The organism is Leptolyngbya sp. NIES-2104 (assembly GCF_001485215.1).
Taxonomy (GTDB): Bacteria; Cyanobacteriota; Cyanobacteriia; order Leptolyngbyales; family Leptolyngbyaceae; genus Leptolyngbya.
In genome coordinates, this window is sequence record NZ_BBWW01000001.1 from 5,561,122 (window position 1) to 5,676,464 (window position 115,343).

General features: G+C 47.6%; 110 protein-coding genes (2 of these 110 only partly in view). 54 read left to right on the plus strand and 56 right to left on the minus strand.

Annotation, left to right across the window (positions count from 1 at the left end):
- The 4 genes from NIES2104_RS26695 to NIES2104_RS26710 all read right to left on the minus strand — a co-directional run.
- Window positions 1-566: the beginning of a CheR family methyltransferase gene (locus NIES2104_RS26695; protein ID WP_263971043.1), read on the minus strand. 1,312 nt of this gene lie to the left of the window's left edge; the window shows 566 of its 1,878 coding nt (coding positions 1-566); the start codon lies at window positions 564-566; its stop codon lies beyond the left edge, outside the window.
- A 316-nt stretch (window positions 567-882) separates the two neighbouring features.
- Window positions 883-1,941 (minus strand): chemotaxis protein CheB, encoded by a 1,059-nt coding sequence (locus NIES2104_RS26700; RefSeq protein ID WP_059001382.1) that lies wholly within the window; start codon window positions 1,939-1,941, stop codon window positions 883-885.
- 114 nt (window positions 1,942-2,055) lie between these two features.
- Window positions 2,056-3,387 (minus strand): ATP-binding protein, encoded by a 1,332-nt coding sequence (locus NIES2104_RS26705; protein ID WP_059001383.1) that lies wholly within the window; start codon window positions 3,385-3,387, stop codon window positions 2,056-2,058.
- A 186-nt stretch (window positions 3,388-3,573) separates the two neighbouring features.
- Window positions 3,574-4,176: a peptidoglycan-binding domain-containing protein gene (locus tag NIES2104_RS26710; RefSeq protein ID WP_059001384.1), complete on the minus strand. Its 603-nt coding sequence runs from the start codon at window positions 4,174-4,176 to the stop codon at window positions 3,574-3,576.
- A gap of 136 nt (window positions 4,177-4,312) precedes the next feature.
- Between NIES2104_RS26710 and lepB the strand changes: the two genes are divergently transcribed.
- The gene (lepB, locus tag NIES2104_RS26715; RefSeq protein ID WP_059001385.1) at window positions 4,313-4,885 is read left to right on the plus strand and encodes a signal peptidase I; all 573 of its coding nucleotides are present in this window, start codon (window positions 4,313-4,315) and stop codon (window positions 4,883-4,885) included.
- Window positions 4,886-5,434 carry a Uma2 family endonuclease gene (locus tag NIES2104_RS26720; protein ID WP_059001386.1) on the plus strand — a complete coding sequence of 183 codons (549 nt, stop codon included), beginning with the start codon at window positions 4,886-4,888 and terminating at the stop codon, window positions 5,432-5,434. It begins immediately after the preceding gene.
- A 12-nt stretch (window positions 5,435-5,446) separates the two neighbouring features.
- On the opposite strand, the gene NIES2104_RS26725 is transcribed toward NIES2104_RS26720, so the two are convergent.
- From NIES2104_RS26725 to NIES2104_RS26740, 4 genes are all read right to left on the minus strand, one after another.
- Window positions 5,447-6,184, minus strand: a complete 738-nt coding sequence (locus NIES2104_RS26725; RefSeq protein ID WP_059001387.1) for a Uma2 family endonuclease — start codon at window positions 6,182-6,184, stop codon at window positions 5,447-5,449.
- Between the two features lie 93 nt (window positions 6,185-6,277).
- Window positions 6,278-6,997, minus strand: a complete 720-nt coding sequence (locus NIES2104_RS26730; RefSeq protein WP_059001388.1) for an ABC transporter ATP-binding protein — start codon at window positions 6,995-6,997, stop codon at window positions 6,278-6,280.
- 2 nt (window positions 6,998-6,999) lie between these two features.
- Window positions 7,000-8,217, minus strand: a complete 1,218-nt coding sequence (locus NIES2104_RS26735) for an ABC transporter permease (protein ID WP_059001389.1) — start codon at window positions 8,215-8,217, stop codon at window positions 7,000-7,002.
- 3 nt (window positions 8,218-8,220) lie between these two features.
- Window positions 8,221-9,597, minus strand: coding sequence for an efflux RND transporter periplasmic adaptor subunit (locus NIES2104_RS26740; protein WP_059001390.1), 1,377 nt, complete (start codon window positions 9,595-9,597; stop codon window positions 8,221-8,223).
- Window positions 9,598-10,187: 590 nt separating this feature from the next.
- Between NIES2104_RS26740 and NIES2104_RS26745 the strand changes: the two genes are divergently transcribed.
- A complete protein-coding gene (locus NIES2104_RS26745; RefSeq protein ID WP_225895293.1) occupies window positions 10,188-11,255 on the plus strand; it encodes a hypothetical protein in 1,068 nt (355 codons plus the stop codon).
- A gap of 28 nt (window positions 11,256-11,283) precedes the next feature.
- Here NIES2104_RS26745 and NIES2104_RS26750 read toward each other — a convergent pair whose 3' ends face one another.
- Together NIES2104_RS26750 and NIES2104_RS26755 are read right to left on the minus strand one after the other, a co-directional pair.
- Window positions 11,284-12,138 (minus strand): alpha/beta fold hydrolase, encoded by an 855-nt coding sequence (locus tag NIES2104_RS26750; RefSeq protein ID WP_059001391.1) that lies wholly within the window; start codon window positions 12,136-12,138, stop codon window positions 11,284-11,286.
- A gap of 1 nt (window position 12,139) precedes the next feature.
- Window positions 12,140-13,297: a low temperature requirement protein A gene (locus NIES2104_RS26755; RefSeq protein WP_059001392.1), complete on the minus strand. Its 1,158-nt coding sequence runs from the start codon at window positions 13,295-13,297 to the stop codon at window positions 12,140-12,142.
- A gap of 116 nt (window positions 13,298-13,413) precedes the next feature.
- Between NIES2104_RS26755 and NIES2104_RS26760 the strand changes: the two genes are divergently transcribed.
- Window positions 13,414-14,601 carry an RNA-guided endonuclease TnpB family protein gene (locus tag NIES2104_RS26760; protein ID WP_059001393.1) on the plus strand — a complete coding sequence of 396 codons (1,188 nt, stop codon included), beginning with the start codon at window positions 13,414-13,416 and terminating at the stop codon, window positions 14,599-14,601.
- Window positions 14,602-14,672: 71 nt separating this feature from the next.
- Here the strand turns inward: NIES2104_RS26760 and NIES2104_RS26765 are convergent, their stop codons facing one another.
- Window positions 14,673-15,878 (minus strand): homocysteine biosynthesis protein, encoded by a 1,206-nt coding sequence (locus NIES2104_RS26765; RefSeq protein ID WP_059001394.1) that lies wholly within the window; start codon window positions 15,876-15,878, stop codon window positions 14,673-14,675.
- Window positions 15,879-15,908: 30 nt separating this feature from the next.
- Here NIES2104_RS26765 and NIES2104_RS26770 point away from each other — a divergent pair, with 30 nt between their 5' ends.
- Entirely contained in the window at window positions 15,909-16,241 is a 333-nt protein-coding gene (locus NIES2104_RS26770; RefSeq protein WP_059001395.1) for a DUF565 domain-containing protein, read from the plus strand.
- A 109-nt stretch (window positions 16,242-16,350) separates the two neighbouring features.
- On the plus strand, window positions 16,351-16,557 hold the full coding sequence (locus NIES2104_RS26775; protein ID WP_059001396.1) for a hypothetical protein: 207 nt from the start codon (window positions 16,351-16,353) through the stop codon (window positions 16,555-16,557).
- A 194-nt stretch (window positions 16,558-16,751) separates the two neighbouring features.
- Here NIES2104_RS26775 and NIES2104_RS26780 read toward each other — a convergent pair whose 3' ends face one another.
- Entirely contained in the window at window positions 16,752-17,741 is a 990-nt protein-coding gene (locus tag NIES2104_RS26780) for a DnaJ C-terminal domain-containing protein (RefSeq protein WP_059001397.1), read from the minus strand.
- A gap of 95 nt (window positions 17,742-17,836) precedes the next feature.
- Window positions 17,837-20,278: a molecular chaperone DnaK gene (gene dnaK / locus NIES2104_RS26785; protein WP_059001398.1), complete on the minus strand. Its 2,442-nt coding sequence runs from the start codon at window positions 20,276-20,278 to the stop codon at window positions 17,837-17,839.
- Window positions 20,279-20,434: 156 nt separating this feature from the next.
- Between dnaK and NIES2104_RS26790 the strand changes: the two genes are divergently transcribed.
- Both NIES2104_RS26790 and NIES2104_RS26795 read left to right on the plus strand, forming a co-directional pair.
- Window positions 20,435-20,935 carry a L,D-transpeptidase gene (locus NIES2104_RS26790; protein WP_059001399.1) on the plus strand — a complete coding sequence of 167 codons (501 nt, stop codon included), beginning with the start codon at window positions 20,435-20,437 and terminating at the stop codon, window positions 20,933-20,935.
- Window positions 20,936-20,968: 33 nt separating this feature from the next.
- Complete coding sequence (locus tag NIES2104_RS26795; protein ID WP_059001400.1) at window positions 20,969-21,529, plus strand: Uma2 family endonuclease; 561 nt, start codon at window positions 20,969-20,971, stop codon at window positions 21,527-21,529.
- Here NIES2104_RS26795 and NIES2104_RS26800 read toward each other — a convergent pair.
- Window positions 21,504-22,109: a DUF4126 domain-containing protein gene (locus NIES2104_RS26800; protein WP_059001401.1), complete on the minus strand. Its 606-nt coding sequence runs from the start codon at window positions 22,107-22,109 to the stop codon at window positions 21,504-21,506. The two genes, NIES2104_RS26795 and NIES2104_RS26800, sit on opposite strands and share 26 nt — an antisense overlap.
- A gap of 147 nt (window positions 22,110-22,256) precedes the next feature.
- Here NIES2104_RS26800 and NIES2104_RS26805 point away from each other — a divergent pair, with 147 nt between their 5' ends.
- A complete protein-coding gene (locus NIES2104_RS26805; RefSeq protein WP_059001402.1) occupies window positions 22,257-22,613 on the plus strand; it encodes a tetratricopeptide repeat protein in 357 nt (118 codons plus the stop codon).
- On the opposite strand, the gene NIES2104_RS26810 is transcribed toward NIES2104_RS26805, so the two are convergent.
- Window positions 22,614-23,786 (minus strand): DNA double-strand break repair nuclease NurA, encoded by a 1,173-nt coding sequence (locus NIES2104_RS26810; protein ID WP_059001403.1) that lies wholly within the window; start codon window positions 23,784-23,786, stop codon window positions 22,614-22,616.
- A gap of 107 nt (window positions 23,787-23,893) precedes the next feature.
- Here NIES2104_RS26810 and bchD point away from each other — a divergent pair, with 107 nt between their 5' ends.
- The 7 genes from bchD to NIES2104_RS26845 all read left to right on the plus strand — a co-directional run bounded on the left by bchD (window position 23,894) and on the right by NIES2104_RS26845 (window position 29,061).
- A complete protein-coding gene (gene bchD / locus NIES2104_RS26815; RefSeq protein ID WP_059001404.1) occupies window positions 23,894-25,930 on the plus strand; it encodes a magnesium chelatase ATPase subunit D in 2,037 nt (678 codons plus the stop codon).
- 52 nt (window positions 25,931-25,982) lie between these two features.
- A complete protein-coding gene (locus NIES2104_RS26820) occupies window positions 25,983-26,891 on the plus strand; it encodes an alpha/beta fold hydrolase (RefSeq protein WP_059001405.1) in 909 nt (302 codons plus the stop codon).
- Window positions 26,892-27,002: 111 nt separating this feature from the next.
- Window positions 27,003-27,227, plus strand: coding sequence for a hypothetical protein (locus NIES2104_RS26825; RefSeq protein WP_059001406.1), 225 nt, complete (start codon window positions 27,003-27,005; stop codon window positions 27,225-27,227).
- Between the two features lie 169 nt (window positions 27,228-27,396).
- A complete protein-coding gene (locus NIES2104_RS26830; protein ID WP_059001407.1) occupies window positions 27,397-27,579 on the plus strand; it encodes a hypothetical protein in 183 nt (60 codons plus the stop codon).
- Between the two features lie 41 nt (window positions 27,580-27,620).
- Window positions 27,621-27,893, plus strand: coding sequence for a hypothetical protein (locus NIES2104_RS26835; protein WP_059001408.1), 273 nt, complete (start codon window positions 27,621-27,623; stop codon window positions 27,891-27,893).
- Window positions 27,894-28,005: 112 nt separating this feature from the next.
- The gene (locus NIES2104_RS26840) at window positions 28,006-28,743 is read left to right on the plus strand and encodes a peptidylprolyl isomerase (RefSeq protein WP_225895294.1); all 738 of its coding nucleotides are present in this window, start codon (window positions 28,006-28,008) and stop codon (window positions 28,741-28,743) included.
- 93 nt (window positions 28,744-28,836) lie between these two features.
- Complete coding sequence (locus NIES2104_RS26845) at window positions 28,837-29,061, plus strand: hypothetical protein (protein WP_059001409.1); 225 nt, start codon at window positions 28,837-28,839, stop codon at window positions 29,059-29,061.
- Here NIES2104_RS26845 and ribD read toward each other — a convergent pair.
- From ribD to aroB, 3 genes are all read right to left on the minus strand, one after another.
- Window positions 29,044-30,135: a bifunctional diaminohydroxyphosphoribosylaminopyrimidine deaminase/5-amino-6-(5-phosphoribosylamino)uracil reductase RibD gene (gene ribD / locus NIES2104_RS26850; RefSeq protein WP_059001410.1), complete on the minus strand. Its 1,092-nt coding sequence runs from the start codon at window positions 30,133-30,135 to the stop codon at window positions 29,044-29,046. The genes NIES2104_RS26845 and ribD overlap by 18 nt on opposite strands.
- The gene (locus tag NIES2104_RS26855) at window positions 30,135-30,635 is read right to left on the minus strand and encodes a hypothetical protein (RefSeq protein WP_225895295.1); all 501 of its coding nucleotides are present in this window, start codon (window positions 30,633-30,635) and stop codon (window positions 30,135-30,137) included. The genes ribD and NIES2104_RS26855 overlap by 1 nt, the downstream gene beginning before the upstream one ends.
- A 167-nt stretch (window positions 30,636-30,802) precedes the next feature.
- Window positions 30,803-31,891, minus strand: a complete 1,089-nt coding sequence (aroB, locus tag NIES2104_RS26860) for a 3-dehydroquinate synthase (RefSeq protein WP_059001412.1) — start codon at window positions 31,889-31,891, stop codon at window positions 30,803-30,805.
- A 92-nt stretch (window positions 31,892-31,983) separates the two neighbouring features.
- Between aroB and NIES2104_RS26865 the strand changes: the two genes are divergently transcribed.
- Window positions 31,984-32,079, plus strand: coding sequence for a cytochrome b6-f complex subunit PetL (locus NIES2104_RS26865; RefSeq protein WP_059001413.1), 96 nt, complete (start codon window positions 31,984-31,986; stop codon window positions 32,077-32,079).
- Window positions 32,080-32,323: 244 nt separating this feature from the next.
- Here the strand turns inward: NIES2104_RS26865 and NIES2104_RS26870 are convergent, their stop codons facing one another.
- Window positions 32,324-32,857 carry a hypothetical protein gene (locus NIES2104_RS26870; RefSeq protein WP_059001414.1) on the minus strand — a complete coding sequence of 178 codons (534 nt, stop codon included), beginning with the start codon at window positions 32,855-32,857 and terminating at the stop codon, window positions 32,324-32,326.
- A complete protein-coding gene (hisB, locus tag NIES2104_RS26875) occupies window positions 32,858-33,490 on the minus strand; it encodes an imidazoleglycerol-phosphate dehydratase HisB (protein ID WP_059002091.1) in 633 nt (210 codons plus the stop codon).
- A gap of 109 nt (window positions 33,491-33,599) precedes the next feature.
- Between hisB and NIES2104_RS26880 the strand changes: the two genes are divergently transcribed.
- Window positions 33,600-34,709 (plus strand): S-(hydroxymethyl)glutathione dehydrogenase/class III alcohol dehydrogenase, encoded by a 1,110-nt coding sequence (locus NIES2104_RS26880; protein ID WP_059002092.1) that lies wholly within the window; start codon window positions 33,600-33,602, stop codon window positions 34,707-34,709.
- On the plus strand, window positions 34,709-35,551 hold the full coding sequence (gene fghA, locus NIES2104_RS26885) for an S-formylglutathione hydrolase (RefSeq protein WP_059001415.1): 843 nt from the start codon (window positions 34,709-34,711) through the stop codon (window positions 35,549-35,551). Before NIES2104_RS26880 ends, fghA begins: the two co-directional genes overlap by 1 nt.
- On the opposite strand, the gene NIES2104_RS26890 is transcribed toward fghA, so the two are convergent.
- Window positions 35,484-36,935, minus strand: coding sequence for a hypothetical protein (locus NIES2104_RS26890; RefSeq protein WP_059001416.1), 1,452 nt, complete (start codon window positions 36,933-36,935; stop codon window positions 35,484-35,486). The genes fghA and NIES2104_RS26890 overlap by 68 nt on opposite strands.
- Before the next feature lie 267 nt (window positions 36,936-37,202).
- A complete protein-coding gene (locus NIES2104_RS26895; protein ID WP_059001417.1) occupies window positions 37,203-38,717 on the minus strand; it encodes a UbiD family decarboxylase in 1,515 nt (504 codons plus the stop codon).
- Window positions 38,718-38,827: 110 nt separating this feature from the next.
- On the opposite strand from NIES2104_RS26895, the gene NIES2104_RS26900 reads away from it, so the two are divergent.
- Window positions 38,828-39,634, plus strand: a complete 807-nt coding sequence (locus NIES2104_RS26900; protein WP_059001418.1) for a hypothetical protein — start codon at window positions 38,828-38,830, stop codon at window positions 39,632-39,634.
- Here NIES2104_RS26900 and NIES2104_RS26905 read toward each other — a convergent pair.
- Window positions 39,631-40,557 carry a helix-turn-helix domain-containing protein gene (locus NIES2104_RS26905; RefSeq protein WP_059001419.1) on the minus strand — a complete coding sequence of 309 codons (927 nt, stop codon included), beginning with the start codon at window positions 40,555-40,557 and terminating at the stop codon, window positions 39,631-39,633. The two genes, NIES2104_RS26900 and NIES2104_RS26905, sit on opposite strands and share 4 nt — an antisense overlap.
- A 160-nt stretch (window positions 40,558-40,717) precedes the next feature.
- On the opposite strand from NIES2104_RS26905, the gene NIES2104_RS26910 reads away from it, so the two are divergent.
- The 6 genes from NIES2104_RS26910 (at window position 40,718) to coaBC (ending at window position 46,491) form a co-directional block, all read left to right on the plus strand.
- Complete coding sequence (locus NIES2104_RS26910; RefSeq protein WP_059002093.1) at window positions 40,718-41,188, plus strand: cyclopropane-fatty-acyl-phospholipid synthase family protein; 471 nt, start codon at window positions 40,718-40,720, stop codon at window positions 41,186-41,188.
- A 278-nt stretch (window positions 41,189-41,466) separates the two neighbouring features.
- Window positions 41,467-44,187 carry a hypothetical protein gene (locus NIES2104_RS26915; protein ID WP_059001420.1) on the plus strand — a complete coding sequence of 907 codons (2,721 nt, stop codon included), beginning with the start codon at window positions 41,467-41,469 and terminating at the stop codon, window positions 44,185-44,187.
- A gap of 90 nt (window positions 44,188-44,277) precedes the next feature.
- Window positions 44,278-44,490: a DUF2555 domain-containing protein gene (locus tag NIES2104_RS26920; RefSeq protein ID WP_059001421.1), complete on the plus strand. Its 213-nt coding sequence runs from the start codon at window positions 44,278-44,280 to the stop codon at window positions 44,488-44,490.
- Complete coding sequence (locus tag NIES2104_RS26925) at window positions 44,487-44,903, plus strand: element excision factor XisH family protein (protein ID WP_059001422.1); 417 nt, start codon at window positions 44,487-44,489, stop codon at window positions 44,901-44,903. The genes NIES2104_RS26920 and NIES2104_RS26925 overlap by 4 nt, the downstream gene beginning before the upstream one ends.
- Window positions 44,891-45,226 carry an element excision factor XisI family protein gene (locus NIES2104_RS26930; RefSeq protein ID WP_059001423.1) on the plus strand — a complete coding sequence of 112 codons (336 nt, stop codon included), beginning with the start codon at window positions 44,891-44,893 and terminating at the stop codon, window positions 45,224-45,226. The genes NIES2104_RS26925 and NIES2104_RS26930 overlap by 13 nt, the downstream gene beginning before the upstream one ends.
- Before the next feature lie 62 nt (window positions 45,227-45,288).
- Window positions 45,289-46,491, plus strand: a complete 1,203-nt coding sequence (gene coaBC, locus NIES2104_RS26935) for a bifunctional phosphopantothenoylcysteine decarboxylase/phosphopantothenate--cysteine ligase CoaBC (protein WP_192843636.1) — start codon at window positions 45,289-45,291, stop codon at window positions 46,489-46,491.
- Here coaBC and NIES2104_RS31060 read toward each other — a convergent pair.
- Both NIES2104_RS31060 and NIES2104_RS26945 read right to left on the minus strand, forming a co-directional pair.
- Window positions 46,481-46,759 carry a hypothetical protein gene (locus NIES2104_RS31060; RefSeq protein WP_202815124.1) on the minus strand — a complete coding sequence of 93 codons (279 nt, stop codon included), beginning with the start codon at window positions 46,757-46,759 and terminating at the stop codon, window positions 46,481-46,483. The genes coaBC and NIES2104_RS31060 overlap by 11 nt on opposite strands.
- A gap of 135 nt (window positions 46,760-46,894) precedes the next feature.
- The gene (locus NIES2104_RS26945; protein ID WP_059001425.1) at window positions 46,895-48,862 is read right to left on the minus strand and encodes a serine/threonine-protein kinase; all 1,968 of its coding nucleotides are present in this window, start codon (window positions 48,860-48,862) and stop codon (window positions 46,895-46,897) included.
- Between the two features lie 76 nt (window positions 48,863-48,938).
- On the opposite strand from NIES2104_RS26945, the gene NIES2104_RS26950 reads away from it, so the two are divergent.
- From NIES2104_RS26950 to NIES2104_RS26960, 3 genes are all read left to right on the plus strand, one after another.
- On the plus strand, window positions 48,939-49,196 hold the full coding sequence (locus NIES2104_RS26950; RefSeq protein ID WP_059001426.1) for a MoaD/ThiS family protein: 258 nt from the start codon (window positions 48,939-48,941) through the stop codon (window positions 49,194-49,196).
- A gap of 114 nt (window positions 49,197-49,310) precedes the next feature.
- The gene (gene thrC / locus NIES2104_RS26955; RefSeq protein ID WP_059001427.1) at window positions 49,311-50,606 is read left to right on the plus strand and encodes a threonine synthase; all 1,296 of its coding nucleotides are present in this window, start codon (window positions 49,311-49,313) and stop codon (window positions 50,604-50,606) included.
- A 32-nt stretch (window positions 50,607-50,638) separates the two neighbouring features.
- Window positions 50,639-50,914 carry a MoaD/ThiS family protein gene (locus NIES2104_RS26960; protein ID WP_059001428.1) on the plus strand — a complete coding sequence of 92 codons (276 nt, stop codon included), beginning with the start codon at window positions 50,639-50,641 and terminating at the stop codon, window positions 50,912-50,914.
- 161 nt (window positions 50,915-51,075) lie between these two features.
- Here the strand turns inward: NIES2104_RS26960 and NIES2104_RS26965 are convergent, their stop codons facing one another.
- The 6 genes from NIES2104_RS26965 to NIES2104_RS26990 all read right to left on the minus strand — a co-directional run bounded on the left by NIES2104_RS26965 (window position 51,076) and on the right by NIES2104_RS26990 (window position 55,679).
- Window positions 51,076-51,540 (minus strand): tetratricopeptide repeat protein, encoded by a 465-nt coding sequence (locus NIES2104_RS26965; protein ID WP_059001429.1) that lies wholly within the window; start codon window positions 51,538-51,540, stop codon window positions 51,076-51,078.
- Window positions 51,541-51,576: 36 nt separating this feature from the next.
- Window positions 51,577-52,500, minus strand: coding sequence for an ABC transporter permease (locus NIES2104_RS26970; protein WP_059001430.1), 924 nt, complete (start codon window positions 52,498-52,500; stop codon window positions 51,577-51,579).
- Window positions 52,466-53,470: an ABC transporter permease gene (locus tag NIES2104_RS26975; RefSeq protein ID WP_059001431.1), complete on the minus strand. Its 1,005-nt coding sequence runs from the start codon at window positions 53,468-53,470 to the stop codon at window positions 52,466-52,468. The genes NIES2104_RS26970 and NIES2104_RS26975 overlap by 35 nt, the downstream gene beginning before the upstream one ends.
- 128 nt (window positions 53,471-53,598) lie before the next feature.
- Entirely contained in the window at window positions 53,599-54,762 is a 1,164-nt protein-coding gene (sat, locus tag NIES2104_RS26980) for a sulfate adenylyltransferase (protein WP_059001432.1), read from the minus strand.
- Between the two features lie 89 nt (window positions 54,763-54,851).
- On the minus strand, window positions 54,852-55,328 hold the full coding sequence (locus NIES2104_RS26985) for a DUF4234 domain-containing protein (RefSeq protein WP_059001433.1): 477 nt from the start codon (window positions 55,326-55,328) through the stop codon (window positions 54,852-54,854).
- 30 nt (window positions 55,329-55,358) lie between these two features.
- Window positions 55,359-55,679 (minus strand): hypothetical protein, encoded by a 321-nt coding sequence (locus tag NIES2104_RS26990; protein ID WP_059001434.1) that lies wholly within the window; start codon window positions 55,677-55,679, stop codon window positions 55,359-55,361.
- Between NIES2104_RS26990 and NIES2104_RS26995 the strand changes: the two genes are divergently transcribed.
- Together NIES2104_RS26995 and NIES2104_RS27000 are read left to right on the plus strand one after the other, a co-directional pair.
- Window positions 55,678-55,899 carry a helix-turn-helix domain-containing protein gene (locus tag NIES2104_RS26995; protein ID WP_202815125.1) on the plus strand — a complete coding sequence of 74 codons (222 nt, stop codon included), beginning with the start codon at window positions 55,678-55,680 and terminating at the stop codon, window positions 55,897-55,899. The two genes, NIES2104_RS26990 and NIES2104_RS26995, sit on opposite strands and share 2 nt — an antisense overlap.
- Before the next feature lie 3 nt (window positions 55,900-55,902).
- Window positions 55,903-56,451: a tetratricopeptide repeat protein gene (locus NIES2104_RS27000; protein WP_082690089.1), complete on the plus strand. Its 549-nt coding sequence runs from the start codon at window positions 55,903-55,905 to the stop codon at window positions 56,449-56,451.
- A 94-nt stretch (window positions 56,452-56,545) separates the two neighbouring features.
- Here NIES2104_RS27000 and NIES2104_RS27005 read toward each other — a convergent pair whose 3' ends face one another.
- The 4 genes from NIES2104_RS27005 to NIES2104_RS27020 all read right to left on the minus strand — a co-directional run bounded on the left by NIES2104_RS27005 (window position 56,546) and on the right by NIES2104_RS27020 (window position 58,577).
- On the minus strand, window positions 56,546-56,875 hold the full coding sequence (locus NIES2104_RS27005; protein ID WP_263971044.1) for an HNH endonuclease: 330 nt from the start codon (window positions 56,873-56,875) through the stop codon (window positions 56,546-56,548).
- A 17-nt stretch (window positions 56,876-56,892) separates the two neighbouring features.
- Window positions 56,893-57,216, minus strand: coding sequence for a hypothetical protein (locus NIES2104_RS27010; RefSeq protein ID WP_202815126.1), 324 nt, complete (start codon window positions 57,214-57,216; stop codon window positions 56,893-56,895).
- Window positions 57,217-57,309: 93 nt separating this feature from the next.
- The gene (locus NIES2104_RS27015; protein ID WP_059001437.1) at window positions 57,310-57,948 is read right to left on the minus strand and encodes a hypothetical protein; all 639 of its coding nucleotides are present in this window, start codon (window positions 57,946-57,948) and stop codon (window positions 57,310-57,312) included.
- A gap of 20 nt (window positions 57,949-57,968) precedes the next feature.
- Entirely contained in the window at window positions 57,969-58,577 is a 609-nt protein-coding gene (locus tag NIES2104_RS27020; RefSeq protein ID WP_059001438.1) for a chorismate lyase, read from the minus strand.
- Window positions 58,578-58,799: 222 nt separating this feature from the next.
- On the opposite strand from NIES2104_RS27020, the gene NIES2104_RS27025 reads away from it, so the two are divergent.
- On the plus strand, window positions 58,800-59,645 hold the full coding sequence (locus tag NIES2104_RS27025) for an alpha/beta fold hydrolase (protein ID WP_059001439.1): 846 nt from the start codon (window positions 58,800-58,802) through the stop codon (window positions 59,643-59,645).
- Here the strand turns inward: NIES2104_RS27025 and NIES2104_RS27030 are convergent.
- The 4 genes from NIES2104_RS27030 to NIES2104_RS27045 all read right to left on the minus strand — a co-directional run bounded on the left by NIES2104_RS27030 (window position 59,615) and on the right by NIES2104_RS27045 (window position 67,325).
- On the minus strand, window positions 59,615-63,889 hold the full coding sequence (locus tag NIES2104_RS27030; protein ID WP_156427071.1) for an ATP-binding protein: 4,275 nt from the start codon (window positions 63,887-63,889) through the stop codon (window positions 59,615-59,617). The genes NIES2104_RS27025 and NIES2104_RS27030 overlap by 31 nt on opposite strands.
- Before the next feature lie 103 nt (window positions 63,890-63,992).
- Window positions 63,993-65,351, minus strand: coding sequence for a tRNA uridine-5-carboxymethylaminomethyl(34) synthesis GTPase MnmE (gene mnmE / locus NIES2104_RS27035; protein WP_059001440.1), 1,359 nt, complete (start codon window positions 65,349-65,351; stop codon window positions 63,993-63,995).
- Window positions 65,348-65,914: a ribosomal protein S5-alanine N-acetyltransferase gene (gene rimJ, locus NIES2104_RS27040; RefSeq protein WP_059001441.1), complete on the minus strand. Its 567-nt coding sequence runs from the start codon at window positions 65,912-65,914 to the stop codon at window positions 65,348-65,350. The genes mnmE and rimJ overlap by 4 nt, the downstream gene beginning before the upstream one ends.
- 4 nt (window positions 65,915-65,918) lie before the next feature.
- Window positions 65,919-67,325: a YdiU family protein gene (locus tag NIES2104_RS27045; RefSeq protein ID WP_059001442.1), complete on the minus strand. Its 1,407-nt coding sequence runs from the start codon at window positions 67,323-67,325 to the stop codon at window positions 65,919-65,921.
- A 91-nt stretch (window positions 67,326-67,416) separates the two neighbouring features.
- Here NIES2104_RS27045 and guaD point away from each other — a divergent pair, with 91 nt between their 5' ends.
- The 3 genes from guaD to NIES2104_RS27060 all read left to right on the plus strand — a co-directional run bounded on the left by guaD (window position 67,417) and on the right by NIES2104_RS27060 (window position 71,266).
- Window positions 67,417-68,727 carry a guanine deaminase gene (gene guaD, locus NIES2104_RS27050; RefSeq protein ID WP_059001443.1) on the plus strand — a complete coding sequence of 437 codons (1,311 nt, stop codon included), beginning with the start codon at window positions 67,417-67,419 and terminating at the stop codon, window positions 68,725-68,727.
- A gap of 131 nt (window positions 68,728-68,858) precedes the next feature.
- Window positions 68,859-70,526, plus strand: coding sequence for an ABC transporter ATP-binding protein (locus NIES2104_RS27055; protein WP_339375235.1), 1,668 nt, complete (start codon window positions 68,859-68,861; stop codon window positions 70,524-70,526).
- A 47-nt stretch (window positions 70,527-70,573) separates the two neighbouring features.
- On the plus strand, window positions 70,574-71,266 hold the full coding sequence (locus tag NIES2104_RS27060; RefSeq protein ID WP_059001444.1) for a glycoside hydrolase family protein: 693 nt from the start codon (window positions 70,574-70,576) through the stop codon (window positions 71,264-71,266).
- Window positions 71,267-71,445: 179 nt separating this feature from the next.
- Here NIES2104_RS27060 and NIES2104_RS27065 read toward each other — a convergent pair whose 3' ends face one another.
- On the minus strand, window positions 71,446-71,997 hold the full coding sequence (locus NIES2104_RS27065; protein WP_156427072.1) for a response regulator: 552 nt from the start codon (window positions 71,995-71,997) through the stop codon (window positions 71,446-71,448).
- A gap of 186 nt (window positions 71,998-72,183) precedes the next feature.
- A complete protein-coding gene (locus NIES2104_RS27070; RefSeq protein ID WP_059001446.1) occupies window positions 72,184-75,513 on the minus strand; it encodes a PAS domain S-box protein in 3,330 nt (1,109 codons plus the stop codon).
- A 650-nt stretch (window positions 75,514-76,163) separates the two neighbouring features.
- On the opposite strand from NIES2104_RS27070, the gene NIES2104_RS27075 reads away from it, so the two are divergent.
- From NIES2104_RS27075 to modA, 4 genes are all read left to right on the plus strand, one after another.
- Window positions 76,164-77,813, plus strand: coding sequence for a ferredoxin--nitrite reductase (locus NIES2104_RS27075; protein WP_082690090.1), 1,650 nt, complete (start codon window positions 76,164-76,166; stop codon window positions 77,811-77,813).
- 13 nt (window positions 77,814-77,826) lie between these two features.
- Complete coding sequence (locus NIES2104_RS27080) at window positions 77,827-80,022, plus strand: molybdopterin oxidoreductase family protein (protein ID WP_059001447.1); 2,196 nt, start codon at window positions 77,827-77,829, stop codon at window positions 80,020-80,022.
- 172 nt (window positions 80,023-80,194) lie between these two features.
- Complete coding sequence (gene modB / locus NIES2104_RS27085; RefSeq protein WP_202815127.1) at window positions 80,195-82,024, plus strand: molybdate ABC transporter permease subunit; 1,830 nt, start codon at window positions 80,195-80,197, stop codon at window positions 82,022-82,024.
- A gap of 384 nt (window positions 82,025-82,408) precedes the next feature.
- Window positions 82,409-83,203: a molybdate ABC transporter substrate-binding protein gene (gene modA / locus NIES2104_RS27090; RefSeq protein WP_059001448.1), complete on the plus strand. Its 795-nt coding sequence runs from the start codon at window positions 82,409-82,411 to the stop codon at window positions 83,201-83,203.
- A 98-nt stretch (window positions 83,204-83,301) separates the two neighbouring features.
- Here the strand turns inward: modA and NIES2104_RS27095 are convergent, their stop codons facing one another.
- Complete coding sequence (locus NIES2104_RS27095) at window positions 83,302-84,294, minus strand: homoserine kinase (RefSeq protein WP_059001449.1); 993 nt, start codon at window positions 84,292-84,294, stop codon at window positions 83,302-83,304.
- A gap of 84 nt (window positions 84,295-84,378) precedes the next feature.
- Window positions 84,379-86,514, minus strand: coding sequence for an ATP-binding protein (locus NIES2104_RS27100; protein ID WP_059001450.1), 2,136 nt, complete (start codon window positions 86,512-86,514; stop codon window positions 84,379-84,381).
- 159 nt (window positions 86,515-86,673) lie between these two features.
- Between NIES2104_RS27100 and NIES2104_RS27105 the strand changes: the two genes are divergently transcribed.
- The 5 genes from NIES2104_RS27105 to NIES2104_RS27125 all read left to right on the plus strand — a co-directional run bounded on the left by NIES2104_RS27105 (window position 86,674) and on the right by NIES2104_RS27125 (window position 90,296).
- Window positions 86,674-87,633, plus strand: coding sequence for a Gfo/Idh/MocA family protein (locus NIES2104_RS27105; protein WP_082690091.1), 960 nt, complete (start codon window positions 86,674-86,676; stop codon window positions 87,631-87,633).
- Between the two features lie 9 nt (window positions 87,634-87,642).
- Window positions 87,643-88,197 carry a Uma2 family endonuclease gene (locus NIES2104_RS27110; protein ID WP_059001452.1) on the plus strand — a complete coding sequence of 185 codons (555 nt, stop codon included), beginning with the start codon at window positions 87,643-87,645 and terminating at the stop codon, window positions 88,195-88,197.
- An 82-nt stretch (window positions 88,198-88,279) separates the two neighbouring features.
- The gene (locus tag NIES2104_RS27115) at window positions 88,280-88,714 is read left to right on the plus strand and encodes a Mov34/MPN/PAD-1 family protein (protein WP_202815128.1); all 435 of its coding nucleotides are present in this window, start codon (window positions 88,280-88,282) and stop codon (window positions 88,712-88,714) included.
- 60 nt (window positions 88,715-88,774) lie between these two features.
- A complete protein-coding gene (moeB, locus tag NIES2104_RS27120) occupies window positions 88,775-89,953 on the plus strand; it encodes a molybdopterin-synthase adenylyltransferase MoeB (protein ID WP_059001453.1) in 1,179 nt (392 codons plus the stop codon).
- 130 nt (window positions 89,954-90,083) lie between these two features.
- Window positions 90,084-90,296 carry a hypothetical protein gene (locus NIES2104_RS27125; protein WP_059001454.1) on the plus strand — a complete coding sequence of 71 codons (213 nt, stop codon included), beginning with the start codon at window positions 90,084-90,086 and terminating at the stop codon, window positions 90,294-90,296.
- A 52-nt stretch (window positions 90,297-90,348) separates the two neighbouring features.
- On the opposite strand, the gene NIES2104_RS27130 is transcribed toward NIES2104_RS27125, so the two are convergent.
- Both NIES2104_RS27130 and NIES2104_RS27135 read right to left on the minus strand, forming a co-directional pair.
- Window positions 90,349-90,705, minus strand: coding sequence for a hypothetical protein (locus NIES2104_RS27130; protein ID WP_059001455.1), 357 nt, complete (start codon window positions 90,703-90,705; stop codon window positions 90,349-90,351).
- Window positions 90,706-90,730: 25 nt separating this feature from the next.
- A complete protein-coding gene (locus NIES2104_RS27135) occupies window positions 90,731-91,816 on the minus strand; it encodes a DUF4365 domain-containing protein (protein ID WP_059001456.1) in 1,086 nt (361 codons plus the stop codon).
- A gap of 177 nt (window positions 91,817-91,993) precedes the next feature.
- Here NIES2104_RS27135 and ldpA point away from each other — a divergent pair, with 177 nt between their 5' ends.
- The 5 genes from ldpA to NIES2104_RS27160 all read left to right on the plus strand — a co-directional run bounded on the left by ldpA (window position 91,994) and on the right by NIES2104_RS27160 (window position 98,168).
- Complete coding sequence (ldpA, locus tag NIES2104_RS27140) at window positions 91,994-93,097, plus strand: circadian clock protein LdpA (protein WP_156427073.1); 1,104 nt, start codon at window positions 91,994-91,996, stop codon at window positions 93,095-93,097.
- 81 nt (window positions 93,098-93,178) lie between these two features.
- The gene (locus tag NIES2104_RS27145) at window positions 93,179-94,993 is read left to right on the plus strand and encodes a R3H domain-containing nucleic acid-binding protein (RefSeq protein ID WP_339375236.1); all 1,815 of its coding nucleotides are present in this window, start codon (window positions 93,179-93,181) and stop codon (window positions 94,991-94,993) included.
- 218 nt (window positions 94,994-95,211) lie between these two features.
- Window positions 95,212-96,300, plus strand: coding sequence for a 4-hydroxyphenylpyruvate dioxygenase (hppD, locus tag NIES2104_RS27150; protein WP_059001458.1), 1,089 nt, complete (start codon window positions 95,212-95,214; stop codon window positions 96,298-96,300).
- A 59-nt stretch (window positions 96,301-96,359) separates the two neighbouring features.
- Window positions 96,360-96,971, plus strand: coding sequence for a hypothetical protein (locus NIES2104_RS27155; RefSeq protein WP_059001459.1), 612 nt, complete (start codon window positions 96,360-96,362; stop codon window positions 96,969-96,971).
- An 18-nt stretch (window positions 96,972-96,989) separates the two neighbouring features.
- Entirely contained in the window at window positions 96,990-98,168 is a 1,179-nt protein-coding gene (locus NIES2104_RS27160; RefSeq protein ID WP_059001460.1) for a methyltransferase domain-containing protein, read from the plus strand.
- Between the two features lie 250 nt (window positions 98,169-98,418).
- Here the strand turns inward: NIES2104_RS27160 and arsC are convergent, their stop codons facing one another.
- Genes arsC through NIES2104_RS27175 form a run of 3 tightly spaced genes read right to left on the minus strand, consistent with a single transcriptional unit; the run spans window position 98,419 to window position 99,877 of the window.
- Window positions 98,419-98,796 carry an arsenate reductase, glutathione/glutaredoxin type gene (gene arsC, locus NIES2104_RS27165; protein WP_263971045.1) on the minus strand — a complete coding sequence of 126 codons (378 nt, stop codon included), beginning with the start codon at window positions 98,794-98,796 and terminating at the stop codon, window positions 98,419-98,421.
- Between the two features lie 8 nt (window positions 98,797-98,804).
- The gene (locus NIES2104_RS27170) at window positions 98,805-99,503 is read right to left on the minus strand and encodes an MIP/aquaporin family protein (RefSeq protein WP_059001462.1); all 699 of its coding nucleotides are present in this window, start codon (window positions 99,501-99,503) and stop codon (window positions 98,805-98,807) included.
- A 59-nt stretch (window positions 99,504-99,562) separates the two neighbouring features.
- Window positions 99,563-99,877: a helix-turn-helix transcriptional regulator gene (locus NIES2104_RS27175; RefSeq protein ID WP_059001463.1), complete on the minus strand. Its 315-nt coding sequence runs from the start codon at window positions 99,875-99,877 to the stop codon at window positions 99,563-99,565.
- A gap of 134 nt (window positions 99,878-100,011) precedes the next feature.
- Here NIES2104_RS27175 and NIES2104_RS27180 point away from each other — a divergent pair, with 134 nt between their 5' ends.
- A complete protein-coding gene (locus tag NIES2104_RS27180; RefSeq protein WP_059001464.1) occupies window positions 100,012-101,106 on the plus strand; it encodes an inorganic phosphate transporter in 1,095 nt (364 codons plus the stop codon).
- Here NIES2104_RS27180 and NIES2104_RS27185 read toward each other — a convergent pair.
- Entirely contained in the window at window positions 101,103-102,095 is a 993-nt protein-coding gene (locus tag NIES2104_RS27185; RefSeq protein WP_059001465.1) for an ABC transporter permease, read from the minus strand. The genes NIES2104_RS27180 and NIES2104_RS27185 overlap by 4 nt on opposite strands.
- 117 nt (window positions 102,096-102,212) lie before the next feature.
- On the opposite strand from NIES2104_RS27185, the gene NIES2104_RS27190 reads away from it, so the two are divergent.
- Both NIES2104_RS27190 and NIES2104_RS27195 read left to right on the plus strand, forming a co-directional pair.
- The gene (locus NIES2104_RS27190; RefSeq protein ID WP_059001466.1) at window positions 102,213-104,624 is read left to right on the plus strand and encodes a filamentous hemagglutinin N-terminal domain-containing protein; all 2,412 of its coding nucleotides are present in this window, start codon (window positions 102,213-102,215) and stop codon (window positions 104,622-104,624) included.
- Window positions 104,625-104,722: 98 nt separating this feature from the next.
- Window positions 104,723-107,146, plus strand: coding sequence for a pre-peptidase C-terminal domain-containing protein (locus tag NIES2104_RS27195; protein WP_059001467.1), 2,424 nt, complete (start codon window positions 104,723-104,725; stop codon window positions 107,144-107,146).
- A gap of 23 nt (window positions 107,147-107,169) precedes the next feature.
- On the opposite strand, the gene NIES2104_RS27200 is transcribed toward NIES2104_RS27195, so the two are convergent.
- The 3 genes from NIES2104_RS27200 to petB form a co-directional block, all read right to left on the minus strand.
- Window positions 107,170-107,793, minus strand: coding sequence for a Uma2 family endonuclease (locus tag NIES2104_RS27200; RefSeq protein WP_225895296.1), 624 nt, complete (start codon window positions 107,791-107,793; stop codon window positions 107,170-107,172).
- 22 nt (window positions 107,794-107,815) lie between these two features.
- The gene (gene petD, locus NIES2104_RS27205) at window positions 107,816-108,298 is read right to left on the minus strand and encodes a cytochrome b6-f complex subunit IV (protein WP_059001468.1); all 483 of its coding nucleotides are present in this window, start codon (window positions 108,296-108,298) and stop codon (window positions 107,816-107,818) included.
- Between the two features lie 91 nt (window positions 108,299-108,389).
- The gene (gene petB / locus NIES2104_RS27210; RefSeq protein WP_059001469.1) at window positions 108,390-109,037 is read right to left on the minus strand and encodes a cytochrome b6; all 648 of its coding nucleotides are present in this window, start codon (window positions 109,035-109,037) and stop codon (window positions 108,390-108,392) included.
- A 261-nt stretch (window positions 109,038-109,298) separates the two neighbouring features.
- Here petB and ctpA point away from each other — a divergent pair, with 261 nt between their 5' ends.
- Both ctpA and NIES2104_RS27220 read left to right on the plus strand, forming a co-directional pair.
- The gene (gene ctpA / locus NIES2104_RS27215) at window positions 109,299-110,543 is read left to right on the plus strand and encodes a carboxyl-terminal processing protease CtpA (RefSeq protein ID WP_059001470.1); all 1,245 of its coding nucleotides are present in this window, start codon (window positions 109,299-109,301) and stop codon (window positions 110,541-110,543) included.
- Entirely contained in the window at window positions 110,540-111,775 is a 1,236-nt protein-coding gene (locus tag NIES2104_RS27220) for an HD domain-containing protein (RefSeq protein WP_059001471.1), read from the plus strand. Before ctpA ends, NIES2104_RS27220 begins: the two co-directional genes overlap by 4 nt.
- Here NIES2104_RS27220 and NIES2104_RS27225 read toward each other — a convergent pair.
- The 4 genes from NIES2104_RS27225 to NIES2104_RS27240 all read right to left on the minus strand — a co-directional run.
- A complete protein-coding gene (locus NIES2104_RS27225) occupies window positions 111,758-112,492 on the minus strand; it encodes an amino acid ABC transporter ATP-binding protein (RefSeq protein WP_059001472.1) in 735 nt (244 codons plus the stop codon). The genes NIES2104_RS27220 and NIES2104_RS27225 overlap by 18 nt on opposite strands.
- Window positions 112,485-113,144, minus strand: coding sequence for an amino acid ABC transporter permease (locus tag NIES2104_RS33115; protein WP_059001473.1), 660 nt, complete (start codon window positions 113,142-113,144; stop codon window positions 112,485-112,487). The genes NIES2104_RS27225 and NIES2104_RS33115 overlap by 8 nt, the downstream gene beginning before the upstream one ends.
- Before the next feature lie 12 nt (window positions 113,145-113,156).
- On the minus strand, window positions 113,157-114,038 hold the full coding sequence (locus NIES2104_RS33120; RefSeq protein WP_082690093.1) for a transporter substrate-binding domain-containing protein: 882 nt from the start codon (window positions 114,036-114,038) through the stop codon (window positions 113,157-113,159).
- A 74-nt stretch (window positions 114,039-114,112) separates the two neighbouring features.
- Window positions 114,113-115,343 carry the 3' portion of an iron uptake porin gene (locus NIES2104_RS27240; RefSeq protein ID WP_059001474.1) on the minus strand. It continues 386 nt past the right edge of the window, so 1,231 of the gene's 1,617 nt are visible here — the last part of the coding sequence; its start codon lies beyond the right edge, outside the window — the gene reads right to left on this strand; the stop codon is at window positions 114,113-114,115.

The following is a 115,343-nucleotide window of genomic DNA, read 5'->3' on the forward strand; positions in this document are numbered from 1 at the left end:
AAATCTTTGCGAAAGGTGTAGCGGTTTTCGGTTTGTTCAAAGAATTGTTCGATGCGGTCTTCGCCTAGTCCGCTGAGTTGTTGGTGCGTGTAAGAGCCTTGGCGAGATTGATTTAGGGCTTCCTCATCGACATCGGTAGCGTAGATTTTGACGCGAGTGCGAAACGCATCAACTCCGACCGCTTCGGCTAACAAAATCGCGATCGTGTAAGCTTCTTCACCGGAGGCACAACCCGCACTCCAAACCCGAATCGAATCGGTAATTGATTTGCGGGCGAGAATTTGAGGAATCACTTCAGCGGCAATGTAATCCCAAGCAGGTCGATCGCGCAGGAAAGCGGTGACATTAATGAGTAAGGTATTGAATAACTGATTGAACTCAGAAGGATGTGCTTCGAGAAAATCGAGATATTCGCTATGTGTTTCAATATTGACGATTTGCATTCGTTTGGCGATGCGGCGCATCAGGCTCGATCGCTTGTAGCCTGTGAAGTCAAATCCGCGACTGCGTTTGATGTAATCGAGTAGCGCTTCGATGGCGGTGAGTGTGTCAGAGTCTTGGATCAAGGGGGCTGTCCTTTGAAGCGATCAATGGTTTTGTATGGGCAGATAATTATTGAAGCTGTGGGAAATGGAGATCAATCGGGATTTTGATGTGTAGCGATCGGGCAAAAAACTTGTCGATCGATATGTTTACCTGATCCGGAATGCGATTTAGATTTTGTCGTTAGGTATATCTAATCTGGAACGCGATTCAGATTTTATCGTTTGATGTATTTACCTAATCCGGAATGCAATTCAGATTTTATCGTTCGATGCGTTCACCCGCCCCGGAATGGAATTCGGGGCGGGATTGAATCGGAGCGAAAAATCTCATCGAACGCTAACTTAATGCCGATCTACCCTCCTCAATTTGCGCCTTCAATTCGATCTGCTGCAACAACACCTGCTTCAAAACATCCGCGTGTTTTTCCGCTTCTTCTGCCCGTTCTGAAAACTGAACTTCCGACATCGGATGATTTGATTTTCTCGCTTGTGTTGCCATGCGACGAGCTAGTGCTGCTTTCTCCTCCATCGCTCGATTTGCCGTCCACAGCGCCCGCTCTAAGCTATCGTCCTTCTCAGACAGCAAACTCTCGATCGAATACGCATGACCCACATGGCAGCGATATCGCATCATATTGTGATCGGTGAGTTCCCAGAGAACGCCACCGCAGTCGGGACAAGTAAACGCAGACGCATACCCGGATCGCTTTCCTTGCTCGATCGCGTGTTTTTCTTGTGCGACCCATTGATCGTCTTGTGGCATGACTTCAGACATTGGTTTTCTCAGCGGTGGATCGGGGATCGGGAGTTTAACACGCTCACAGAGTCGATCAGCAATGTCCTGAACAGGCAAAATTGCATCGACTTCAACAGCTTTAATGGCATTGAGGGGCATTCCAGGAAACATCGCTTCTTCTGGGTCTTGCACGATCGCATAGCCGCCTCGCGCTTTGATCGTTAACAATCCCGCAGCGCCATCGTCTAAAGTTCCGGTCAAGATCACGCCAATAATGCGCTGACCATAAGTGTAAGCGGCAGAACGAAATAACGCATCGATCGCAGGGCGATGACCATTTTCACGGGCATCGTGGCTGAGTCGAACGCGATCGCGCTCAATGATTAAATGATAATCGGGCTGAGCGATGTAGATCTGTTGAGATTTGATCGCCATGCCATCGATCGCGTGTTGCGCTGGAAGCGTTTTCACACGATTAAGAATGCTTGGCAAAACGCTGGTTGCACGAGCCGGGAAATGCACCACGATAAAGACGGCGGCATCTAAATCAGCGGGTAAACATTTAACAAGCTGTACCAGGGTTTCGACTCCGCCTGCTGAAGCTCCGATCGTAATAATGTGCTGCGCTGTTCGATCGCCATTTGAATCAGAATCTGCCATGTTGTGAGGGGGATTAATCGTAGCAGGATTAGACGGGTTGCAGGTTGGCAGAATTAGCTGATTCGGCAGCGAACTTTGCTGAGATTTGAGATTGAAAGAAGCGAAATCTCTGATCTATACCCTAACATTTCTAGGCAGTTCGATTCGGAAAGTTGTGCCTTGTCCGACTTGGCTATCGATCGTGATTGAACCTTGCATTAATTCAACTAGTGCCCGTACGATCGCGAGTCCGAGTCCGGTTCCTTGATTTTTCCGTGTGGAGCCTTGGTGAATTTGCCAAAATTCTTGGAAGATATTTTCTTGATCTTTTAAGTCAATGCCCATTCCAGTATCTTGAACGGCGATCATAATCCGTCCTTCAGGAAGCTCCCAAAATCCTAAAGTGACTTGACCTTCATCAGTAAATTTGATCGCGTTTGATAATAGATTAATGATGACTTGTCGTACTCGTACCGGATCATTAAAGAGCGATACATTCGGATTGTCGCAATCAATTTGTAGCGCTAAACCTTTTTGATCTGAGAGCGATTGAAGTTCGTGAACGGTTTCGATCGCTAACTGATTCAAACTAAATGTCAGCGGATTTAATTCAAGTCTTCGCGCCTTGAGTTTAGAAAAGTCGAGCAGTTCTTCGATCAGGCTTAACAAATGTTTACTGTTGCGGACGATTCGCTCGACCATGCTTTCGATCTGCGGATCTTCGAGCGGTTCAATTCGTTTTTGCAGCAGTTGAGAAAATCCGAGAATCGCGGTCATCGGTGTGCGTAACTCGTGTGAAATTGTTGCCATAAACTGATCTTTTAAGCGATCGGCTTCGACTAATTCGAGATTTTGCAGTTGAGTCTCTTGTAGTTTGGCTTCGGTTTGTTTGCGTGTAGTGATGTCGCGAATGAGCCAGCGTAGAGAAATCGATTTTCCGTGTCGATCGCACACGGCTTGCACCGTAATCGCTGCCTCGAATGGTTCACTTTTGCGCCCGCACATCGGTAATTCCCATTCTTGAATGCGATGAATTGTCGTTAACTGACTCAGAACTGCTCGGAATCCTGAGCGATGGCTGTCAGCGACGAAGTTCACCAAAGGCTTGTTGATTAAATAATGATGACTAATATTCAACAACGCTGTAGCAGCGCGATTTGCCTCTCGAACCACTCCATACAAATCGCTCACAATATAGGCATCAGGCGCAAATTCAAATAAATCTTGATAGCGTTGGCGTTCTGTGTCGATCGTACTTTGAGCCGCAACTAATACTTCGTTTTGTTGTTGTAATTCTTCTTCTGCAACCTGTAATTCTTCAACTGCGACGCGCAATTCTTCTAGGCAAGTAATGGTTAAATCTGACTGAATAGACGAATTACCGATAGCATTTTCGTATAGTACTTGTGCTCGATGCTGAACGGTCTGAACGTACTCACCGAAAAAACTATAGTCTATAGATGTCATTGATTTTTCCGCCTGTTAAGAACACATATGATTCCTTATCATTTAACATATCAACCAATAGAATATCTAGCTAAATTAAGAGTTTTGTTTTGCGAACAAGTACAAACCAACTTAATTTTTTGAGCTAAGAAAAATCATTTCATTAATTTACGATCGCGCATTTATTAATGCGCGATCGCATTTTGTTTAAGGCACTCGAATAAAGACTTCTCGAATGAATTCTTCGTCGGTGATTTGCCGAGATTGCAGGCTTTGTTTGAGCGTGATAATGTCACTTCTGAGTTTCCGTAATTCTTCTAGTTCGGAAGTAGGAGACGGGGTAGGTGAAGGCGTTGCAGAACCCCCTCGTGCATCGTCATTCAAGCGTCTCCGTACCGTAATTGTGGCAATTCCAGTTACAGGAAAACCGCGACTTTTCTGATAAGATTTGACCGCATTGTAAGTCGTGCGACGGTAATTTCCAGAAAGTTCGATCGAGATTTTCAATACATTTTTCAGATTATCTTGCAGAATCCTGACCGTTTTTTCGATCGTGCTTCTCAGTTGTGGTCCATCGTTTCCGGTCGCTGCTACGTTGTTATCAATTTGAAATTGCAGAATGGCGGCGCGGGTGTAGTCTTCGATATTGGCGAGTTGGCGTAGCGAGGTGACACTGCAATCGATCGCGCCTAAAATTTCGCGATCGCAAGCACTTACACTATTGCCCAATCCGTCTAGTCCTCTCGGTCCAAGATAGTATCCCAACCCGTCTAGATTTTCCCTAAGATCTGCGAGTGAAGTGACTGGCATTTTCTAAACGCTCCTTTTGCGAATTGGCAGATGCGCGTGATTACGATCATTTTGCGACAAGAAAGCGTCAGGAAATCCGTAAATAATTTGAAGCTAGAGGGCTACGATACAATACTGGAAATACGTTGAACGCGCCATGACACCCGAAACCAAAGTTGAAACCCCCACTGTTGCCCCCGCTCCCAAATGGAGAGCTTGGTGGGAGAACTTTCAGATCTTGTTCATCGCGCTGATTTTGGCGTTAATTGTGCGATCGTACATTGCAGAACCGCGCTTTATTCCCTCAGATTCGATGATCCCGACTTTAGAGATTGGCGATCGCTTAGTGGTGGAAAAAATCTCTTACCGTCTCCATCCGCCCGAATTCGGAGACATCATCGTTTTCGATCCGCCGACTCAGCTTCAAGAAATGGGCTACGCAAAAGATCAGGCGTTTATTAAGCGGATTATTGGCACACCAGGACAAACGATCGAGATTAAATCCGGCAAAGTATTCGTAGATAATCAACCGCTACAAGAGTCCTACATTGCTGAACCGCCAAAATACAAAATGCCTGCTGTGCAAGTTCCTGAAGGCAGTTATTTTGTCATGGGCGACAATCGGAACAACAGCAATGATTCTCACGTTTGGGGATTCTTGCCGCAGAAATTCATTTTAGGTCGGGCTTGGTTTCGGTTTTATCCTATCGATCGAATTGGCAAGGTGTAAATGATGCTAACTGCTAAGGATTTAGAACAATTTCAAGCACAACATCCTGATCATCGAATGGAGTTGGTAGATGGGGAAATTATTGTTATGAGTCCATCCGGTTACGAGTCTGATGAAGTGGCATCGCGGATGAGTGGCAAGATGTTTAACTGGGTAGACGATCGACGTTTAGGACGCATTACGGGATCATCTGCTGGATTCATTTTGCCGAACTCTGACACTCGCGCCCCGGATGTTTCGTTTGTCCGGGCTGAACGGTTGCGCCAGAGTCCTCGCGGTTTTGCAGAATTAGCCCCAGATTTAATGGTCGAGGTGAAGTCTCCAACCGATAGCGTGACCAAGTTGAGAAACAAAATTCAGCAATTTTTAGAGCTAGGAACTCAAGTTGGAATTTTGCTGAATCCTGAAGCTCGAACTGTGGAAATTTATCGATCGGGTCAAAGTACGATCGTGCTTCAAGATGGAGACATTCTGACAATCCCCGATCTTTTCCCCGGCTGGCAGGTCGCAGTCGAGGAACTGTGGTCGCCGCGATTTGATGAATTGTGAGAGAGCTTCAAATTAGAGAATGTCTGGATCAATTCCAAGTGATCGCAATCGTTCTGCGAGTTGCTGCGATCGCGCCTCAGCCTGTTCTGCACGTTGCCGTTCTTGTTCTGCACGTTGCCGTTCTTGTTCTGCACGTTGGTCAGCTTGCTCTGCACGTTGCCGCTCTCGATCGCGCTGGGCAGAGAGTTGAACCGAACTAAGAAAGCGATCGCCATTCGGATAGTAGATTTGCAAGGTTTCTTCATTCAGTTCAAATTGAATCCCTAATCGCGGACTCTGCCAGCCCTGAACCTCTGGAACCTCAAGCAGCGTTCCGTTTTGCGCCTCTAATGCGACTAACTCATTGCGATCGGGGTCGTAAACGTAATACTCTTCGATGCCGTGTTGCTGGTAGAACGCTAACTTTCGAGTCATTTCCGCAGCGGTGTTGCTGGGTGATAAGATCTCGAATGCAACTTGGGGCGCGATGTTGTCTTCCTTCCATTGTTGATAGGAACCTCGATCCCCTTTCGGTCTGCCAAATACGACCATCACATCAGGAGCCTGACAAATTCTGTTGTTGCCTTCGATCGGATACCACAGCAAGTCCCCGGCAATAAACACCATTGAATCATCAGCAAACAGAATCTCTAGATTTTCTTTGATGGTGACAATCCAGCGAAATTGCTTCGTATTATCTGCCATCGGCTTGCCGTCGCTTTCCGGGTAAACGATTTCGTTGGGAGTGGTTGTTTGTGGCTGAGTTACCATAGCGATGTGAATCTCCTGCTTTGGTGATTTCACCCTAACATGAATCAGCGATTGGCTAGTCTCTTCGACCGAATGCTAGAGCGCTAAGTTCTACTAACCCACTGTCGCCACTCCAACCTCTTCAGGTGCAAGATACGGCGTTAAAACTTGCCCATCTTTAAACCAGATCACCCGACGAGTACATCGAGCGACTTCCGGTTCATGCGTCACCATCACAACCGTCATTCCACTCGCATTCAATTGAGTGAAGATGCTGAGAATCTCCTGAGTCGTCGTAGAATCAAGCGCCCCTGTCGGCTCATCGGCAAGCAGCAAAACCGGACGATTAACGATCGCTCTTGCGATCGCGACCCGCTGCTGTTGTCCTCCTGATAATTGAGTCGGCTTATTCTGCATTCGCTGTTCTAATCCCACTCGAATCAACGCTTCGGTTGCTCGATCGCGTCTTTCTGCGGGAGGCACATTCGCATACACCATCGGCAGCATCACATTTTCCAGCGCGGTTAACTGCGGCAATAAATGGAACTGCTGGAACACAAAGCCGATCTTGCGGTTCCGAATGTGAGCTAAAGCGCGATCGTCGAGTTGCGCCACATCTTCACCATCGAGATAGTACCGTCCGGCAGTGGGTCGATCGAGACATCCAATAATGTTCATCATCGTTGATTTGCCCGACCCCGAAGCGCCCATAATCGCGCAGTATTCACCCTGTTCAACAGTCAGATCGACTCCTGCAAGCGCATGCACGATCGTTTCTTCAATCCCGTAAACTTTGGTGATTCCTTCTAATCGAATAATCGTCGTCTGAGGCATGATTAAGCACTCCGGAGCGCAACAATAGGATCGAGTTTGGCAGCTTGACGAGCGGGAATCACACCGAATCCAAGACCGATCGAGCCGGATACCGTCACCGCCAGAATAATTGCAGCAGGAGCAACGATCGCTTCAAGTGGCGTAAAGGCAGCAACGATCACCACGCCCCCAACACCAACGATCGTTCCAATTAAGCCACCCGCCGCAGAAAGAATCACAGCTTCGATCATAAATTGGGTGAGAATATCATTTCCCGAAGCCCCGATCGCTTTTCTCAGTCCAATTTCTGAAGTTCTCTCAGTCACAGAAACCAGCATGATATTCATGATTCCAATGCCACCGACTAAAAGAGAAACTCCAGCGATCGCAGCTAACATCGCGGTTAATCCACTCGTAATCGTGCCGACGATTTGCAGAATATCTTTCTGAGTCTGCACCGTGAAATCATCTTCATTCACGATTTTGTGTCGCCGTCTCAGCAAGTTTGTGATCTGAAATTCCGCCGCTGGAATATTCGCTTCATCTCTAGCGGACACAGAAATAAAGGTCAAATCTAAACCATACGGAGAAGTCCGCCCGGTTAAAGTACTAGACATCGTGGTTAAAGGAATATAGGCAGCATCGTCTTGATTGCTACCGAGAAATGATCCTTTCGCTTGAAGCACCCCAACGATTTTGAAACTGACATTTCGGATACGGATTTCTTCCCCGATCGGGTTCTTATCCCCGAAGAACCGAGTCGCCAAATCCGCCCCCAATGCCACAACGCGCTGATTTCGCTTCAGATCCGTCTCTGAAATAAAGCGCCCCCTTGCAACATCAAAACTCCGAACGGGCAGAAACTCCGGAGTTGCTCCGACGATCAGCGAGGATGAATTCCGGTTGCCGTAAACGACTGGAAACTGAGCGCTTTTCTGAGCCGCAACACCGCCAACCGATGGAAGCTGTTCGGCGATCGCTTTCGCATCTTCCCAAACGAGCGTTCTCGGTAAATTCGTCGTCCGTTGCCGCGCCTGTCCACTTCCCGGAGTCACAAACAACACATTCGGACCCAATGACTCGAACTGCTCTGCGGCTAATCTCTGCGCTCCTTGCCCGATTCCGATCATCGCAATCACAGACGCATTCCCGATGACCATTCCCAACATCGTCAAACTACTGCGAAGTTTGTTGGCGGTGAGCGTCCTTACCGCCATCTTTAAGCTTTCACCAAAATCCATGACTTATCCGCCTTGATTCGTGTTGTCTATTTTTTGTCCTTCAGGTGGCTGAACGAAAATACGATCGCCCGGTTGAATTCCATCCAAGATCTGAGTGTCGTTATCAAAACTCAATCCAGTCGTGACTCTTTGGAATCTCGGCTTATTATTTTCACCCGGAACCCATACGCCCGTTTGTCCGCGCTGTGTCGAAAGTGCGGCAGTCGGAACGACGATCGTATTCGGAATCGAATCGCCTAAGAAACTCACATTGGCGTTCATTTTCGATTTCAACTTATCGCGTCCGCTCAGAATATCAATCCGCACTGAGAACGAAGTGACATCGCGTTCTGTCACTGCTTCCGGCGCAATCAATCGCACTCGTCCTTTAAATGTCTCTTCTGGAAAAGCATCGACGCGGATATCAACTTCCTGACCGCGTTTAATCTGTCCGATATCGACTTCCGGCACTTTCGCCCGAACTTCTAACCCACTCGCCAGCCCAAAAATCGAAGTCGAAGCAGAACCATCTGCGCCTGTGGTGGCTTGCGTCGTTGGAGTGACAAAAGCGCCCACGGTTGAATATCGCTGCGTAATCACACCCGAAAAAGGAGCGCGAATTAAGGTATCTTCAAGCCGATTTTGCACCTGTTCGAGTTGAGCGATCGCATTTTGCAACTGAGCTTCTGACTGTCGAATTTCTTCGGGTCGTGCTCCGTTCTGACGCTGCTCTAACTGCTGATTCGCTTGATTTAATTGCGCCTGTGATTGACTCAATTGCGCTTGTGCTTGACTCAAGGTTTGATTCGCGTTCTGTTCACGGCGAATGAATTCATCGAGTGCATTTGATGCGATCGCGCCTTGACTTGCCAATTCCCGCTGTCGTCTCGTCTGCGTCCGCGCAAACTCGACTGCCGAATTCGCATCCGCAACCAGTCCTTCTACCCGGCGAATTTCACCTCTTGCCCGCTCTACTTCCGATTCTGCTTGGCGAATCTCTTCGACACGGGTTCCGGCTCTAAGTTGATCTAATTTCGCTTGCGCTTCTGCCACTCGCGCCCGCGCTTGATTCAGTTCCGCCTCGACATCCTGACTTTCCATCCGAGCAACGACCTGCCCCTGCGTCACCGAATCGCCCTGATCCACCAGCAACTGAGCAATCTTACCCGCCGTTTTCGGGCTGAGATTCACCGTCCGAATCGGTATGACTTCCCCACTCGCTGAAATGCGGGCTGTCACCGTCTTTGATTCTACAGAAATGGTTGCGGTTTCCTGACGGGGGGTAAACTGCCGCGAAATCAGAAAAGCACCCCCCGAAGTAGCGATCGCGCCTGTTGCGAGGAGCGCTAACAACCAGCGGGACGAACTTTTCCCAACCTTGCCAAAAAAAGGAACTTGCATGGATCTAACTCACCCAGACTTTAAGGGAGCGTAGGAATAAATAGTGAAGCGATGACATATAAACTCTTCATGAAGACGACGATCGATTTCCGAAAGATTCCTGACATCGGCTCCAATGAATCAATATGAATCTCTTATTTACAAATTTTAACGTGCTTTTCCCTGGGAATTGCAGTGCGGTTGACCCCACCGAAAGATTGAAACTCTGCGGTCTACTCTGCGATAGATTTCGATATTGGAATATTCAAACTCCCGAAAGGCGCAATTTTGCCCGTTGATCTGCCTTAAATCGTGGGAAATCTTAAGATTATCCGTGACACAAACTGACGGAGACCGCATTAGAAATCAGTATCATAGGCATAGTGTTATTGCTGACGCAATGCCAGAGATGCTAAGAAGAAGTTCTATGAATTGCCGTATTTTCCAGTATGGCACCTTCCTAGGAAATCGAGAGACTCCGAAAAAAGCGCAAACTGGATAAGTTTTTCGTAAACCAGTAAAAAAGCGTTCGGATTCTTGAAAGTCAGCCTGCATTCAGTACAATAAGCGACTGAACTGCTTTTGCCCTCAGCCTGTGACGATGACAGCCTATGAGTCCCTTGCCAAACCGCCCACCCCAGCCTCCTAAACCCTATGCCGCCGAAACTGCGGCTGAAGGCTCTGCCATGCCCCAATCCTCAGACGCATCTGAACCGAAACCTGTTGCCCAGCGCCCACTGGTTCGCCCTGTGGCACGTCCTCAACCTGCGGCAACTGCACCACCTCCTCCCCCGCCTGTCGCGGAAACGCCACCGGAGCCAGAGGAAGTGTTTGATCCTGCGAGTTTGAGACAGCAACCGATTCCTGCTCCCAGTGAACCGATGCAGTATCGTGCGATCGGTCTAGTGCGCGGTCGGTATCAAGCCTCGGAAGAACAGTTTACCCGTGGCGAGATGATCACCGCTGATGGCACGACGATCGAAGCCGTGTTGCTTGGTCGCGTCATGAGCTTGGTGAAAAATCACCTGGATCTTGAACAAGAACATCTCTGGGTGGTGTATCCCCGCACTCGTGAGAAACAAGAAGATTTGCACGTTCAGATCGTCGGAGTTTGGGAGCCTGAAAACCTCAGCAAGCCAGACGAAGAAACCGAAGAAGCCGAACAGCCCGCCTACTTGCCATCGTCTGAAGTCGAGGATAACTATTTCTCGATTCGGGGCGAAGTCATCTTCCACACACCCGAAGAGAAATCCGTGGTCGTGAAGATCAACCAAGCGCCTCGCAAGAAAGACGACAAAGCGAAATCCTTCAAATTGAAGTTGCTTGGCGAGTTAGGCGGAAAAGTGGTTGGCTACTTCTGGGAACTCAACGTCAAGCGTGAGGGACCGGATTTAGTGATTACCAGTGCGAAGTCGATCGGCATGATTCCACCCCGGAAGAAGACGAAGGAAGAGCTAGAACGCGGTCGATCGTTTGGTCGTCCGGGCGGTCGTCCGGGTGGCGGTGGTGGACGTAGACCGTTTAGTCCGCGTCCGGGTGGCGGAGATCGCGATCGCAGACCTCCAAGCCAGTCGGCTCAGCCCGAAGCACCTCGGAGGACTGAACCCTTGCCGAAGCCAGTCAAACGGCGGGCTGAAGCGAACCCAGAAGGCACAGACAACGCAGTAAGTGAAGCATAGGTTGAGTGGGGCGGTCGGCGGATCGCCCCTATTTTTTGTAAACGATGAAACCTGCGATCGCATCGAGTAATGCTTCCGGTTCATCGGCTCGAATCAAGTGACCGCTATTTTCAAAAATTCTTAAATCTGCATTTGGAATCGCTTGAGCAATCTCCTCCGAGAATTCCGGCGGACAGATCCAATCGTGACGACCTGCAATTACTAAAGTTGGAACGGTGATTTTGTGCAGTTGGTCGAGAACGTTGTAAGAGCGCAAAAATCCGCCAAACGCCTGATTGATCGCATCGATCGATAAAATCGTTCGAGACTTTACCATTTTCGTTGGATCAGCCGTGTACGAATAGAGCGGGTGCATGATGCGGAAATATTCACCGAGCTGTTCTTCGGATTCAAAGTTACCATTCCAGAGAAATTCGGCGATCGCAATTTGTTCGGGTGTGCCACGTTCTTGCAGAATTTCCTGAGCGCGTTTGAGAAAGCGAAAATCGGGAACCGTGGCAATAACGATTAAGTGTGAAAGGTTTTGCGGATAGCGGCTGGCGTAAGTGAGTGCAACCATGCCGCCGTAAGAACCACCGATCGCGATAATTTTTTCCAGTCCCAAATGTTGCCGCAATGCTTCCATATCCTCGACGTTTTCATCGAGCGTGTATTTTGATTGGTCGCCCCGCAGCGATCGTCCTTGTCCGCGATGGTCGAAGTAGACAAGCTGCATTTTGTTGCTTAATGCTGAGAAAGTCGGTTTGTAGGAACTGTGGTCGGCTCCGGGTCCGCCATGGATGAGAAATGCAACAGGCTTTTCGCGCATTTGATTCCCGTGAGGAACAAGTCCCGCGCCTTCGATATCAAAGTAGATTTGTGTGTCTCGAATAGTTGCCAACATATCAATACTGCGATTCGATTTGAATCAGACCCACAAACACTACTGTTAAACCTGACATCAGCGCAACGGGCGACAAAACTCCCCCGAAACCAATCAAGGTAAAACAAACGATTGCAGCGAATAATCGTCCCAGCAAAATTGAATTGGGCAGCGATCGCTCAGTCGCCCACTGCACTGCACTAAGTCCGATCAAATACAAGCCTAATCCACCACACAGAATCGTCCGAGCCGCGATCGACAAGTCCCCGCGATCCACGCCTTCGATCGCCGTCTGAATGCCAACTCCAGCCGCTACAATTCCTGCAAATAGCAAGACATGGCTGTATCCATACACATACGATCGCAGTAAAACTCGTTTTCGGTTACTTTGAAGTGCCTGATTGATGACTGAAGTTTCCGCACATTCAAAATAGAGCCACCACAAACTCACCGCCGTGATAAATCCGCTGATGGCTGTCATCGTTTCTTGCCATTGCCACTGGATATCCGAAACCCCACCCGCAACGGCGACGATCGCTTCGCCCAACACAATGATCACAAACAGCCCAAACCGTTCATCCATGTGTGATACCTGTACCGGAACGGATCGAATCGTGGCGTAGGTGATCGGACCATTGCTAATCTCAATCAAGAGTGCGATTCCCCAAAGCACAAACCGCACTGGAGGCGGAACAACGATCGACACCATCCAAAACAAGAGCGCGATCGTAAAACTGAGTGTATATCTTCCCGTGAGTTCTCGCGCTTCAGGCACAAGCCGCCACGCCTGAAAATACAAGCCGACAATCACTAACCGCAATCCCGCGTATACCCCAGCAAATCGGGCTGAGCCTTCCTGTAATGCTTCTGGAATCGTTAGCGCCAGCACGATCATGCCAAACATAATACCGAGCATCACCAAGCGGTAAACGCCTTGCTCAACATCAAATTGGTCAGCGTAGTAGCTAAAATCAATCCACAGCCACCAGATCGGAATGAACAGAGCAGCAAATGTGCCAATTCCGCCCCAATCAAGATGAGCATGGAGAAAATGTGCAAGTTCTGCGATCGCCACTACAAACACGAGATCAAAGAATAGCTCTAACCAGGAAGCGTGACGCTCATCGGAGCGATTTTCTCGGCTAATCAGTTTCAGCGTATGCGAGGATGAGCGATTCATCGGAAATCTCCGAGAAACCCTGCCGTTCTAGGGCAGGGAGGGATAGGAGCGTCAATCAAGCGGTTCAATGCCGCGCTGATTGGCAATCTCACACAAACGAAGTGAGAATGTGGCGTATGGAACAAGCCTTCAAGTACCGCTTCTATCCCACGCCTGAACAGGAATCGCTCCTGCGTCGCACGTTGGGCTGTGTCAGGCTGGTTTACAATCGCGCTTTGAATGCGCGAACTGAGGCTTGGTATGAACGACAAGAAACCATCGACTACGTTAAAACCTCTGCGTTGTTGACCGGGTGGAAACAGCAAGAAGACCTCCAGTTTTTGAATGAAGTGAGTTGTGTGCCGTTGCAGCAAGGATTGCGACATCTGCAAAAAGCGTTCTCCAACTTCTTTGCAGGACGCACCAAGTACCCGAACTTCAAAAAGAAGCGGAATGGTGGATCTGCCGAGTTCACCAAGTCTGCGTTCAAGTGGAAAGATGGAAAAGTAGTTTTGGCAAAATGTGCTGAACCCCTGTCGATTCGCTGGAGCCGTCAACTTCCTCAAGGGTGCGAACCCTCGACGATCACCGTCGGTTTGAGTCCAAGTGGACGCTGGCACATTTCGGTGTTGGTGGACAATCCGAGTATCAAACCGCTTCCAGCCGTTCAGAAGTCGGTGGGGTTGGATCTTGGCATCACCAGTCTGATTGCGACCAGTGATGACGAAAAGATTGCAAATCCGAAACCATTTGAGCGACTGAGAAAGAAGCTCAAACGAGTTCAAAAAGCACTGAGTCGCAAGCAAAAAGGCTCGAATAATCGAGACAAGGCAAGAATCCAAGTCGCACGGATTCTTGCCAAGATTGCGGACTCGCGCAAAGATTTTCTCCATAAACTGACCACTCAACTGATTCGTGAAAATCAAACGATTGCAGTCGAGGATTTGGCAGTGAAAAACATGGTGAAAAACCCCAAACTGGCGCGGCAGATTGCCGATGCTGCATGGGGTGAGTTGGTACGTCAACTGAGCTACAAAGCCAAGTGGTACGGTCGAACCTTGGTGAAGATAGACCGCTGGTTTCCCAGTTCCAAACGCTGTGGAAACTGCGGTCACATTGTTGCATCGTTGCCGTTGAACGTCCGGGAGTGGGATTGTCCCACCTGTGGGGCACACCACGACCGGGACACTAACGCGGCACGAAACATCTTGGCGGTGGGACACACCGTTGCAGTCTGTGGAGCGAACGTAAGACCTGATAGCCATGAGGTTAAAGGGCAGTTGCGAAAAACCAGCAATGGAAAGAAGCAGAAACCTAAGTCGTGAGTCTTAGGAATCACCGTGGTTTAGCCCGGTGAGGATGTCAACAACATTCTCCCGACGCTCTGAAGTTTAGTTTAACTGCCTCGCATATCTTGAGGGATAAAAGTACGATCGCTGGGAATGGGTGCCACCGATTCAGTTAACGTAAACGCTCCGGATTCAATCCAGTTTTTCAACTCTAAAGCCACTTGGCGCGATAGATAAATGCTGGCAAGTGGCGCGACTCGGACGGATTTTCCGTCGATCGTCAATCGTCCCGATTTCAACTGTGCATAACTCACCAATCCGAAGGTTGGACGAACCCGACGCGGAATCGAAAAATCAACGATCGGAGCCACCAAATCTTTATCCCGAACGGCACAATGGGCGATTACTTCTTCACTCAGCACAGGTAACGGAATTCCTACACCGAGCATCAACGAAGAGCCATACCCGCGAAAATAACAACCTCTCACCCATTTCGCGTCCATCTGTTTTGCATCTCCAATCAGTGCCAGCGTGGAAGCAGGACCGATCGGCGTTCGATTCGGTAAACGCTTCTGAAGTGGGAAATGCTGCGTTCCTTCCCAAGCAATGTATCCGATTCCACCACCAAGAAAGATTCTTGAACCGATCCCGATTAATTGCAGATCGGGGTCATTCAACAACGGTGAAATGGCTCCTGGATTTGAGAAAACAGCGTTTCCCAATTGGGGCTGAAGTGCACCTAAGTAAGTGAAAAGGGGTCGATCGCCACCATTCACTCCAACAATAAAGTTCTGATACAGATTACGTGGATTGAACAGATAGAACTGATTAATCGTGTCGCGGGAAATTGTCGTTTCAAACGACGATCGCGGATAACAATCCGTCACTTGCCCGATCGCTCTTAAACTCACCGATTTTCCAGCAATCAAATCCTCGATCACATGACCGCCGCCCCTTTGCCGCTGTCGCACCTCTGGAGATTCTCGATCGTCATTATCGAGCGGTTCTCCTCCGGTCGGATATTCCACCAACTGCGACGCACCCAAATACAAATCGACCGCTCCAAATCCCGCATAAGTAGGCACCCCATCAAGCCAACACTGTCGAATTTTGATCGGCGGATCAGTCTGTCCCAGATTCAGAATTGCGCCTGAAGCCTCCATCGGCTCGAAGGTTCCGGTCGTCACCACATCGACAATTTTCGCTGTTTCTGCGACTCCCATTTCTGCGACTTGGGCTTTCACTTCTTCCACGGTTCGCACGATCGCTTGACCACGCTCGATTTTTTGATTAATTTCGGCAAGAGTTCGCATACTGTTGAAAGAGTTGGGGCACTTGAATTTATGCAGAATACGCGGCTAAGTACGATCGTGGATACGACCGCAGGACAACTAAATCAGTTTTTTCGCAATCCTTGGCGGCGAACCTCTTTGCTCATTATCGGGTTACTGTTGGGCTTTTTCTTAGGCAGTGCGATTTCAACTAGCGCGGGTCAGAAAGCAGAACTCGATATCGTTCAGGCGTTTGTGCTTTTGTTGGCGACCGAAGTGGTAAGTCGATTCACATACGGGGGAAGTTCGCGGTTTCGACGAATGCTGATTGCAGAATTTCTCAATGCGCTCAAACTCGGACTGATTTACAGCTTGTTTCTCGAAGCGTTCAAACTCGGAAGTTAACGATCTCGATTCTCTCATGGGGGGAGAAGCGCGATCGCAGACAACCGCTAAAATAACGGTTGGATGAATTCTTTATGAGAACACGCAATCAAAGACTCTGGAGAGACTAATGACAGAAATTAATTGTGCTGAAATGTGTCAAAACGGCTGTGTTTTGGGCGACAAATGTCCGAATCGTGAATACACCGAACAAGCCAGCCAATTTATCAGCGATACACCGCTCGATCAAATGTTGGCAATCGCGGAAGAAGCCGTGCGGAAAAAGGCGCTAGAACGAATGTCTACACCGACTCAGTGGATTTTGCCGGAAGATTAGAGCCTTGATTAGAGCTTTTTCACTCCGTTGCTCACCCGCCCCGGAATGGAATTCGGGGCTAATCGAACGAAGTCCACTGAAGGGGACTAAAAGCCAAGTGGAGTATCCCCAGTCCGTTTCAACGGACTTCGCACTGTTAGCCCCGAATTCTATTCTAGGGCGGACGCGAACGAAGCGAGAAATTTCAACACGCCCTAAACCGGAAGATCTTTACGAGGATTAAAGGTTTCAGCTTGCCGCAATTTCTCGTAAAGTTCACGTTCTTGTTCGCTCAACTCTTTCGGAATCGCGATCGTCAATTCAACAATCTGATCGCCCCGATCACCATTCACATCGGGATAGCCTTTATTTGCCAGTCGTAATCGCTGTCCCGATCGTACTCCCGCTGGAACCACCATTTTCACTAATCCATCGAGCGTTGGCACTTCAACAGGCGCACCCAAAACCGCTTCACTTGGCGTAATTGGCAATTTGCAGCTAATATCTGAGCCTTCTAACCTGAAAAACGGATGCGGCGACACTTCGATGTTGAGATACAAATCGCCACCGTTGACCCCTTGTTCTCTTAATCGAACTTTTTGCCCGCTCACCATGTGGGGCGGCATATCGACTTCCAGCGATCGACCATCTTCGAGCCGAATTCGCTCCCGCCCACCTGAATACGCTTTTTCCAGCGGAACCGTTAATCGTGCCTCTGCATCCCGTTTCTGTTTGGGAGGTTTCACCGTGTAGCTCTCTTTCGAGGTGCCTGGACGAAATGGATCGGGTTCTTGCCGAGGAGGAGGGGGCGCTGCCGTGCGAACGGTTCGAGTCGTTTGAGTACGTCGGGGAACTGGATCGAATTCGGGTTCTGGTGCAGGAGTCCGCCGACTCAGGATCTCATCATAGAAATCGTTGAACGTTCTGAACTTGCCAAACTTTTCTTTATCGTTTCGTCCGCCCCGTCCGAAACCGGGCTGTTTCCAGAATCCTCCTAATTGGTCGTACTCGGCTCTTTTCACTGAATCAGACAGCACTCCGTAAGCTTCTCCGATCGCTTTAAATTTGTCTTCTGCTGCTTTATTTCCGGGGTTGAGATCCGGGTGATATTGCCGCGCCAATCGTCGATACGATCGCTTAATTTCATCAGCCGACGCATCATTCGCAACGCCCAAAATCTCGTAATAATTGCGGAAACTTTGCATAGGAAAACAGCACTAGAAAGGAAGGGAGGAAGGCTAGGGACTAGAGTGTAGCACTGTTTGAGAGATTCGGAGCAACTCTCTTTGTCCCTAATTTTCTACAGCCAATCGTCTTCATCATCCCAATTGTCTTGTTGATAGTTGGGACGAGACGGACGTTTACGAGGCGTATCATCTCGGCTGGATCGATCGTTGTAATAGTCGGCATCGTAATCCGAGCGACTCCGAGGCGGCGCATCATAATTGTCGCGACGGGGCGGAATAGAATCGTCGTTGCCACGAGGCGATCGATCTTGGCGAGGTGTGCCGTAATCGTAGTATTCGGAGTTCTGAGAGGAATCGCGGTATGGATCAGAACTCCGACGCGGGGGTGGACTGTTAAAGTCAGAATCGCGTGGCGTTCGACTGCTAGAACCGTAATCATCGCGGGGAGTTGATCGGGTTCCAGAACTGTAATCGTCGCGGGGAGTCGATCGACTAGAACCGTAATCGTCTCGTGGAGTCGATCGACCACCTGAACTGTAGGGATCGCGGTATTCGTCGCGGGTTGGATAATTCGGACGATAAGGAGGCTCAGGAGCAGGATTTAGCGCATATCCGCTGCGTCCACCGTTCCAGTAGTCATCGCGGTAATCGCGGCGATTGTCGTAGTAGTAATCGTCATCATCTTCCAAGAAGAAGTCTTTGATCGATTGCAGAATGCCGCCTTCGCCTTCTTCGAGTTTGTTCTGCTGATAGACTTCGCGATTGAGATCGTAAAGGGCATCTTTCAGGTCAGCTTCAGCAATATCGATTCCGCGATCGTCATTATTTGCCAGTGCTTCCCGCAGTCGTTGAACCAATGGTTCGATGCGATTGCGATACGGTGAAACAAATTGGAAGCCGAAATCCAAAGTCGCCTCTCGTAACTGCCGTTCAGCTTGATAAGTCATCGCTTCAGCACGATTGCGTTTTTCGACTTTTTCTTTTTTCAAATCGTCAAGGTCAGCGTATCGCTTCGCATCTTCGATCATTTGCTCGATCTCGATCGCACTCAAGTTCGATGCGCCTTGAATTGTGATGCTTTGTTCGCGTCCAGTGGTGCGATCCATTGCGGTCACTTGCAGAATGCCATTCGCATCGATATCAAATGCCACTTGAACTTGCGGAATTCCACGGGGTGCAGGGGGAATGCCCATCAGTTTGAAGCGCCCCAAGGATTTATTGCCCGAAGCCATCGATCGTTCTCCTTGAAGAACGTGAACTTCAACAACAGTTTGGTTGTCTTCAGAGGTTGAGAACACATCCGATCGACGAGTCGGAATCGTTGTTCCACGTGGAATCAGCGTTTTCATAATGCCGCCGATCGTTTCGAGTCCGACTGAAATCGGAGTGACATCGAGCAGGAGAATATCTTTCACTTCACCTGCGAGAATTCCGGCTTGAATTGCGGCTCCGACCGAGACGACTTCATCAGGGTTGACGTTCTGATTGGGTTCGAGATTGATCAGCGATCGGACCACTTCCTGCACCATTGGCATTCGGGTGCCGCCACCGACTAAGACCACTTCATCGATATCGCGTGGAGACAGTCCCGCATCTCGAAAGGCTTCTCTCAAGGGATTTCTCAAGCGAGAGAGCAAGTCTTCACACAAGCCTTCAAACTGCGATCGAGTCAGTCGCGTATTCAAGTGTTTTGGACCGTCTTGATCCGCTGCAATAAACGGCAAATTAATGTCAGTCACACCCACGCCCGAAAGTTCGATTTTCGCTTTTTCTGCGGCTTCAGTGAGTCGCTGTAACGATTGGCGTTCTTTGCGTAAATCGATTCCTTCCTGCTCTAAAAATTGCTCTGCCAGCCAGTTGACGATTTTTTTATCGAATTCGGCTCCCCCTAGTTGAGTGTCGCCGCTGGTTGATTTCACTTCAAATACGCCATCTCCGACATCGAGAATCGAGACATCGAACGTACCGCCACCGAGGTCAAACACCAGAATCGTTTCGCTCTGAACGCGATCGAGTCCATACGCCAACGATGCCGCAGTCGGTTCGTTCAAAATCCGCTTGACTTCTAATCCTGCGATTCGTCCGGCATCTCGTGTCGCTTGCCGTTGAGCATCATTGAAATAAGCAGGAACGGTAATCACGGCTCCGGTCACAGGTTCGCCCAAATAGCGAGAGGCTTCATCGGCTAATTTTTTCAAAATAATCGCCGAAATTTCTTCAGGTGCAAAATCTCGCTTGAGTCTGGGGCATTTCAGCTTAATATTTCCCGTTTCGTCTTTGCGAATGGTATAAGGAACCCGCTTCGATTCGGGACTGAGTTCGCTGTATTTGCGTCCCATGAAGCGTTTGACTTCAAAAAACGTATTCTGCGGGTCTAACACCGCTTGACGACGCGCCATCTGTCCGACCAGGCGTTCCTCGTCTTTATTTACGCCAACGACCGACGGCGTAGTTCTCATCCCTTCGGCATTGGCGATGACTACTGGCTTACCGCCCTCCATGACTGCCACGACCGAGTTGGTTGTACCCAGGTCAATCCCAACGACTCTACCCATTCGCTTTTCTAGCCTGCGATCATAAGGTTTTCTGGACTTATTCTATCTTGTCACTTCCACATCCGTTGTTCAGGCTGATCAGATGTGTCGATCGAAGCTTGATAATTTTAGCGGAATCAGTCGGAATGATATTAATAGCGTGAAAGTTAAAGCGGTATGAAATGGATTCTTGCCTTCGTTAGTGTATGGGTGTTTTTTGGAGAAACACAAGCAATTGCGGTTCCAGATTGGCGATCGACGGCTGAAATTACGTTATCTGAACCGCAAACGAATGAGATTCGCGTGGTAGTACGCCCAAAATTGCGACGGGTTTATCTGTACGAAGGGAAAGTGATTATCGCAAGTTATGCGATCGCGATCGGAAAACCCGGTTGGGAAACGCCGCCCGGTCAGTATCAGATCTTTTCAAAAGAAGTGAATCCGGTTTTCAAGAATTTCAAAACAGGCAAAATGATTCAACCGGGTCCAAATAATCCGTTAGGTGTTCGCTGGATTGGATTTTGGACAGATGGCAAAACGCAACTTGGATTTCACGGCACGAACGAACCGGAATTAATCGGGCAAGCCGTGTCTCATGGCTGTATCCGAATGCGAAATAAGGATGTCGTTGCGCTGTTTGAAAAGGTGTCGATCGGGACTCCTGTGATCGTTGAATGATAATCTAGATGTACTATTGCCGGAGGTTTTGCCATGACAGCCGAAGTGATGAAGCGATTGTTCACGGTCAAGCAATATCACCGCATGATCGAAACCGGAATTCTCCAAGAAGGCGATCGTGTAGAGTTAATTCGCGGAGAAATTGTAGAGATGGCGGCGATTGGAACGAGACATGCAGCAGGAGTAAGACGATTGAATCGATTGTTTTATGACAAATTTGGTCAGCAAGTTTTGATTTCGCCCCAAAATCCGGTTGAGGTCGATGAATATTCGGAGCCGGAGCCTGATATTGCAGTTCTTAGACCGCGTGCAGATTTCTACGTCTCTGCCCATCCCACTCCCAATGATGTGTTTTTGCTAGTCGAAGTTTCAGATTCAACGATTCGGTATGACCGAAGTGTCAAAATTCCGCTCTATGCCGAAGACAACATCACCGAAGCTTGGATCGTGGATGTGAATGCAGAGTTAGTCGAAGTCTATCGGCAACCGAGTGCAAGCGGATATCAATCGCTTCAGACTTACAGACGCGGACAATCGATCGAGCTTTTAGCCTTTCCGAATGTGTCGATTACGATTGACGAGATTCTGGGCTAACTTTGCGAGTCTGCCAGCGTTTGATCACCTTCGTAAGCTGATAAATTCCGAAACCAAAGAATCCAATCACGAGCAGTCCAGCAATGACCGGAACCGTGATTGCAAGAACAGATAGTAGAAGCGCGATCGCTAATTCCACCGCTGCAAAAATCGGATTAGTCAATCCACCGGAAGCCGCTGTCGAAGTTCCTCTCAGTACATTCGTAAGCAATTTTGTAATTCCAGCAGTTCCGCCACCCGCCACGATCGCTAATGTCCACTGAATTAACGGATTCATATCAGGTGCAACGGAAGCCGCTACGATCGTGCCTGCAATCATCGCCGCAGGTGTCGCGAGAAAATCTAGAGCATGGTCAAACCAGGGGATCGAATAGCCAATGACTTCGAGAACACTGGCGATCGCAAACAAATCAAACGCCTGCATACTTTCAATCCAATCAAAATCAGTGGGTAAATCGTAATGCCCAAAGACTGAAACACCGCTCAGAACTAAGAGCGGAATGAAGACACGAAATCCAGCCGCAGCACTTAAGCTAATTCCTAAAAGAAGTTCAATAACTGTATTAAATGTTAGATCCACTGGTTTGCCCTCAATGCCACTTTTAGTGTAGAAGGCGATCGCGTTTCATCAACTCTGCTAACCGAATCAGATCGAGTCGAGATATCCCACCCAGACGGTAGAGAACATTGATTAGATACTTAAAGTGCTGGGTATTAGGTGCTGAATATGAATTTAGAGAAAGGCTGTGAATGTTGTCAGCGTGGAGAATATGTAGAAGCGATCGCACATTTCGATCAAGCCATTCAAGAAGATACGAACTGCTCAAAAGCTTGGAATTTTCGCGCTAATGCGCTTTCTGCTCTGAAACGATATGCAGAAGCATTACAGAACTACGATCGAGCTACATTCCTCAGACCTGATTATCATCAGGCGTGGTTTAATCGCGGATTGCTATTGATGGAGATGGGCGCGTATGGGAATGCGATCGAATCTTACGATCGAGCAATTGATCACTATCCTGATCCTGCTTACATTCATGCAAGAGCTTCGATCGGACTAAGACAGAAATTAGTATTTGCGTAACTATCGCCGTCGAGCTTTACTGATCATTTTGCGCGACAGTCGGAGGGTGAGATCTTCTTTCTCTGCCCAATCTTGCAGCAATCGATAAAAGGTTTGTCGATCGTCATTTTTCAACACGGCAACCTGATCCGCTGTTTCAATCACATAAGGATAGCCACCCCCGATTACAACTTCAGCCCGAACCCAATCTAAGATACGATCGTGCCAACCTTCCTCATAAATCCACAGCGGTAGTTCAATTCGAGCCGGATAACTATCGCGATTCGTTTTCAGGTAAGTGAACACAATACGATCGCGATGACTGCCATACAAATCGCGCACTCCAGGACGTTGACAAAGAAATAGCGGAGTTCGATCGCCCCACTGCATCTGATTTTTAGCGCGGTTCAACAATTGAGCATCGTGAATCGTTTTGCTTTCAGGCAGATTACACAATCGCTGCAACATTTCTGTGAGATCTCTTGCACTCGAAGTATCCACATAACCAACAACCGGAACACGATAATCTTCACTTGCTTGTAAAACACTCCGAATACATCGGATATAGAACATCCGGGTTTCTTCGTCGAAGGCTTCTGAAAAAGTCGCAATCAATGAGCCATCAAAGAACGCGAGACAAGTTTGGCTTCCTGCATGTTCTTCCATGTATTGAACAATGCGATCGCATTCCATTTCAAAGCGTCGTAAGTTTACTCTGCGATCGGCTAAATCACCCCGCCCCACTTTCAAATCATTCGGAGTCATGACATCGAGAGTAATGTCTTTCTCGTACTTGCCTGCTTCAAGATGATCGTTCTCAAACCAGCCAATCTGTACTAAGGCAACCGGAATCGAGAAATCTTTGCTCGGATAGATTTGAGAGCCATCCACCGAGAAAGTCGAAATTCCGGTAATGCGATCGCGCACCCATTCCAAACTTTCCTCGCGATTCTGCCAGCTTAGATTCGAGTGCATAATCCATTCCGGAAACAGTCCCAACGGCTCGACCGGTCTTGCTCCACAGTCCTGCATATCCTCTAATGCGCTGAGTAATGCTCGATCGGACTTCTGCGACATCTGAATCAGTGCGGTTCCGTACTGTTGGAGCGCTTGAAGGGCAGAGCGATCGAACGACATGAAGTCCTCACGTTTACGATCGAGCAAGCTCAAAATCTCAGAAGGCTTGGTTGGCATGACTCGCACCAGTTGGTATTGAAGTACTATATCAAACGTTTTCGATCGCGGCGAAATCCACACCCAGATCTTGGTATTGTGGATCTAATAGCAATTCAAATTTATCAATGCCTGCCACGATCGATTCTCAAATTACTGCATTTCCCCTCGCTGCCGTTGTCGGTCAAGAAGCGATTAAACTCGCGCTGCTTCTTGCTGCTGTTGATCCAGGTTTAGGTGGAGTGGTCATCGCTGGACGACGCGGAACTGCTAAATCTGTGATGGCGCGGGCGATTCATGCACTTCTGCCGCCGATCGAGGCTGTGAAAGATTCGGTCAGCAACTGTGAACCGAACGCGATCGCAGAATGGGATGATTTCACGCTAGAACAATTCGGGAATGTCGAAGAAGTCCCGACCGAAATCATTCGCGCTCCTTTTGTGCAGATTCCATTAGGTGTGACGGAAGATCGACTACTCGGATCAGTTGATGTCAGTCAATCGATCAAACAAGGTGAAACGGTCTTTCAGCCTGGACTGTTGGCAGAAGCAAATCGAGGCGTGTTGTATGTTGATGAAATCAATCTCTTAGATGATCAGATTTCTAATTTATTGCTGTCAGTTTTAACTGATGGACGCAATCAAATCGAGCGCGAAGGCATTAGTTTCCAGCATCCTTGTAAGCCGTTGTTGATTGCAACCTACAATCCTGAAGAAGGAACATTGCGAGAACATTTGCTCGATCGCATTGCGATTTCCCTCTCTGCGGATGTGGTGTTGGGACTTGACGATCGAGTTCAAGCCGTGGAACAAGCAACCCGCTATTCTAATTCGCCTCAAACATTCCTCGAACAATACAACGAAGACATTGACGCGCTGAAAACACAAATTATCTTGGCGCGAGAATGGCTCAAAGATGTTCAGATTAGTTCAGATCAGATTGAGTACTTAGTCACTGAAGCCGTTCGTGGCGGAGTTCAAGGACATCGAGCGGAATTGTTCGCGCTTCGAGTGGCAAAAGCTCATGCCGCTTTAGAAGGTCGGACTCAGGTGAATGCAGAGGACTTGAGGAAGGCGGTCGAATTGGTGATTATTCCTCGATCGACGATCGTTCAAACTCCACCTGAAGAAGCCCCGCCACCCCCGCCGCCACCCCCACCACAAGATCAATCTGATCAAGAGCAAGACCAGCAAGAAGATCAGGAAGACCAAGACGAACCAGAAGACCAACCAGAGCAAGATACACCCAACATTCCAGAAGAATTCGTCTTTGATCCAGAGGGCGTAATTCTTGATCCTGAAGTGTTGTACTTTGCTCAGATGGCAACGCGACAAGGAAAATCGGGAAGCCGCACGATCGTACTTTCTGAAGATCGCGGACGCTATATTAAACCGATGCTTCCGAAAGGGAAAGTTCGACGAATTGCAGTCGATGCAACGCTCAGAACTGCTGCGCCCTATCAAAAATCGAGAAGAGCGAGATCCGAAGAACTTCCGGCTGGTCGTAAACGGGTCTTTGTTGAAGAAACGGACATTCGAGCAAAACGACTGGCACGAAAAGCGGGTGCATTGATCGTGTTTGTCGTGGATGCGTCTGGATCAATGGCACTCAATCGCATGAATGCCGCGAAAGGTGCTGTTTTAAGCTTGCTTACAGAGGCGTATCAAAATCGAGATCAAGTTTCATTGATTCCGTTCCGAGGTGAACAGGCTGAAGTTCTCTTACCGCCGACTCGATCGATTGAAGCCGCAAAACGTAGGCTCGATCGCTTACCTTGTGGTGGCGGTTCTCCCTTAGCTCATGGACTGACTCAAGCCGTTCGAGTCGGACTGAATGCAAAACAATCCGGAGACATTGGACAAGTCGTGATTGTCGCGATTACCGATGGACGTGGAAACATTCCACTCGCTCGATCTCTCGGTGAAACCATTCCCGAAGGTGAAAAACCTGATATCAAAGGGGAATTGCTCGAACTTGCAGCAAAAATCCGCGCTCTGGGCATTCAGCTCTTAGTGATTGATACCGAAAACAAATTCATCTCAACTGGATTTGCCAAAGAACTCGCGAAACAAGCGGGCGGAAAGTATCATCACTTGCCAAAAGCGACCGATGCCGCGATCGCAGGAGTTGCCCGAAATGCGATCGCCGATATGAAAACGAAGTGACACAAAACTTCACAAATTCTGTACGCTTAAAGAGTGCGTTCAGAATGCAATTATGATCACGGCTCCTACAGTTTCAACGGAATACAAGATCTGGATGTGGAAAGGGTTCCAAGTCGCTTATCAAGCGCAAGGAACCGAAGGGATTCCCGTTGTTCTCGTGCATGGCTTCGGAGCTTCGTTTTTCCACTGGCGCAAAAACATTCCAGAACTGGCAAAAAATTGTCGGGTGTATGCAATCGACCTTATCGGCTTCGGTAAATCCGCTAAACCGAAACCCGTTGAGCAAATCGAATACACCTTTGAAACTTGGGGCGATCAGATTGCGGATTTCTGCCGTGAAGTGATCGGAGAGCCAGCAGTCTTGATCGGAAATTCGATTGGTTGTATTGCAGTGATGCAGGCAGCGGTCGATCATCCTGAAATTGCGCGATCGCTGGCTTTATTAAATTGCTCATTGAGACTATTGCACGATCGACATCGCGCCACACAGCCTTGGATTAAACGCATCGGTGCGCCGATTTTACAAAAAGTCCTGCAAAATCAAGCGTTTGGACAATGGTTTTTCAGTCAGATTGCTAAACCAAAAGCGGTTAGAAACATTCTGCTTAAAGCGTATGTAAACTCCGAAGCGGTCACAGATGAATTAGTAGAACTGCTACTCGGTGCAGCTTCAGATCAAGGGGCGACAGCCGTATTTATTGCATTTACTGGGTATTCTTCTGGACCTTTACCTGAAGATCTGTTGCCGAAACTGCCTTGTTGCGCGATCGTGCTTTGGGGCGAAAAAGATCCTTGGGAACCGATCGCGCTCGGTCGAAAATTTGCAGACTATCCGCAAGTCAAAGAATTCATTCCACTCCCGAACGTCGGGCACTGTCCCCAAGATGAAGCCCCCGAACTCGTCAACCCGATTCTGCAACGATGGATCGAGCAAACAGCAACCGAATCAAAAAATAGCTAAACAAATCTGCCAATCTGGCAACACCGTCAAAGTGAGTTCTCCTACAGTAATGACATCAGCCAAAGCGGTTGATTTCTCGAAAACATCATCAGAACTACAGGAGAGTTTCACATGATTATCACTGACTTAAACTACATCGAAGTCGTTTCCGAAGAAACCAGCATCAGTGGTGGTGGCAAGAAATACGGATTCGCAATTGCATACGCAGATGCGGACGCAACTGCGATTGGTCAAAAATTCGCGGCAACCTACACCGACACTAATACAATCGCTCTCTCTGGCAAGGGTGTTGCTGCTGCTTACTCAGGCTCCACATCCGGCAGTGTCGCGTACTAACGCTGAAAGAAGTTTGTGATTTAACTTCTTGAGTTGTGACACGACTTTAGAAGTTAAATCGCTTCATTGCTTGAAGCAATTCATCGTTATAAATCGCTGACAGTTCGAGTGGGACTTTTCAGCGATTTCTTTGTCCAAAAGTGTACTGTTAGGGTCAAAGGAGAAGCGAGTGATTATTTCTGATCTTGATCATCTGAACGCAGAGACAAGACCGATTTCGGGAGGAGTGTTTGCATTCGGATTCGCCAACGGCAGCGCGGAGGCGGTTGGCAACAAACTGAGCGTAGCGACGACAGTAAGTTTGACTTCAACTTATACGGTCGTGTTTGCTGCGCCGCGTGTTTATCACTAAATTTAGGTGGTTTTCTCACAATTTTGTAGGAGACATGAATCATGAGGACAGTTGAAATTTCGGATCTGAGTTTTTGTGAGCAGTATCACTCCGATCGAGTGCAGGGCGGCAGACTTTCGGTTCACATTCCGCCCGTTAAGGTTGTGGCGGATACAGCTACCGCTTATGCAGTCGAGGTCGCAGGCGTGGTGACTCCGGCAGGTGCGGCAGGTGCTTCAGCGGGTGCGGCGGCAGGTGCGGCGGCAGGTGGAGCTTCAGTTGGTGGAACCCCAGTTCTATCTGTACGGGCAACGGCGTTTGTCGGTGTAGTTTGAAGTCGTCCATCTGATGGATGATGAGCGATCGAGCTGCTCTCAGAGGAATCTGAGAGCACTTGCTCTTTGATGTTACTGCGGTGAGAGATAGTCTGTTCGATGGAATTTCACGATGCAGCTACTTCCAATGTCTGAAGATGCCACTATTACTCCAGATGATTTTGTTATTCAGTTGAAGAAGAACTTACAGTTCAGGTCTGTGTTCGAGCAGATTTTGTTTCAGCAAATTGTCGATCGCGTTGCAGAAGATCGATCTCTAACAATCACTCCGGATGAAATTCAAGCAGAAGCGGATCAGTTTCGAGCGACACGGCGACTCGAACGAGCAGCAGATACCTATCGCTGGCTCGAAGAAGAAAGAATCACCGCTGAAGAATGGGAAACTGGAATTCGCGATCGACTGCTCACCAATAAAGTGAAGGAAGCGCTATTTGGTGCAGAGGTCGAACGAATTTTTACCGAAAACCGCGTCAATTTTGACCAAGCGGTGATTTATCAAACTGTGGTTCCTTACGGGCAATTGGCACAGGAACTGTTTTATCAAATCGAAGAGCGAGAGATTAGCTTTTTCGAGGCGGCACATTTGTATGATATTGATGCAAAACGTCGGCATCATTGTGGATTTGAAGGCAAGCTCTACCGCTGGAGTTTACATCCTGAAATGGCGGCAGTCGTCTTTGGAGCAAGTTCTGGGGAACTACTGCGCCCATTACAAATGGGAGAGCATCACCATTTGATTCTAGTGGAAGAGCTGATTATGGCTGAGTTATCCGACGAGATTCAATCGGAGATTCTTGATCAGTTGTTCCAGGAATGGCTGAGAGATGAGTTGAAAGACGTAATTTCTTAATGATCTTTTAATAACAGTTGTATCGGCTTGTAAGAGATGCGCGTAAACTGAATTAGATTTTGTATCGTAAAGGAATCTAACTCACCAGTGTTTATGAATCCAAGTCTACTGCGTCAACTCTGGGCGATCGTCGAAGCGACTCAAGCCAATTCTCTGCTGAATCTCGACGATGCTCATCTGGTTCAATCCATATTAGGGCAATGTCACGTTCGACAGCCCCTAAATTCTGAGGAAAAAACCTTGCTTTCCGACTATCTCTATTCGCGCCTGAATCTGATTCGCGATTTGGCATCCGATCGCTTAGCCGTTCCCGTCTAAATAGCCTTCGATCAATAAATCAGCGTCGATCGCTCTCCAAGTCACTCGCGTTAATGCGATCGCATCGGTCATCTTTTCCAATCCCAAATTCCCGATCGGCGTTGGAGCCGCTTCACCCCCAATAATTTTCGGTGCCACGAACGCCCAGATTTTCTGAACACATCCATCTCGAATCGCTTGCGCTGCTAGTGTTCCGCCACATTCCCACAGCACTGTATTCAATCCGCGATCGTACAAATGTGACATGACTCTTGCAGGCGTTACCGTTTCTAAATTCACAACTTCTACGCCGTGTTGAGTCAAATGATTCTGCACGGTTTCGTCTGTATTCGTGCCTGTAAAAACGATCGTCGGTGCAATTTCTGTATTCCAAAGATTCGCATCCGAAGGCAGAGAGAGCGATCGACTCATGATCACCCGCATCGGTTGATGCTCTGAAAGTCCGTGTGTGGTCAAATGTGGATTATCGTTACGAACTGTGTTGCCACCAATCACGATTGCATCACAGGCTGTTCTCAATTGATGCACTTGATGGCGAGAGGATTTCCCAGTAATCCAGTGGCTATGTCCTGTTGTTGCTGCAATTTTGCCATCGATCGTCATTGCATATTTGAGAATTCCAAACGGGCGACGCTGCACAATTCGATGCACAAAGGCTTCATTCAAAACCTGGCAATCCGCTTCTTCAACGCCAACGGTCACATCGATTCCAGCAGTTCTCAGCGTTTCGATTCCGCTGCCCGCGACTTTTGGATTTGGATCGACCATTCCCACGACGACGCGGCTTACTCCGGATTCAACGATCGCTTTAGAACAAGGAGGGGTGCGACCGTAATGATTACAAGGCTCTAGATTCACATACAAAGTTGCACCTTGCGATCGCGTTCCTGCCTGTCTTAGCGCAAACACTTCGGCGTGAGGTTCTCCCGCTTTTGGATGAAATCCTTCTCCCACAATTTCGCCATTTGCCACAATCACACAGCCGACCAGCGGATTTGGAGCCGTCCGCCCGATCGCGGATCGCGCCAACTCTAAACAGCGCTGCATCATCGCTCGATCGAACTCTGTCCCCATCAATACAGACTGCTCGAAGTGGAATAATGACTTAAAATTTCTTGTCCCCAGCGCACGAGCCGTTCCGACCCTTCGATCATCAGCAGGTATTGACCGCGATCGAGATGATGCCGATAAATACTCGCAGTGGTTCCTTCCCCGAATAAGCCAAATAGCGCTCCTAACACTGCCCCCAAAAAGCCACCCATGATTGACAGTGCTGGAATCAAGAGCGGGTTGCGAAGTTCGGCGATCGTTAGCCAACCGAGGTGACTCGCAACCAAAAGAATCACGCCAGCAAGTGCGCCTAACGTTCCTAGCGTGAGGCTCAGAAATCGGGCTTTACGAACCGCAAGCTGCATCGGCTTCATCAGTCCGACACTTTCGGGATGGCTGTAACCTGTACCGACGATCGCGAGATGTTCAGGAGAAATGCCGTGATAATGAAGCAATCGATAGGCTTGGAAAACAGAAGCCTCGTCAGGAAAAACCATCACGGCAAGAAAAGATTGACGACGCATCAAGCCGTTTTTGCGAAGGAACCGTGTAACTGACACTGGAGTAATGGGGGGAGTAGCTAATTATCCTTGAATTCTAAACCCTTCTCCCCGATTTACCTACGTACCCTAGGAGGAATTTAATGATTTTTTCTATGAAGTTTATCGCGGCTTCTTAACACGACAAAAATCTACATCCGTTCTAAGACGGTTTGAATCACAGTCGGTTCAACTTGATCGGTGACAATCACCGTTCCGATCTGTCGGGGGAGCACAAATCGAACTTTGCCATCTTTGACTTTTTTATCGGCTTGCAAAGCTGGGATGATTTCAGCTCGATCGCATTCAGTCGGAATCCCAGTCGGTAAGCCTGCTTTTTCGAGTAGCACTTTTTGTCGATCGCATTCTCCTTGATCCCACAGTCCCATTTCCACCGCAATCAGTCCGGCTGCCATCATACCGATCGCGACTCCTTCCCCGTGGTTCACAACTCGATAATTGGTCAAACTCTCGATCGCATGTCCGATCGTATGTCCGTAGTTGAGAATTTCCCGCAGTCCCGATTCTTTCTCGTCTTTACTCACAACATGAGCTTTGGCTTGCGCCGATTTCACAAGCATTTCATTCACGAGTTCATCACCGACTGAGCGAATTTGATCGAGTCGTTTCGCTTGTTCGAGCTTCTCAAAGAGTTCTGCATCCCAAATAATGCCGTACTTGATGACTTCTGCGATCGCGGCTCGAAATTCCCGCGATGGCAATGTTTTCAGAACTTGCGGATCGATGAGAACTAATCTTGGCTGATGAAAGGCACCGATCAAGTTTTTCCCATTTGGATGATTCACTCCGGTTTTTCCACCGATCGCGGCATCGACCATCGATAGTAACGTCGTCGGCACTTGCACAACCGAAATTCCTCTAAGCCAAGTTGCCGCTGCAAATCCGGTCATATCTCCGATCACGCCGCCGCCCAAAGCTACCATCACAGATGATCGCTCTAACCGATTTTCCAACGCCGCATCGTAAATCTTTTGCAGGGTTGCGGGCGTTTTGTAACGTTCTCCCGCAGGCAAAATGCACGAACTCACCGTGAAGCCCGCCTCGGTCAGGGATTCGATCACTAATTGCCCGTAATGTTTGAAAATTGCTGGATTTGAGACAACGAGAGCTTTTTTACCGAGTTTGGAGAGCGACTTCATGCGATCGCCAATTTCATCGATCGACGAAATCACAATTTCGTAAGAATTTTGAGGCAGCGAAACGGGAATAACAGACGGCATGACTCGGTTGCAAAAACGGCTTAGAAGTTGATTCTATCAATCGCCCTCCGTTTTTCTGTATAGTTTTGTTAGGAAGTTAGGAGACAAAATTTATGTCCGCAGTCGTCGCTTATTTCTTACTCGTGGGTGGTGCGATCGCGCTTGCATACGCGCTGTTCTTTACGTTCCGTGCGATTAAGTTGATCTAGTCCCGTGGAATGCCTGGAAATCTTCAGGCATTCTTTTAAGAGAATGTTTGAAAAGTTATCGATCGTTGCGATTCTCGCCCTGAAATGAATTTCGGGCTAATCAGCGCAAGTCCATTGAAATGGACTGAGAACCTGTAAATGCCTCCCAGTCTACTTCAGTAGACTTTCTACGGTTAGCCCGAAATTCATTTCAGGGCGGGAGGCAATCGAAGCGAAAAGACTTTTTATACTCCTCAAACACCCTCTAACGTTTTCCAACCAGCCGAAACGAATTAAGAAATACATCGATACTCGTTGCTAGTCCCCGCTCTTGGTTCTCTTGGGTTGTCGTTACACTGACAAAATACGCCCGCCGATTGACAAGATAAACGCGCCACTTGGCACCCATCTCATCTGGTAGCTTAAAGTTCATTTCTCGACCCGGAAAGTTTCCCAGTCGAATCGTACGAAATGAAAGCAATTCAGCTTGATCTTTTTCTGCACCTCGACGAACGCCCTCATAGACTTCATTTTGAAGTTTACGATCGTTCCCAGGAGCCACAGGCAAATCGAGATAACCAACCGAATAACGCACCGATTCATCATCTCGAATCACTTCAAACAGCGTCAAGTTTCCTTCTTTGCGCTCTTTCGGAGTTCCGGGCATAACGACTGAAAAGCCTCCTCGCTGCGAGGTGAATCGTCTCCAGAGGCTTTCTTGGGCGGTTACACTTTTCAACTGCACTACAGGCGATCCGAGCAAAATCGCCAATCCTAACACCACTTGCCAACCGCGCATTTACAACACACCCTTCGAGCTTGGAATTTCATGAGCGCGGCGCGGATCAATTTCAACCGCCATTCGCATCGATCGAGCAAATGCCTTGAACGTCGCTTCGATAATGTGATGCGAATTAATGCCGTCTAACTGCCGAATGTGCAACGTCATCTGAGCGTGATTGATAATTGCAACAAAGAATTCGCGAACCAGTTGCGTGTCATACGTTCCAACGCGCTGAGTCGGAATCTCTAAACCGTAACTCAGATGGGGACGACCAGAGAAATCAAGCGCCACTTGAATCAATGCTTCATCCAATGGGGCGACAAAATGACCGAAGCGAACAATGCCTTTACGATCGCCTAATGCTTTGGCGATCGCCATTCCGAGCGTAATTCCAACATCCTCATTGGTATGGTGATCGTCGATTTCTAAATCGCCCACGGCTTGCACATCGAGATCAATCAGACCGTGTGAAGAAATCTGATGCAGCATGTGATCGAGGAACGGAATTCCAGTTTTGGCATTGCATTTTCCAGTTCCATCGAGATTTACCGTCACTTGCACATCGGTTTCACCTGTTTTTCGTGAAACTGAAGCAATCCGAGCCACCGAAAACACCGGGGAAATTTGAGGACGATCGCTAGTCTGCATGAGCTTGATCATTAAGAAAGGCAGTCTCTATTATGTCAATTTTTCTCATCGGTCTTTGATTTAAATCGATCGGCGCTACACTTTCAGGAAGTCCGACCAGATGGAAGTTATGGATACTAAAGCTGCTGTTGCCTTTAAAGCTGGAGAGCCTTTAAAGATTGAAACCGTTCAACTTGAACCCCCCAAAGCTGGAGAAGTATTAGTCGAGATTAAAGCGACTGGGGTTTGTCATACCGATGCCTTTACCCTTTCAGGCGCAGATCCAGAAGGTCTGTTTCCTGCAATTCTCGGTCATGAAGGTGCGGGAGTCGTTGTTGAAGTGGGCGAAGGCGTAAAGAGCGTTAAACCTGGGGATCATGTGATTCCGCTCTACACTCCGGAGTGTCGCAATTGTGAGTATTGTCTGAGTCGAAAAACGAATCTGTGTCAGGCAATTCGGACAACTCAAGGGAAAGGAGTAATGCCTGATGGAACCAGCCGATTTTCGATCGACGGTGAGCCAATCCTGCACTACATGGGAACCTCAACATTTTCTAATCACACGGTACTCCCCGAAATTGCAGTGGCAAAAATTCGCGAAGATGCACCGTTTGACAAAGTTTGCCTGATCGGGTGCGGAGTCACGACAGGGATCGGAGCCGTGATCAATACTGCCAAGGTTGAACCAGGCGCGAATGTGGTCGTGTTCGGATTGGGTGGAATTGGCTTAAATGTGATTCAAGCAGCGCGAATGGTCGGAGCCAACATGATTGTTGGAGTCGATCTGAATCCGAGTAAGCGATCGCTGGCTGAAAAATTAGGTATGACGCATTTCGTGAATCCGAGTGAGGTTGAAGGCGATTTAGTTCCGTATCTCGTGGAATTAACCAAAGGCGGAGCCGATTACAGCTTTGAGTGTATTGGCAATGTGAAAGTGATGCGGCAAGCGTTGGAATGTTGTCACAAAGGATGGGGCGAAAGCATTATTATCGGGGTCGCGGGTGCGGGTCAAGAGATTAGTACAAGACCCTTTCAGCTTGTGACCGGGCGCGTTTGGCGAGGAAGCGCATTCGGGGGAGCAAGAGGACGAACTGATGTGCCGAAGATTGTCGATTGGTACATGGACGGCAAGATCAATATCGATGATTTGGTGACGAAGGTTTTACCGATCGACGAAATCAATGAAGCCTTCGATCTAATGCACCGAGGAGAAGTGATTCGATCGGTGGTGACATTCTGATGGAACGAATTAGTAAAACCAAATGTTTCGGAGGCTCGATCGAGGTTTATTCTCATCGATCGACTTCATGCAATGCCCCGATGAAATTCTCGATCTATCTACCGCCGCAAGCGCAGGAACGCTCTTTACCTGTGTTGTACTTTCTCGCAGGTCTAACTTGCACCGAAGAAAATTTCATGGTGAAAGCTGGAGCGCAACAGTTCGCCGCAAAACATGGATTGATTGTCGTCGCCCCAGATACGAGTCCGAGAAACACGGGAATTCCGGACGAGAATGACGATTGGGATTTTGGCACAGGTGCAGGATTTTATGTAGATGCAACTCAGTCACCTTGGGATCAGCACTATCGCATGTATAGCTATATTGTTGATGAGTTACCGAGTTTGATTGCTGAGAATTTCCCAACTAACGGCAGACAAGGGATTTTCGGGCATTCAATGGGCGGACATGGAGCATTAATCTGTGCTTTAAAGAATCCCGCTCGCTATCAATCCGTTTCTGCATTTGCTCCGATTTGTGCACCGATGCAATGTCCTTGGGGAGAAAAAGCTTTCTCGAACTATCTGGGACAAGATCGATCGACTTGGCGATCGTATGATGCGACTGAGCTAGTTCAAACGAGTCAATTTCCGCGATCGATCTTGATTGATCAAGGCACGAACGATCAATTTCTTGCAAATCAACTGTTACCCGAAGTATTTCAACAAGCTTGTGAATCTGTCGGGCAACCGTTGACCTTACGATTTCAGGAAGGCTATGACCACAGCTACTATTTCATTGCCTCGTTTGTTGAAGCTCACGTTCAATTCCACGCGGAAATTCTGCTTGAAAGTGCGACATGATCTTGGGTCGCAGCACTAACATGACGATCGCAGATCCCATCGTTAAGATCGCGGCTGTCACTCCGGGGAATCCTGTTCCATATCCTAGACAGAAGTTCGCAACTGTCCCCATTAGCGAAAAGACAAAGCTAGTGATGGCAAAAAACGGAGCATGTTGAAAATTCAGAGCAGCAATCACTAGCAGAAGAGTTGCATACCACGGCTGATACCACGCGGTTGCAAATGCAAATAAAGCAAATGTAACCCAGCCAATTTGGATCATCAATTGACCTTCTAGAATTGATCGATCGCGATAAATTCGGTAGAGCGTGAAGCCATAGTAAGCAGCAAACAAAAGTAGGGTCAAACGACTATACAAATGGAGAATTTCTGCTTGAATCGAACCCGGTGCAAATTGGGTCGGACTCGATAAGGGCGGTTGAGTCAGGAACAAAATACCCTTGAGTACACCATGCCATGATCCCGCTGTCATCCCTTCGACTCCTGGATTTAGAATACTTCTCCAAGACTCGATCGTCGGAAACAAGGTCAAATGCAGCGTCAGAATCACAACTCCACCCACAACGAGAAATTTGGCGATCGTTTTCCAGCGTTTGAGCCGAATCAAAAACACTCCTATCAGTGGAATCCAAATAATCGGCAGCGTTTTGAGCAAAAATCCAACACCAGCAGAGAATAACGCCAGCAGATACCGCCGAGTTTTTAACAGTTGATCGATCGCAATTAAGACCGTACATAGAATCACGTCTAGATGTGCTTCGACGACCTGTTCAAACAGCAGTACCGGACTCAACAAATATGCCAGTGTGACTTGATGCCGATACACATTCGTTCTCAGCGCTCTCCAAATGAGGAATCCATTGAGCACATGAAACCCGACACAGAAGAGTTTGAAAAGGTAAACCCCCAGATAGATATTCGTCTCAACGAATTTCGCAGGAATCGCAAAGATAGCCAGTGAAATGATTCCATACGTCGAGCTTTGCTCCCAGTCTAAAAAAGTACTGACAACAGACTCAAAATCGATCGCATTCGTGAGGTACGGATTAATGCGATAAAGACTCATCAAACCGTACTGTAGGTACAGATGAATATCACTGGTCAATGGATGAGCCAGCCAAGCCACGATTAAAAATAAGCTTGCGGGTTTCAAGAGTTCGAGATAGCGCAATGCTGGCGTTTTTGGGCGGCTTTGGGTCAGCCAGATTAGATACAAAAAGCAGAGGGCAATGAATTCTAGAGTAATGAAGCGCCTGCGAATGAACATTGAGAAATCTTCGGCAGACAGAATTCCACGAATGTTCAGTTGGATTAGCGTCAATTGCGTTGCAAATACGATCGACAAAATCAGCGCAGCAACGTAGATAGTTTTTTGCTTTGGCATCTTAATCCCTGAGCAACTCCAGATATACAAGACAAATTCATAAATGCCTGCCTCTAACTGAAGTTAGATATTTGTCTCGATCGATTAACAATGCGATCGGCTGAATCGTATCGATCTAATCTACGAATGTGGCGGATTCTGCGTTGACCCGATGACCTAATGAATACAACATTCGCGTTGACCCAATGACCCGTAGAGACGCGATTAATTGCGTCTCTACCCGGATTTACGGTGAATGATGATTACCCGGATTTTATGGCGAAACGATTACCGCTCGATTTGATAACCGAACAGATTTGGATCAACTGCACCTAAATTGAGATCAGCCAATCCATATTCCGCCCAACGTTGATCGACCATTGCCGCCACATCGGGATCAGACTTAAGCGGATCAGCCCAAGGTCGATCAGTTTCTGGGAAAACTTTCGTCGTCGCATCAATTCCCATTCGACTCCCCAAACCTGGTTTCTCGGTCGCAAAATCGAGCGAATCAAACGGATTCTCCGGCAGAATAAACACATCGCGAGCCGGATCAACTTTTGAAGTAATCGCCCAAACGACGGCTCTGGGATCGCGGATATTAATGTCTTTATCCACGACAATCACGAACTTTGTATAAGTAAACTGCGGCAATGCACTCCAGAACGCTAACGCGGCTCGTCTTGCTTGTCCGGGATAGGCTTTATCGATCGATAACACCGCTGCTTTATAGCTCAAGGCTTCCATCGGCAAGAAGAAATCGATAATCTCCGGAACTTGCTGTCTGAGGATCGGCGTGTAAATTCGATTGAGCGCGATCGCCATCATGGCATCTTCTTTTGGCGGTCGTCCGCTAAACGTAGTGAGATAAACCGGATTTTTCCGATGCGTCATACACTGAAATCGCAGCAATGGAGCCTTTTCATTCACGCCGCCGTAATACCCCATGTGATCGCCCGCCGGACCATCGATCGCGCCATCTCCCGGTGTAATCGTTCCTTCTAAAACGAATTCCGAATCCGCAGGCACTTCTAAGTCAACGGTTTTACACTTTGCTAAATGTACACCCGCGCCGCCGTACAATCCCGCAAATAGCCACTCAGACAGATCGACAGGTAGCGGAGTTGCCGCCGCCATAATAATCAACGGATCAACACCGAGCGCGATCGCAACTTCTAATTTTTCTCCCCGTTCTGCCGCCTTTCTCAAGTGCCGAGTGGCTCCTCGCACCGACAACCATTGAACCGTCATCGTATTTTTCGACTGCAACTGCAACCGATACACCCCGACATTCGGAATCTTCGTTTCTGGATCTTTAGTGATCATCAATCCGAGCGTGAGCACTTTGCCTGCATCACCGGGATAGACCCGCAGCATCGGAATTTGATTGAGATCGACCTCATCATCTTTGAGGACAATTTGCTGACAAGCAGGAAGAAAATCGCGGGAAGGTTTCGCTTGCACCACATCGTACAGAACTTTTCCAAGCTCGATCGCTTGCGAAAACTTTTTCGGTGGGCGCGGCTGATACAACAACGCCAACTTTTTCCCCAGCGTTTCAAGCTCTTGCGGCGACTCCATATTCATCGCCAAACACACCCGTTCCACCGTTCCCATCAAATTCACGGCGACCGGATGCGGCGACCCTTTGACATTTTCAAACAGCAATCCAGGTCCACCATGCTGCAACATGCGATTCGCAATCTCAGCGATTTCTAAGTCAGGATCAACCAGCGTTTTGATACGGCGTAACTGTCCGCGTTCTTCAAGCTGTCTGATAAATCCGCGCAAATCTCTCGGCATAGCTCGGCAACATAAAGGACTCTTTCTATTATGAAGCGGTGGGGCGGCAGTACGAATTTCAAGCACGATCGCGGGCACTTTAAAAACAGATTTCACCTTCCGCCCCGTTCATGTCTACTCAAAGAGTTCCACTCGAAGCCCTGCAAAAAATTAGACAGCATTTCAAGACTGCTCTACTGGTTCCAAAAGCGGAAAATTACCCTGAGATTTATCTCGATCGAGAAGAACCCCCAGCACCGACTTCACTTCAAGACCTGAGCAGTTTGTTTCATTTCGGCGGTTCTCTAGAAGAAGCTTTCCAAATGCCGAATCGTCAAGGGCAATGGTTTATTAGCACCGCGAATCCTGGTACCGCTTTGATGAAGGTACCCAGCTTAAAGCTCAAACCAGGATTTCGACTCGTGAGCTATCTCTACCGCATCGGTGATGATGGCACTGGAGCAACTTGGGCACTTCCAGAACAGTTCAGCACGACTTCCCATCTAGAGAAAGCGCTCTTGACCGCTGGAGATCGCGACATGCCACCAAAACCCGAAAGCGCTTTAGCTGATTTTATGGATGCGATCGACGGTGATCATTCTCCGATGTCGTTTGTAATTGCGTCTCTACTGCGGTGTGAACTGCTCGAATTCGGTAAGGTCGGACGGATTGCTACTTGGAGCCATCATCGATTGCTCAATAGTCTTCCTGCCCTTCCTAATTGGCAATGGCGGGCAGAAGCACCGAAAGATTACTCTCCAAAAGTGCGAGTGTTTCCAGATGGGCGCGTTGCTGTGGAATTCTTTTCCTGTCGAACGGTTGCGCCGATCGCAGTTTTTCAACACGTCGATCATTATCTCGTTGGGCAATATCAAGCGAAACATCTTGATCGAGCGATCGCCATTTCTCAACCGACTAACGGAGCCGTCAAGCGTTAAGGAGTCGGCGGAAACGTCGCGCTTTGAACTTCTCCAGCGCTACCCATCGGTTTGAAAGTCGCATTGTTATAAGAAAGCGCTACGCCACCTGCATTTCCAGCCGTAACGACCACTTGCTGCTTTCCACTCCACGATCGCTGAGTGCCTTTAGGGAGTGTTCCTTCAAACGCAGGATTGCCATCGACCAGAACTTCGACCCAGCTATCTTCGTTGACATTCATTTTCACACCGACTGCACCCGCTGGAGAAGGACTCGGAGAAGGTTTCGCAGTGGCTTGAGTCGTTGGACTGGGAGGAGCGATCGAGGGTTTCGGGGATTGAACAGCGGTTGTCGCTACCGGAGTCGATCGCTCTGCGGGACGATTTAGGAGCGTTGCAGTAAGGATACCGATTACGCCAAGCGCGATCGCGCCTCCCAACGCAATCAAGGGCAATCGAGATGGCGCTTGATTGGTCTGTAATTTCGGCTCGTTCAGTTTTAGTTTCGGCTCGTCGCGGACTAGCTCTGGCTCTTGAGGCTTCGGAGTGGGGAGTGGGGTGACCGGTGCAGCGGGTTTTGGGGGTGGTGCAGCGGGTTTTAGCGGTGTAGTGTTTTGCACCACAGGCTTTAAGGGCGGTTCAGGAGTCGAAGAAATCAGGGTTGCCGCAGTGGGAGCAGGCAGCGGAGAGAGATCGACTGTGAATTCTTTTGATAAAGCGGTGCCATCAAGTCCGATCGCGTCGGCATAACGGCGAATAAAGCCTTGAATAAATACAGGCTCCGGAAGTCGATCGAGGTTTGCATCTTCGATCGCGCTCAAGAGTCGCTGCGGAATGTAGGTTTTCGCGGCAATTTCTTCGAGCGAAATCGACTTTTTCTGGCGTTCTTCGCTGAGGCGTGTCGCGATCGATTTGAGTTGTTCTTTCTGCGCCGAGTTGCCCATAATCCCTATGACTGTCCCTTAGCCTTGCGTCACGACAAAAGCACTTTAAATCAAGCCTAGCCTGTTGAGTCAAGCGTATCTCGCTCTGTTTTGGTGTACAAAATTGCGATCGCCTTTCAGTATGATGGGGAACTCAGACGAAATTGTAAAGCCAGATAAAATGCGACGAAGACCAGATATTGCGTTTATTCCGATGCCGCAACGGGCGATTGATGTGCTGCTCGAAGCGGTCGGAGCGAACGAAACCGATGTGATTTATGATCTCGGCTGCGGAGAGGGGCAGGTTTTAATCACAGCGGCGATGAGGTACGAGGTGCGGGGTGTGGGGATTGATATTGACCCGGTGCGAATCGAGCAAGCGCGATCGGCAGCGGAACAAGCAGGAATCAGCGATCGACTGACATTTCAAGAAGCGGATTTATTTGAAAGTCGGTTTGAAAACGCTTCGATCGTTGTTCTTTATTTATTGCCGCATCTTAATTTAAGGTTACGACCGATCTTGTTTAAGCAATTGCGATCGGGAACGCGAATTGTCTCGATCGATTTTGATATGGGGGATTGGGAACCGGAAAAAATGATCAAACTTGATATCGAAGAAGAAACGACTTTGTACTTTTGGACAATTCCTTGAAAATCATTTTAACAAGTGTTAACACGCAAAAATGCAAGATAATTACTTGCTAAAAAATATAATTTCCGTAGATGTTCTCATTAACTGAATCTCGACTCACAGGGCACTATAAAAGTGGATTTCATACCTAAGTGAACCTCAGTAAGTACCTGCGTAAAATCCAGTAGCTTTCAGAGATTCCAGCGTGAAATAACCTTACAATGCCAATTTTTCCAGCATTCGCGCTCAGGAAAATTTGGACAGTTTTTGCGTGTTTTATCCTGTGATTCAGTAGAGTTATGCAGCGCTCTTTATACAGTCTTTCTATCATCATTGGCTTATTGATTTATGTTCTAAATCCAAATCGTATCGTCGCCGCTCCGCTCACTTCAGAGTCTTTAGAGTCCGTAGAAATCTCGATCGATCAAACACCTTCAAAAGAAATCATTGCTCAAACCATTAATCCGACTCCAAGCGAGATTATTGTTCCACTCCCGACCAACCCCGACGAACCTTCGATCAATTCGCCGACTTTAGAACCTGCGAAACCAGAATCGTCAAAACCAATTAGCACCGATTCCAATACGGCAAAAAAGATTTTGGATGCTGTGATTTTGGGTTCGATTAGTACAAATTCAGCACGGTACCCCTGGATCGTCAATCCCGCCAGTAATTTACTCGAATCTACGAGCGTATTTACACCAACAAAAACGGAAAACTACGCAGATGTTGATATTCAATATCAAGACGATCAGCTTTTGATTCGGAATTTCGATTTTGCGAATTTTCAGAAATCCGATCAGTTTTTCTGGGCGCTACCCCAGAATCGACTGGTGCTCGAAACACGCGGTTGGCAAGGTGGAATAGACTATCAAGGACAAGAAACTAATGTTGAACTTGATCAGCGCATTCGACTCACCCAATCGCTTTGGGGACTGCAAGCGGTTTGGGCACTACCACAGGTGTTTCGCGATTTGTACGGACAGAGCACTGCCACCCAATTCACGATCGAAGCGATCGCGGGCGAAGTCACGAACCCCGCAGGCATTCCCGCACCGCCGATCATTCTCAACAATTCATCCCTCAGTCCTGCTGCCATTCGTCTCGCTCCTACACCGCCCCGTCTCGGAACTGGATCAAGTAACAATCCCAATGGTGGCGGCTCTCTGTTTCAGTTTCTAGAAGTCGAAAATGCACCGCTGATTCTTCAAGCCTTCCCGACCTCGGACTTGCAAGCGTTGACGGGTGCAGAAGGATTGTTCGTTGGGGCAGAAGTTCCGAAACCTGCCTTAGAAGGCGCTGGAATCGGTTGGAAAGATCCGTTTGGTGGTGGAACATCAACGGCTCCGAAAATTAGCTCGCTTCCTGGAATCAAGATCGGACAGTTGGGAAAGTTTGACAATCTCGATTTGCTCAATCTCTTGGTGAATCCCAATCTAAGTGAGTCTGAACGCGATCGCGCTTATTTGAATTCACTCTTCTGGATTTCACTCGGTCAACGATCGCCGCAAATTCTCCGCACCAGAGTCACGGTGAACGAACAAAGCTTTTGGCATCGTTTTTCGATTAATCTGCCGCACAATCGAACGCTTCTACAATACGATGCGACTTTGCCCCAAGTGACTTACTCAAATGTATTCGCAAATCCAGGCTTCTCTTTGTCTGTGTCTTTCAAAGAAGGCGAAGTGAATGATCTTCATTCGTTGAACTCTACTTTAGGATTATTGCTCGGTGGACTTTTTAGCTTTATTCGTCCGAAAGATTTGACTCAGAGTTTAGCAGAAGGTCGCGATCGCTATGAAAAACGCCAAGGATTTTCGCCCCTTGCAGCGAAAGTGACTGCCGCACAACGTCGATCGATCAATCAGCGATTAAATCGAGGTCTGTACTACGCAAATCGCACCAGCGGACTCGACCAAACTTCGGGAACATTTACCTTTCCGAGTCTGATTACGCCCGATCGTGCCGAACTGTTTCAAATCCGCACAGGCAATCAGCGCAGACTGGCTCGATTTCGCCAAATTGAACGCACTTGGACAGATGGAACCACCTATTTTTCGCGTCTGAGACTATCAAATCAAGACTTCGGACGATTATCATTTACCGGAATTCCAGTTCCGAGTGCCACGACTGAACTAACGCCGAATCGATCATCTGCGGTACAAGTCGCGCTGCAATCTCCTGAGGGTCAAACGGTCTTTCAAGAGTTTGCCGCAGCCGATTCGACGGTCGTTCCCTTAGCGATTCGATCGTCGGATATTGCCTTCGATCGCATCGAACTTACTCAAGTCGGTCGCGCCAAAACCAGAATCAATCAATTTGAAGGCTACCTTTATCTTCCAACCGTTGAGGCACTGTGGTCAGCTTCGTTTGGCAAGTGGAACTACACGGTGAATTCTGGCATCTGGTTTAATCTCAACGGCAACAGTGCTTTTGATGTGTCGCGCAACAATACTGGCGATCCGGAGCCAACGATCGGACTCTATCTCAATTCTTTGATCAATCACATTGATAGTCGTGTGATTCAAGGAGCCGATGGCAAACCGAATGCTCTGGTCACGATGGTTCCATCGCTGCGATTGGCTTGGAGTAGTGCCGTCACTCCATCGAATCCAGGCTTTCTCACTCTCAGCCATACCTACACTCGACAGCAAAGCAACCTGAACTATTCGATTACACCTGGATTTTATTTAGGGTATGACAATCAGAAATTAAATCCGGTTGGTTTTTTCCAGGGGCAAATCGGCTTCCGAAATGGGTTAGAGTTCCGCTCTTCGCTCGAATTGAACAGCCAGTTTTTTTACGGCTTCGAGACATTACAGCGCCTCAGTTCGCTTTGGTCGATCGGCTTATATGTGCAGAACTATCGATCATCGGACAGTTTGATCAGTCGGGTGTCTGATTTGTCTTACGGCATGATTTTGAGAAATCGATCGACACGCGGCTACAATTGGCGATCGCGCTTTGGCATCAGTGGCGGTGAATTTGAAGTTCGCTTAGAGGGTGGCTATCAGTTTTAAAGCAAACATTAACGAAGATTTTATTCTGATACCGCTTGTAGCTCCTGAAGTAAAATTTAGTTTAAGGGGAAACTTGCGGGAGGTCGAACAATGACTGCATTCAGCTTAGGACAACTCAACGTGTCCACATTGACCGAAACGGATATTGCGGAATTGGCAACGCGCTTAGAGCAGGATGCGTACACCAATGCGTTTGAAGGACTGAAAGATTGGCACCTGTTAAGAGCGATCGCATTCCAACGCCCAGAATTGGTAGAACAGTATCTTTACTTATTAGATCTCGAAGCCTACGACGAATCGTGAGCGCTAAAGACAAATTTCACCAAGCGGTCAGACAAGCCTTGATTCAAGAAGGGTGGAACATAACAGATGATCCGCTTCTCGTTCGTTACGGTCCGACAAACTTAAAAGTCGATCTCGGCGCGGAGCGGATTATTGCTGCCCAGCGGGAGAGTGAACAGATTGCAGTGGAAATCAAAAGTTTTCTCGATGCCAGCACAGTTAACGATTTTCATGCAGCAATTGGGCAATATCTCCACTATCAGTTGGGCTTCAAATACAATGGTTGGAGCCGAAAGCTCTACCTTGCTGTGCCCCTAGAGGTTTACAGAACAGAATTCGATAAGCCTCTGTACCAAGACAGTCTTCAAGCCTTCAAAGTTAAAATTCTGGTGTACCGTACCGAAAATCCAGGAATTGAGCAATGGATCGAGTAGGAGAATACGCTGAAATTCTTAAGCGAGTCGTCGATCGCTACTATGACTTGTATCGACGCATGAACGACACTCAAACCGTTCGACTGATCGACGATAAATCTCATCACTATCAAATTATTCAAACGGGCTGGGATAATCATTTTCGTAGAATTTACACGAGCCTTCATTTGTCGATTCAAAACGGCAAAATCTATATTCATAGCGACCCTACAGAGGAGGGAATTGCGAATGTGCTGACGGCTGAAGGAGTCCTTCCGTCGGAGATTGTTCTGGAATATCAAGCACCTACACTCAGACAGTACACTCCCTACGCCAAAGCTTGATCTGTTCTGAATTTAAGCGATCGATTGCTAGAATCAGCCCTGTATACATCGAAGTAACATCTGTGACAAAACGAGTTCTGATCGGCATCAGTGGTGGGATTGCGGCTTATAAAGTGTGCAATGTCGTTTCTGCATTGGCAAAAGATGGGATTGAGGTCAAAGTCATTCTTACGGATTCTGCTCAAGAGTTTGTTTCACCGTTGACGTTTGCCACCTTGAGCCGAAATCCGGCTTATGTCGATCGCGCTTTTTGGGAAGCTTCTAATCCTCGCCCGCTGCATATCGAATTAGCAGAATGGGCGGATCTATTTATGATTGCTCCTCTAACTGCGAACACCTTAGCAAAATTGGCTCATGGTTTGGCGGACAACTTGCTGACCAATACCGTTCTCGCTTCAGTCTGTCCGGTGTTGTTAGCGCCTGCGATGAATACGGATATGTGGGAACAGCGATCGACGCAGCGCAACTGGAAAGAGTTACTGTGTGATCCGCGCTACCATTCGGCTGATCCGGGTTCTGGGATTCTTGCTTGCGATCGCATTGGAACCGGACGCATGGCAGAACCGGAAGAATTGTTAGCGCAAATTCGATCGCTCTTACACACGAATGGAAAGCGAGATTTAACTGGAAAGCACGTTTTAATTAGTGCAGGAGGAACCCGTGAACATTTTGATCCAGTGCGGTTTATCGGTAATCCTTCAACTGGAAAAATGGGAATTGCGATCGCGCAAGCTGCCTTACACCGAGGCGCACAAGTCACCCTGGTTCATGCTCCGATCGAGTCTCATCTTCTCGCGTCACTTCGCAATGTTCGTCTTGTTTCTGTGACTAGTTCCGCAGAGATGCAGCAAGCCATGAAAGAGCATTTTAGCGTTGCAGATTATATTGTAATGTCTGCTGCTGTTGGTGATGTTCGCTCTGATCTCTATAGTGATTCTAAACTTCCAAAAGATCAGTTACCAAAATCATTAGAGCTTGTTTCGATTCCTGATATCGTGGCTGAGTTATCAACGTTGAAAAAGCCGCATCAAGTCTTGATTGGATTTGCTGCACAAACCGGGGATTACGTCACACCCGCGATCGACAAATTGAAGCGAAAAAATTTAGACGCGATCGTTGCTAATCCTGTGGATCAACCGAATAGCGGATTTGGCAGCGATACGAATCAAGCGGTAATTCTTGATCGTTCTGGTCGTCAGTTCACCATTCCGCCTTGTTCTAAGTTAGAAATGGCACATCAACTCTTCGACTTTTTCAACCTTTAAGGCTTTCCCAGTCAGGACAGTCTGACCCCTCCCAACCAAACGGATGGAAGCCACAAATTAACGGTGTGCGGCGTTCTCGGCTGTAACCGTATGAAATCCCGTGATAATTCACACAGCCCCGACAAGCTTTTGGACGCGATGACTCAACTTCACTAAATCCTTGCTGCGATCGCAAAATCTGCCGATTACTTTGCTGACGATGCCAATTGACATAATCCGCTTTACGCAATAGATAGTCAATTCGTCGTGGGGATCTAGCTGCATCCATTGATTTAGGGTTCCGGAGTAAGGACAACGTAGCGAAGCCGAAACTTCAGAAGCATTTTTGCGCCCTGAATGGTAATAGATTAACTGCATTCGATCGAGTTGCTCATCTCCCCTACGTCTAATTTTTTGCAGTCGTTTAGACAGACAGTTGCCACACTTTGATCGTGTTGTCTGAGCTACCACTCGCAAACAGCTTGCCCTCTGAACTAATGGCGATCGCATTCACCGCATGAGTATGCTCATTCAAGCTACAAATCAACTCGCCTGTTGTGAGATTCCAAAGCTTGACGGTTTTGTCGTTACTTCCACTGATCAAGGTTTTGCCGTCAGGACTGATCGCGATCGCGTTCACAATATCAAAATGTCCGGTCAAGGTTTGCAGCAATTCGCCGGTATTTGGTTGCCAAATTCGGATCGTTTTATCTTTACTTGCGCTGATTAACCGATCGCCTTGAGGACTAATCGCGATCGACAAAATCGAATTCTGATGCCCGCTCAATGTCCGGATTTGTTGACCTGTCACCAGATTCCAGAGCTTGATTTGATTATCGAGTCCACCACTCGCGACGATTTGCCCATTCGGACTGATGGCAACTGATCGCACCATTCCAGGAGTGATAAATTTCTGTAAAAGCTCTCCAGTTGTCGATTTCCACACACAAACGGTACGATCCTCGCTACCGCTAATGATGAACTGACCATCTGGGCTAAACACAACCGAATTCACATCGCGCAAGTGACCAGAAAGCGATCGAATTAAATCTCCATTCGGTAAACGCCACATTTTTATCGAATCATCATCGCTGCAACTAATGAGCCGTCCTTCTAGACTAAATGCGAGTGCATTGACCGATTTTGTGTGCCCGGTCAGGGTTCCTAGACGATCGCCCGTGTTCAAATCCCAGACCAAAATACGGTCGTCTAAACTGCCGCTGACTAAAGTTTTGCGATCGGGACTGATTGCGACTGAAATCACCCAAGCCGTATGACCGTGTAAGGTATGGAGGCATTTTCGAGCTTGAGAACTTTTTTGCGGCGATCGAGAAGCACTCACGGGTAAAGAAGGGGGAGGAGGGGGCGCAGAAATTCTCGGCTTCGAGGGGCGCGATTCTAACGGTGGCTCAGTTAGCGGAAATGACATTGATAACGGTGCGCCTTTTCCATTGCCATTACTAGAGTGTTTAACAGAAGTGCTGACTGCTGGGGTCGAAAGTGCCATTCTCAAATCGCGCATGACTTCATCAGCGGTTTGGTAACGTTCGCTAACGAGATCTCTTAACATGCGATCGAGAATCTCTCCAATCCGTTGACTTATGCCGCCGCCTCGAAGCTCTAAATGTTCACGCCAGAGCCAGCGACCCGACAGCGGATCATTTAATTCTTCTGGTCGAACCTGCGTCATCAGATACAAACAAGTCGCACCCAAACTGTATAAATCACTCGCTGGATAGGCTTTACCGTTGCGTAATTGCTCGATCGGGGCATATCCCTCTGTGCCGATCCGAGTTCCAGGCTGAACTGAATTCGTCTCCGTTAAAACTTTCGCAATGCCAAAATCGATGAGCACTAATCGCCCATCGAGCTTACGGCGAATGATGTTTGCAGGTGTAATATCGCGGTGAATCACATGACGATCGTGAACAAATTTCAAAATGGGCAACAGTCGCACTAAGACTTCGCGAATCTTCTGTTCGTTGAATGCTCCTGAGTGCGCTAATTCTTGTGCCAGCGTTGACCCTTCGATAAATTGCTGAACTAAATACAGTCGCTGATCCTGCTCAAAGTAAGCTAAAAGTGCTGGGATATGCGGATGTTCCCCTAATTCGTGCAGGCGAACGGCTTCCTGTTCAAACAGTTGAACCGCTTTATCGATCGCTTTTGTGCCTTTTAGCTGCGGGGAAAATTGCTTAATCACACAGCGAGTTCCTAAACGATCTTCATCAACTGCTAAAAACGTTTTACCAAATCCGCCTTGTCCTAAAAGTTGCAAAATTCGGTATCGTCCTCTGAGTTTTTCAATCAGCTTCGCATTGCAGGTCTGACAAAATTCGGAACCGTCGGGATTCTGCGGGTGAGGGCAATCAGGATTAATACAGTACGTCATACTCAGAGGAGGGCGGGGATCGTCTTTCTTAGATTGATCTTTTTCGCCAAATTTTGAACATTACTGATTCTTAAAAATGTCTGACTCGATTACCGTGACCGTGAAACTGTTTGCGGCATATCAAGATGCGTATGGTTCGCCAGAACTGGCTTTGGAGTTGCCAGCGGGCATCACTGTTGCTCAAGTGTGCGATCGTCTTTTACACGATCGTCCCCAACTCGCACCGCTCCGGGAAGTTACTCAATTTGGCGTAAATTTAGAATTTGTTTCCCCCGATACGATCGTTCAAAACGGCGATGAAATCGTGCTAATCCCCCCGGTGAGCGGAGGTTAGGCAATCCCGATAAAAAGAGTCGGGTTTATTTGACTCGGTATTTTCTGCGTGATACGATTTTGAGCGAAATCACAGTCAAACGATAGATAGCTTGCAGTTAGGGAGTTTCGAGACATGACCGCCACCTACACAAGAACCAGCCAATCTGCTTTTGAAGCGCTCCAGTGTAAAGAGTGTGGAGCAGAGTACGAACCGAAAGCCACTCACGTCTGTGAATTGTGCTTTGGTCCGTTAGAAGTGAAATACGACTACGACTGGCTCCGCAAAACGGTCACACGCGAAACGATTCAAGCAGGTCCGAATTCGATTTGGCGGTATCGTCCGTTCCTGCCCGTCGCAACCGACAATGTGATCGATGTGGGCACCGGAATGACTCCTTTGTTGCAGGCGAATCGTTTGGCGCGTCGTTTGGGGCTGAAAAAGCTCTACATCAAAAACGATGCTGTGAATATGCCAACTCTGAGCTTTAAGGATCGGGTAGTTTCAGTCGCACTGAGCCGCGCTCGTGAATTAGGCTTTACCACGGTTTCTTGTGCCAGTACCGGAAACTTAGCGAACTCGACCGCAGCGATCGCGGCTCATGCAGGTCTCGATTGTTGTGTGTTCATTCCGTCTGATCTTGAAGCTGGAAAAGTGCTCGGAACGCTAATTTACGGTCCGACGGTGATGGCTGTTCACGGCAACTACGACCAAGTGAATCGCCTCTGTTCTGAGGTGGCAAACACTCACGGCTGGGGCTTTGTCAATATCAATCTGCGCCCGTACTACTCTGAAGGCTCGAAAACTTTGGGCTACGAAGTGATCGAACAACTCGGCTGGCAACTTCCGGATCACATTGTGGCTCCATTAGCATCGGGTTCACTGTTCACCAAAATCTACAAAGGCTTCAAAGAATTCGTTGAGGTTGGATTGGTCGATGAAAAAGCAGTCCGATTCAGTGGCGCACAAGCGGAAGGATGCTCTCCGATCGCGAAAGCGTTCCAAGAAGGACGTGACTTTATCTCACCTGTGAAACCGAACACGATCGCAAAATCGATCGCGATCGGCAATCCTGCTGATGGGGTGTACGCGGTGGATATCGCCCGCAAGACCAACGGCAACATCGAATCGGTGAACGATGCCGAAATCGTTGATGGCATCAAGCTGCTGGCTGAAACCGAAGGAATCTTTACCGAAACCGCAGGCGGAACGACGATCGCAGTTCTGAAAAAATTGGTTGAAGCAGGCAAGATTGACCCCGAAGAAACCACGGTGGTTTATATCACTGGAAATGGGTTGAAGACTCAGGAAGCGGTTCAAGGTTACATTGGCGAACCGTTCACGATCGAGCCGAAACTCGACAGCTTCGAGCGGGCACTGGAAAGATCCAGAACGCTCGATCGCTTAGAGTGGCAGCAAGTTTTGGTTTAATAGTTTAGTTATCCCCACACTGTTCTAAAGTCATGTCTGTTAAAGTTCTAATTCCAACTCCATTGCAAAAGCTCACCAACGACCAAGCAACGGTCGAATGCAATGGTGAAACCATCAGTGCATTGTTAGAGTCGCTTGAAACGAATTGTCCGGGCATCAAAGCGCGTCTTTGTGATGAACAAGGAAAGCTTCGCCGCTTCGTGAATTTCTATGTGAACAGCGAAGATATTCGGTTTCTCGACAATGAGAATACAGCGCTAAAAGATGGTGACGAAGTGAGTATCATTCCTGCGATCGCGGGGGGTTGATCGATCGAACATTCTTCACTCAGAACTCCAGGCTGATTCAGAAGCTTGGAGTTTTTTTACTAGCGTGAATTTGATGAGTTTTTGCACTCCGTTGCTCAATCGCCCCGAATTCCATTCCGGGGCGATTGAGCAACGAAGCGAGGAGCCTTATGAATCTCACGTCAACTCAGTTTCGCCGTACATTCCAAAATCAATCGCTGATTTTCGATCGCATAAGGCTGAATTTCCAAAGCTTGCCGAAATGCTGCGATCGCATCTCGATATTCACCTAATGCCGCGTAAGACAATCCCAAGCCGTGTAACGCTCCGAAGTGAATTGGATTTAGCTCGATCACTTTTTGACAATCCGCGATCGCTTTTCGGTATTGTTGCTGCACAAAATACAAAACAGCGCGTCGATTCCAAGCTTCGGCAAAATCAGGTAATTTCTCAATCAGTTCGGATAAGACTGCTTCTGCTTGAGGTGCTTCGCCAGATTCTAAAAGTACCTGTGCTCTCTGTAGAGTTTGCAACCCCGCTACGCCTTTTTGATTAAACCAAATTTGCCATAAGGCTTGAGTTGCATCAGATCGGACATCTTCATCCGGATTTTTTAGCGCTTCAAGCAGAACTTCGATTTCTTTCATAACAGATGCAACAGGGATTGAAATTCAGGATAGCAACTATTGCGATCGCGGATCAAACCCGTCGCGCAGTCCATCTCCTAATAAGTTAAATGCCAGCACGATGAGTGTAATCGCGAATCCTGGAAAGAGTGTTGTCCAAGGGGAGGTCAGAAAATATCCACCTCGAAACGCATCTGCTAACATCGTTCCCAGTTCTAGGGTGGGCGGTTGTGCTCCCAGTCCTAAAAATCCAAGTCCAGCGGCTTCGAGCGTTGCAGTTCCCAATGATAAAGAGGCTTGAACAATGATCGGCGCTAAGCTTCCCGGTAGAATGTGTTTGACAATAATTTGCGGGGCGGTAGCTCCGATCGCTTTAGCAGCCAGGATGTAATCTTGTTCACGAAGCGATAACACCAGACTGCGAGTAAGGCGAATAAAAATCGGAATTTGCACAATACCGACTGCCAGCATTACGGTCTGTAGACTGTTGAGGCGAATGGCGAAGAGCGTGATTCCGGCAAAGCTCACTCTCAATTGGGGATTGGTCGCAATGGTGAGAATCACGATCGCGAGTAGAATCGACGGAAACGCCAGCAAAATATCTGTGTACCAGCGAACCAGCGTATCAATCAACCCGCGAAAATAACCTGCAATTAATCCAAGAATGAGACCGATCGTAGCTCCGATTCCAACTGATCCTAAGCTAATGATCAAAGATGTCCGAATGCCATGCAAAATCGATGCAAGCAAATCACGTCCTAATCCATCCGTACCGAGTAGATGAATCGCGCTGGGGGGCTGCAATCTGGAAATCACATCAAGATTGCGTCCAAGTTCATACGGGATCAGAATCGGAGCTAGAAGCGCGATCGCAATCAATCCAACCGTCAGCATCAATCCGATTTTGCCGGATGTCGATCGCCAAAATCGACGAATTGAACGTGAACTACTGATATCGAATTCTCGGATCAATAATTGCATACGATAGATCTACTAATAGATTAATTAAGACAAATACGATCGCTACGAAAACTACGCCACCTTGCACGACCGGATAATCCCGCGCCAAAATGCCCTCGTAAATCCAAGATCCGATTCCCGCCCAAGAGAAGATTGTTTCGGTTAACACTGCACCACTTAATAAGGTGCCAAACTGAAGTCCGATCGTTGTATTAATCGGCAATAGTGCATTCTTCAGCGCATGACGCAAAATCACTACGCGATCGGACAATCCTTTTGCCTTTGCAGTTCGGATATAGTCTTGAGACAGCACTTCTAACATGGCACTGCGAGTAATTCTAGCCATGATCGCTAATGGAATCGTTCCTAATGTCAATGCTGGAAGAATCAAATGTGCAATCACATCAAAGAACGCTGGAATGTTGAATTTTAACAACGTATCTAAGACATAAAACCCTGTAATAGGCTGAAAATCAAATCCAAAATTAATGCGACCACTCGGCGGCAAAACTTTTAGCGTCACTGAGAATAGATAGATCAATAACAATCCCAACCAATACACCGGAAGCGAAACCCCGACTAATGAACCTGCGATCGTCACTTGATCCTGCCAGCGATTTTTCTGCACTGCTGCAATGATGCCTGCTGGAACTCCAAGAATGATTGCCACCAGAGTTGCAGCGATCGACAGTTCAAACGTTGCCGCCCAACGCGTCCGTATCTCATCAAAGACTGGAATTCCGCTCAAGATACTATTACCTAAGTTCAACTGCAATAGATTGCCGAGAAACGCAAAGTATTGAATATACCAAGGGCGATCGAGTCCGAGTTGAGTCCGCAGTGCTGCAATTTGTTCGGGGGTGGCGCGTTCTCCGGCAAGCACGATCGCCGGATCACCCGGAATCGATCGCAGCAATAGAAATACCGCTAATGTAATGCCAAATAAAACGGGAATTAGCCCCAAAAGCCGTCTCAGAATGTATCGCGACATAAATCAATCCATTCGCCATTCTCAATGTATCGATCAAATGAGCGATCGCGCCAAACGCAAAAAAATTGCTTGCCAAGACAACACTCGACAAGCAACGATTAGAACTGAATTGAAACCAGAGCGTGTTTTCAAGCTTTCATCGCTTTCGCCAATTCTGCTGCGACTTCGGGGCGAGAAAACTCCGGCGGCGGTAACTCTCCACGACGCAGCATTTCTCTTACCTTTGTTCCTGATAAGTGAATCCGCTCGGCAGGCGTACTCGGACTGGTTTTCGTCGTCGCCATTCCTTGTGTCCGCTTGCAGTAGAAAGCATGTTCAAACTTCAACGGCTGAATACCCAACTCACCGGGATCAAACTCATCGAAAATGTACTGAGCATCATACGTGCCATAGTAATCACCCACTCCCGCATGATCGCGTCCCACAATGAAATGCGTACAGCCGTAGTTTTTCCGAATCAACGCATGGAAAATTGCTTCACGCGGTCCGGCATATCGCATCGCTGCGGGATTGATTGCAAGAATTACACGATCGTTCGGGAAATAATGCTCCAACATAATTTCATAACAGCGCATCCGAATGTCTGCTGAGATGTCATCTTCTTTCGTCGCGCCCACTAAGGGATGCAGGAACAATCCATCCACCGTTTCTAATGCACATTTAATAATGTACTCATGTGCTCGGTGAATGGGGTTGCGGGTTTGAAATCCGACCACCGTTTTCCATCCTTTTGCTTGGAAGGCTTCACGAGAAAGCGCCGGATCAATCTGATACGCCGGAAACAACGGGTGCGGATCACGATCGAACAACCACACATCGCCCGCTAAATTGACATTCCCTTGACGGTACACCACCGCGACACCCGGATGCTTTTCTTCATCGGTGCGATAGACCTTCACAGCTTCGCGGTTTTTGTCGTAAGTGTACTTCTCTGTCAGTTGCAGCACCCCGATATACCGCCCAGTCGGATCATCCAACCGCACCAGATTACCTTCTTGCAGCGGGGCAGCTACTTCCTCGGTCACAGACAAAGTAATCGGAATCGACCACGGTAAGCCATTCGCCAAGTGCATTTCTTCCACGACGCGATCGTAATCGGCTTGACCCATAAATCCGGTGAGCGGGCTAAATCCACCGATCGCGATTAGTTGCAAGTCCGAGACTGCTCGTTCATCAAGCTGAACACGAGGCAGAAAATCGGCTTTAGAAAGGAATTCTTCGCGCTGAGTACCTGTAACAATCCGATTGATCAGTTGTCCGCCGTGGGGTGCAATGCCGTCAGAATGACTCATGGGGTGTAGAGAATGAAAGGGCTAATTCCTACTTTCCGCATCGGGAAAGCGGTCTTTATTAAACTTAGCAGGATGTGCGCCAATTTTGCCTAGATGTTTCCCGATAAAAACGGGATCGGTTCAGCAATGGGATCTCTCACCGTTTCGCCTTGTTGCTGTGCCCAATATTGAGCTAGAAAATGAATTTGCCGCAGTCCCACAATTAGATTAAGTCCGGGAATGAACAGCCACCAGACGATGAGCGGTTTCTTTTGATTGGTTCGATCGTATAATTCGTTCACATCCCGATACAGCCGAAATTGCACAATATAAATCCAAATAATGCCTAGAATCGAGAACCACCGAAACCCATCTGGAACATCTGGATCAAGTGCTGCTAAGACTTGCGGCAAGGCAACCCCAAGAACAAATGGCGTGAGAGAAAGTGCGCCTGACCATCCTTTACCGTTGTAAGCGCGTAGCTCATCTTGAATCACCCATTTGTAATAGCCGTAGTAGAGTGAGCCAGTCAAAGCAGAAAGGAGAATCACTTTCCAAAGTGGGCGAGGTTTTCCGAGGGATGGCATGGGAAAATAGAGAACTTTACATCTCTTAATCTATTCGGTTTCTGGATCGAACACAATCTGATGAATCGTTTTTGGCATCAGGTTCTGCAAGACTTTGAGATATTCTTCAGCTTGGGTGCGGGTGCGGAATCGCTGAACCACAATTCGTTGCATCTTGGGCAGTAGCCGAATGATGCACCAAGGGTGTAATCGCATCCGATAATTTTCGGCGGCAGAATTCGGAACCGAATCGTGATCGGCTGGTATCATGGGTTTCGTCTCCATTGTGAGATGTGCGATCGCTTCTACGTTTTCCAGACAGGGAAGCGATCGCGGTTGAGCATTTTTATTAAAGGTCGAAATCTCGACCATGTCAAGCATGGGTTTGGTGCGCTTAAAAATTCGTGAATTAGCAAAAGAACGAGGATGGACACTCAAAGAAGTCTCTAATCGTTCGGGGGTGAATTACAGCACAATTAAAACTTACGCGGCTTCTGCTGGGATGGCGATGGCGGATATTTCTGCGGTAATTAGGCTGACACGGGTGTTTGAAGTGTCGATCGAAGATTTAGTTGAAGTAATTGAGGAATAGACGATGAGTGTTCTAGATGATCTTTACAACGCCTTTGAGTCAGAGCCTTTACCAACACCTGCCAACTCTACACAGCAGCTATGTGGTAGTTACGTTAAATACCTTATGTGGACACAGGCAGAGCGGAATTGCCAGGTTTTAAAGATTCAGGCTTGGCTAGAGGAGCATCAAACTTCTGCAAGCAGAGCAAGATTATTGTTTGAGCAAGCTACGCTTCTTGCTGCTTCCGGTGAGCACGAAAATGCGATCGCTATCTATAACAAAGCTCTTCAATTCAAATCAGGTCAATGTCATGACTTCTACTACAGTCGTGCCTTTTCATTCGATAAATTAGGGCGCTATGAAGAAGCGATCGCAAGCTATGACGAAGCTCTTCAACTCAAATCAGATTGGGTCGAAGCTTGGTTCAATCGCGGGCTTTTGCTGAACGAATTAGGACGCTATGAAGAAGCGATCGCAAGCTATGACAAAGCCCTTCAATTCTCACCGGATTTCCAGGACGCTTGGCATAATCGTGAGCATGCACTCAGAAATTTAGGAATCCAGAATTAGCGACTCTCTCAAGGAAATGATCGCTCTCGATTCCAAATATCGCCAAGACGCAAAAACCGATTCTGATTTTGACAGCATTCGGAATGACGATCGCCTATTGAGGCGGATGAATTCCGATTTGTCTCCAAAACTGGCGCGATGTTTGAATAAAACCATTTGCATGACGGTCATCATTCATATCTAAACGATCGCAAGTCGCTCGACCTGTTGGCGTTACGCCCTGAATTCTCAAACCGTCTGATGACCAAGCAAAATGGTCTGCCCATTTCTGCTGTCGAGGATTGAACAAAGCGACTTCCTGTTTTATCTCCGGATCAATTCCAGTCGTGAAATTGTACCGACGCTCATTGCAGCGACGACACGCAAATGCCAAGTTATCCAAATCGTCTGAGCCACTCAGCGATCGCGGTTGAATATGATCCACTGTAAAGCGATCGGCACTTACAAACTCTGGTAAGCAGCAGTATTCACAGCGGTAGTCGGCGCGTTGTGCAACGAGTTCTCGGAGGAATTCGGAGACCATTGAGATTCAGCCATCAAAACAGAATTAGCATACGTGAAAATCTGCGACAGTTCAGAAATTCCGTCTAGCTCTGCCTGCTCGTCTGGTGTGATCAAGCCCATCTTTTTACGATCGAGCAACTCATCAGACCGATTCTGTAGCTCGCTTGTAAACTTGAAAATCCTTAAGCCGTTGACCGTCTCTAGCCGAACTCCTTGCCCTAACCAGTGGGACGGCTCAATCATTCGTCTTGGTGTGAGCATGGCTTGAGAAAGCGAAAGACAACAATTCTATGCTAACTGTTTTCGAGACGATCGCTTTCAAGCCCTGATCAACGCAACGCACCCGTAACGCGATCACATCAGCGCGGCAACTAAAATTCGTTGTACTTGCTCTAAATCTCTTGGAATCGAAAACAGATTTAAATCTTGCTCGATTAATTTGGTCGATCGATGTAACACACCAAATTGCCAAATCGTTCCGGTCGAGACGGCTCCGACAAGCTCAGACTGTTGAGCGATGTCTGGTGTGCGTTCCCACAAACTGATCGCAATTAGTTCTACAGCTAACTGAGCAAAGCCGTTCGTAAGATCTTCTTGCTTAGCTTCGACAACTAATAATTCGGATTTCTTGGTGGATTGACTGAGAGAACGCGATCGCAATAAATAATCCAAACTTCCCTGTAGTTGTAAATTAATTTTCAACGGATATTCAATCCGAATCTGAGCATCTGCATAATGAGCGACATCGATCAAAATCGGTGCAATCAAAGATTCTCGACGGGCGGTTTCACTCGTGAGATCAATCCGGCGAAGTCCGTCATCGATCCGTTGTTGAGTGGTGGAAAGTCGATCGAGGTGTCCCGAAAATTGATTAAAAGTTAAGAACTGCCGCTGCAATTGATAGCCAAAATCTTCTAGCAGCAATTCGAGATCTGGCTTCAGCTTAAAAATGTCGCTGAAAGTGTAGCTTTTATTTGTCTCAAGAATTGACATTGCCGCCTCGCAGATAGATTCTAGGCTTGCGCTTTCCCCAAATACTTTTCGAGATAGGGCGAGAATACTTCATAGATTAGCGTGAACGGCTTGCCATGATGCCAGAACAAATAATGCCGTCCCCAGAATGGAGCCGAATAGCCGAACGCCGCTTCGAGTGCCGCCGATCGACCATAGTGCAACCCTTTGATTTCGCGATATAGCTCTAGGCGCGATCGTGATAAATTCGACCAAATCGGCTGCGATCGATTCTGCAAATATTCATCGACGTGACTGAGTTCCCACCAAGAAGCCGCATACCCTAGACGCTGACCGGAGGCAGTTTTGAGCCAGATTTGTCTTCTCAATCGACTACCGGGAATTTGCTCGATCGCAGGCGGTGCATTATCCGTCGAAAAGCCGATCGGAGACATATCGAGCACATCAACTTCGGTCGGTTCTCCGGTCAGAAGCTGGAGATGTCGAGTCGGAGAGCCATCACCCAGGAGCATCATTTGCCATGCGGGAGAAAGCTGGCTGTGGGGTAAACCTTGCTGAATTTCGCGATCGCTGGCTTCCCAGATCGGGTCAAGGCAGTGCCAGGTCGATGGCAAAATTGCGCTGTCAGTCGGTCGAAAGGTCGCAGTCACGCTTGTTTACATAAGTTAACTTTCTCTTATGATAACGCGGTCTGAGCAATCTACGATAGCGAGTCCGTTTCGGCTGAATGGAGTGATTTCGGCTTGAATGCAGACGGCGATCGAACTTCGCCGCGCAAAATTTCTGACCCCAGGTATACTCGTTTTCAGTTTGTAACGATCGACGTAAAGTTCTTTTGCGATCGAGCGTCATTTGTTCTAGACGATAAATTCATGCTTCTAACCCAGACTCCGATCGATCAGTACGTGCAGGTTGGTTCCGTTAAAACTCGGTTTTGGCAAGCGGGACAAGGAAAACGAACGATTCTACTCTTGCACGGTGCGGGGGGTTCAGCAGAATTCTGGTATTACAATGTTTTAGTTTTGGCACGAAAACATCGAGTGATCGCGATCGATATGGTCGGTTCTGGACGCTCAGATAAGCCTTCAGCTTCGTATTCACTGGCGTTTCAGGCGGAATTTATTCGCGACTTTATGGATGTGATGTCGATCGGGTCTGCGGTGCTAGTCGGGCATTCGATGTCAGGTGGAGCGGCGTTGCAGTTGGCATTAATGGCTCCAGACCGAATTGAGAAATTAGTGTTAGTGGGAAGCTTTGGATTAGGGCGGGAAGTGACACTTTCGGCGCGGTTAGCCACATTACCGTTTGCAATCCGATCGCTGCAACCTGCACCTTCAGTGATGCGTCCGATGTTGAGACAGAATGTGTTCGATGTCGATCGCATTCCGCAAGAATGGATTGATTTGCGCTATCCGATTTTTGCACTGCCAGGACGCAAAGAACCTTTGATTCAAATGGCGCGAACGAATCTCTGTTTAAGCGGCGTGAAAGAATCGGTCTATCAACCGATCGTGCAAAATCTGCCGAACATTACTGCACCGACCTTGATTATTTGGGGCAAACAGGATCGAATTATTCCGATCGATCATGCTTATATCGCTGCAAAACATCTACCCAATGCAGAACAGCCTTTGTTATTAAATCAGTGCGGGCACTATCCCCACTTGGAACATCCCGCAGAATTTAATCAAGCCATCTTGGATTTTGTACAAGTCTGAAGCACGGTTTGAACAGTCTGGATCAACAACTCCGGTTCAATCGGTTTCGCTAAATGGCGTTGAAAACCAGCCTCGATCGCTTGTTGTTGATTCAGTTCGCCCGCGTACGCAGTGAGCGCGATCGCGCAAGGAATCTTAGTCTGTTTCTGAACTTGCTCGATCAACATATATCCGTTCATCTCTGGCATTCCGATATCGCTGATGAGCACATCAAATTGGGTTTGTGCGATCGCGTCTAAAGCTGCGATCGCGCAATTAACAGCGGTAACGGTTGCTCCTGATTGTTCCAAGACGAAAGCTGCTAGCTCACGACTATCATCTTCATCATCGACCACGAGAATTTGAATCCCAGAAAGTGAAGCATTCTGATCCGTTCGTGTCTCTGTTTGATCACTGTTCACCGTACTATTCTTCAAGCTGGGTAGCTTCACTGTGAAGGTGGCACCTTGATCTTCACCCAAACTTTGCGCTTCAACGGTTCCGCCATGCAGTTCGACTAGTTGACGCACGATCGCAAGTCCGAGTCCTAATCCACCAAACTTACGAGTCGAAGCACTATCCGCTTGGCGGAAATACTCAAACACATGGGGAAGAAAATCGGCTGAGATGCCCTGCCCGGTATCGCTCACAGTAATCTGCACTTGTGAATCGACCTGCGCTAACTGAACTGTGACGCTTCCGCCTGCTGGTGTAAATTTGATTGCATTCGAGAGCAAATTCCAGACGATTTGCTGAAGACGTGCAGCATCGCCTAACACAGAGCTAGTTGAACAAAACTCAGTTTGAATTTGAATCGATTTCGCTTCGGCTGCAAGTCGGACTGTCTCTAACGCTGATTTAGTAATCGATTCCACATCGACTGGATTCATGCTGAGACTGAGTTTACCGCGCAGAATGCGAGAGACATCCAGCAAGTCTTCGATTAGTTGCGTTTGCAGTTTGGCATTGCGTTCGATAATGTCGATCGCATGAGCCGTTTTTTTCTCATCAAGATTGCCGCTCTTGAGCAATTTAGACCAGCCCATAATTGGATTGAGGGGCGTTCTCAATTCATGAGAGAGTACCGCTAAAAATTCATCTTTGATCCGGTTTGCGGTTTCAGCGGCTTCGCGGGCAGCATATTCTCGTGCTAGAAGCTGTTCTTTTTGTTGTTCGGCAATTTTACGATCGTGAATATCAAAACAAGACCCGATATAACCGAGGAACTCTCCATCTGGTGTGAATCGAGGGGTACCTGCATCATAAATCCAGCGATATTCTCCATCGAAACGTTTGAGGCGATAGTCCATTTCAAATGAAATCCGCTGATCAAACGAAGCCGCATAAATCTGCACACAGCGATCGAAATCTTCAGGATGAACGCCTTCTGTCCAACCATTCCCCATCTCTTGTTCGATCGTGCGTCCGGTGAAGGTTAGCCAAGATTGATTAAAGTAGTAGCACAGCTTATCTGTTCCCGACATCCAAACCAGCATCGGAGCCGAATCGGTTAACTGTCGGAATCGCGCTTCACTTTCTCGTAAAGCGGATTCTGCACGTTTACGATCGCTAATATCTCGATAAAAAATTCCCAGTCCTTCTTCAAACGGATACGCATGAACTTCTAGCCAAACATCATGATCGGGGGGTTCATAGTAACGTTGCTCAAAGTGGACGGAAATCTGTTCTGCAACAGCATGACGATATTGCTGATCTGCGAGCGAACCAATCACAGCGGGCCACTCTTCCCAAAGCGTTTTACCTAACACTTCAGAGCGGGGTTTGTTGTTAATCCGTTCCGCAGTCGCGTTTTGATAGATAATTCGCCAATCTCGATCGAGTGCAACAAACGCATCGCTCATACTTTCAAGCAGTTGATCGATTCGACGGTAGGCAGCTTCGGCTTGTTGTTGAGCGGCTTCACTCATCGATCGTAACGCTTGTTCTCGCTGAAGGGCTTCTTGTCGTAGTTTTGAAAGTTTTAAAGTCGCTTCCACTCGCGCCAATAGTTCTCGTGCTGAAAAGGGTTTCGTGAGATAGTCATCGGCTCCTGCTGCTAATCCTTCAATCCGCGCCTCTTCACCCGCACGAGCAGACAGCAAAATCACAGGAAGTTCTCTAGTATTTAGTTCAGATCCTTCTAGCGGATGGCGCAGAGCTTGTAAAAGTTCAAATCCATCCATTTCTGGCATCATCACATCTGAAAGGACGAGATCGGGAATGTTGCGGCGAATGGCTTGAAGGGCGGCGGCTCCGTCTGGAAACGCTTCGACTTCATACTGCTGACTCAGCAACCGGGTGAGATAGTCCCGCATATCGGCATTATCATCTGCCAGAACAATCCGAGCGGAAGTAACCGATTTCACCGCTGTTGTTACGGGCATTTCTGATGAAACGGTTTCGCGCTGTTCAGAAGAAGGCAACCATCGCGAGGCTTCTTCAACAAACGCGGTTACACCCGTTGCAGTCGAAGCCAAATTCCGATGGGCACGAATACGATCGCTAGCTAAATGTTCAGATCCAGCCGGAATCGAAACCGTGAAACAAGTTCCTTGATTGACAGTGCTACTAACTTCGATCGTGCCTCCATGCAACCTAACTAATTCTTGAACCAGCGATAGTCCAATTCCTGATCCTTCATAGCTACGCCCTTTTGCACCTTTGACCCGATGAAATCGATCAAAGACATGAGCGAGTTCAGATTCTGGAATTCCGGTTCCGGTATCGCGAACTTGTAGATTAATGCGATCGCTATTTGCCCGAAGACTAACTGCAATCTCGCCCTCGAATGTGAACTTAAACGCATTTGAGAGCAAGTTTAGAACAATTTTTTCCCACATTTCGCGATCGACATAAGCAGGCTCAGACATAGATTCACATTCGACTCGTAAGCTAAGTCCAGAGCGTTCCACGAGCGATCGAAACATTCCTGCTAAATCCGCAGTTAAAACTGATAAATCTGTAGGTTCGTAGATGGCTTCGATTCGTCCTGCTTCAATCCGCGAAAAATCGAGCAGCGTATTGACTAATTTTTGCAACCTCAGAGCATTTCGGTGAATTAGCTCTAAGCGATCGCGTTGTTCCCCGATTTCTGCTTCTCGGAGTGCATCTTCGGCAGGTCCCAACATCAAAGCTAAAGGGGTGCGAAACTCGTGACTCACATTCGAGAAAAAGACTGTTTTCGCTCGATCGAGTTCTGCAAGTTGTTCGGCTCGTCTGCGTTCTTCTTCGTATGATCGAGCATTCGCGATCGCGGTTGAAATCTGTCCAGCAACTTGAGCAAAAAAATCGTGATAGTTCTCATTCAATTCCAGTCGCGGACTGACTCCAGCCACCAACACAGCAGCAGGTTTCGTCTGTCCGGTCGCGGCAATTGGCAGCACGATCGCTTTTTGAATCGGTTCTTCCCAAAGCTCTCCAGAGATTGCACCGAATCGATCGACTAGGTTATCGATCACTTTGACTTCATTCGATTGAACGACTTCAGAGATCGACCAATCATCGGTTTGAGCGAGATCAACGGTGGTCAGCCGATTGGCGATCGCATCTCCCGCACACAATCGCGCCTGATGTTCATCCACCAAATACAACAAAGCAAACGGCACATCAGCAAGATCAGCTTGCAGGGCTGAACACATCACTTCACAAGCTTCCTCAGCGGTTTTTGCAATTCCCGTTTTAGCGGCGACATCCCGTAATAATCGTGCTCGTCGATCACTCAACACGCGATACGTCGTTTCGGTGACAATGTTCAGTACGCCATCGACGACCCCTTTTTCGCCCTGAATCGGATTAAAGGTGTAATCAAAATAGCACTCTTCCACATAGCCGAAACGGTTCATCGGCAAGAGTTCATCATGGTGAAAAACGCCTTTTCCAGTCGTGAGGACTTTCGCAAATTCTGGAGCGATCGCGTCCCAAATTTCAGACCAAACTTCTCGTGCAGGACGACCCAACCCCCACGGATGTTTATCGCCTAAAATCGGTCTCCAAGCATCGTTGTACAGTAAGAGATGGTTTTGTCCCCAATAAATGGCGATCGGGAATCGGGAGTTGAGGCAAATACTGATGGTCGATCGTAAACTTTGCGACCATTGTTCGACAGGTCCAAATGGTGTGCTTGACCAATTGAACGATCGCATTAGTGCACCCATTTCTTCGCCGCCCATCAAGCATTCATACCCTTCGGGCAAAGCATCAAGCGCTTCGATTTTGCTACTTGCGAACCGTTCTTCAGACACTGCTGTTTCTTGTGAGTAAGGCATGACAATGCTACTGCCTTTTGGTAGGGATTAGCTTCTATCTCTGGAACGATTTTCAACGCTCGATGTTGAAGTCCGACATATTATCTCGCTCCGTTATTCACGCTTACTTGCCAATGCAGAACCGACTAAAAATTCGATCGAGCACTGATTCTGTCACGTCTTCACCGAGAATTTCGCCTAACGCCTGAATCGCGCTGCGTAAATCGATCGTCCAAAAATCAAGCGGTAACTGATTCGCGATCGTAATCTGCACTTGTTCTAATGCAGTTTTCGCTCTAGTCAGTGCCGCAGATTGACGCTGGTTAATCGCTAAATCTAAATTTGCCGCTTGGATTTTTCTAGTTTGAACCGTGTTTAAGATTGCGGTTTCGAGTGCATCAATTCCCTGGTTTAAAGATGCCGCAGTTTCAACCGTCTGCAGCGCTTCGGGGAGCTTCCCTTGAACTTCGGATAAATCAACTTTGTTAATGACGAGAATGAGCGGTCGATCGCAAACTTGATCATAAATCGCTCGATCGAACTCGGTAAATCCAGCCTCAGCATCGATTGTGAATAACACCAAATCCGCAGATTGAGCCGCTAAGCGCGATCGCTCAACTCCAATTTTTTCGACTTGATCTTCAGTGTCTCGAATGCCTGCGGTGTCCAAAACCTGAATCGGAATGCCACCCACCACAAGCTGAGATTCGACCACATCACGAGTCGTGCCGGGAAGATCAGTCACGATTGCTCGATCGCTTCTGCTCCAAGCATTCAACAAGCTCGACTTCCCGACATTTGGACGACCGACGATCGCGACTTTCAAGCCTGTTCTGAGCAACTCCCCTCGATCGGCAGTCTCTAAGATTCGAGTGACTTCGGCTAAAACGTGACGAAATTGAGCTTGAATTTCTGCTTCATCGAGCGGTGGTAAATCGTCCTCGAAATCGATTCGAGCTTCGACTTCCGCCAAAATATCGAGGCAAGTCGCCCGAAGTTGTCGAATTGGGTGCGCCAGTTTTCCTTGCAATCCAGCCAGTGCGGTTTGAGCGGCTTGAGGCGATCGCGCTCCGACTAAATCTGCAATGCTTTCTGCTTGTGTCAAGTCTAATCGTCCATTCAGAAAAGCTCTGAGCGTGAATTCTCCTGGTTGCGCCAGTTTTGCACCGTTTTCGATACAAAGTTGTAAAACTTGTTGAACTGCGATAATGCCGCCGTGACAGTGAAATTCAACCACATCTTCGCGGGTGTACGATCGAGGAGCCAGCATCAACAGCAATAACGCTTCATCGATCGTGTGTTGCGTTTGCGGATGACGAATGAAACCGTATAAAATGCGGTGACTTTCCCAAGTTTGACGACCGGGAGAATGGAAAAGTTTTTTCGCGATCGACACCGATTCTGAGCCAGACAATCGAACAATTCCAACGCTTCCTTGTTCGGGCACAATCGCAGTCGCGATCGCAGCGATCGTATGGCTCATACAAGTCTCCAATTCGGATTAATCAAACTCGATCGAATGTGATCTTCCCATTTTCCATTGATGAGTAAGTAGTCTCTGGCATAACCTTCGATCACAAATCCTAAGTTTCTTAAAACGTTTCCGCTTCTTTGATTACGCGGCATATAATTTGCCACAATTCTGTGCATATTCATATCATTAAAAACATACTGAATGGCTGCTTGAAGTGCTTCATTCATATAGCCATTTCCTTGTTCTTTTTCGGCAAGGCTATATCCTAAACTGCACGAATATAAAATCCCTTGAGCAATATCTGTAAAGTTCACTGCACCGATAATCGTTCGCGGCTCTTCTTTCTTAAAAATGAACAATCTCAGCGATCGATCATAGCCGAATTCGATCATGCTTTTCTCGATTTGCTGTGACCAAAAATCGCGAGTGTAAAAGTTCGCCGGACGAAATGGCTCGAAGGGTTCAAGGAACGCACGATTCTCATTATAGTAATTGACGATCGCGGTTGTGTCGTTGTGCTGAAGCAGTCGAACAATCAATCGCGAAGTCAGTAAAACAGGGGTTTGTAGCATTGTCTTACTTACGAATTCGAGTTAACAAATCATAGAACGGTTGCCAGTTGTCGTCATCTGCGATCGGGTTCCAAACTGCTTCAATCTCCGATCGAACTAATCCAACTTCAGAATTGTAGGCGTTGAGTCGATTTGGAATTTGATCAATTTCAACATTGCTCAAAGTTCCGAGTGCTTGACAGTAACTTTGTCGCCAGTTTTCAAACGATTGAGCTAACTCTGTATTTGAGGTTTCGTGCTGAGAAAAAATGTGATTTGCATTCTCGCTCCAACTGCGATCGAACTGTTTTGTGATCTGCCAAAAGAAATCGTGATAATCGATTTGAGCCGTTTTTAGAAATTCAACAGTTCGATAGACTAAATCTTTTGCGATCGAGTTTTCTAATTGAGCAAATCCCAATCGATAAAGCATTCGTTGTTGATGCGCTTTTTTGTAATGGGATTCAAATTTTGCTAAGCCCGATTTCAAATCACTTTCAGCAATCACTCGCCGCAATGGAACCTGAAGCATTTCTAAATTCCAGTAGCATATCCCTGGTTGATTCGCATACGCATACCGACCATAGTAATCAAAATAAGCCGCAGTAAAGTCCGGCTGATAAGCAGGAATAAACGCATACGGACCATAATCAAAACTTTCGCCCGTGATCGACATATTATCGGTATTCAAAACCGCGTGACAGAATCCCGCTGCCATCCATTGCGCGACTAATTCGGCAACTTTCTCGACTAATTCTGCATAAAACAATGCGTATCGATCGCGTTCGTTCATCAAGTGCGGGTAGTAAATCTCGATCGCATGATCGAGCAGAATTGCGATTAAGTCCTTCCGATTAATTGCATCTAATCGTTCAAATGTACCGAAGCGAATATGCGATCGACTAAACCGAATCATCACCGACGATCGGGTCGGTGACGGCTCATCTCCGCGCCAAAGGGCTTCTCCAGTTTCTACCAAACTAAGACAGCGCGAAGTCCGCACCTTCAATCGATGCAACATTTCCGCCGCCAGCACTTCCCGAACGCCCCCTTTGAGCGTCAATCGCCCATCTCCACCGCGTGAATAAGGAGTCATCCCCGATCCTTTCGTGCCAAAGTCATACAATTCGCCATCATTCGCCCGAACTTGCCCATACAAAAAGCCGCGACCATCACCGAGCGCGGGATTATACGTTCCAAACTGATAACCGTGATACCGCATGGCAAGGAACGGCTCTCGTCCCTGAAATTTCCCAAACGCCTCAATAAAGTCCGCATCGGTCACATCGGGTAAACCCAACTGCGCCAAAATATCATCGTTGCGGAATCGGAGAAAATGTTGGGGAAATTGAGCGGCAGAAACGCGATCGGAGAATTCATCTCCCAATCGTTCAAACGCAGGCTCATAATTCAGGGCAAGTAGCGGATTCATGCACTTTTGTCATTGTTTCTTTTCAATCCTACCGAGATTCGAGTATTCTGAGCGACTACAATCGTTCTGAAGTGTCGCCCCAGATTGTTCGATGACTGTCAAAGCATTCCGCAGCGCAATTTTAGATTTTGTTGCTGATCCGTTTTTTGTTCCTGAGCCTGAAAGTGTGCGGTATTTTTCTGATGGCTTGCTGGTGATCGAAAACGGCAAAGTCAAAGAACTGGGAGCATACGAGCAGCTAAAAGAAAAATATGCGGGAATTGCGATCGCTCACTTCCCTGATCATTTCATTCTCCCCGGTTTCATCGATTTGCATATTCATTTTCCGCAGACCGAAATGATGGCAGCCTACGGAGAACAGTTGCTGCAATGGTTAGAGAAGTTTACTTTCCCGGTTGAGCGAAAGTTTCGAGACAAAGCTTACTGTGATCAGATTGCACCGATTTTTATTGATCAACTTTTGCGGAATGGAACCACAACCGCGCTAGTATTAGCGGCTGTATTTCCTCAATCGGTCGAAGCTTTGTTTGAAGAAAGCGATCGTAGAAAAATGCGAATCATTGCAGGCAAAGTGATGATGGATCGCAATGCTCCAAATTTCCTCAGAGATACAGCACAATCCTCTTACGAAGATAGCAAAGCACTGATCGAGAAATGGCACAAAAAAGGTCGATCGCTTTATGCCGTGACTCCACGATTTGCGCCGACTTCAACACCCGAACAATTAGCGAATGCGGGCAGACTGCTAAAAGAATTTCCCGACACTTATCTACACACGCATCTATCCGAAAACATCAATGAAGTTGCTTGGGTGAAAGAGCTATTCCCCGATCGTCAAAGTTATGTTGATGTGTATGATCACTTTGGTTTAGTGGGAGCGCGATCGATCTTTGCTCATTGTGTGCAGTTAACCGAGGCAGAATTCGATCGATTAGCAGCAGCAAAATCCACGATCGCGTTTTGTCCAACCTCTAATACTTTTCTCGGTAGCGGATTGTTTAACTTAGAACGGGCTACCTCTAGCAACATCAAAGTTGGACTTGCAACTGATGTCGGAGGTGGAACAAGCTTTTCAATGTTCCAAACAGCAGGAGAAGCCTACAAGGTGGCACAACTACGACAACAAAAGCTTTCTCCATTTCAAGCGATGTTTTTAGCAACTTTAGGAGGAGCGAGAGCATTGTCTTTAGAAGATCAGCTTGGAAACTTTGATGCAGGTAAGGAAGCTGATTTTATTGTGATTAATCCGCGATCGACTCCAATTCTGTCACTGCGAAACCAGAGTGAACAACCCACAACATTGGAAGATTTAAGCGATCGATTGTTTAGTCTAATCATCATGGGGGACGATCGCGCCATTCAAGCAACATACATTTTGGGTGAACTCGCTTACGAAAAATGAGCGGATTGAACGCTAGTGATCTGAGGCTTACAGTCCTGAAGGGACTTCGCACCGTTAGCCCCAAATTCTATTCCGGGGCGGACTGACAACGGAGCGTAGAAGATCATTGAATTCGCGTTAATTGAGCTAAAGTGGTTGCAGTCAAAAATGCGATCGCGAAATTCATGAACGAGCCGCTATTTTCCATTGAAAATCTGTCAGTTGCGTATCGATTTGGACAGTCGAAAGTCGTCAAAAATGTGTCGTTTACCTTACAACCCGGAGAACGCCTTGGGTTAGTCGGTGAATCAGGCTGCGGGAAGTCTACGCTTGGACGAGCAGCGATGCGGCTGTTGTCGGATGCTGCACAGATCGAAGGACAAGTGAAGTTTGAAGGAAAATCAGTGTTCGATTTATCTCCAGCGGAACTTCAAAAATTTCGCGGTGAAGCTGTTGCACTGATTTTTCAAGATCCGATGACGCGACTCGATCCTTTAATGACGATCGGTGATCATTGTTTAGAAACCCTAAAAGCGCACGAACCCAATTTATCCAACAAAGCCGCAAAAGAGAGAGCGATCGACACATTAAAAGCGGTCAACATTCCAGAAAATCGCTGGTCACAATATCCGCATGAATTTAGCGGCGGAATGCGGCAACGAGTCGCGATCGCGCTTGCACTTTTACTCAATCCAAAACTCATCGTCGCGGATGAACCCACAACCAGTCTAGATGTCACAGTTTCGGCTCAAATTCTCAAAGAACTGACGCGCCTATGTAGTGAGCGAAATATGGCGCTAATCGTGATTTCGCATGACTTAGCGATGATTGCGGAATACTGCGATCGTATTGCTGTCATGTATGACGGTGAAATTGTCGAAGCGGGTTCAACCGAATCTGTTTTTCGTACTCCTCAACATTCTTATACAAAAACATTAATTAATTCAGCGTTGCATCTACAAAAAGATTCCGATTCGATTCTGATGAATGATCATCCTAGTGTTGCACCGATTCTCAAATTATCGGAACTCAAACAGCACTATACGATCGAATCTAATTTTATCTCGAAGCTATTTGATAAGAACGATCGAACAATTCGCGCTGTCGATGGCATTGATCTTGAACTCTATCCCGGTGAAACTCTAGGATTAGTCGGTGAGTCAGGCTGTGGAAAAAGCACTTTATCGCGAACCATTCTGCAACTCCTTCGACCCACGGGCGGCAAAGTTGAATTCTTAGGGCAAAACCTCGCCCAACTCAATCGCGAACAATTACAACAGCAGCGGCGACAGATTCAGATGATTTTTCAAGATCCTCACGCCTGTCTCAATCCGCGAATGACGATCGGAGAAAGTATTGCCGATCCGCTACTAATTCATCAGCTTGCAACTCCCGAAAAAGCAAAGCAAGAAGTCGAATACGTTCTAGAACGAGTCGGACTGACACCCGTTGAATCGTTTTACGATCGCTATCCCGGTGAACTATCCGGCGGACAACAGCAACGAGTCGCGATCGCTCGTGCGTTGATTACTCGCCCGAAATTAGTCATCTGCGATGAACCTGTGAGTATGTTAGATGCCACGGTACAAACTCAAGTACTGCAACTGATGCAAGATTTAAAACAAGAGTTTGATCTAACCTATCTATTCATCACTCATGATCTGTGGGTAGCGCGATATTTCTGCGATCGCATTGCTGTGATGAACGGTGGCAAAATCGTTGAACTCGGCGAAACTCAGTCACTCTTCAAACATCCGCAGCATCCTTACACGCAATCCTTATTAGGAGCCGCACCGTTATTAAATAAAATGACCGGATGAATTCGCAAAATCGAAGCTAGAATCGCTCTTAGTGCGTGAAGTGTTTTATGACGAAAACGGATTCAACCAAGTCAGAAACCCCAAAGACCGTCCCGCTCGAACAGAATGTCGGCAATTGGCTGGTTCGCAGCATGATTCTGTTTGCGATCGTGCTGATTATCGGTCACATGCAAGGAAAGCGCCCTTCGTTCTTCAATTTCGACAGTGCAGACCGGGGAGCCGATGCACCGCTAGTCATGCGCGGCGGCGATCCATACATTCGTGCTCTGATGCGAACGATTTCAGCGAGTGAATCGAACGTGCGGAATCCTTATAGTGTGATGTATGGCGGTTCGCGGGCTGAGGATTTGAGCCAGCATCCCGATCGCTGTATTACGATCGTCAATGGTCCGAACATGGGAGACTGTACGACTGCCGCAGGTCGATATCAGTTCATCACGACCACTTGGCAAGAAAAAGCGAAACGCTATCATCCTGAACCCAGCGGCTTTTTTATGTGGCGCAATTATAGCTTTGAGCCGCAGTACCAGGATGAAGTGGTTTATCGCTGGTTGAGTGATTCTCAAGCTTGGGGAGCAGATATTCGGAAACTGTTGAAAGAAGGCAAAATCAACACTGTTTTGAAGATGCTGTCTCCAACCTGGACAAGCTTGGGATATGGCATCGAAACGAATTCGATGAGCGATGACTTACCGAGAATTTATCGGAAGATTTTGCAACAAGAACTACAGCGAAACTGAGAAAACGAGTAGCAGACTCCGCTTCCTGCTGCACATTAAGGGCGGATATACACAAGTCTGAATCGCTTCGTTTTAACGCCAGTTCGACAGGTCTTTTCGCTGCGATTCCGACTCGCCCCGGAATGGAATTCCGGGGCGGGTGAACAACGGAGCGAAAAAATTATCGAATTCACGTTGTTTTAGGGAGCGAAGAATTTCGGCAATGACTGATCGATCGATGGGTGGGTACACAGTAGCAATGATCCGAATCCAGAAGAGTTGATCCGATCTAAGGTGCTTAACTGAACAAACGCGGTTGAGTGCGATCGCTCATAGCGGCTGTCTCTGACACGATCGCTTTTTTTCGCTCTGAGCAGCGATCGCATCGCTTGCAGCAGTTGCTCTAAATCAACAGGTTTATAAAAACACATCTGAAACCCGACCTCGATCGCTTGAGTCTGGTAGCACTCCCCATACATGGCTGTCATCGCAATTGCAGGAAGCTGATTCCATTGAGGATATAAACAACTGCGAAGCTGCTTCATCAAGGTGAATCCGTCCATTTCTGGCATTGCCAAATCGCACAAAATAATATCCGGACAGCATCGCTCTAGCAGCTTGAGAGCAGCGATCGCAGAATCAACCGCAACCACGATCGCTCCCTCGATTTCAAGTGCTGTGATCAACAGGTCGCGAGTATCTTCATTGTCATCGACTACGAGAACATAACAATCCTCTAGCTCAGCTATCATTTTTTTATCCTCTTTTAACACAGTATTCAGACCCAGAAACTGTGAAAATAACCGTTCTAATCAACTGGTTTCAATGTGGAGAAGCAACAAACTCTACTCGAAACAATACAAGACTAAGGCAAGAAATCAAACAGTTCTTGACAAACAGTTGTATATAGATACATTCTTCAACTTCTGTGAGAGCAACTACTTCAGTGCATCGCTCGTTTGAATATGGGCGATCGTTGCAACGACCTCAGTTGGATCAACGGGTTTTGCTAGATATGCCTGATAGCCCGCTGCAATGGCTCGATCGTGATCAGGCTGTTGAGCAAAGGCAGTCAGCGCGATTGCTGGAGTCTGAGCGCCCTGCTGAATCGGCAACGATCGTACGTGTTGAATGAAGTCATAGCCGTTCATCTCTGGCATGCCAATATCACTCACAATCACATCTGGTGGAGATTGAGCGATCACTTGCAAGGCTTCGATCGCAGAAGTGAACGTCAGCACAGTTGCCCCTTCCTGGCTCAGAATAAAATGCAGTAAATTCAAGTTGTCTGGCTCGTCATCCACTAGCACAATCCGAACTTCTACTAAAGTGCCTGGGGAATCGGGCGGATCGCAAGCTAAAGCATCATCACCGAGAGATGCGTGATTACTGTAATCAAAATGATGAGCGTCGATCGCGGATTGGGTTTGCTCAGGTTGGTTCGATGTGGCGTTGAACTTCGGCAGTGACACGGTAAATGTGGCTCCTTGTCCTAAGCCAGCACTTTCTGCAACGATTGTTCCGCCATGTAATTCGACCAAGTGGCGCACGATCGCAAGCCCTAATCCAAGTCCTCCATAACGGCGGGTTGAACTGCCGTCTGCTTGTCGGAAATGCTCAAAGACATGCGGCAGAAATTCAGGAGCAATGCCAATTCCAGTGTCACTAACTTGAACTTGAACATAAGGCAGCGCGTTTCTTGTAATCAGCGACAAGCTGACTTTAATTTGTCCGCCTTCGGGCGTGAATTTGATCGCGTTCGACAACAAATTCCAAAAAACTTGTTGCAAGCGGTTTGGATCACCGATCGCGTTAAGCGGTGAACTGTGAAACGCGATCTCAATTCCCTTCGCTTGGGCGGCGAGTTGTACGGTGTCGATCGCCGATGTGAGCGTGAGTGCGAGATCGACAGGCTGCAATTCTAGCGTCAGTTTGCCTTGAACAATGCGAGATACATCTAACAAATCGTCGATCAGCGCCATTTGTTGTCGCACATTGCGATCGATGGTTTCTAATGCCTGAGCTGCTTTTGTCGGTGACAGCTTTTGCGCTTTTAACATCTGTGTCCAACCGAGAATCGGATTGAGCGGCGTTCTGAGTTCGTGAGATAGCGCTGCGAGAAATTCATCTTTCAGGCGATTGGTGCGAATGAGTTCTTCGGTTCGTGCTGCTAAAGTATCTTCTAGCTGCTTGCGATCGCTGATATCGGTATTTGTGCCAAACCAGCGCAACACTTGACCTTGCTCGTTGTGAATTGGAAATGCTCTTGAGAGAAACCAGCGATACTGTCCGTCTTGACCCCGCAATGGAAAGGTATCTTCCCAAGCCTCGCCCGTTTCGATGCACGATCGAAATTTTTCGGTGACGCGATCGACATGCTCTGGATCATGAACTTTTTGCCAGCCCAAGCCTTGCATCTCTTCGATCGTCGTGCCCGTGTAATCAAACCAGCGCTGATTGTACCAGGAGATCCAGCCAGTTTCGTCAGCGATCCAAGCAAGTTGAGCGATATTATCAGCAAGTGTGCGAAACCGGGCTTCACTCTCGCGCAACGCTTGAACCACTCTAGTTTGCTCGATGATCGACCACAGCCGAGCAACGATTTCTTGCAGCAATGCCACTTCATCAGATCGCCAATTCCGAACCATTTCACTATTGACTACGAGCGTTGCCACCCAGCGTCCTTGATCGATACAGGGAATCGCAACAAAGGCGCGAACACCCAAAGCAACGATTCTCTCTGCAAAAGTAGCGGTATTAGGATGAATCGTGACATCTGAAACCACCGCAGCTTGTCCAGTCGAGTACAGGTTAACGAAGTCCGGCAAGACAAAATCGGACAGGCGATACGTTCCAACAAGACTCGGAACCGCTTGTCGTCGCCAGTCGTGCTCAAGGATTGCCAAATCGTTTTCCAAATCAATTCGATCCCACAAAGCCCGATCGACCTGCAAATATTCACCGAGACTGCTCACGGTTTCGAGGATCATTGCTTCGGCTGTCGTCAGTTGGCGCAATCGGCGATCGAGGTTGTTGAGAAATTGCTCGTTGAGTTGAGCTAATTTGCGATCGTGAATATCCGTCGAAGTGCCAAACCAAGCCGTAATTTCGCCTTGAGAATTGCAGTTCGGCACACATCGAATCAAAAACCAGCGATACGCTCCATCGGCGCGTCTCAGTCGCGCTTCGACTTCGTAAGGTTGCTGAGTTTTGAGTGCAATGTTCCACTGCTCAACCATCCTGGCTGAGTCGTCTGGATGATGCACTTGGGCAACGAGGGTCTGATCACGGCTTTGCTCTGGGGTTAGTCCCGAATACTCGCACCACTGCTGATTTAGGTATTCCAATCCTCCGATCGCATTACTCACCCAAACAATTTGCGGCAAGGCATCGATCAATTGCTGTAGCTGCTGTTCTTTCTGACGCAGCATTGCTTCGATGCGTTTGCGTTCCGTAATGTCCATAAAAGCAGCTACACACCCCCGCACCGCCCCCACTTCATCGAATAACGGCACGGCATTGACCCACCAATCAAAGACTGCGCCATCCGATCGCACCATTTGAATTGCGACATCGCGGACTTCGACACCTTGAGCGGTTGCAACTTGCATCGGCAATTCTTCGCCGGGAATCTCTTGTCCGTTGCGGAGTTGGCGAAAGGGAAGGGTTTCGGCTTGCGCTCCGGTGGCAGAAACGTTGGCAGCGGGCGGCACGCTTAATATCGCTTCAGCAAACGCATTCGCCCGAATGGTTTGGCAAGTTAGATCTTCTGCGATCGCAATCCCGACCGGAGCCGCGTCGAGAATGGTTTGTAGTTCACTGACGCGCCGTGCCAGTTCTTGATTGAGCCGCTTGATTTCGGCTTCGGCTTGTTGGCGTTCGTCTTTGATCCGCGATCGTTCGCGACCATCTCGGACAACCGCAACCCAGCCGCCATTGGGTAAAGTTTTACTGCTCACCTCTACTGGAATTTGGCTACCGTTCTGATGCAAGCCCTGCCAAGTTTCAGAATTGCCCCCGGTGAGTCGAGATGCTTCAGGCAAAAGTACATTGATTGTTGCTCCCAACAATTCTTCGCGTCTATACCCAAATAGTGCACAGGCGCGATCGTTGACTTCGATGAGAGCGCCGCTAGAATTCGTGACCAAAACGGCATCGGGTGACAGTTCGAGCAGCGTTTCTAACAATTGCCCGCGATCGGTTTCATTGCGCGTCGATGGCTCTTGCTTAACGCCTTCACTCACTTCAACCGAAGGTAAATCAGACACGATCGCGCTCCTTGCTTACCGTACTCAAAATGGTGTTGGGTGACATACCCCGATCTTACGGATACAGACAGACTCCAGCGGATCGCTTCGGACGTTAGACGAGCTTTCAGAACGGAATGTCCACAGTTTATCATCCGGGTAGGCTTTCCCAATCTCGTTGGGCGGAATTAGAGGATGTTTGAAAAGTTGTCGTTCGTTGCCACATCCCGCCCTGAAATGAATTTCGGGCTAATCGACGAAAGTCCTTTGAAAAGAACTAAGAGACTGAAACTGGCTCCCAGTCTACTTCAGTAGACTTTCCACGGTTAGCCCGAAATTCATTTCAGGGCGGGAAGCAATCGAAGCGAAGAAACTTTTTATACTTTTCAAACCCCCGCTCATACCAAATTAATCTTTGATCGCTACAGATTGACTCGGTATTACATGTACTGCATGGATGCCCTGAGTAAAATTCGTGCAGGAAATCTATTGATTCCGTCAAAAGGTAGATTTGGGCAAGATTGCTGTGCTTTGTATCTATCCTTACTAAAGCAATGGATTGAATTGCATACCTTAGTCAAGAAGACTTTTAATCCCCTGTTTGGATACGTGTTCGATCGCGCAAGTTTGCCCCAGTGCAACCTTGCTCACTGTGCTATGGAGATAAACACATGACCGGCATCTCTAAGACTGCTAGTGCATCAGAACAGTTGACCGACACCGAAGCAATTAATCAATTTGAAAATCTGACGACTGAAGCCCCTCCCGTTAAAACACAAAATAAATTTGAGCGGATTAAAGCAGAGAAAGATGGCTTAGTTTTAAAGCAAGAGCTAGAATTGCTTGCCAAAATTGGCTGGGAAGCGATCGAGGAACCCGATCGCGATTTCCGCTTGCGGGTGCTGGGATTGTTTTACCGCGAAGTCACACCCGGACGATTTATGCTCAGAATGCGGACTGCAAACGGGGTTCTACCAAGCAATCATTTACGAGTGCTAGCAGAAATTGTGCAGCGCTATGGAGCCGATGGCAATGCCGACATCACGACGCGCCAAAACATTCAACTGCGCGGCGTTCGGATCGAAGATGCTCCGGATATCTTTCGCCGATTTGAACAAGCGGGAATGACCAGTGTTCAAACCGGAGTCGATAATGTGCGAAATGTGACCGGATCGCCAGTCGCAGGGCTAGAAGCGGATGAACTGATTGATACTCGTGGCTTGTGTCGAGCAGTGCAAGACATGATTACCAACATGGGAGCGGGAAACTCTGCGTTTACAAATCTGCCGAGAAAATTCAACATTGCGATCGCGGGCTGTCGCGATAATTCCGTTCATGCCGAAACCAATGATCTCGCCTTTATTCCCGCTTACAAACAGGATCAAATTGGCTTTAATGTGATCGTAGGCGGCATGTTTTCACCGAAGCGCTATCAAGAAGCAGTGCCGCTCAATGCTTGGGTAGCACCGGATGATGTCGTCGAGGTGTGCAAAGCAATTTTACTGGTGTATCGCAATCATGGATTAAGAGCGAATCGACAGAAATCGCGCTTGATGTATTTGATTGATAGTTGGGGCATTGAAAAGTTTCGATCGCAAGTCGAACAACAATTCGGGCGAACATTTGAGCCTGCTGCGGAGACCGACGAAATCACGATCGACAAGCGCGATCACATCGGCGTGCATCGGCAGAAACAACCGGGTTTGAACTATGTGGGTCTGCACATTCCGATCGGTCGGCTTGATGCTCACGAACTATTTGAACTAGCGCGAATGGCAGATGTTTATGGTAGCGGTGAACTCCGATTTACAGTTGAACAAAATCTGATTATTCCGAATGTTCCTGATTCGCGTTTAGCAGCATTATTAAAAGAACCTTTATTGCAAGACCGTTTCTCGATCGAGCCTGATCCAGTCTCGCGCTGGCTGGTTTCTTGTACAGGGAGTCAGTTCTGCGGCTTTGCCTTGATCGAAACCAAAAATCGCGCCTTGGCGACGATCAAAGCACTCGAAGCAGAATTAACCCTGCCGCAACCCGTTCGGATTCACTGGACAGGCTGCCCGAACTCCTGTGGACAGCCGCAAGTCGCAGACATCGGACTCATGGGAACGAAAGCTCGTAAAAATGGGCAAGTCGTCGAAGCCGTTGATATTTGGATGGGTGGCAAAGTCGGACACGAAGCATGTTTGGGAGCACGAGTGCAGTCAGGCATTCCGTGTGATGATCTGCTGCCTGTGTTGCGAAATTTGCTAACCGAGCAGTTTGGAGCGACACCCAGACAAACCGGGTATTTTGTGCCGCCAGATCTGCTAGAACTTTAACTTAAAAATAACTATGACAGAAATTACAAAAACACTCTGCCCTTACTGTGGGGTCGGGTGTGGTTTAGAAGTGTCACCCCCCGCCCAGCAAGGACAAGCAACCCATCGAGATGCTGAGGGCACTCCAATTTGGAAAGTCAAAGGCGATCGCACTCATCCATCGAGTCAAGGAATGGTGTGCGTCAAAGGTGCCACAATCACCGAAGCACTCGATAAACAGCGATTGCTTTATCCGATGATGCGGAACTCACTCGACGCACCCTTTGAGCGCGTGACTTGGGATCAAGCACTCGATCGCATTGTGCAAGAAATTCAGCAAACTCGCGCCTACTATGGGTCTGAAGCCTTGTGTCTTTACGGCTCAGGGCAATTCATGACCGAAGACTATTATGTGATGCACAAATTAATGCGCGGGTTTCTCGGAAGCAATAACATTGATTCTAATTCTCGCTTGTGTATGTCTTCTGCGGTGACTGCGTATGCTCAAAGCTTAGGGTCGGATGGTCCACCCTGCTGCTATGACGATTTAGAACTCACCGATTGTGCATTTTTAGTCGGAACGAATGCGGCTGAATGTCACCCGATCATCTTTAATCGATTGCGAAAGTATCACCGCCAACATCGTCACGTTAAGATGATCGTCGTTGATCCGCGCCGTACTCCGACGGCTGAAGCAGCAGATTTACACCTCGCCATTCGACCCGGAACCGATATTGATTTGTTAAACGGCATTGCTTACCTACTGTCTGAGTGGCAAAAAGTCGATTATGCCTTTATCGATGATTGCGTCGCGAACTTTCCCGCATACGCCGAAGTCATCAAGCACTATCCACCCGATGTCGTCGCTCGACGCTGCAACATTTCCATTGAAGATCTAGAAACGGCAGCACGCTACTGGGCAAGCTCGAAGCGCGTTCTATCTCTTTGGACGATGGGCGTGAATCAATCGAGTGAAGGAACCGCAAAAGCCCGATCGCTAATCAATCTCCATCTGCTCACCGGACAAATTGGCAAGCTGGGTGCAGGTCCCTTTTCGCTCACGGGTCAACCGAATGCCATGGGCGGACGAGAAGTGGGCGGACTTGCCGGACTCTTACCTGGATATCGCTGGGTGAAAAATCCGCACGATCGCGCCTTTGTCGAGCAATTTTGGCAGTTGCCACCCGGTCAAATTTCGCCACAGCCCGGACGCACTGCCTGGGAAATGATTCGCGGCTTAGAATCGGGTGATGTCCGATTTCTGTGGATTGCGGCAACGAATCCCGCTGTAAGTCTGCCGGATTTACCCCGCACCAAAGCAGCGTTACAAGCTTCTCCGTTCACTGTTTGCCAAGATGCCTACTATCCGACCGAAACAGCGAACTATGCTCATGTGCTCCTTCCCGCTGCTCAATGGGGCGAAAAAACTGGAACCATGACGAATTCTGAACGGGTAGTGACGCTGCTTCCTGCCTTTCGCAATCCACCTGGACAAGCGAAAGCCGATTGGGAAATTTTTGCTGAAGTGGGACGGCGATTGGATTTTTCCGCAGCCTTTCAGTTTCGCGATGCTGCCCAAGTGTTTGCAGAATTTGTCCAGATGACCCGCGATCGCGTTTGTGACATGAGCGGCATCAGTCACGAACTCCTCAAAAAAGGCGCAGTTCAATGGCCCTATTCGATCGATCGACCGGATGCCAGCACCGCAAAACGGTTGTACACCGATCATCGCTTTCCAACCACCGACGGACGCGCTCGATTTGGGGCATATCATTCACGCGGTGTCGCAGAACCGCCCGATGATGACTATCCGTTTGTGCTAACCACAGGTAGACTTTATGGTCACTGGCACACCCAAACCCGCACCGGACGCATTCACAAACTCCGCCAAATGCACCCGCGCCCGGTTTTAGAAATTCATCCCCACGATGCGGCTCGATTGGGGTTGCGAACCGATGACTGGATCGAAGTGCGATCGCGTCGCGGCAAGGCAAAATTTCCCATCACTGTTACGAGCGCGATCGTACCTGGAACTGTTTTTGTCCCGATGCACTGGGGTGCTCTCTGGGCAACAGAAGCCGAAGCAAACTCACTGACCCATCCGATTTCTTGTCCAGAGTCTTCACAACCAGAACTCAAAGCTTGTGCAGTTCAACTCATCCCCGTGGGTGCAGAACCGATGTCTTCTGTCCCTGCTGCTGAATTTGTGATGGCGGAGATCCAAATTTAACAGGGAGAAGCTCCGCCAAGGCATATAGAAAGCAATTTTCATGTAGACTTGCTTTGAAAACCGTGAGCACGATCGCACTCATCAAAGCTATCGTAGAGCCAAGAATTCCACAACTTTAGTGAGGCGGAGTGGGAGTTTGACATAACCAGAAGTGGATGACAGGGGGGATCTGATGGCTGAATTGTTAACCTTGCCCCTTGATCTTTCCCCGCTCTGGATCTCGCTGAAAATTGCCAGCTTAGCAACTTTCTTTACCTTCTTTGCAGGAATCGCCGTTGCCTACTGGATGTTGAACTATCGAGGCAAAGGAAAATTCCTGCTAGAAGGCATTTTTATCTCTCCGCTGATCTTGCCACCTACGGTCGTTGGCTTTCTGCTCTTGTTGATATTTGGCAAAAATGGATGGGTTGGAAAACTGCTAATGTCGATCGACTTCAGTGTCGTATTCACCTGGTACGGAGCCGTGATAACAGCAACAGTTGTCGCATTTCCATTGATGTATCGAACCGCATTAGGAGCTTTTGAACAAATTGATCAAAACTTTTTAGCGGTTGCTCGAACGTTGGGCGCTTCAGAATGGACGGTGTTTCGTCGAGTTTTATTACCGTTAGCTTTACCAGGTGTGTTGGCTGGAACGATGCTTGCCTTTGCGCGGGCGCTTGGTGAATTTGGAGCAACCTTGATGCTGGCAGGAAACATTCCAGGACAAACACAAACGATTCCAATGGCAATTTATTTTGCTGTGGAAGCAGGAGACATCAGTGAAGCAGGGTTCTGGGCAGTGGCGATTATGCTCATTTCACTGTCTGGAATTATTACAGTGAACTTTTGGCAAAAGCAGCGATCGGACAATCAGAGACCTTCGAGCCGTACGTTTCAAGCTTCCGTATTTGGCGCTCATCGCAAATCAGAAGCGATCGCAGTTCATTCATCGGGGTTAGTCGTTGATATTCAAAAACAATTAGCAACCTTTGATCTGGATCTGTCCTTTAGCGCTACAGAATCAACACTTGGAATTTTAGGAGGCTCAGGAGCAGGAAAAAGCATGTTGCTCCGCTGTATTGCAGGCATGGAAAGCCCAACCAAAGGACAGATCATACTCAATGGGCGCATTCTGTTTGATGCAAAAGCGGGAATTAACGTTCCGAGCCGCGATCGTAAAGTCGGTTTCTTAGTGCAAAACTACGCTTTGTTTCCCAACATGACCGTTGCTCAAAATATTGCTTTTGGCTTACCTCAGTCGCTGTCTAGCAGCGAAGTTCGTCAGCGGGTTGAAGCTCAGTTAGAAGCAATCCAACTGCAAGGATATCGCGATCGCTATCCGCATCAACTTTCTGGAGGACAGCAGCAGCGGGTAGCCTTAGCACGAGTGTTAGCAAGCGAACCAGAAGTGATTTTGCTCGATGAGCCTTTCTCAGCTCTGGATACCCATCTTCGTAGCCAGATGGAACAAGAAGTAAGTTTACGACTTCAGCACTTTAAAGGGGTAAGCTTGTTTGTCACGCACAACCTCGAAGAAGCATATCGAGTGTGTGAGAATTTGTTAGTTCTAGCGCAAGGGCACGCGATCGCTGATGGCTCGAAATACGACATTTTTGAGCGTCCTGGTGCAGTCGGAGTTGCTCAACTTACGGGCTGTAAAAACATCTCTCCGATCCAAGTGATTGCAGAGCAGGAAATTTCAGCGATCGATTGGGGTATTTGCTTACAAGTGATTGAACCTTTATCGGCTCGTCTTGCCTATGTTGGAATTCGTGCTCATCAGATTCGGTTTAGAGAAGATGACAATGCAGAAAATACTTTTCCTTGCTGGGTGGCTTCAACTAGCGAAACACCTCATCGAATGACTGTCTTTCTCAAATTCAACTCCAGTCCGACTCATCTGCAAGACTATCATCTGCAAGCAGAGGTCTTTAAGGAGAAGTGGGAAGTCTTAAAGCAAATTCCCTTTCCCTGGTTTGTACAGCTTGATGCCCTGCGGCTAATTCTACTGGAAGCCTAGAGTGCTTTCGCGCTCTAATAATGAGCGTGTTTGAAAATTCCTCGCTTCGTTTACTTTCGCCCCGAATTCCATTCCGGGGCTATCGGTGCGAAGTTCCTTTGAAAAGGACTAAAGGGACTCAAATTGGCTGTTAGTCCCCTTCAGTGGACTTCGTTTGATTAGCCCCGAATTCCATTCCGGGGCGGGTAAGCAACGGAGTGAAAAGGCTTTAAAACACGACATAGACTTCCTACACAAATTCTAAATCTGAACTAAATGGAATTTGAGGCACTGATACAAAGTCGATCGAGGTATCCCGCTTAATCTAGTAGATAACTTAGCCCCTTGATAGAACTTACTAACATTCTTGGTAAACTCATTCCTGTTATTCAACCTATACTTTTAATGCCCAAACAGCGACTTCTCCAGCTTTTCAGTTGTTTTTTGATTGCGCTCCTCATCGTAAATTGTCAACGCTCTACGACCCCTCCTGCGACACTGACCGTATCCGCAGCAGCGAGCTTGAAAGATGCCTTAGAGCAAATTCAACCGCTTTATGAACAACAGCAACCCGTGAAATTGACGTATAACTTTGGATCTTCTGGCGCACTACAACAACAAATCGAGCAAGGCGCACCTGCCGATGTGTTTATCTCTGCGGCTCCAAAACAGATGGACGCACTTCAGCAAAAAGGGGAGTTGATTAACGAAACCCGCCGAGACTTACTGCGAAATCAGATTGTGCTGATTGTGCCAAGAACGACCACTGGAGTTGCAAGTTTTCAGGATTTAGCAAGCGATCGCGTTCGGAGAGTCGGGCTGGGTGAACCGAAGAGTGTTCCGGCTGGAACCTATGCTCAAGAAGTTCTCACCGCTCTGAAACTTCTAGATGCAGTTAAACCGAAAGCCGTTTACGCCAAGGATGTGAGACAAGTGCTGAACTTTGTTGAGTCTCAGAATGCAGATGCAGGAATTGTCTATCGCAGTGATGCGCTCAGTTCTGATCAAGTGAAAATTGTTGCAACTGCTCCAGAAACGTCTCATTCTCCGGTTATTTATCCGATCGCAGTTCTCAAACGAACTCCTAACCGCGATGCTGCTCAGAAGTTTGTTCAGTTTCTATCTAGCGATGCCGCGAAAGCAGTGTTTGGAAAACAAGGATTTTCTGTGAGTTCTGCCACCCAATCCACTTCTGCATAAGCAATCAACAGCCATTCATCGTGATATTTCTGTTTCATGTCCTCTAGAGTAAGCAGGTTTGTCATGATTCTGCCGTTTTGGTTGTTGCTCTTTAGATTCTAAAACATCTGCCAGTCCGGAGATTTAAGCTTTCTCAATTGCTCGACCCGCTTGCGAAAAAACGAATCATCCAAACGGCTGTAATTGTGCCGAAGCGCATACGTCAAACTGATCGACCACACCCAAATATGAGCCGTCTGAGTAAACGCAGAAATCGCCGCTAGTTCAAATTCTTCTAGGGGACTCATCGATCGATATCCCTGCAAAAATGCTTCTCTCACTCGTCGGCTAATTCCGGTATTCAGCGCAACTTGCCGAAACTTGCCCAAATCAAACGCCCGCCAGCCAAATCCACATTGATCAAAATCAAACAAAGTCGGCTGATCTGCTTCGGTAAAATGCGTATTGCCACTGTGCGGATCACCCCAACAAATCCCCCAATACGGCGACGATCGCGGAAAATCTTTTAGTCCCGTTTTGATTTGAGCGATCGCACTTTCCACATATTCACGATCGTCACGCTGCAAAAAAGGCGCGATCGCTGTCCACGATTCATCGAGCAGATAATCGAGCGTCAACGGTTCCCGCTCGAATGAACATTCAAACGCTAAGCCTGTTTGATGAACTTTTGCCAGCGTTTCACCGAGTCGCGTCGCTTGTCGAATACTGAGATCCCCAATTGGTACACCTCCTAGAGCATAGGTAAACAAAGCCGCATAACGCTCTCCCTCTGGTGCAGGAATCGCGATCGACAACTTACCCGATTCCGTTCTCAGCGGATGCGCTACAGGCAGACCTCGATCGTGCAGAAACTTCAGAAGCGCTAACTCGAAATCGATATCTGCTTGTGATCGCCATCCCCAATGAGCAATCCGCAAAATATATGACCCACGATCGGTTTCCACAAGATAAACATCGCTCAACCCTCGACACCAGAATTCGCAGACTTTCACCGCTTCGATGTCATAGCGCGAAAGAATTCTCGATCGAATCGCGCTTGGATCGATCGTGGAATAAACAACGGGAAACAGATCATCAGCAGAAGATCGCATCAACACGGAAGTCCAGCGCTTTTGTTAGCCTCTATACTGCGCTAGAACGACACTTCTAATCGTCAATTGCGATACGAAATGGCTTCAATCCTGAGAAACGAGCGTCGCAGCAAGACCAATTAAGCGATCAGGATCGACAGGTTTGGCTAAATGGTGCAAGAAACCTGACTCGATCGCTCTTTTTTGATCCATCTCGCCCGCATAGGCAGTCAGCGCGATCGCTGGAAGCTTGTGCTTCAAACTTCTCATCAACTGATAGCCATCCATTCCAGGCATTCCGATGTCGCTTACTAAAAGATCGTGCTGATCTTGAGCCAAAATCTGAATCGCCTCGATCGCGGATGCTGCCGATTGAATCTCTGCTCCAGCGGATTCGAGCACATACGCGACAAAATCCCGTGAGTCTTGCTCATCATCGACTACTAAGATCCGAACTCCCTGAAGATCCGCAACCTTGACGAGCGAATGGGTTGCAGCATCTTGTGCGATAGTGCTTTGCAACGGAAATGTCACCGTAAACGTCGCCCCTTGATCCTCACCCGGACTATCCGCCTGAACGACCCCGCCATGTAACTCCACGATTTGGCGCACGATCGCAAGTCCCAATCCTAACCCTCCGAATCTGCGAGTCGTGGCGCTATCCGCTTGGCGAAATCGATCGAACACATACGGCAGAAATTCCGGCTCGATTCCTTTTCCGGTGTCGCTGACTTGAAGCGTTGCCGATCGAGCGGTCTGCATTAACCGCACTTCAATCCGCCCCAGTTCAGGCGTAAACTTCACCGCATTCGAGAGCAGATTCCAGACCACTTGCTGGAGTCGAGCCGCATCACCGAGCACACAGGGAGAAGCTTCGAGCTGGGTCACGATGTCGATTTTTTTAGCATCAGCAGCAAGGCGAACTGTGTCGATCGCTGCTAGAACCACACTAGTTAAATTCACCGGGCGAATGTCAAATGTGAACTTACCCCGAAGAATGCGCGAGACATCCAGCAAGTCCTCGACTAATTGCGTTTGTAGTTGAGCATTGCGCTCGATCGTGGCAAGCACTTTGTCTTGATTGTCTGGGGACACTTTGCCTGCTCGTAACAGTTTTGTCCAACCGAGAATCGGACTGAGCGGCGTTCTTAGTTCGTGTGACAGTACCGCAAGAAATTCGTCTTTAATCCGATTGGCAGCTTCGGCTTGTTGACGGGCAGCATGTTCTGCTTCTAAAACTCGTGCTCGATCGAATTCTGTCGCAATTCTCAGGGCAAAAATCGTTAACAGCGACTCGGCAAGCTTCACGTTCTCCAAGGGATCGGTGTGCATAATTCCAAGTACACCGATTGGATTGTCGCTCGAATCGTAAAATGGAACGGCAACATAGCTTTCTACATCTGGTGGCATCGACGAATTGGGAAACAGCGCTCGCACTCGATGCGGATAGCAGCAGAGACGGCGATTTTTGATAACTTGCTCACACGGTGTTCCCCGAACTGGGTAAGTAAAATTTTCTGCGCTCTCACCATCGGCGCAGAATGCTAAGGTTTGAAACGTTGCTTGCTCTGGCTCAACTAACCGTCCGATATACACATAATGCACCGCTAAAACCTTCGCAAAATGCAGCACAAGCGCATCAAAGAAGTCTTGTCCAGTGACGGCTGAAACGCCCTGGGTGATTTCGAGCAGTGCGGCATCAGTTTGAGCAATTTTCTGAGCTGCCAGCCTCAACTCCATTTCATCGAGTACCATCGCGGCAAGATCGACTAAGGTTGCCCGCTGCTCTTCGCTCAGATCTCCGTGCGGCTTCATGTCGAGCAAACAGAGCGTTCCTAAGTTGTACCCGTCTTCGGTGATCAGTGGTGCACCCGCATAAAAGCGCAATCCAGGTTCTGCAAGGGTGAACGGATTACAGGAAAAACGATCGTCTTTTCGCGTATCGGGTACGACCAAGGTTTCGTTGTAGAGAATGGCAATATTGCAGAGTGAATCATCCCGCGGCACTTCTGAAAGACTAAAGCCTTGACAGGATTTGAACCAAGCGCGTTTCTCATCGACAAGAGACACGATCGCGATTGGCACATCGAACAAATGAGCGGCGAGTTTGGTAATGCGATCGAACGCAGCTTCAGGAGGCGTGTCAAGAATGTTATAACGATGCAGTGCTCCGATGCGTTCTGGATCGTTTTCGGGTCGCAGGGGTCTTGGAATGGTTTCTTGTATCGAAGCTTTGCTCATAAGATTGGATGTGACAACCGAATGCTGGAAAAGAATTTCAGTCTTTTTGATGATGTAGAAATTTTTACTAAAATACAATCTTTTCCATTGATTCCACTCTAGCTGAGGAAGGGATCTTCTGCCGTTAAACTGAGAAAAGACTTTTCAAGGGATAGCGCTGTGATTCGAGTGGGACTGGTCGGAACGGGATATGCGGCAAAACTGAGAGCCGAGGCGGTGAACCAAGACGATCGCGCTACATTAGTCGGGGTCACAGGTCATCAACCTGATAAAACCGCAGAATTCGGACGGACTCACCACACTCAAGCCTTTAATATTTCGCAAGAGTTAATCAATGCTGTCGATTTGGTGATCCTCTGCGGTGTGAATTCGGAGCATAGCCAGGTTGCTCGATCTGCGCTCGAATCGGGTCGTCATGTAGTGGTGGAATATCCGTTAGCGATCGATTTCCATTCTGCACAAAGCGCGATCGAGCTTGCCCGCTCCCAAAATCGCCTCCTGCACGTCGAACACATTGAGATCCTGGGTGGTGTGCATCAAGCATTTCTACGATCGCTTTCCCAAATCGGAACGCCATTCTACGCCCGCTATATCACTCTGACTCCTCAAAATCCTGCTCCGGCAAAGTGGACATACAACCCCTCATTATTTGGCTTTCCCTTAGTCGGCGCTTTATCGCGGTTGCATCGATTAATTCACGCGTTCGGACAAGTGCAATCGGTAAGCTGTCAAAATCGCTATTGGAATTTGCAGAACGATCGCTACACAGGCTGTATGTGTAAAGCACAACTGAACTTCCAAAACGGTGTGATTGCCGATGTGATCTATGGCAAAGGTGAAACGATTTGGACATCAGAGCGCAAATTAGAAGTGCAGGGCGATCGAGGAGCTTTAATCTTTGATGGCGATCGAGGAGCTTTGATCAATTCAGAGGGTGTGAGCGAAATCGAAGTTGGTGCAAGACGGGGACTGTTTACGAAAGATACGAGTGCGGTTCTAGATTATTTGACCAATGGAACGCCGTTATATGTTCAACCCGAAGAGAGTTTGTACACGTTGAGAGTCGCGATCGCGGCTCAGCGAGCGGTAGAACAAGGACAAACTGTGAGTATTGATTAGGAGGTACGAATGTCTCAGCAAGTTCGATGGACAACCGCAGATCTTGAACTCCTTCCAGAGAGTAGCAATCGCTATGAAATCATCGACGGAGAACTGTACGTGACGAGAGCGCCCAACTGGAGACATCAAACCGCAATCACAAACACAGCAGCAGAACTAAGAGACTGGTCGATCGTGTCTGGATTAGGAGTTGCAATTCCAATGCCTGGAATTATCTTTAGTGATGCAGATAATGTGATTCCAGACTTGATTTGGATTAGTCACGATCGCTTATCCGTAACTGAAGATGAAGCAGGACATTTCACCGCCGCGCCCGAATTAGTGATCGAAGTTCTATCGTTTGGGAAAGAGAACGAACGACGTGACCGCGAAACTAAACTCAAACTCTACTCAACCAGAGGTGTCCAAGAATACTGGATTCTGAATTGGCAGCTTCAACAGGTCGAAGTGTATCGCCGAGCGCAAGCTGCCTTACAGCTCGTCGCAACCTTGAGCGCTTCAGACACTTTGACATCGCCACTTTTACCTGGATTTGCGTGTTTCGTTTCTCGCTTCTTTCTGTAATCACTTCACAATTCTCAATGCTCATCGTCTCTCACACTGAATCCATTAAGATAGTTATCTGACTTGTGATTTTCACCCTGTCGTGATTCTCAGACTCCACTCTCAGCATTTACTGAGCATTCGTGTTCATGCCGAGCGCACCTATCCAGATGAGTGCTGCGGTTTGCTGTTGGGCAAGAGTGACCCCACTGGGAAAACCGTCATGGATGTAAAAGCAACGAACAATGGATGGAAGGACGATCGCTCAGATTTGACGAAAAACCGTCGATACGAAATTGCGCCTGAAGAGATGCTGGCGGCAATGAAAGAAGCGCGATCGCGAAATCTCGATATTATCGGGATCTATCACTCCCATCCGGATCATCCGGCGATTCCTTCAGACTACGATCGAGCGGCTGCCTGGTCACAGTACAGTTATGCGATCGTCTCTGTCTCTGAGGGAAAATCGGTTGATGTTCGTAGCTGGAGCCTCGACGATCAGCAGGTTTTCCAAGCGGAAGATCTTTTGATTCAGTGAAGGAACACCCTAGAATTCGAGCGATCGAATTGATTTTGTCAACTTGTTCAACGACGCACCATGCTAAACCCAAACCTGGACGAGATCCAGTTAACAAACGATGACTACGCCCGATATTCCAGGCATATTATTCTGCCGGAAGTCGGTCTTGATGGACAGAAAAAACTCAAAGCCGCAAGCGTTCTTTGTGTAGGAACGGGCGGATTGGGATCGCCTTTGTTGCTCTACTTAGCGGCAGCAGGGATTGGACGGATTGGAATTGTCGATTTTGATGTGGTCGATAGTTCTAACCTGCACCGCCAAATCATTCACGGAACTTCTTGGGTCGGTAAGCCTAAGATCGAATCGGCAAAGCAGCGGATTCTAGAAATCAATCCGACGTGTCAAGTAGATCTCTACGAAACGCGATTGAGTTCTGAGAATGCCTTACAAATTGCTGAACCGTATGATTTGGTCATCGACGGAACCGACAATTTCCCAACGCGCTATCTAGTGAATGATGTCTGCGTGTTGCTCAATAAGCCGAATGTGTACGGCTCAATTTTCCGCTTTGAAGGACAGGCAACCGTCTTCAACTATGAGGGTGGTCCGAACTATCGCGATTTGTATCCAGAACCCCCGCCACCTGGATTAGTGCCGTCCTGTGCTGAGGGCGGCGTGTTAGGTGTACTGTGCGGAATTATCGGAACGATTCAGGCGACTGAAGCGGTGAAGATTATTCTCGGACAAGGCAACACACTCAGCGGACGATTGTTGCTGTACAACGCACTAGAGATGAAATTCCGGGAGCTAAAATTGCGCCCGAATCCGGTGCGTCCTGTGATTGAGAAGTTAGTGGACTACGAAGAATTTTGTGGAATTCCGCAAGCAAAAGCGGCTGAAGAACAGGAAAAAGCCAATATGCAGGAAATGACAGTTCAAGAACTCAAAGCACTGATCGACAGTGGCGCGATCGGGAAAGAATACGTTTTGCTCGATGTCCGCAATCCAAACGAATACGACATCGCTCAAATTCCTGGCTCTGTCTTGATTCCATTACCGGACATTGAGAACGGTAGCGGCGTTGAGAAAGTGAAAGAACTGGTCAACGGTCACAAGCTGATTGCTCATTGCAAAATGGGCGGTCGATCGGCAAAAGCGATCGGGATTCTCAAATCCGCCGGAATCGATGGCATTAACGTCAAAGGCGGCATCACGGCTTGGAGCCGCGAAGTCGATCCTTCTGTACCGGAGTACTAAAACCCGTTAGGCGACAGTCGAATTTAACTGTCGCCTTCAATTGATGAACTGCGATCGTGTGAAGTGTGGTTGCGGAGTGAATTGCGATCGTAATTAAATCCGTTGCAGTAGCTTTTAGAGGTGACGACTGATGCAGACGAATGAGTTAACCCCGCTACAGATTCGGCAAAAAGGGCTTGAAGCACTGAAAGACGCTCTGGGATACGTTGGTATGGTGCGGTTTTTGCAGCAGTTTGATGGGGGGAGCGGGGACTACACACGCGATCGTGATCAATGGCTTAAAGATGTAACGGTTGCCGATGTCATGCAGCAAATTCGCCAGCAGCAAGAGAATGACTCGTAACGGGTATAAGTTATCGAGTTTGCATTTCTGAATTGATCGAGTTTGAGAGTTTTTATTTCGGCTTAAGTGTCTCTAATTCTTTGAGCGAATCTGAGCCTTGCTGTTGGTGCGATTGACAAAACTCTTCTAACAAACTGAAAAAATGATCGAATGCCTCCTTCTGATTAACTGAGTGAAATTGAATCAATGCTGCCCATGAGTTATTGGTTCTAATCTTGAATTTTTCCTGTAACCAGGGCTGAAAGGCTCCGTAGAACTTGAGTTCTTCCTCAGTTGGCTCAATTCCAAGCTCTCGTCGTGCCGTTTTGTAGCCGACCAGAAACATAAAAAGATTTTCAACCGAAGGACTACCGAGATACATTCCCGGTTGCGCTTTGATTTTGCCTAAAATCTCAAACAATCCATCCATAAATTGAAATCCAACTCTCCTTAAACTAACCGATATAGCCCAAAAAGCCTTCTATCTCTATGATTTCTTTCATACTTGAGATTACTTCTTCATATTCTGTATCAGAGTACTTCTTGAGATATCTATTAATAAGATTAATACACTTCTTAGTTGAATCAAATTGCTCGAAGTGTATTAGTAAAAATAGAGCATTGCTCCGCATTAAATCAGAAAGTGAGTTATCAAAAGCAATTTTCTCTAACAAGCTTGTCTTATTGTTAATTAAACTAATGATTGTAAATGTAGCATACCCAATAGAACCTCTTGAGAACCCCCAGTCATCTACTATAGAAAGAAGTTTAACAACTTCTAAAATGTTGAAATCTTTCGCTAAGTGCACCTTTGCATATTCTATGACTTCAGCATCTATAAAATTTTTAGGATGCCAAAAAATATCCATGTGCCCTGATAGAAGTGACAAATATGAGACTAGCTGAAAGAGTGATTTTCTATCCTCAATGCTTGAGAATGAGTTAATCATATAGAACCAGGATGCTCTTTTATTTCTATAACTGACGAAGAGTGTTAACAAACCATCAAAACATTTATCTGCTTGATCTACCATTGCAAAATATTCAAGAGCGCGACCAAAGTTCTCTAGCCCTTTATACGATGTGTGTTTCTCAAGAAATAGTTTCTTAAAGGTCGAAAAGGTTTTAGCGTTAAGCTCATTTAGTGGTGAAATACACAAAGTATGCGAATTGTCTTTGACAGCAGATGAATTCTCCTTAATATATTCACTGATATTGATCCAGAATGCAGATTGAATTTCTGGATCATAAACGATACCAATAACTGGCACAATATGACTATTCCAATACTCAAAATGATCTTTGTCCGCTGAGATTGCGTAATGATTTTTCCGCTTGTAAGAGATACCAGACTTAATTTGAACCCATACAAAACATCCGGTAGCTTCTTCGTCTACAACAAATTCAATGTAAGCATCATTTCCTATATCGTTGTCTTCATTCACAGTTTGGAAAATTGAGTTGTCTCCTTCTACAATTTGACGAACGTAATTGACCCCAACTGCGGCTGTTCCTTTACTCTTCTTTCTTTTGGTAGTCACAATCTAATTGACGCTCAGCAAGATGATGTGTCACTTCTCATCAATTTATACCGCTCTCAAAACAGCCAAAAGTCTAATATTAGGAAAATGTACAGATTTGATTGCTAACTATTAAAGTCGCGGATGCCGAAAATTAATTGCCAAAAATCGCTCTTGCCGCATTAGCATAGAAGAGTGATGGATTTTTATTCGCCCCGACGATCGCTACAACAAGGACACTGGTTCAAACTCATCTGCGGAGCCAGTTTCCAACATCTCCCCGCGATTCGCACCCTCGCTTTGGTGTATGCGCTTGCTGGGGCGGATTGTATTGATGTCGCTGCCGATCCCGCGATCGTATCCACCGCACGAGAAGCGTTAGCGATCGCGAATCAGTTATCGGATGAAGCGCACGATCGCGGTTACAATCCTTCGCTTCCGTGGCTCATGGTCAGCCTCAACGACGGTGAAGACCCACACTTTCGCAAAGCTGAATTTGACCCCGCCATTTGTCCCCCGAATTGCTCAAGACCCTGTGAAGCAGTGTGTCCAGCAGAAGCGATTAATCGAACTGGGGTGATTGACGATCGCTGTTATGGCTGTGGTCGCTGTGTGCCGATTTGCCCGATCGAACAGATTGCAACTCGTTCTTATGTGTATGCGCCAGAAGTGATTTCACCGATGTTGCTGCAAGCGGGAATTGACGCGATCGAAATTCATACCCAAGTTGGACGAACCGAGGACTTTAGGCGATTGTGGAACGCGATCGCGCCTTGGGTCGATCGATTGAAACTCGTAGCGATTAGCTGCCCGGATGGAGACGATCTAATTGACTATCTTTGGTCGCTGTATGAATTGATGCAGCCGTTGCCGTGTGAATTGATTTGGCAGACTGATGGTAGACCGATGAGCGGGGACATTGGAGACGGAGCCACTCGCGCTTGCGTGAAATTGGGTGAAAAAGTTCTCGCGACAGAAATACCCGGTTATATTCAACTCGCAGGGGGGACAAACCGCCATACTGTACCGAAGTTAGAAGCACTGGGAATGTTGCACAATAGAAGGAGAACATCCGTTTCGAGATGGGTTTCTGGAATTGCTTACGGTAGTTACGCTCGGAGTCTACTGTTACCTGTTCTCAATCAGTTAGAAGCGATGGAGATGATGCCCTTGAACTGTCGATCGACCGTTACCCCGCGCACAATCGAAACTGTTCCTGATCTGCTCTGGCAAGCCGTTGAACTGGCTGCACCCCTAGTCGGTCAAATTAAATCACCAGAACGTTTTCTACAAGTGATTTAGCATACACCAGAGAGAAATCAAGATCCCCTAACCTAATCACAAGACAGCCCTCTCTGTCTTTTTCTCCCAGACACAGAACACATGGCAGAACACAGTCCCGCTTATTCCGATTTGCGTCAGACCGCTGACATTTCACAGACCGCTACAGATGAAAACCGGATGCAAACCACTGACGATTTAACGAAACTTTTAGAGATTCTTCCGACTGATTTACGCGATCGCTTGCTGCAACATCCCCAACTCGATCGCTTAGTCGAAGTCGTGATGGACTTGGGACGATTCCCCGAAGCGCGTTTCCCTGGTCAAGCTGAATACCTGTCAGAGACACCGATTACGAAAGAAGATTTGGCAGAAAGTACGAGAAAAGTTGGAGATTTTGGCGGCGATAATCGGGCAGGAATTGAGAAAACGCTGCACCGAATTAGCGCAATTCGGAATCGTCGGGGTGAAGTGATTGGCTTGACTTGCCGTGTAGGACGGGCGATTTTTGGCACGATCGGGATGATTCGCGATTTGGTCGAAAGTGGTCGATCAATTCTCATGTTGGGTCGTCCGGGTGTCGGTAAAACGACTGCACTTCGAGAAATTGCGCGGGTGTTGGCGGATGAACTCGATAAGCGGGTTGTAATTATCGACACGTCTAATGAGATTGCAGGCGATGGAGATGTGCCGCATCCCGCGATCGGTCGCGCTCGTCGAATGCAGGTCGCTCTTCCTGAACTTCAGCACCAAGTGATGATTGAAGCGGTCGAGAATCACATGCCCGAAGTGATTGTGATTGATGAGATTGGGACTGAGTTGGAAGCACTCGCAGCAAGAACGATCGCGGAACGCGGTGTGCAACTCGTTGGAACGGCTCACGGGAACAAGTTGGAGAACTTAATCAAAAACCCGACGCTTTCGGATTTGGTGGGTGGTATTCAATCGGTCACGCTTGGAGACGAAGAAGCCCGGAGACGGGGAACTCAGAAGAGTGTGCTAGAACGCAAAGCGCCGCCGACGTTCGATATTGCCGTAGAAATGATGGAGCGGCAAAAATGGGTCGTACATGAAGAAGTGTCGGATACGATCGACATTCTCTTACGCGGCAGACAACCGAATCCGCAAACCCGCACGACTGACGAAGAAGGCAATGTCACGGTCACGCATGAAACGCCTCAAGCGCCTGAACCTCGGAGCCGTCCTCAGGCAGTTCCTGAAATCGGGAATTATTTCTCGAATCAGCCGCGTGGATGGCGATCGTCGGGTCGAATGAAAGCGGTTGCGGGTCAGAGCAATGTCCGCACGTTGACTCCTGAGCAGCAATCCTTTGAGCGAATGCTGGATGAGTCGCTTGGTCGTAGTTTTGATCAGGTCGAAGCTGAATCGTTTCCAGGTCCAAACGGCGAAGAATTGCCGCTGCACGTTTATCCGTATGGAGTGAGTCGGCAGCAACTCGATCAGGTGATTCAAACGCTGAATTTGCCTGTGATGTTGACTAAGGATATGGATGGAGCCGATGCGGTGTTGGCTTTACGATCGCACGTCAAGAATCACGCCAAATTGCGTCATTTGGCGAAAACCCGTCAGATTCCGATTCATACCGTGAAGGCGAATAGCGTTCCTCAGATTGCGATCGCGCTTCGACGCTTGTTAAACATGGACGAGCCTGGTACACCTGGCGAAGCAGAATTAAGTCTGATTGTGCGGGGAGACAACGAGGACGAGATTGAAGCACTCGAAGAAGCTCGTCTTGCGGTTGAACAGATCGTAATTCCGAAGGGTCAGCCTGTTGAATTGCTTCCTCGATCGGCAACCGTCCGCAAGATGCAGCATGAACTTGTAGAACATTACCGTTTGAAGTCGCGCAGTTTCGGTGAGGAGCCGAATCGCCGCCTACGGATCTACCCCGCATAGAGTTGAAAACCCCTGGAGCAATTCGGGGGTTTTTGGCTATGTTAGTACGAGAAACTTGCAATCTTTCGGAAGGTATATTTATTGTTCTAAGTTTAGGAATAGCCTAGTAAAGCGATTGCAATTCTATATTTCTGAGTAAAAAAATGGGGTTGATCGCGCTGAAGTGCTATGAATTTCTCTAGTTCATGAGCTGAATTTTATTGATAGTAACGCTTTGCATGAGTGACGCTGTTTCGATTCAATCGTTTGATCATTTAGAACTGTACGTCGGCAATGCGAAACAGGCAGCGATGTTTTACGATCGCGCTTTTGGTTTTCAGTCGATCGCATATCAAGGACTTGATACCGGATCGCGTGAGATTGCTTCTTATGTGCTGCAACAGGGTGAGATTCGGCTGGTTCTCAGTTCTGCACTTGATCCAAATCATCAGATCGCATTAAAAACAGCAAAACACGGTGATCATGTGGCGATTATTGCGCTAACGGTGATGAACGTCGATCGAGCTTTTGCAGTCAGTACTTCGCGAGGCGCTTTGTCTGCCGTTCCGCCCACCGAAGAAAGCGATGAAAATGGAACATATCGATATGCAACGATCTACGGCTATGGAAATACTTTAATTAAATTTGTAGAACGCGATCGCTATCATGGCGTTTTTGCTCCGGGATATGTTTCTCGCATCACTCAACCTCACACCGATGCTGGATTAATCAAAATTGATCACGTTGTGGGGAATGTTGAGCAAGGACAAATGGATCACTGGGTGAAGTTTTTTGAGAACGTATTGGAACTCGATTTATTAGCAAAATTTGATGATAGCGTGATTGCTACTGAGTATTCTGCTCTAACATCATCGGTGATGCAGAGTACAACCGGAGCGATTAAACTTCCGATTAACGAACCAGCGATCGGGAAAGGGAAATCTCAGATTCAAGAATTTCTAGAGTACAATCGGGGCGCGGGTGTGCAGCATGTTGCATATTTGACTTATGACATTATCGATACTGTGACTAAATTAAAGAGTTTAGGCATCGAATTTCTGAATGTGCCGCGATCGTATTACACCGATTTAGAAGCGCGAATCGGTAAGATTGATCAATCGATCGAGCAATTGGCGGAACTAGGGATTTTAGTCGATCGCGATCGTGAAGGCTACCTTTTACAAATTTTCACTCGTCCGGTGCAGGATCGCCCAACGCTATTTTTTGAAATCATTGAGCGGCATGGCTCACAAGGCTTTGGAGAAGGAAATTTCAAATCGTTGTTTGAAGCGATCGAGCGCGAACAAGCTTTACGAGGAAATCTTTAAGACCATAATTCAATCGCGACTCTCATGGTATTAAGAAGTTATCTCTCCCTGTTTCTCGTATGTCCAACCTGACGCAAGATCAACTCGATCGAATCGTCGCAGAAATCGATCGCCTACAAGACGATGCAGAATTCAATGATTATCAAATCAAGCAAATTCTCCAGCAGTTAGATTTGCCGAATGAATTATTAGAAGCCGCGATCGCTCAAGTGCACGAACGCCGATTGTTGCTGCAAAAACGCCAGCGTCAAAAGATAGTGCTTTCGACGATCGCGATCATGATTGCAGGATTAACCACTACGATCGCAGTCGTTTATCAGAAGCAACAGAATCGAATCGCTCGAATTGCCGCACTTCAAGACATTGTGACTTTAGAGAGTTCTGCAAAGCCTGTAAAACAGTTCGATCGTACAAAAGATCAGCAAGTCTTTTACCGTGTGACCTTGAAGAATGCTCCGATTAACACTCAAGTTATTGTCAGTTGCCGATGGACAGATGCAACGGGGCAGATTGTGCATCAAAGCCGTTATCAAACCGAGCCGATTAGTCGATCGCCTTGGGTTGTGGCTTGCAGTGCACCACTGACACCACAGTCTCAACCTGGCACCTGGACTGTAAAAATGAATGTAGAGGAGCGATCGATTAGCGATCAATCTTTTGCAGTGAAATGATCGATAGGATTAACCAACATGACAGATACAACACTTCCCTACGATATCGAGCAAGCCGTAAGAGAACGCTACGAAGCGGGCGCACGTCAGCCACAAGCTTCTCTCTGCTGTCCGACCGATGGCTATGATTCACGCTACTTAGAGATTTTGCCGCAGGAAATCATCGAGAAAGACTATGGATGTGGTGATCCAACGCGCTATGTGAATCCAGGTGAAACTGTGGTTGATCTCGGTTCTGGAGCCGGAAAAAATTGCTACATTCTGGCGCAAAAAGTCGGCGCAACTGGGAAAATCATCGGTGTTGATATGAACGATGAAATGCTCGGTTTATCGCGGAAGTATTTGCTGCCGATGAGTGAGAAGCTTGGCTATGAAAATGTCAGCTTTGTGAAAGGTAAAATTCAGGATCTCGCCTTAAATCTAGATTCAGTACAGCAATGGCTCGAACAACATCCAATTCATTCTGTAGAGCAAGTTGCAGCGTTTGAAGCAGAATGCGATCGCTTACGTCAATCTCAACCGTTAATCGCTTCTGATAGCGTTGATGTTGTGATTTCCAATTGTGTACTGAATCTTGTTCGTCCTCAAGATAAAAAACAATTATTTCAAGAAATCTTTCGTGTACTCAAACGCGGTGGAAGAGCCGTGATCTCTGATATTGTCTGTGATGAACCACCAACCGAAAAGATTCTGAACGATCCTGAACTTTGGAGCGGTTGTATTGCAGGAGCATTTCTCGAAAATGAGTTTCTAGAAATGTTCGAGCAAGCTGGATTTTATGGAATTGAAATCTTGGCGCGGCAGACAGAACCGTGGCAAGTGGTTGATGGTGTGGAATTTCGATCGCTGACTGTTCAAGCGTTCAAAGGTAAACAAGGCGAATGTTTAGAACGCAATCAAGCAGTAATTTATCGAGGTCCTTGGAAGTCGGTACAAGATGACGATGGACATACCTTGTATCGTGGTGAACGCATGGCAGTCTGTGATAAAACCTTTCAGATTTATACCCATCCAAACGGGGCTTATCACTCGGAAATTATTGCGATCGAGCCTTATGAAGAAGTGCCTTACGAATCTGCAACGGCTTTTCCTTGTGTCGGTGATACGATTCGCGATCCCCGTCAAACGAAAGGTGCGAACTATCGGATGACAACTGATAGCGATGATTGTTGTAGTAGTTCTCAAAGCTGCTGTTAGTGAATGAAGCAAATGTTAGCGTTAACGTGAATTATTGACGCTACGGCGTGTTTTAACATCCCTCACTTCGTTCACGTCCGCCCCGGAATGGAATTCGGGGCTAACAGTGCGAAGTCCGTTGAAACGGACTGAAGAGATTGATCTTGGCTTTTAGTCCCCTTCAGTGGACTTCGTTTGATTAGCCCCGAATTCCATTCCGGGGCGGGTGAGCAACGAAGCAAATCACTTTGTAAAGCACATTCCAGCCTTATTACAACTTCTCCACAAGCTTGATCACGCGCTCTTTCACTTCATCGCGCACCCGTGGAAAAATCTCCGGTTGTTCTGCCGGATCATCGAGTTGCCAATCTTCAAACACTTCGCGCAAAACCCATTCAGTCGGCAAATTCACACCACAGCCACAAAGCGAAATGACCACATCAAAATCTTCAGGTTTGAATTCGCTCAATGCGATCGAGGTCTGATCGGTGATATCAATTCCAACTTCTGACATCACTGCGATCGCAACTGGATTGACTTGACTCGCTTCTAATCCCGAACTTGTCACCTCAATCTTTCCGGCTCCAAACTTCTTCGCAAATCCTTCTGCCATTTGCGATCGCGCCGAATTCTTTTTGCAAACAAACATCACCCGTTTCATACACAATCCTTAAAGTTATTCGACAACTGACGATATACAAGCACCGCAATCTGAGCACCTAAAATCGGTGCTATCCAATAAATCCAGTGATGCTGCCACATTCCGCTGATCAATGCAGGTGCAAACGATCGAGCCGGATTCATACTCGCGCCTGTAATCTTGCCCATACAAGCCGCTTCTAGTCCGACCGTTAAACCGATCGCAATTCCCGCAAATCCGTTTGGACATCTGCGATCGAGTCCCGTTCCAAAAATAACAATCATCAAAATGAACGTCAGAATAGTTTCTAACACGAACGATTGCACCCAATTATTGTTCAACGGCAAAGTTGCGCCCAAATTAGCAACTGATCCAAGACTGAGTAATAACAAAATCGATGCAACTGTCCCACCGATTAACTGCGCTAATACATAGCTAAGAACTCGCTTTTTCGGAAAAACGCCGCTCATCCAAAACGCCAAAGTCACAGCCGGATTGAAATGTGCGCCGCTAATGTGTCCGAATGCGTAGATGAGTGCAGTCACGATCGCGCCAAACACAATGCTAATTCCCAAGTGAGTAATCGCACCATCGCTAATGCGATCGACCATCACTGCACCTGTCCCCGCAAAGACGAGCATGAATGTTCCAATCCCCTCAGCCAAGACCTCGCGAGGTAGAAAAACTCGTTTTCGGAGTGGTAGGCTTGCGCTCATTTCAGGAAAAGTTGATGGAATATAAATCAGAATATTTCAAGAAAAATTGATATGTCAAGTTAATCGCAGCACGATCGAGCAGGCTGAATCTCGCTAAACCGTCGGAATTCAGCAAGGTACTGCTCTAATTTGACAAACTGAGACAGGTTAAGACTGTAATAAATCCAGCGTCCTTCTTGACGACCGCGAATCAGTTCCGCCTCCTTCAACGTTTTGAGATGAAAAGAAAGCTTAGATTGTGTCACTCCAAGTACATCACAAATTTCACACACGCAGAGTTCCTGTTTCCTCAACAAGTCGATTACTTTGAGCCGTAGAGGATCAGACAGCGCGTGAAATCCTAGCTCGATTAAATTTTTCTTAGTTTCATTCATCAACTTTTATTGAACAATTAGCTTATTTTAGAACTGTTTTTCTTGCGATTGGAAGGTTAAGAAAAGGTTAGCGATTGGTTATCAACACTTTTCATCCTTGATGATTTTACCAATCCAATCAGGGAGAAACTCTCGTGTACATTGCTCTCCTTTTTCTCGCAACGCTATTTCTAGCTTTCTCGAATGGAGCGAATGATAATTTCAAAGGCGTTGCCACCTTATTCGGCAGTCAAACAACTCGCTATAAAACCGCGATCGCTTGGGCAACGATTACAACTTTTGCAGGCTCTGTCTGTTCGATATTTCTCGCGTCGGCATTAGTCAAAAGCTTCTCAGGTAAAGGATTAGTTCCAGATGCGATCGCGAATGGTACAGATTTTCATTTAGCGATCGCGCTTGCAACCGGAATCACCGTGATTTTGGCAACGCAATTAGGCTTTCCGATTTCAACCACTCACGCGCTCACGGGTTCGCTCGTTGGTGCAGGACTGGTTGCGATCGGGACTCAGGTCAATTTTACAGCGTTGCAAAAATCATTCATCTTACCGTTGCTGCTAAGTCCAATTTTAGCGATTCCATTAGCGGTAATTGTTTACAGTACAGCGCATTTTCTTCGAGTTCGGCTTGGGATTGAAAAAGAGAATTGCGTTTGTGTTGGAGAACCTGTAATGCAGTTTGCAGCTACAGATATGAGGGTCAGTGCTCCAGAGCTTGCGACAGGAAGCGTTGAAAGCTGTAATCAACGGTATCAGGGTCGAGTTTGGGGCGTTCAGAACCAGCGCTTGATTGATGCGGCTCACTTTCTCAGTGCTGGAGTCGTTAGCTTTGCGAGAGGCTTGAATGATACGCCAAAAATTGTGCCGTTGTTAATTGGAATTCAAGCGATTTCGATGCAAGGGGGCGCAATCGCGATCGCAATCCTCATGGCGATCGGTGGATTGCTCAATGCTCGGAAAGTCGCAGAAACGATGAGTAAACGCATCACTGCGATGAACGCTGGACAAGGCTTTAGCGCAAACTTAATTACCGGAATTCTAGTGATTGCTGCAAGTCGATTTGGTTTGCCTGTTTCGACAACACATGTTTCAGTTGGCTCAATTTTTGGAGTTGGATTAGTCTCTCGACAGGCAAACGGTCGAGTGTTCCTTCAAATTCTATTGTCTTGGGTGTTAACGTTACCGATCGCAGCTTTACTCAGCGCTTTGTTCTACTGGATGCTGCATCGCTAATCTTGCTCGAATACTTTTCCTAACGCGGCGGGCGGTGTACTGCGAATCATCTCAGAAGCCGCACCGTCGATCGGGGAAGGTAACAGTTTTAATACCCGCTCTAACCAATCGCTCGAAGTCAACACTAACAACAAAATCATCAATAGAAACGGAGCGACAGTAAACACTTGAGTCGGAACATCAGGAATTGTACTTTGAGCGACCCCCGCTAGAGATTGCAGAATTCCAAATAGATAGCAGCTAATCGCAACCCTCAATGGATTCCAACCGCCGAAAATGACGATCGCTAATGCAATCCATCCATATCCCGCTGTGTGTAACTGACTCCAGCCTGCTTTAAAGTTCAGCGAAAATGCTGCACCCGCAATTCCCATCATCGCGCCTCCAATCAGCGTATAGAGGTATCGCATCAAGACAACATTCGTTCCTCTCGCAAAGGCGGCATTCGGTTGTTCTCCGATCGCTCTTAACATCAATCCTGCACGAGTCCGGTAGAAATAAATCCAGACAAACGCGATCGCGAAATAACTCAAATACACGAGCCAATCACTTTGAAAAAACAATCGCCCAATCACCGGAATGTCTTGCAGTAGCGGAATTCTAAAGCTCGGAACCGTCGGACCCGGAATTCTCACAAACGCATTTCCGAGAAACGACGACAAACTCGCCCCCAACAATGCCAACACAAACCCGATCGCGACCTGAGACTGTTTCAGCGTCAACGCTCCGAACGCCACGATCAAAGCAATCGCAGCTCCGACTAATCCCGCTCCAGCAAATCCCAACACCAAACTCGGAACGGTTCCAGTCGCTTCGAGCGTTTTCGCGATCGCGAATCCCGTCATCGCTCCCATCAAAATCGTGCCTTCCGCTGAGAGATTGATCACGCCTGCGCGTTCGGTGATCGTTTCTCCCAAAGTGGCGAATACAAGCGGGGTAGAAGTCGCGATCGCCGTTGCAAAAATCGGAATGAATTGAGCCGCGTCCATAGGATTCTAAGAGCGTTTTTGCTCACTCTATCAGATTAATTTTTATTTGGGATAGAAATAATTAAGTGCAGCTTTCTGAGGGGGCACATTAACAATATTCTCTATTGAAAAACGAATATGAAATCGATCGTAGGTGTGCCGCTTATCACAATTTTGCTTTACTGCTCAGCCGTTCAAGCTCAACCGATCGTTCCCGATCGCTCTCTCAATACAACGGTAAACAGTTCTGACGGGCGCAACTTCACCATCACAAACGGAACCGCCGCAAGCTCGAATTTATTCCATAGCTTCCAAGAGTTTTCAGTTCCAACAGGCGGATCAGCAACGTTCGATCTAATCAATACCCCCAATATTAAAACTATCTTTAATCGCGTCACAGGCAGCAATATTTCTAACATCGACGGTTTGATTCAAACGGTGAATCAGTCTCAGTCTGTCAATCTCTTCCTGCTAAATCCGAATGGAATTTTGTTCGGCTCCAATGCTCAGCTTAATGTGAGTGGTTCTTTCATCGGCACAACCGCAAACACGATTCACTTTGAAGACGGTACTCAGTTCAATGCAGATCAATCGCCACTATTAACCATGAGTGCGCCAGTCGGGTTACAGTTCGGACAATCCTCAAGCTCAATTACAGTTCAGGGAACTGGACACCGCTTAACTAGCCAAAATCCAGTCTTTGCGCCTTATCTTCCCACTCAACCGCACGACGGACTTGCTGCACGATCGATAACGCTCATCGGTCATTCTGTCAGCTTAAACAATGCAATTCTCACCGCACCCGAAGGACACATCGAAGTAGGAGGAGTACAGCAAGGCTTCGTTGGACTGACTCCAGGTGGATTGAACTACGATCGCGTTTCTAGCTTCGGGGATGTCACGCTAACAGGTCGATCGCTAATCGATGTCAATGGCATCAATGCAGGCTCAATTCAAGTCGCTGGACGGCACATCAATCTAAGCGATGGTTCTGTGCTCTGGGTGCAAAATCGCGGCTCTCAAACTGCGGGTGATATCCGTGTCACCGCTTCGCAATCCCTCACCCTGAGCGGCACAAATCCGACTTTTACCATCCGCAGCGCGATCGTCAACGAAACCCTTGGCTCTGGGGCAAACGGCAACATTTACATCGCGGCTCCACAACTGACCGTACAATCTGGCAGTGCAATCTTTGCGCGAAACTATGGCGTAACGACCGGCGGCAACCTCAATATCAATGCTGGACAGCTAGAAATTGTGGGCTATTCAGCGATCGCGCCCGATTTGTTCAGCATTATGGGATCGTTTTCTTTCTTCACGGGTAATGCTGGAGCAGTTAGCGTCTCAGCCCAACAGCTTTCAGTGCGGGATGGGGCATATCTGGGAAGTACCACTCTAGGAGTCGGCAGGAGCGGAACTCTAACCATCAACGCTGACACGGTTGAAGTCCGGGGAGTTACTGCCGCATTTGTTCCAAGTTCAATTGCAGTGAGCACGATCGGATTAGGCGGCGATGCTGGTGATTTAGTTCTCAATACTCGACGGCTGACACTGCGCGACAGTGGAACCATCGCTTCTTCAAGTATTGGAGTGGGTTCCGCCGGAAATGCGATCGTGAATGCGACTGAATTGATCGACATCGAAGGTGGCATTACTGGACTGTATCGAAGCGCGATCGCATCTTCAGTTGATGTTGCGCTTCCAAGCCTTCAGCGTCTCTTCGGACTCCCGACAATCCCTCAAGGCAATGCAGGAAGTGTTATCGTCAACACGCCAGTACTGAGAGTAGCCAATAACGGTGCAATTACAGTTTTTAATGCTGGAATCGGCGACGCTGGAACACTAACGATTAATGCAGGAAAGATTCTACTCGAACAAGGTGGAGGATTATCGGCTCTCACCGCGCAAGGTAACGGTGGCAATATTGCAGTTGAAGCTCAGGTGTTAAAGTTGAGACAGGGAAGCGGCATTACAGCAACTGCCTTGGGTCGCGGGGATGGCGGCAATATTCGATTAAATGTTCCTGTGATTGTGGGACTAGAGAACAGCGATATTATTGCAAATGCGATCGACGGTCGTGGCGGTAGCATTAACATCACAACTCAGGCAATTCTGGGATTGAACTATCGCAATCAATTGACTCCAGAAAGTGATATTACTGCAAGTTCACAGTTTGGCGTGGCTGGAACTGTACAAATCAGTACACCAGATATCAATCCCAACTCTGGTTTGATTCAGCTTCCCAACAGTGTGATTAATCCAAATCAGCACCTTGCAAATGGCTGTGCAACAAATGGAGAGAGCCGATTTGTGATCACAGGGCGGGGTGGACTACCTGCGAATCCTCTAGAACAAATTGAGTCGTATTCTGTTTGGGCGGATTTGCGCGATTTGGCGGTTCAGAACAAGACAGCACCTGCGATCGCGGCTCAATCTCCAATCATTGAAGCAACGACTTGGTATCGCGATACAACTGGGAAAATTGTGCTATCAGCGGGTCAACCGTCTCAACCTGCGATCGCACCTTGTGCAGTTTCTGATCAATCTTGAGCGATCGACTGTTGAGAAACGGTAAATTTGTTTTGAAGTCAAACAGAACGATAAGCGAAACGGGAATTCTTCATATAACTTCTTGAAGAAAAACCACCGTGAACTTCAACCCAACCGAGTCTGTCCGCTCAATCACCCCCAGCGCAACTCCTCAAGTTTTCACTGGAACTGTTAGTTTAGTTGACCCATTTGATCTGTATCAATTGCAAACCAGTGCCACAAATTATATTCAACTTTCACTGACTGGATTAAGCAGCAACGCTAACATCGAATTGATTCAGGAGCGCAACAACAATTACAGCATTGATGCCAACGAAATCCTAGCCCGATCAACGAACGGGAACGCAATCTCAGAAATTGTTAATTCCATCCTCCTACCAGGAACCTACTTTATTCGGGTCAGCACCAATGATAGTGCAAGCACTGATTATCGTCTGAGTGCAACTGCGCTCAGCTACGCCACCACAAACATTGTGTGGCAACATTCCCAAACCGGGAGCAATGTGACCTGGGAAATGGCAGGAACAACGCCAGTGTCTGCCTCTTCGTTGCCTCAAGTCGCTGATCCAAACTGGCAAATTGCTGGCAGCGTCGATTTCAACCAAGATCGATCTAGCGATTATCTGTGGCGACACAGTCAGAGCGGCGAAAATCTAATTTGGCTGATGGATGACACAACCTCGACGGTGAAAGGCATACGTTTCTTGCCTCAAGTCCCCGATCGCACTTGGAAGATGACCGGACTTGCCGATTTTGACGCGGATGGCTCTGCGGATGTGCTTTGGCGCAATACTCAGAGCGGCGAAAATGTGCTCTGGCTAATGTCAGATGGGCGAGTTATATCTGGTAAGTTTCTGCCCCAAGTTTCCGATGTCAACTGGCAAATTGCAGGCGCAAAAGATTTCGATCGTAACGGTAGCGCTGATATTGTCTGGCGCAACACCCGTTCTGGCGAAAACTTACTCTGGTTGATGAATCGCGCTGTGGTTGTCACTTCCGCTTTCTTACCACAACTTCCCGATCGCACTTGGGAGATCGCTGGGATTGAAGACTTCGACCTCGATAGTTTTCCGGATCTTCTTTGGCGCAACACGGTGACAGGTGGAAATGTCATCTGGTTGACTGAAGGCACTGTAGTCGAATCTGCGGTGACTCTCGCCTCAGTTCCAGACCCAAACTGGCGAATTGTAGCCACAACTCGTCGGAGTGACCAACCACCCGCGATCGATGGTGTTGGAAATACTCGACCAACCGCCTTTAACATCGGAACGCTGAACACAACCGCAACATTTAGTGAACAACTCAGTTTCGATGATGATCAAGACGTTTATCAGTTTAGGCTCGAAAATCCGTCATCGCTTTCAATCACGCTGACCCGATTGATGAGTGATGCAACAGTACAGCTTTTGGATGTCAATGGAACGGTTGTCGCTTTGTCCACACCGACTCCTCAACCCACGATCAACCAACAGCTAGACGCAGGAACTTATTATCTTCGCGTCTCTCAAACCTCGCAGACTCCAGCTTATTACTACTTAACGCTCATGGCGTTTCCGTACTCGATCTCGCAGTACGATTTCACTTATTACTACAACGGTCAAGATACAACCGCAGACTATTACAGCGGCACAATTACTACCTACACGGGCACATTCATTGTTGAAGAATGGTTTGACCCCAGAACCAGCTTGAATGAGATCGGTGCAAACGGTCGTTATTTGATCACGAGAAGTCGGAGAGAGGCATCGATCGCAGATTTAGATCGCGTCGTGATTCATCACTACTACGATTCAGAGACGGCAATCCTGCTCAAATCGAATGGCATGATCACTGATCGGGGAGGGCTTGGTACTGAAGTAGGATGGCTCGAAGAGCGCATTAATTCGCACATATTCGGCGGAGACTTCCTTGAGGCAGACTTGCGATCGCACCTTTCTGTCCGCGTTCAAGAGTCGCTACGTCAAGGCATCCTGGCTGACATTACCTGGACTGACGCGCTCGATGAAAATATCAGAGTTGAGTTGTTTAAAGGTGACGTGTTTCAAAGCACGATCGCAGATGCAACTCCAAGCGATGGACTCTTGAGTTGGATGCCGACTTCATCTTTCGCGATCGCAAGCGATTATCAGATCCGCATCAGCAGTGTTCTAGACAGCAACATATTTACGTTCAGTAATTCGTTTGCAATCACTAGCCCTGGCTCAATTCATGTGACATCACCAAACCAAGGCGGACTGTTTCACCTGGGAACGATTCGAGAAATTACTTGGAGCGATGACATTCCTGAAGATGTGATGATCGAACTCTACAAAGGCAATCAGTTTCAAATGACGATCGCCGCTTTAACCGAAAGCGATGGTAGGTATTTGTGGAACATTCCAACAAACTTGATCGATGGAACAGACTATCGGATTTGGATTCTGAGTGTGAGTAATCTTTATGTTTGGGATTCGAGCGATTCACCCTTTACGATTCGAGCGTTGGGCGATCCAGGGAATACCTTGTCAAATCTCGACGATTAGTGAGACAGGTTTGCTTCCTTTAATTAGCTAAGTTGCACCTGATTGTAGAGGTCTGCGATCGCTAAAGTCACATTGATCGATCGCAGCTTTATTTCTGTGTCTTGCTCATCAAATTGATCGATCTGCCACTGTTTCGGTTGGGTTTTGTAGAAATGATCGATCGCAATCTGGTTCTGATCAATTAAGAGATATTCCTGAAAGGTTGGAATCGATTGGTAGAGCTTGAATTTGTTTTCTCGATCGAATGTCGAGTCTGATAAAACTTCTATGATGACGAGTGGATTTGTAATTGCGGTTTTGTAGTGCTTGTAGAACTCTGGTTCACTAGAAATCACGATCAAATTTGGATATCGGAATTTTCTAAACTTTGGAATCCAGACTTTGATGTCGATCGCAAAAACTTTGTAAGCTTGTCCTCTCAGTGCCAGATTCAAAAGACAACAGCAATTCCCACAAATAAGATTATGGTTGACAGTTCCACCTGACTTAGGCGTAATAATTCCAGCATCATAATGACTTCTGAATTCCGCATCTGCTTCCAAATCTAAGTATTCTTCAGGTGTGAAAAGCTTTGGAGACATCAAAAATACTCCGAAAGAGAATGCCTGCTCGATCGCTCGAATTTCCTCAAGCCACCTAGCAGGCATCAAATTTTGATTCAGGTCAATCTTAGAACAAGCCGAGGGTCAAACCTTGGCTCACCGGGAAGATTGCACCAATTCCGAGCCACATCGTAATGAAGGTTCCGAACAGGAACACTGCCATTGCAACAGGACGACGGAACGGATTTTGGAACTTGTTCACGTTCTCGATGAACGGAACCGCAATCAAGCCCAGCGGAACTGAACCCATCAACACCACACCTAAGAGCTTGTTCGGCACGAGGCGGAGAATGTTGAATACGGGGTACAGATACCACTCAGGCAGAATTTCCAGCGGGGTTGCGAACGGGTTTGCAGGCTCACCATTCATTGCAGGATCAAGCACTGCCAAACCGACACAAAGCGCGATCGTGCCTAAAATCACGACCGGGAAGATATAAAGCAAGTCGTTGGGCCAAGCGGGTTCACCATAATAATTGTGACCCATGCCTTTCGCCAACTTTGCACGCAATTGAGGATCGCTGAGATCCGGCTTCTTAACGGTTGCCATTTAATGGAGGCTCTCCTTAGTTCTAGGGATCAGCAAAAAAAGGAATCGGATTTTAGTTTTATCTTACTTGAAATCTAAAATCCAGACATCCTTACAAGGGACCAGAAATACCTTGCTTCCGAATCATCAGGAAGTGCGCCAGCATAAAGACGGCGATCAACCAGGGCAAAACGAAAGTGTGTGCGCTGTAGTAGCGGGTCAAGGTCGATTGACCGACGCTTGCACCACCCCGCAGCAAGTCTGCAATCAGCGTTCCTACAACTGGAATCGCTTCAGGCACACCGGATACGATTTTCACCGCCCAGTAGCCCACTTGGTCCCAAGGCAGCGAGTAGCCCGTCACACCGAAAGAAACGGTGATCACTGCGAGGACAACACCCGTTACCCAGGTCAACTCACGCGGCTTTTTGAAGCCACCCGTGAGGTATACGCGGAACACGTGCAGAATCATCATGAGCACCATCATGCTGGCAGACCAGCGGTGGATGGAGCGAATCAGCCAGCCAAAGTTCACATCGTTCATGATGTACTGAACCGAGGAGAATGCTTCGGCAACGGTTGGCTTGTAGTAAAAAGTCATTGCAAATCCAGTCGCGAACTGGATGAGGAAGCAAGTCAGCGTAATGCCACCCAAGCAGTAAAAGATGTTGACGTGGGGAGGCACGTACTTGCTGGTTACGTCTTCGGCAAGCGCTCCGATCTCCAGGCGCTCATCGAACCAGTCATACACATTTGCCATAAAGCAAGCGTTCCTAAAAAATGATTGCTGTTCATAAAAAATGTAACATATCCGACTGGCGGATTTTCGCTTGAGAAGAGCCAATTTATCAGGGTTTTTGCCGATTTTTCGCGGGTTTTCGGCTCCGACTATAAACTAAAGTCTTTGTTAAGAATAATTTTATTTCTCTAAACTTTTGTCAGAATCGAGCTTCTCTGGCAAAGTAAGCATACTGGGATTTGCTGCATCAAATTGCCCGATTTGGCGTTAATATCGATCGCTATGGGAAAACGACTTATTTGGCTTCGCTCATTGACGGTGATTGGGTTATCGATCGCGGCTGCACTGTTACTTATGGCAGCTCCCGCTAAAGCGCTCACCGAAGAGCAGAAATTAATTAATGAGGTTTGGCGGATTATTGATCGGGCGTATGTCGATCCGACGTTTAATCACAGAAATTGGTGGGCGCTTCGTGAGAAGTATTTGAAGCAATCGTTACCGAATCGAGAAGCGACCTACGGCGCGATCGCGCAAATGTTGGCGGTACTCGATGACCCGTTTACCAGATTGTTGAAGCCAGATCAATATAAAAGTTTGCAAACGAGTACATCGGGTGAATTGACCGGAGTGGGGTTGCAGATTGCGCTAGATGTTGAGACGAAGCGGTTGAAGGTGATTTCGCCGATTGTCGGTTCTCCAGCAGCAAAATCTGGCATTCTCGCAGGCGATCTGATTCTCAAAATCGATGAGGTCAGTACTGAAGGACTGAGCCTAGATGAAGCGGCGGATAGAATGCGCGGAGTGGTAGGCAGTCATGTGACGCTGACGGTTGCTCGTGAAGAAGGATTTGAGCGGGATTTTGATCTGGTGCGCGATCGCATTGAAGTGAATCCGGTACTGGCAGAATTGCGCCCTCAATCGGATGGCTCGAAAGTTGGCTATCTGAGATTGAGTCAGTTTAATGCAAACGCGACGATGGAAGTGGCTCATGCGATCGCGAAATTTGAACGCGATGGAGTCGATCAATATATTCTCGATTTGCGAAACAATCCGGGTGGTCTGCTGAATGCTGGAATCGAGATTGCGCGGTTGTGGATTGATGAAGGCGAAATTGTTTATACGGTGAATCGGCAAGGTACGATCGGTAGCTTTGAAGCGACCGGAAAAGCTTTGACGCAAGATCCGCTTGTGGTTCTAGTAAATCAAGGAACTGCGAGTGCAAGCGAAATTCTAGCGGGAGCGCTTCAGGATAATGAACGGGCGACGATTTTAGGCGAAAAGACTTTTGGAAAAGGGTTGATTCAATCGCTGTTTGATTTGTCGGATGGTGCAGGATTAGCGGTGACCGTGGCGAAATATGAAACGCCAAATCACACCGATATTAATCGATTGGGAATTCAGCCCGATCGCATTGTGCCGCTCGATCAACCGATGACGATCGAGCAAATCGGAACTCCATTAGATAAACAGTATCAAGCTGCGATCGAAACCTTGTCGGCGGAATCGCTTGTTGCAGGAGCCAAGTGAATTTTGAGCGTGTCTATCACGATCCGTTACATGGAGCGATCGCGCTCAATTCTGGCGATCCAACTGAAGCACTTTTAATTCAGTTGATTGATACGCCTGCATTTCAGAGATTGCGTCGGATTCGACAATTAGGACCTGCGAGTCTGACATTTCATGGAGCAGAAGGATCGAGGTTTACTCATTCGCTCGGTGTGATGGCGGTAGCGCGTCGGGCATTTGATCGCATTGCCAGAGATTACCCGCAGCTTCTACCGCATCGAACCGTTTTACTGTGTGCGGCATTGCTGCATGACATTGGACATGGCGCGTTTAGTCATACGGCTGAAGAGATTTTCGGGAGCGATCATGAGGTTTGGACGCGGCGGATTTTGCGAGAATCGAAATCGGTGCGGGAATTGCTCGATCGACATTCACCGGATCTGATTGATCAACTCGAAGCCGTTTTTCTCAAGAAATATCGAATTCCGCTGATTTCACAGTTAGTTTCAAGTCAGTTAGATTGCGATCGACTTGATTATCTAATGCGAGATAGCTACTTTACTGGAGCATCGTACGGGCGAATTGATCTCGATCGTATTCTGATGGCGATGCGATACGATCCGGTGACTCAACAGTTAGTAGTGGCACGAAAGGGAATGGCAGCGATCGAGCATTATTTGATTGTGCGTTTCTTTATGTATTCTCAGGTGTATAACCACCGTAAAAATGTAGCGGCAACGTGGGTATTGTTAAAAGCATTTCAGCAAGCGAAATATCAATCGGAAATCGGGCATTTGTACGCGGATCAAAATGTGAAAGCTTGGCTGAAGAATGAGATTGATTTAGAGCAGTATTTGGCAACAGATGATGGAACGTTCGTCTATCATTTGCAGCAGTGGCAGAATCATGAAAATCGAGTTTTAGCAGATTTATCCAGACGCTATCTCGATCGAGATTTGCTTAAAGCGTTAGACATTTCGCATCTCGATAAGAGCGATCGAGATTTACTGCTTGAAAAAGTTCAAATTTGGACAAAGCAACTCGGATTCGATCCAGAGATTTATTGTGGATTGAGAATTGCGGTGAGTCGAGGTTATACGCTGTACGATCGCGGTATTAATATTCAGACCACATTAGGACTACGAGAAATCGGAGAACTTTCGGCAATGGTGCAAACATTAACGCAGACCGTACAGCGGGTTTGGCTCATTTATCCGCGTGAAATCAAGACGAAACTACAGCATTTTTTCTAGAAACTGTTGAGCACGAGAACATTTTGGGTTTTTGAAAAATTCACTGGGGGATGCGTCTTCTGCCAGTTTGCCTTGATCTAGGAAAAGAATGCGATCGGCAACTTCACGAGCAAATCCCATCTCATGAGTCACGATCGCCATTGTGATCCCGGTTTTCGCCAAGGCTTTCATCACTTCAAGCACTTCCTTAACCGTTTCGGGGTCGAGGGCGGAAGTCGGTTCATCGAAGAGGATCACTTCGGGTTCCATTGCGAGGGCGCGAGCGATCGCAACTCGTTGTTTTTGTCCCCCAGACAATCGAGAAGGATAAACCTCACACTTTTCACCGAGTCCGACTTTTGTGAGCAATTCTCTACCCTTTGCTTCAGCATCATGCTGACTCATTCCTTTCAATTTGATCGGTGCATACGTAACATTTTTCAAAGTCGTCATATGCGGAAACAAATTGAAATGCTGAAACACCATACCCAACTTTTCACGCACTTTTGCAATGTTGGTTTTCGGTGTGGTGATATCTACATCATTAAAATAAATGCGTCCACGAGTTGGGCGCTCTAGCAAATTCATACAGCGCAAAAACGTCGATTTTCCAGACCCCGAAGGACCCAGAATCGCAACCACTTGACCCCGATGAATCTCAGTCGAAATATCATCTAAAACCTTCAAACTACCAAACGATTTGCAGAGAAATTCTGTTCTTACAACAACGTCAGTCACTGCGTCTTAACCTCTTTTCAAGAATAGATGCGAGTAAAGTCAATGCCATTACCAAGACGTAATAAAGGAAGCCAGCAAAAATCAGCGGCTCGAAATAAATGAATTTGTTCGCGCCAACAATCTGAGCACTCCGAAGAATCTCCACCACACCTACCGTTGATACCAGCGATGAATCTTTTAACAGCGAAATGGTTTCATTCACCAACGCTGGCAAAATATTTTTCAACGCTTGCGGCAGTACCACATCCCACATCAACAACGGATAAGGAACACCGAGAGACATCGCTGCCTCAGTTTGTCCCTTATCGACTGCTTGAATTCCAGCGCGAATCGTTTCGGACATATACGCGGCGGAATTGAGACTAAACGTGAATACACCTGCTTGTAATGCAGAAATATCATATCCAGTCAATTGTGGTGTTGCAAAATATACTAACGATAATTGCAACAGCAAGGGAGTTCCTCGAAAAATTGAGGTGTACGCTAAAGCGAACCAGACGAGCGGCTTGATTCCAGAGATCTTAAATAAAGAAAGAACCGTTCCTAGCAACAATCCAAAGAATACTGAAGCAAACGTGAATAACAAAGTTTGTGGAACGCCGCTCAGAATAAAAGGTATATCTGGAAAGATACGAGAAAAATCTAGATTCATATCTTTTGCAGATTAGTTAGTAGGAGAAGGCGAAGGAGATGCGCCTGGAGAAGGTGAAGCCGTTGGGGACAAGGTTGGAGAAGGTGAAGCGGCTGGAGAAGCGGGAATCTCTTTGGCGAACCATTGTTTCGCTAACCGATCGAGTTCTCCATTTGCTTTCATTCTGTCCAAAACTTGATTGAATTCCGCCACACGCGGCGATCCTTTCGGAAATGCGATCGCACTTCCCGACGGTCCTTCAGATGGGATCACGTTGTATTCTAAATCGGGATTCGCTTGGGTAAATCCTTTTACGACCGTATCTTCTACGATCGCAGCATCAATCCGTCTTGCTTTGATCTCTTGAATCAGTTCCGGTACTCGGTTCAAATTCTTCACTTGAATCCCTTGAACTTTTTCTGCAATCTTTTTCAAATCGCCTTCCTGAATTGAGCCAAGTTGAACACCGACCCGCTTTCCGGCAAGATTTTCAGCCTTGACTAGATTGCTGCCTTTGAGTGCAACGATTGTATTTTGCGCTTGGAAGTAGATATTAGAAAAATCGACGTTTTTCTTACGCTCATCGGTTGGAGTCATTCCCGCCATGACAAAATCCGCACGATTCGCCTGAAGTGCCGGGATCAAACCGTTAAAGTCAGATTCTTGAACTCGCAGTTGATAGCCTAGTTCTTTAGCAACGTAGTTCGCGATATCAATGTCAAATCCGACAATCTTCCGCCCTCCACCAGAGGTCTCATAGAATCCATACGGCGGATAGTCTGGTGAGGTGAGCATCGTTAGCGTTTTACTATCGCCAGCCGCTTGATTATTACCCGATTGACTGCCACCACAAGCCACAGTAGTAAGTAGCGAGGCGAAACTCAATCCGCCTAACAGTACTTTTCTTCGCTTCATCTCGAAATCCTCATGAACATAAAAATAGATTTAGAATAGCGCACTCAAGTTTGACAACTACCACAATCGGTAATTTAGAAAACAAACGTCGTCCGAATCACACCAATCACAACATCAGGATTACGATTATCGTGATTCGGAGCAGTGAGCCAAATGATTCCGGGTGTGATCGAAATGTTGTCATTGAATTGATAACGGTAGAAGGCTTCGATGTGATAGCCCGTATCACGATCGTCGCGTTGTCCAACGGGAAGCCCGATCGCTTGAGCGATCGCATCATTGCTGGTGCTCGTTAACTTGGGCTGCATTCCAAAAATGATTCCGCCTAAGTTTCCGGTCTTGCCCAAATCTGGAAATGCTAAGTTAATTGCATAGTTGAAAACGCTGGCATCCCCTTTTGTGCCATCTCCTAATGCACGAGCGGCAGTGTATCCAAGCCATCCACCAAGTTCAAATCGAGGCGAAATTCGATAGTTCACCTGGAATCCGTAAGAATTGCCCACGACTGGACCTGCTCCGATCACTTTCGCGGCGTTACTTCCCGCTAACGTATCAACCCCATTCACAACCGAATAGCTATTAACGTAGAGCAAGCCGAATTTAAGCGATCCAGAACCGTAAACGAGTTGTCCCCAAGCACTATAGCCACCGTTGAAAATGCCCGATCGACTATCGGGAAGATTTGGTCCGCCTGTTGTGGAATCTTCGCCGTAGTAGCCAAAATCAAAGCTAATCGCGGGCGACACTCGGAAATTTGCCGCAAGTCCAGCGCGATTCCCGATCGGGAAATAAACCGGGTTAATTTGACCAAAATTCGAGGGTGCGCCAATCACCTGATCGTTAAACGGCGTAACCGGATCGGTCACGATACTAGGGTCGATCGAGTTTGCATCGAGATAAACCGTCAAGCGTTCACCGACCGGAAAGCGATACTGCAAACGATTGAGCGTGATTTCGCCACCTTGAGAAACGCTGGTTGCAAGAAATCGTGATTCATCGGTTCCACCCGCTAAACCCACTGGAAAATTTGTTGCTGTATCGAGTCGTCGCAGGTTGGTAGACTGTAATCGCACTCGAAGCCGATCTTGACCAGAAAAGCTCGTGTCAAAGTCGAATCTCAAGCGATAGCCAAAGTTCGTGTTGTTAACATCCCCTGCATTTTCGCCAAAAGCATCCGCTAGATAAGTGACTAATTCGACCCCAAGCTTTGTCGTGGTTGAGAACTGTTGTTTTTCTAAAGTCGAAGTTCGAGCTTCTAGCGCATCGACACGACCGCGAAGGGTCGCCAGTTCTACAGCGAATTGC

What these genes read in the sequence shown, in the direction of transcription:
- NIES2104_RS26700 (WP_059001382.1), bottom strand. Translation starts at nt 1,941, where the DNA reads ATGGCAGATTCTGATTCAAATGGCGATCGAACAGCGCAGCACATTATT.
- NIES2104_RS26735 (WP_059001389.1), bottom strand. Translation starts at nt 8,217, where the DNA reads ATGGATTTTGGTGAAAGCTTAAAGATGGCGGTAAGGACGCTCACCGCC.
- NIES2104_RS26945 (WP_059001425.1), bottom strand. Translation starts at nt 48,862, where the DNA reads ATGACGTACTGTATTAATCCTGATTGCCCTCACCCGCAGAATCCCGAC.
- NIES2104_RS26750 (WP_059001391.1), bottom strand. Translation starts at nt 12,138, where the DNA reads ATGTTGGCAACTATTCGAGACACACAAATCTACTTTGATATCGAAGGC.
- NIES2104_RS27185 (WP_059001465.1), bottom strand. Translation starts at nt 102,095, where the DNA reads ATGGACGCGGCTCAATTCATTCCGATTTTTGCAACGGCGATCGCGACT.
- NIES2104_RS26895 (WP_059001417.1), bottom strand. Translation starts at nt 38,717, where the DNA reads ATGCCGAGAGATTTGCGCGGATTTATCAGACAGCTTGAAGAACGCGGA.
- NIES2104_RS26725 (WP_059001387.1), bottom strand. Translation starts at nt 6,184, where the DNA reads ATGGTAACTCAGCCACAAACAACCACTCCCAACGAAATCGTTTACCCG.
- NIES2104_RS26810 (WP_059001403.1), bottom strand. Translation starts at nt 23,786, where the DNA reads ATGCCAACCAAGCCTTCTGAGATTTTGAGCTTGCTCGATCGTAAACGT.
- NIES2104_RS26960 (WP_059001428.1), top strand. Translation starts at nt 50,639, where the DNA reads ATGTCTGTTAAAGTTCTAATTCCAACTCCATTGCAAAAGCTCACCAAC.
- NIES2104_RS27125 (WP_059001454.1), top strand. Translation starts at nt 90,084, where the DNA reads ATGCAGACGAATGAGTTAACCCCGCTACAGATTCGGCAAAAAGGGCTT.
- hppD (WP_059001458.1), top strand. Translation starts at nt 95,212, where the DNA reads ATGAGTGACGCTGTTTCGATTCAATCGTTTGATCATTTAGAACTGTAC.
- NIES2104_RS26820 (WP_059001405.1), top strand. Translation starts at nt 25,983, where the DNA reads ATGATCACGGCTCCTACAGTTTCAACGGAATACAAGATCTGGATGTGG.
- NIES2104_RS26880 (WP_059002092.1), top strand. Translation starts at nt 33,600, where the DNA reads ATGGATACTAAAGCTGCTGTTGCCTTTAAAGCTGGAGAGCCTTTAAAG.
- NIES2104_RS26765 (WP_059001394.1), bottom strand. Translation starts at nt 15,878, where the DNA reads ATGCGAACTCTTGCCGAAATTAATCAAAAAATCGAGCGTGGTCAAGCG.
- NIES2104_RS26770 (WP_059001395.1), top strand. Translation starts at nt 15,909, where the DNA reads ATGCAGAATACGCGGCTAAGTACGATCGTGGATACGACCGCAGGACAA.
- NIES2104_RS26975 (WP_059001431.1), bottom strand. Translation starts at nt 53,470, where the DNA reads ATGTCGCGATACATTCTGAGACGGCTTTTGGGGCTAATTCCCGTTTTA.
- NIES2104_RS26965 (WP_059001429.1), bottom strand. Translation starts at nt 51,540, where the DNA reads ATGAAAGAAATCGAAGTTCTGCTTGAAGCGCTAAAAAATCCGGATGAA.
- modA (WP_059001448.1), top strand. Translation starts at nt 82,409, where the DNA reads ATGCCCAAACAGCGACTTCTCCAGCTTTTCAGTTGTTTTTTGATTGCG.
- NIES2104_RS26840 (WP_225895294.1), top strand. Translation starts at nt 28,006, where the DNA reads ATGCAGCTACTTCCAATGTCTGAAGATGCCACTATTACTCCAGATGAT.
- modB (WP_202815127.1), top strand. Translation starts at nt 80,195, where the DNA reads ATGGCTGAATTGTTAACCTTGCCCCTTGATCTTTCCCCGCTCTGGATC.
- ctpA (WP_059001470.1), top strand. Translation starts at nt 109,299, where the DNA reads ATGGGAAAACGACTTATTTGGCTTCGCTCATTGACGGTGATTGGGTTA.
- NIES2104_RS26985 (WP_059001433.1), bottom strand. Translation starts at nt 55,328, where the DNA reads ATGCCATCCCTCGGAAAACCTCGCCCACTTTGGAAAGTGATTCTCCTT.
- NIES2104_RS27030 (WP_156427071.1), bottom strand. Translation starts at nt 63,889, where the DNA reads ATGCCTTACTCACAAGAAACAGCAGTGTCTGAAGAACGGTTCGCAAGT.
- NIES2104_RS26905 (WP_059001419.1), bottom strand. Translation starts at nt 40,557, where the DNA reads ATGGGCAACTCGGCGCAGAAAGAACAACTCAAATCGATCGCGACACGC.
- NIES2104_RS27010 (WP_202815126.1), bottom strand. Translation starts at nt 57,216, where the DNA reads ATGCTCACACCAAGACGAATGATTGAGCCGTCCCACTGGTTAGGGCAA.
- NIES2104_RS27145 (WP_339375236.1), top strand. Translation starts at nt 93,179, where the DNA reads ATGGCAGAACACAGTCCCGCTTATTCCGATTTGCGTCAGACCGCTGAC.
- NIES2104_RS26755 (WP_059001392.1), bottom strand. Translation starts at nt 13,297, where the DNA reads ATGAATCGCTCATCCTCGCATACGCTGAAACTGATTAGCCGAGAAAAT.
- NIES2104_RS26910 (WP_059002093.1), top strand. Translation starts at nt 40,718, where the DNA reads ATGCGACGAAGACCAGATATTGCGTTTATTCCGATGCCGCAACGGGCG.
- NIES2104_RS27100 (WP_059001450.1), bottom strand. Translation starts at nt 86,514, where the DNA reads ATGAGCAAAGCTTCGATACAAGAAACCATTCCAAGACCCCTGCGACCC.
- NIES2104_RS27175 (WP_059001463.1), bottom strand. Translation starts at nt 99,877, where the DNA reads ATGAATGAAACTAAGAAAAATTTAATCGAGCTAGGATTTCACGCGCTG.
- NIES2104_RS26900 (WP_059001418.1), top strand. Translation starts at nt 38,828, where the DNA reads ATGTCTACTCAAAGAGTTCCACTCGAAGCCCTGCAAAAAATTAGACAG.
- NIES2104_RS26930 (WP_059001423.1), top strand. Translation starts at nt 44,891, where the DNA reads ATGGATCGAGTAGGAGAATACGCTGAAATTCTTAAGCGAGTCGTCGAT.
- NIES2104_RS26835 (WP_059001408.1), top strand. Translation starts at nt 27,621, where the DNA reads ATGAGGACAGTTGAAATTTCGGATCTGAGTTTTTGTGAGCAGTATCAC.
- NIES2104_RS27045 (WP_059001442.1), bottom strand. Translation starts at nt 67,325, where the DNA reads ATGAATCCGCTACTTGCCCTGAATTATGAGCCTGCGTTTGAACGATTG.
- aroB (WP_059001412.1), bottom strand. Translation starts at nt 31,891, where the DNA reads ATGCCGTCTGTTATTCCCGTTTCGCTGCCTCAAAATTCTTACGAAATT.
- rimJ (WP_059001441.1), bottom strand. Translation starts at nt 65,914, where the DNA reads ATGCTACAAACCCCTGTTTTACTGACTTCGCGATTGATTGTTCGACTG.
- NIES2104_RS27160 (WP_059001460.1), top strand. Translation starts at nt 96,990, where the DNA reads ATGACAGATACAACACTTCCCTACGATATCGAGCAAGCCGTAAGAGAA.
- dnaK (WP_059001398.1), bottom strand. Translation starts at nt 20,278, where the DNA reads ATGGGTAGAGTCGTTGGGATTGACCTGGGTACAACCAACTCGGTCGTG.
- bchD (WP_059001404.1), top strand. Translation starts at nt 23,894, where the DNA reads ATGCCTGCCACGATCGATTCTCAAATTACTGCATTTCCCCTCGCTGCC.
- NIES2104_RS26950 (WP_059001426.1), top strand. Translation starts at nt 48,939, where the DNA reads ATGTCTGACTCGATTACCGTGACCGTGAAACTGTTTGCGGCATATCAA.
- NIES2104_RS27080 (WP_059001447.1), top strand. Translation starts at nt 77,827, where the DNA reads ATGACAGAAATTACAAAAACACTCTGCCCTTACTGTGGGGTCGGGTGT.
- NIES2104_RS26990 (WP_059001434.1), bottom strand. Translation starts at nt 55,679, where the DNA reads ATGGTCGAGATTTCGACCTTTAATAAAAATGCTCAACCGCGATCGCTT.
- NIES2104_RS26890 (WP_059001416.1), bottom strand. Translation starts at nt 36,935, where the DNA reads ATGCCAAAGCAAAAAACTATCTACGTTGCTGCGCTGATTTTGTCGATC.
- hisB (WP_059002091.1), bottom strand. Translation starts at nt 33,490, where the DNA reads ATGCAGACTAGCGATCGTCCTCAAATTTCCCCGGTGTTTTCGGTGGCT.
- NIES2104_RS27200 (WP_225895296.1), bottom strand. Translation starts at nt 107,793, where the DNA reads ATGCCTGCTAGGTGGCTTGAGGAAATTCGAGCGATCGAGCAGGCATTC.
- NIES2104_RS26745 (WP_225895293.1), top strand. Translation starts at nt 10,188, where the DNA reads ATGAGTCCCTTGCCAAACCGCCCACCCCAGCCTCCTAAACCCTATGCC.
- NIES2104_RS27075 (WP_082690090.1), top strand. Translation starts at nt 76,164, where the DNA reads ATGACCGGCATCTCTAAGACTGCTAGTGCATCAGAACAGTTGACCGAC.
- NIES2104_RS26705 (WP_059001383.1), bottom strand. Translation starts at nt 3,387, where the DNA reads ATGACATCTATAGACTATAGTTTTTTCGGTGAGTACGTTCAGACCGTT.
- NIES2104_RS27155 (WP_059001459.1), top strand. Translation starts at nt 96,360, where the DNA reads ATGTCCAACCTGACGCAAGATCAACTCGATCGAATCGTCGCAGAAATC.
- NIES2104_RS26805 (WP_059001402.1), top strand. Translation starts at nt 22,257, where the DNA reads ATGAATTTAGAGAAAGGCTGTGAATGTTGTCAGCGTGGAGAATATGTA.
- NIES2104_RS27060 (WP_059001444.1), top strand. Translation starts at nt 70,574, where the DNA reads ATGACGAAAACGGATTCAACCAAGTCAGAAACCCCAAAGACCGTCCCG.
- NIES2104_RS27065 (WP_156427072.1), bottom strand. Translation starts at nt 71,997, where the DNA reads ATGATAGCTGAGCTAGAGGATTGTTATGTTCTCGTAGTCGATGACAAT.
- lepB (WP_059001385.1), top strand. Translation starts at nt 4,313, where the DNA reads ATGACACCCGAAACCAAAGTTGAAACCCCCACTGTTGCCCCCGCTCCC.
- fghA (WP_059001415.1), top strand. Translation starts at nt 34,709, where the DNA reads ATGGAACGAATTAGTAAAACCAAATGTTTCGGAGGCTCGATCGAGGTT.
- NIES2104_RS31060 (WP_202815124.1), bottom strand. Translation starts at nt 46,759, where the DNA reads ATGGATGCAGCTAGATCCCCACGACGAATTGACTATCTATTGCGTAAA.
- moeB (WP_059001453.1), top strand. Translation starts at nt 88,775, where the DNA reads ATGCTAAACCCAAACCTGGACGAGATCCAGTTAACAAACGATGACTAC.
- NIES2104_RS26870 (WP_059001414.1), bottom strand. Translation starts at nt 32,857, where the DNA reads ATGCGCGGTTGGCAAGTGGTGTTAGGATTGGCGATTTTGCTCGGATCG.
- NIES2104_RS27130 (WP_059001455.1), bottom strand. Translation starts at nt 90,705, where the DNA reads ATGGATGGATTGTTTGAGATTTTAGGCAAAATCAAAGCGCAACCGGGA.
- NIES2104_RS27000 (WP_082690089.1), top strand. Translation starts at nt 55,903, where the DNA reads ATGAGTGTTCTAGATGATCTTTACAACGCCTTTGAGTCAGAGCCTTTA.
- NIES2104_RS27025 (WP_059001439.1), top strand. Translation starts at nt 58,800, where the DNA reads ATGCTTCTAACCCAGACTCCGATCGATCAGTACGTGCAGGTTGGTTCC.
- NIES2104_RS26855 (WP_225895295.1), bottom strand. Translation starts at nt 30,635, where the DNA reads ATGCGTCGTCAATCTTTTCTTGCCGTGATGGTTTTTCCTGACGAGGCT.
- NIES2104_RS33120 (WP_082690093.1), bottom strand. Translation starts at nt 114,038, where the DNA reads ATGAAGCGAAGAAAAGTACTGTTAGGCGGATTGAGTTTCGCCTCGCTA.
- NIES2104_RS26795 (WP_059001400.1), top strand. Translation starts at nt 20,969, where the DNA reads ATGACAGCCGAAGTGATGAAGCGATTGTTCACGGTCAAGCAATATCAC.
- NIES2104_RS26775 (WP_059001396.1), top strand. Translation starts at nt 16,351, where the DNA reads ATGACAGAAATTAATTGTGCTGAAATGTGTCAAAACGGCTGTGTTTTG.
- NIES2104_RS27190 (WP_059001466.1), top strand. Translation starts at nt 102,213, where the DNA reads ATGAAATCGATCGTAGGTGTGCCGCTTATCACAATTTTGCTTTACTGC.
- arsC (WP_263971045.1), bottom strand. Translation starts at nt 98,796, where the DNA reads ATGTTTGTTTGCAAAAAGAATTCGGCGCGATCGCAAATGGCAGAAGGA.
- NIES2104_RS27170 (WP_059001462.1), bottom strand. Translation starts at nt 99,503, where the DNA reads ATGAGCGCAAGCCTACCACTCCGAAAACGAGTTTTTCTACCTCGCGAG.
- guaD (WP_059001443.1), top strand. Translation starts at nt 67,417, where the DNA reads ATGACTGTCAAAGCATTCCGCAGCGCAATTTTAGATTTTGTTGCTGAT.
- NIES2104_RS27110 (WP_059001452.1), top strand. Translation starts at nt 87,643, where the DNA reads ATGTCTCAGCAAGTTCGATGGACAACCGCAGATCTTGAACTCCTTCCA.
- NIES2104_RS33115 (WP_059001473.1), bottom strand. Translation starts at nt 113,144, where the DNA reads ATGAATCTAGATTTTTCTCGTATCTTTCCAGATATACCTTTTATTCTG.
- NIES2104_RS26780 (WP_059001397.1), bottom strand. Translation starts at nt 17,741, where the DNA reads ATGCAAAGTTTCCGCAATTATTACGAGATTTTGGGCGTTGCGAATGAT.
- NIES2104_RS26920 (WP_059001421.1), top strand. Translation starts at nt 44,278, where the DNA reads ATGACTGCATTCAGCTTAGGACAACTCAACGTGTCCACATTGACCGAA.
- thrC (WP_059001427.1), top strand. Translation starts at nt 49,311, where the DNA reads ATGACCGCCACCTACACAAGAACCAGCCAATCTGCTTTTGAAGCGCTC.
- NIES2104_RS27015 (WP_059001437.1), bottom strand. Translation starts at nt 57,948, where the DNA reads ATGTCAATTCTTGAGACAAATAAAAGCTACACTTTCAGCGACATTTTT.
- NIES2104_RS26710 (WP_059001384.1), bottom strand. Translation starts at nt 4,176, where the DNA reads ATGCCAGTCACTTCACTCGCAGATCTTAGGGAAAATCTAGACGGGTTG.
- ldpA (WP_156427073.1), top strand. Translation starts at nt 91,994, where the DNA reads ATGGATTTTTATTCGCCCCGACGATCGCTACAACAAGGACACTGGTTC.
- NIES2104_RS26730 (WP_059001388.1), bottom strand. Translation starts at nt 6,997, where the DNA reads ATGCCTCAGACGACGATTATTCGATTAGAAGGAATCACCAAAGTTTAC.
- petD (WP_059001468.1), bottom strand. Translation starts at nt 108,298, where the DNA reads ATGGCAACCGTTAAGAAGCCGGATCTCAGCGATCCTCAATTGCGTGCA.
- NIES2104_RS26865 (WP_059001413.1), top strand. Translation starts at nt 31,984, where the DNA reads ATGTCCGCAGTCGTCGCTTATTTCTTACTCGTGGGTGGTGCGATCGCG.
- NIES2104_RS26790 (WP_059001399.1), top strand. Translation starts at nt 20,435, where the DNA reads ATGAAATGGATTCTTGCCTTCGTTAGTGTATGGGTGTTTTTTGGAGAA.
- mnmE (WP_059001440.1), bottom strand. Translation starts at nt 65,351, where the DNA reads ATGAGCCATACGATCGCTGCGATCGCGACTGCGATTGTGCCCGAACAA.
- NIES2104_RS26825 (WP_059001406.1), top strand. Translation starts at nt 27,003, where the DNA reads ATGATTATCACTGACTTAAACTACATCGAAGTCGTTTCCGAAGAAACC.
- NIES2104_RS26760 (WP_059001393.1), top strand. Translation starts at nt 13,414, where the DNA reads ATGGAACAAGCCTTCAAGTACCGCTTCTATCCCACGCCTGAACAGGAA.
- petB (WP_059001469.1), bottom strand. Translation starts at nt 109,037, where the DNA reads ATGGCAAATGTGTATGACTGGTTCGATGAGCGCCTGGAGATCGGAGCG.
- ribD (WP_059001410.1), bottom strand. Translation starts at nt 30,135, where the DNA reads ATGGGGACAGAGTTCGATCGAGCGATGATGCAGCGCTGTTTAGAGTTG.
- NIES2104_RS26995 (WP_202815125.1), top strand. Translation starts at nt 55,678, where the DNA reads ATGTCAAGCATGGGTTTGGTGCGCTTAAAAATTCGTGAATTAGCAAAA.
- NIES2104_RS26915 (WP_059001420.1), top strand. Translation starts at nt 41,467, where the DNA reads ATGCAGCGCTCTTTATACAGTCTTTCTATCATCATTGGCTTATTGATT.
- NIES2104_RS26970 (WP_059001430.1), bottom strand. Translation starts at nt 52,500, where the DNA reads ATGCAATTATTGATCCGAGAATTCGATATCAGTAGTTCACGTTCAATT.
- NIES2104_RS26845 (WP_059001409.1), top strand. Translation starts at nt 28,837, where the DNA reads ATGAATCCAAGTCTACTGCGTCAACTCTGGGCGATCGTCGAAGCGACT.
- sat (WP_059001432.1), bottom strand. Translation starts at nt 54,762, where the DNA reads ATGAGTCATTCTGACGGCATTGCACCCCACGGCGGACAACTGATCAAT.
- NIES2104_RS26720 (WP_059001386.1), top strand. Translation starts at nt 4,886, where the DNA reads ATGATGCTAACTGCTAAGGATTTAGAACAATTTCAAGCACAACATCCT.
- NIES2104_RS27095 (WP_059001449.1), bottom strand. Translation starts at nt 84,294, where the DNA reads ATGCGATCTTCTGCTGATGATCTGTTTCCCGTTGTTTATTCCACGATC.
- NIES2104_RS26740 (WP_059001390.1), bottom strand. Translation starts at nt 9,597, where the DNA reads ATGCAAGTTCCTTTTTTTGGCAAGGTTGGGAAAAGTTCGTCCCGCTGG.